Origin of the sequence: Cupriavidus sp. DB3 (genome assembly GCF_020418465.1) — a bacterium.
In the GTDB taxonomy this organism is placed as follows: Bacteria; Pseudomonadota; Gammaproteobacteria; order Burkholderiales; family Burkholderiaceae; genus Cupriavidus; species Cupriavidus cauae.
In genome coordinates this window covers 1,077,766-1,193,108 of the sequence record NZ_JAIZPL010000001.1, presented here as the reverse complement: position 1 = coordinate 1,193,108, position 115,343 = coordinate 1,077,766, and the positions used below count along the sequence as shown (strand labels likewise).

At 68.8% G+C, this 115,343-nt stretch carries 95 protein-coding genes and 1 pseudogene (2 of these 96 only partly in view); 46 read left to right on the top strand and 50 right to left on the bottom strand.

Annotated features, from left to right (window positions below):
* Both K7G19_RS05210 and K7G19_RS05205 read left to right on the top strand, forming a co-directional pair.
* Positions 1-608, top strand: partial view of a DUF4382 domain-containing protein gene (locus tag K7G19_RS05210; protein WP_149316273.1) — the 3' portion only. Its footprint begins 562 nt before the window's first position; the window shows 608 of its 1,170 coding nt (coding positions 563-1,170); its start codon lies off the left edge, out of view; its stop codon occupies positions 606-608.
* A 36-nt stretch (positions 609-644) separates the two neighbouring features.
* On the top strand, positions 645-818 hold the full coding sequence (locus tag K7G19_RS05205) for a hypothetical protein (protein ID WP_174105085.1): 174 nt from the start codon (positions 645-647) through the stop codon (positions 816-818).
* 127 nt (positions 819-945) lie between these two features.
* Here K7G19_RS05205 and fdxA read toward each other — a convergent pair whose 3' ends face one another.
* The 9 genes from fdxA to K7G19_RS05160 form a co-directional block, all read right to left on the bottom strand.
* Positions 946-1,278, bottom strand: coding sequence for a ferredoxin FdxA (fdxA, locus tag K7G19_RS05200; protein ID WP_226106345.1), 333 nt, complete (start codon positions 1,276-1,278; stop codon positions 946-948).
* Positions 1,279-1,591: 313 nt separating this feature from the next.
* A complete protein-coding gene (locus K7G19_RS05195) occupies positions 1,592-2,650 on the bottom strand; it encodes a porin (protein WP_150082486.1) in 1,059 nt (352 codons plus the stop codon).
* A gap of 322 nt (positions 2,651-2,972) precedes the next feature.
* Positions 2,973-3,725, bottom strand: a complete 753-nt coding sequence (locus tag K7G19_RS05190) for a M48 family metallopeptidase (RefSeq protein WP_226106139.1) — start codon at positions 3,723-3,725, stop codon at positions 2,973-2,975.
* Positions 3,726-3,907: 182 nt separating this feature from the next.
* Entirely contained in the window at positions 3,908-4,810 is a 903-nt protein-coding gene (locus tag K7G19_RS05185) for an enoyl-CoA hydratase (RefSeq protein WP_226106138.1), read from the bottom strand.
* 7 nt (positions 4,811-4,817) lie between these two features.
* Complete coding sequence (locus K7G19_RS05180; protein WP_226106344.1) at positions 4,818-5,789, bottom strand: tripartite tricarboxylate transporter substrate binding protein; 972 nt, start codon at positions 5,787-5,789, stop codon at positions 4,818-4,820.
* 175 nt (positions 5,790-5,964) lie between these two features.
* A complete protein-coding gene (locus K7G19_RS05175; RefSeq protein WP_226106137.1) occupies positions 5,965-7,116 on the bottom strand; it encodes a CaiB/BaiF CoA-transferase family protein in 1,152 nt (383 codons plus the stop codon).
* A gap of 114 nt (positions 7,117-7,230) precedes the next feature.
* Positions 7,231-8,163 carry a LysR family transcriptional regulator gene (locus tag K7G19_RS05170; RefSeq protein WP_150082542.1) on the bottom strand — a complete coding sequence of 311 codons (933 nt, stop codon included), beginning with the start codon at positions 8,161-8,163 and terminating at the stop codon, positions 7,231-7,233.
* A 121-nt stretch (positions 8,164-8,284) separates the two neighbouring features.
* A complete protein-coding gene (locus tag K7G19_RS05165) occupies positions 8,285-9,631 on the bottom strand; it encodes an erythromycin esterase family protein (RefSeq protein ID WP_226106135.1) in 1,347 nt (448 codons plus the stop codon).
* A gap of 120 nt (positions 9,632-9,751) precedes the next feature.
* Positions 9,752-10,450 (bottom strand): protein-L-isoaspartate(D-aspartate) O-methyltransferase, encoded by a 699-nt coding sequence (locus K7G19_RS05160; RefSeq protein WP_226106133.1) that lies wholly within the window; start codon positions 10,448-10,450, stop codon positions 9,752-9,754.
* Between the two features lie 329 nt (positions 10,451-10,779).
* Here K7G19_RS05160 and K7G19_RS05155 point away from each other — a divergent pair, with 329 nt between their 5' ends.
* A complete protein-coding gene (locus K7G19_RS05155) occupies positions 10,780-11,196 on the top strand; it encodes a hypothetical protein (RefSeq protein ID WP_226106131.1) in 417 nt (138 codons plus the stop codon).
* Positions 11,197-11,216: 20 nt separating this feature from the next.
* Here the strand turns inward: K7G19_RS05155 and K7G19_RS05150 are convergent, their stop codons facing one another.
* The 6 genes from K7G19_RS05150 to xsc form a co-directional block, all read right to left on the bottom strand.
* Complete coding sequence (locus K7G19_RS05150; RefSeq protein WP_226106129.1) at positions 11,217-12,785, bottom strand: tannase/feruloyl esterase family alpha/beta hydrolase; 1,569 nt, start codon at positions 12,783-12,785, stop codon at positions 11,217-11,219.
* A 290-nt stretch (positions 12,786-13,075) separates the two neighbouring features.
* Positions 13,076-14,599, bottom strand: coding sequence for a PLP-dependent aminotransferase family protein (locus K7G19_RS05145; protein WP_226106126.1), 1,524 nt, complete (start codon positions 14,597-14,599; stop codon positions 13,076-13,078).
* A 137-nt stretch (positions 14,600-14,736) separates the two neighbouring features.
* On the bottom strand, positions 14,737-16,221 hold the full coding sequence (locus tag K7G19_RS05140) for an FAD-binding oxidoreductase (protein WP_223819502.1): 1,485 nt from the start codon (positions 16,219-16,221) through the stop codon (positions 14,737-14,739).
* A 28-nt stretch (positions 16,222-16,249) separates the two neighbouring features.
* Entirely contained in the window at positions 16,250-16,672 is a 423-nt protein-coding gene (locus K7G19_RS05135; RefSeq protein WP_226106342.1) for a nuclear transport factor 2 family protein, read from the bottom strand.
* Between the two features lie 228 nt (positions 16,673-16,900).
* Positions 16,901-18,301, bottom strand: coding sequence for an amino acid permease (locus K7G19_RS05130; protein WP_226106340.1), 1,401 nt, complete (start codon positions 18,299-18,301; stop codon positions 16,901-16,903).
* A gap of 203 nt (positions 18,302-18,504) precedes the next feature.
* Positions 18,505-20,307 carry a sulfoacetaldehyde acetyltransferase gene (xsc, locus tag K7G19_RS05125; RefSeq protein ID WP_187829069.1) on the bottom strand — a complete coding sequence of 601 codons (1,803 nt, stop codon included), beginning with the start codon at positions 20,305-20,307 and terminating at the stop codon, positions 18,505-18,507.
* A gap of 291 nt (positions 20,308-20,598) precedes the next feature.
* Between xsc and K7G19_RS05120 the strand changes: the two genes are divergently transcribed.
* Positions 20,599-21,573 carry an AAA family ATPase gene (locus K7G19_RS05120; protein ID WP_370639485.1) on the top strand — a complete coding sequence of 325 codons (975 nt, stop codon included), beginning with the start codon at positions 20,599-20,601 and terminating at the stop codon, positions 21,571-21,573.
* 152 nt (positions 21,574-21,725) lie between these two features.
* Complete coding sequence (locus tag K7G19_RS05115) at positions 21,726-23,456, top strand: cobalt chelatase (RefSeq protein ID WP_226106124.1); 1,731 nt, start codon at positions 21,726-21,728, stop codon at positions 23,454-23,456.
* 108 nt (positions 23,457-23,564) lie between these two features.
* Here the strand turns inward: K7G19_RS05115 and K7G19_RS05110 are convergent, their stop codons facing one another.
* Positions 23,565-24,338, bottom strand: coding sequence for a sulfite exporter TauE/SafE family protein (locus K7G19_RS05110; protein WP_149316264.1), 774 nt, complete (start codon positions 24,336-24,338; stop codon positions 23,565-23,567).
* Complete coding sequence (pta, locus tag K7G19_RS05105) at positions 24,335-25,432, bottom strand: phosphate acetyltransferase (RefSeq protein WP_226106122.1); 1,098 nt, start codon at positions 25,430-25,432, stop codon at positions 24,335-24,337. Before pta ends, K7G19_RS05110 begins: the two co-directional genes overlap by 4 nt.
* Positions 25,433-25,924: 492 nt before the next feature.
* Between pta and tauA the strand changes: the two genes are divergently transcribed.
* Genes tauA through K7G19_RS05090 form a run of 3 tightly spaced genes read left to right on the top strand, consistent with a single transcriptional unit; the run spans position 25,925 to position 28,711 of the window.
* Positions 25,925-26,935 (top strand): taurine ABC transporter substrate-binding protein, encoded by a 1,011-nt coding sequence (tauA, locus tag K7G19_RS05100; protein ID WP_226106120.1) that lies wholly within the window; start codon positions 25,925-25,927, stop codon positions 26,933-26,935.
* Between the two features lie 56 nt (positions 26,936-26,991).
* Complete coding sequence (locus K7G19_RS05095; RefSeq protein ID WP_149316261.1) at positions 26,992-27,768, top strand: taurine ABC transporter ATP-binding protein; 777 nt, start codon at positions 26,992-26,994, stop codon at positions 27,766-27,768.
* A gap of 10 nt (positions 27,769-27,778) precedes the next feature.
* Entirely contained in the window at positions 27,779-28,711 is a 933-nt protein-coding gene (locus tag K7G19_RS05090; protein WP_370639484.1) for an ABC transporter permease, read from the top strand.
* A gap of 203 nt (positions 28,712-28,914) precedes the next feature.
* Here K7G19_RS05090 and K7G19_RS05085 read toward each other — a convergent pair whose 3' ends face one another.
* The 6 genes from K7G19_RS05085 to K7G19_RS05060 all read right to left on the bottom strand — a co-directional run bounded on the left by K7G19_RS05085 (position 28,915) and on the right by K7G19_RS05060 (position 36,275).
* The gene (locus K7G19_RS05085; protein ID WP_149316507.1) at positions 28,915-29,700 is read right to left on the bottom strand and encodes an IclR family transcriptional regulator; all 786 of its coding nucleotides are present in this window, start codon (positions 29,698-29,700) and stop codon (positions 28,915-28,917) included.
* A 306-nt stretch (positions 29,701-30,006) separates the two neighbouring features.
* Complete coding sequence (locus K7G19_RS05080) at positions 30,007-30,858, bottom strand: EamA family transporter (RefSeq protein WP_226106118.1); 852 nt, start codon at positions 30,856-30,858, stop codon at positions 30,007-30,009.
* Between the two features lie 154 nt (positions 30,859-31,012).
* On the bottom strand, positions 31,013-32,146 hold the full coding sequence (locus K7G19_RS05075) for a 2-aminoethylphosphonate--pyruvate transaminase (RefSeq protein ID WP_226106116.1): 1,134 nt from the start codon (positions 32,144-32,146) through the stop codon (positions 31,013-31,015).
* A 57-nt stretch (positions 32,147-32,203) separates the two neighbouring features.
* Positions 32,204-33,997: a putative 2-aminoethylphosphonate ABC transporter permease subunit gene (locus tag K7G19_RS05070; protein WP_226106114.1), complete on the bottom strand. Its 1,794-nt coding sequence runs from the start codon at positions 33,995-33,997 to the stop codon at positions 32,204-32,206.
* The gene (locus K7G19_RS05065; protein WP_226106112.1) at positions 33,994-35,103 is read right to left on the bottom strand and encodes a putative 2-aminoethylphosphonate ABC transporter ATP-binding protein; all 1,110 of its coding nucleotides are present in this window, start codon (positions 35,101-35,103) and stop codon (positions 33,994-33,996) included. The genes K7G19_RS05070 and K7G19_RS05065 overlap by 4 nt, the downstream gene beginning before the upstream one ends.
* A gap of 140 nt (positions 35,104-35,243) precedes the next feature.
* A complete protein-coding gene (locus K7G19_RS05060; RefSeq protein WP_370639483.1) occupies positions 35,244-36,275 on the bottom strand; it encodes a putative 2-aminoethylphosphonate ABC transporter substrate-binding protein in 1,032 nt (343 codons plus the stop codon).
* 310 nt (positions 36,276-36,585) lie between these two features.
* On the opposite strand from K7G19_RS05060, the gene K7G19_RS05055 reads away from it, so the two are divergent.
* The 5 genes from K7G19_RS05055 (at position 36,586) to gdhA (ending at position 42,682) form a co-directional block, all read left to right on the top strand.
* Positions 36,586-37,356 carry a phosphonate utilization associated transcriptional regulator gene (locus tag K7G19_RS05055; RefSeq protein ID WP_226106108.1) on the top strand — a complete coding sequence of 257 codons (771 nt, stop codon included), beginning with the start codon at positions 36,586-36,588 and terminating at the stop codon, positions 37,354-37,356.
* A 128-nt stretch (positions 37,357-37,484) separates the two neighbouring features.
* A complete protein-coding gene (gene phnA / locus K7G19_RS05050) occupies positions 37,485-38,774 on the top strand; it encodes a phosphonoacetate hydrolase (RefSeq protein ID WP_226106105.1) in 1,290 nt (429 codons plus the stop codon).
* Positions 38,775-38,860: 86 nt separating this feature from the next.
* Entirely contained in the window at positions 38,861-40,324 is a 1,464-nt protein-coding gene (gene phnY / locus K7G19_RS05045; RefSeq protein ID WP_226106103.1) for a phosphonoacetaldehyde dehydrogenase, read from the top strand.
* 134 nt (positions 40,325-40,458) lie between these two features.
* A complete protein-coding gene (locus K7G19_RS05040; protein ID WP_149316252.1) occupies positions 40,459-41,214 on the top strand; it encodes a DeoR/GlpR family DNA-binding transcription regulator in 756 nt (251 codons plus the stop codon).
* Positions 41,215-41,338: 124 nt separating this feature from the next.
* The gene (gdhA, locus tag K7G19_RS05035; RefSeq protein ID WP_149316251.1) at positions 41,339-42,682 is read left to right on the top strand and encodes an NADP-specific glutamate dehydrogenase; all 1,344 of its coding nucleotides are present in this window, start codon (positions 41,339-41,341) and stop codon (positions 42,680-42,682) included.
* A gap of 175 nt (positions 42,683-42,857) precedes the next feature.
* On the opposite strand, the gene K7G19_RS05030 is transcribed toward gdhA, so the two are convergent.
* Entirely contained in the window at positions 42,858-43,388 is a 531-nt protein-coding gene (locus tag K7G19_RS05030; RefSeq protein WP_226106101.1) for a hypothetical protein, read from the bottom strand.
* 51 nt (positions 43,389-43,439) lie between these two features.
* On the opposite strand from K7G19_RS05030, the gene K7G19_RS05025 reads away from it, so the two are divergent.
* The 3 genes from K7G19_RS05025 to K7G19_RS05015 are packed head-to-tail and all read left to right on the top strand — an operon-like array spanning position 43,440 to position 47,293.
* On the top strand, positions 43,440-44,990 hold the full coding sequence (locus tag K7G19_RS05025) for an SDR family oxidoreductase (protein ID WP_370639482.1): 1,551 nt from the start codon (positions 43,440-43,442) through the stop codon (positions 44,988-44,990).
* Positions 44,978-45,451: a DUF2269 domain-containing protein gene (locus K7G19_RS05020; RefSeq protein WP_149316250.1), complete on the top strand. Its 474-nt coding sequence runs from the start codon at positions 44,978-44,980 to the stop codon at positions 45,449-45,451. Before K7G19_RS05025 ends, K7G19_RS05020 begins: the two co-directional genes overlap by 13 nt.
* Positions 45,452-45,511: 60 nt before the next feature.
* Complete coding sequence (locus K7G19_RS05015) at positions 45,512-47,293, top strand: hypothetical protein (RefSeq protein WP_226106098.1); 1,782 nt, start codon at positions 45,512-45,514, stop codon at positions 47,291-47,293.
* Here K7G19_RS05015 and K7G19_RS05010 read toward each other — a convergent pair.
* A complete protein-coding gene (locus K7G19_RS05010; protein WP_149316246.1) occupies positions 47,269-48,888 on the bottom strand; it encodes a glucan biosynthesis protein in 1,620 nt (539 codons plus the stop codon). The two genes, K7G19_RS05015 and K7G19_RS05010, sit on opposite strands and share 25 nt — an antisense overlap.
* Positions 48,889-49,277: 389 nt before the next feature.
* Here K7G19_RS05010 and K7G19_RS05005 point away from each other — a divergent pair, with 389 nt between their 5' ends.
* From K7G19_RS05005 to K7G19_RS05000, 3 genes are all read left to right on the top strand, one after another.
* Positions 49,278-50,252, top strand: a complete 975-nt coding sequence (locus K7G19_RS05005) for a 2-dehydropantoate 2-reductase (RefSeq protein WP_149316245.1) — start codon at positions 49,278-49,280, stop codon at positions 50,250-50,252.
* 17 nt (positions 50,253-50,269) lie between these two features.
* Positions 50,270-50,404 carry a hypothetical protein gene (locus K7G19_RS24885; protein ID WP_255650636.1) on the top strand — a complete coding sequence of 45 codons (135 nt, stop codon included), beginning with the start codon at positions 50,270-50,272 and terminating at the stop codon, positions 50,402-50,404.
* Positions 50,405-50,470: 66 nt separating this feature from the next.
* Positions 50,471-51,190, top strand: a complete 720-nt coding sequence (locus tag K7G19_RS05000; protein WP_226106096.1) for a GntR family transcriptional regulator — start codon at positions 50,471-50,473, stop codon at positions 51,188-51,190.
* Between the two features lie 121 nt (positions 51,191-51,311).
* Here the strand turns inward: K7G19_RS05000 and K7G19_RS04995 are convergent, their stop codons facing one another.
* The gene (locus tag K7G19_RS04995; protein ID WP_150082509.1) at positions 51,312-52,226 is read right to left on the bottom strand and encodes a LysR substrate-binding domain-containing protein; all 915 of its coding nucleotides are present in this window, start codon (positions 52,224-52,226) and stop codon (positions 51,312-51,314) included.
* Between the two features lie 217 nt (positions 52,227-52,443).
* Between K7G19_RS04995 and K7G19_RS04990 the strand changes: the two genes are divergently transcribed.
* The 5 genes from K7G19_RS04990 to K7G19_RS04970 all read left to right on the top strand — a co-directional run bounded on the left by K7G19_RS04990 (position 52,444) and on the right by K7G19_RS04970 (position 58,155).
* A complete protein-coding gene (locus K7G19_RS04990; RefSeq protein WP_226106094.1) occupies positions 52,444-53,457 on the top strand; it encodes a tripartite tricarboxylate transporter substrate binding protein in 1,014 nt (337 codons plus the stop codon).
* A gap of 112 nt (positions 53,458-53,569) precedes the next feature.
* On the top strand, positions 53,570-54,589 hold the full coding sequence (locus tag K7G19_RS04985; protein WP_226106092.1) for a DUF1338 domain-containing protein: 1,020 nt from the start codon (positions 53,570-53,572) through the stop codon (positions 54,587-54,589).
* A gap of 10 nt (positions 54,590-54,599) precedes the next feature.
* A complete protein-coding gene (locus tag K7G19_RS04980; protein WP_226106090.1) occupies positions 54,600-56,027 on the top strand; it encodes an FAD-binding oxidoreductase in 1,428 nt (475 codons plus the stop codon).
* 30 nt (positions 56,028-56,057) lie between these two features.
* Positions 56,058-57,281 carry a PLP-dependent aminotransferase family protein gene (locus K7G19_RS04975; protein WP_226106089.1) on the top strand — a complete coding sequence of 408 codons (1,224 nt, stop codon included), beginning with the start codon at positions 56,058-56,060 and terminating at the stop codon, positions 57,279-57,281.
* Positions 57,282-57,405: 124 nt separating this feature from the next.
* Positions 57,406-58,155 (top strand): sulfite exporter TauE/SafE family protein, encoded by a 750-nt coding sequence (locus K7G19_RS04970; protein ID WP_150082514.1) that lies wholly within the window; start codon positions 57,406-57,408, stop codon positions 58,153-58,155.
* 87 nt (positions 58,156-58,242) lie between these two features.
* On the opposite strand, the gene sucD is transcribed toward K7G19_RS04970, so the two are convergent.
* On the bottom strand, positions 58,243-59,118 hold the full coding sequence (gene sucD / locus K7G19_RS04965; RefSeq protein WP_149316238.1) for a succinate--CoA ligase subunit alpha: 876 nt from the start codon (positions 59,116-59,118) through the stop codon (positions 58,243-58,245).
* 1 nt (position 59,119) lies between these two features.
* A complete protein-coding gene (gene sucC, locus K7G19_RS04960) occupies positions 59,120-60,328 on the bottom strand; it encodes an ADP-forming succinate--CoA ligase subunit beta (RefSeq protein WP_226106088.1) in 1,209 nt (402 codons plus the stop codon).
* A gap of 429 nt (positions 60,329-60,757) precedes the next feature.
* Between sucC and K7G19_RS04955 the strand changes: the two genes are divergently transcribed.
* From K7G19_RS04955 to K7G19_RS04935, 5 genes are all read left to right on the top strand, one after another.
* On the top strand, positions 60,758-62,512 hold the full coding sequence (locus K7G19_RS04955) for a thiamine pyrophosphate-binding protein (protein WP_226106087.1): 1,755 nt from the start codon (positions 60,758-60,760) through the stop codon (positions 62,510-62,512).
* A 217-nt stretch (positions 62,513-62,729) separates the two neighbouring features.
* The gene (frc, locus tag K7G19_RS04950; protein ID WP_149316235.1) at positions 62,730-63,959 is read left to right on the top strand and encodes a formyl-CoA transferase; all 1,230 of its coding nucleotides are present in this window, start codon (positions 62,730-62,732) and stop codon (positions 63,957-63,959) included.
* 79 nt (positions 63,960-64,038) lie between these two features.
* Positions 64,039-66,168, top strand: a complete 2,130-nt coding sequence (locus K7G19_RS04945) for an acetate--CoA ligase family protein (protein ID WP_226106086.1) — start codon at positions 64,039-64,041, stop codon at positions 66,166-66,168.
* Positions 66,169-66,396: 228 nt separating this feature from the next.
* Positions 66,397-67,170: a fumarylacetoacetate hydrolase family protein gene (locus K7G19_RS04940; RefSeq protein ID WP_226106085.1), complete on the top strand. Its 774-nt coding sequence runs from the start codon at positions 66,397-66,399 to the stop codon at positions 67,168-67,170.
* A 47-nt stretch (positions 67,171-67,217) separates the two neighbouring features.
* Positions 67,218-67,484, top strand: a complete 267-nt coding sequence (locus K7G19_RS04935) for a hypothetical protein (RefSeq protein ID WP_149316232.1) — start codon at positions 67,218-67,220, stop codon at positions 67,482-67,484.
* A gap of 94 nt (positions 67,485-67,578) precedes the next feature.
* On the opposite strand, the gene K7G19_RS04930 is transcribed toward K7G19_RS04935, so the two are convergent.
* Entirely contained in the window at positions 67,579-67,902 is a 324-nt protein-coding gene (locus tag K7G19_RS04930) for a LysR family transcriptional regulator (protein WP_187829068.1), read from the bottom strand.
* Between the two features lie 168 nt (positions 67,903-68,070).
* Positions 68,071-69,024 carry a LysR family transcriptional regulator gene (locus K7G19_RS04925; RefSeq protein ID WP_149316231.1) on the bottom strand — a complete coding sequence of 318 codons (954 nt, stop codon included), beginning with the start codon at positions 69,022-69,024 and terminating at the stop codon, positions 68,071-68,073.
* A gap of 424 nt (positions 69,025-69,448) precedes the next feature.
* On the opposite strand from K7G19_RS04925, the gene K7G19_RS04920 reads away from it, so the two are divergent.
* Together K7G19_RS04920 and K7G19_RS04915 are read left to right on the top strand one after the other, a co-directional pair.
* A complete protein-coding gene (locus K7G19_RS04920; RefSeq protein ID WP_226106084.1) occupies positions 69,449-70,357 on the top strand; it encodes a LysR family transcriptional regulator in 909 nt (302 codons plus the stop codon).
* A gap of 129 nt (positions 70,358-70,486) precedes the next feature.
* Complete coding sequence (locus K7G19_RS04915) at positions 70,487-70,699, top strand: hypothetical protein (protein ID WP_149316229.1); 213 nt, start codon at positions 70,487-70,489, stop codon at positions 70,697-70,699.
* A 194-nt stretch (positions 70,700-70,893) separates the two neighbouring features.
* On the opposite strand, the gene K7G19_RS04910 is transcribed toward K7G19_RS04915, so the two are convergent.
* Positions 70,894-72,048 carry an acyl-CoA dehydrogenase family protein gene (locus tag K7G19_RS04910; protein ID WP_226106083.1) on the bottom strand — a complete coding sequence of 385 codons (1,155 nt, stop codon included), beginning with the start codon at positions 72,046-72,048 and terminating at the stop codon, positions 70,894-70,896.
* A gap of 166 nt (positions 72,049-72,214) precedes the next feature.
* Between K7G19_RS04910 and K7G19_RS04905 the strand changes: the two genes are divergently transcribed.
* A complete protein-coding gene (locus K7G19_RS04905) occupies positions 72,215-73,477 on the top strand; it encodes an MFS transporter (protein WP_226106081.1) in 1,263 nt (420 codons plus the stop codon).
* A gap of 75 nt (positions 73,478-73,552) precedes the next feature.
* Here the strand turns inward: K7G19_RS04905 and K7G19_RS04900 are convergent, their stop codons facing one another.
* Positions 73,553-74,302 (bottom strand): IclR family transcriptional regulator, encoded by a 750-nt coding sequence (locus K7G19_RS04900; RefSeq protein WP_226106080.1) that lies wholly within the window; start codon positions 74,300-74,302, stop codon positions 73,553-73,555.
* 69 nt (positions 74,303-74,371) lie between these two features.
* On the bottom strand, positions 74,372-75,889 hold the full coding sequence (locus K7G19_RS04895) for an AMP-binding protein (RefSeq protein WP_226106079.1): 1,518 nt from the start codon (positions 75,887-75,889) through the stop codon (positions 74,372-74,374).
* Positions 75,890-76,038: 149 nt separating this feature from the next.
* Between K7G19_RS04895 and K7G19_RS04890 the strand changes: the two genes are divergently transcribed.
* Together K7G19_RS04890 and K7G19_RS04885 are read left to right on the top strand one after the other, a co-directional pair.
* Complete coding sequence (locus tag K7G19_RS04890; protein ID WP_226106078.1) at positions 76,039-77,100, top strand: cyclase family protein; 1,062 nt, start codon at positions 76,039-76,041, stop codon at positions 77,098-77,100.
* 99 nt (positions 77,101-77,199) lie between these two features.
* Positions 77,200-78,207, top strand: a complete 1,008-nt coding sequence (locus K7G19_RS04885; protein ID WP_226106077.1) for a tripartite tricarboxylate transporter substrate binding protein — start codon at positions 77,200-77,202, stop codon at positions 78,205-78,207.
* 37 nt (positions 78,208-78,244) lie between these two features.
* On the opposite strand, the gene K7G19_RS04880 is transcribed toward K7G19_RS04885, so the two are convergent.
* From K7G19_RS04880 to K7G19_RS04870, 3 genes are read right to left on the bottom strand one after another with little or no spacing between them, the layout of a single operon-like run.
* A complete protein-coding gene (locus tag K7G19_RS04880; RefSeq protein WP_226106076.1) occupies positions 78,245-79,261 on the bottom strand; it encodes a tripartite tricarboxylate transporter substrate binding protein in 1,017 nt (338 codons plus the stop codon).
* 54 nt (positions 79,262-79,315) lie between these two features.
* Entirely contained in the window at positions 79,316-79,777 is a 462-nt protein-coding gene (locus K7G19_RS04875; protein WP_226106075.1) for a MaoC family dehydratase, read from the bottom strand.
* A complete protein-coding gene (locus K7G19_RS04870; protein ID WP_226106074.1) occupies positions 79,774-81,039 on the bottom strand; it encodes a CaiB/BaiF CoA-transferase family protein in 1,266 nt (421 codons plus the stop codon). Before K7G19_RS04870 ends, K7G19_RS04875 begins: the two co-directional genes overlap by 4 nt.
* A gap of 99 nt (positions 81,040-81,138) precedes the next feature.
* Between K7G19_RS04870 and K7G19_RS04865 the strand changes: the two genes are divergently transcribed.
* From K7G19_RS04865 to fdhF, 4 genes are all read left to right on the top strand, one after another.
* The gene (locus K7G19_RS04865) at positions 81,139-82,029 is read left to right on the top strand and encodes a LysR family transcriptional regulator (RefSeq protein ID WP_226106073.1); all 891 of its coding nucleotides are present in this window, start codon (positions 81,139-81,141) and stop codon (positions 82,027-82,029) included.
* A 408-nt stretch (positions 82,030-82,437) separates the two neighbouring features.
* Complete coding sequence (gene oxlT, locus K7G19_RS04860; protein ID WP_226106070.1) at positions 82,438-83,757, top strand: oxalate/formate MFS antiporter; 1,320 nt, start codon at positions 82,438-82,440, stop codon at positions 83,755-83,757.
* 159 nt (positions 83,758-83,916) lie between these two features.
* Positions 83,917-85,626 carry an NADH-ubiquinone oxidoreductase-F iron-sulfur binding region domain-containing protein gene (locus tag K7G19_RS04855; protein WP_150082545.1) on the top strand — a complete coding sequence of 570 codons (1,710 nt, stop codon included), beginning with the start codon at positions 83,917-83,919 and terminating at the stop codon, positions 85,624-85,626.
* Positions 85,627-85,704: 78 nt separating this feature from the next.
* Positions 85,705-88,527 carry a formate dehydrogenase subunit alpha gene (gene fdhF, locus K7G19_RS04850; protein ID WP_226106068.1) on the top strand — a complete coding sequence of 941 codons (2,823 nt, stop codon included), beginning with the start codon at positions 85,705-85,707 and terminating at the stop codon, positions 88,525-88,527.
* Between the two features lie 125 nt (positions 88,528-88,652).
* Here fdhF and K7G19_RS04845 read toward each other — a convergent pair whose 3' ends face one another.
* Positions 88,653-89,678: an alpha/beta fold hydrolase gene (locus tag K7G19_RS04845; RefSeq protein ID WP_226106066.1), complete on the bottom strand. Its 1,026-nt coding sequence runs from the start codon at positions 89,676-89,678 to the stop codon at positions 88,653-88,655.
* A 222-nt stretch (positions 89,679-89,900) separates the two neighbouring features.
* Positions 89,901-90,500, bottom strand: a complete 600-nt coding sequence (locus K7G19_RS04840; protein WP_149316225.1) for a TetR/AcrR family transcriptional regulator — start codon at positions 90,498-90,500, stop codon at positions 89,901-89,903.
* Between the two features lie 248 nt (positions 90,501-90,748).
* Between K7G19_RS04840 and K7G19_RS04835 the strand changes: the two genes are divergently transcribed.
* From K7G19_RS04835 to fahA, 5 genes are all read left to right on the top strand, one after another.
* Entirely contained in the window at positions 90,749-91,150 is a 402-nt protein-coding gene (locus K7G19_RS04835; RefSeq protein WP_226106064.1) for a helix-turn-helix domain-containing protein, read from the top strand.
* Between the two features lie 467 nt (positions 91,151-91,617).
* Complete coding sequence (locus K7G19_RS04830; RefSeq protein ID WP_149316223.1) at positions 91,618-92,577, top strand: MBL fold metallo-hydrolase; 960 nt, start codon at positions 91,618-91,620, stop codon at positions 92,575-92,577.
* Positions 92,578-92,832: 255 nt separating this feature from the next.
* Positions 92,833-94,893, top strand: coding sequence for an FAD-dependent monooxygenase (locus K7G19_RS04825; protein ID WP_370639481.1), 2,061 nt, complete (start codon positions 92,833-92,835; stop codon positions 94,891-94,893).
* Positions 94,894-94,965: 72 nt separating this feature from the next.
* On the top strand, positions 94,966-96,294 hold the full coding sequence (gene hmgA / locus K7G19_RS04820) for a homogentisate 1,2-dioxygenase (protein ID WP_226106062.1): 1,329 nt from the start codon (positions 94,966-94,968) through the stop codon (positions 96,292-96,294).
* Between the two features lie 151 nt (positions 96,295-96,445).
* Complete coding sequence (gene fahA / locus K7G19_RS04815) at positions 96,446-97,726, top strand: fumarylacetoacetase (protein ID WP_226106061.1); 1,281 nt, start codon at positions 96,446-96,448, stop codon at positions 97,724-97,726.
* A gap of 249 nt (positions 97,727-97,975) precedes the next feature.
* Here the strand turns inward: fahA and K7G19_RS04810 are convergent, their stop codons facing one another.
* From K7G19_RS04810 to K7G19_RS04770, 9 genes and pseudogenes are all read right to left on the bottom strand, one after another.
* Positions 97,976-98,431, bottom strand: a complete 456-nt coding sequence (locus K7G19_RS04810; RefSeq protein ID WP_226106334.1) for a hotdog family protein — start codon at positions 98,429-98,431, stop codon at positions 97,976-97,978.
* Positions 98,432-98,493: 62 nt separating this feature from the next.
* Positions 98,494-99,303: a beta-ketoacyl synthase chain length factor gene (locus tag K7G19_RS04805; RefSeq protein WP_226106060.1), complete on the bottom strand. Its 810-nt coding sequence runs from the start codon at positions 99,301-99,303 to the stop codon at positions 98,494-98,496.
* On the bottom strand, positions 99,300-100,598 hold the full coding sequence (locus tag K7G19_RS04800) for a beta-ketoacyl-[acyl-carrier-protein] synthase family protein (RefSeq protein WP_226106332.1): 1,299 nt from the start codon (positions 100,596-100,598) through the stop codon (positions 99,300-99,302). The genes K7G19_RS04805 and K7G19_RS04800 overlap by 4 nt, the downstream gene beginning before the upstream one ends.
* 125 nt (positions 100,599-100,723) lie before the next feature.
* Positions 100,724-101,695, bottom strand: coding sequence for a class I SAM-dependent methyltransferase (locus tag K7G19_RS04795; protein WP_226106059.1), 972 nt, complete (start codon positions 101,693-101,695; stop codon positions 100,724-100,726).
* Positions 101,692-102,546 (bottom strand): polysaccharide deacetylase family protein, encoded by an 855-nt coding sequence (locus K7G19_RS04790; protein ID WP_226106058.1) that lies wholly within the window; start codon positions 102,544-102,546, stop codon positions 101,692-101,694. Before K7G19_RS04790 ends, K7G19_RS04795 begins: the two co-directional genes overlap by 4 nt.
* Entirely contained in the window at positions 102,543-105,578 is a 3,036-nt protein-coding gene (locus K7G19_RS04785; protein WP_226106057.1) for an MMPL family transporter, read from the bottom strand. The genes K7G19_RS04790 and K7G19_RS04785 overlap by 4 nt, the downstream gene beginning before the upstream one ends.
* Positions 105,575-106,243 (bottom strand): LolA-related protein, encoded by a 669-nt coding sequence (locus K7G19_RS04780; RefSeq protein WP_370639480.1) that lies wholly within the window; start codon positions 106,241-106,243, stop codon positions 105,575-105,577. The genes K7G19_RS04785 and K7G19_RS04780 overlap by 4 nt, the downstream gene beginning before the upstream one ends.
* Positions 106,244-106,362: 119 nt before the next feature.
* Entirely contained in the window at positions 106,363-107,316 is a 954-nt protein-coding gene (locus K7G19_RS04775) for an acyl-CoA synthetase (RefSeq protein WP_226106055.1), read from the bottom strand.
* Positions 107,313-109,351 (bottom strand): annotated as a pseudogene (locus tag K7G19_RS04770) (AMP-binding protein). The gene K7G19_RS04775 and the pseudogene K7G19_RS04770 overlap by 4 nt, the downstream one beginning before the upstream one ends.
* Positions 109,352-109,653: 302 nt before the next feature.
* Here K7G19_RS04770 and K7G19_RS04765 point away from each other — a divergent pair.
* From K7G19_RS04765 to K7G19_RS04755, 3 genes are all read left to right on the top strand, one after another.
* Positions 109,654-109,914, top strand: a complete 261-nt coding sequence (locus tag K7G19_RS04765) for a phosphopantetheine-binding protein (protein WP_006577304.1) — start codon at positions 109,654-109,656, stop codon at positions 109,912-109,914.
* On the top strand, positions 109,914-110,684 hold the full coding sequence (fabG, locus tag K7G19_RS04760; protein ID WP_226106053.1) for a 3-oxoacyl-ACP reductase FabG: 771 nt from the start codon (positions 109,914-109,916) through the stop codon (positions 110,682-110,684). The genes K7G19_RS04765 and fabG overlap by 1 nt, the downstream gene beginning before the upstream one ends.
* Positions 110,685-110,868: 184 nt before the next feature.
* Positions 110,869-111,657, top strand: a complete 789-nt coding sequence (locus tag K7G19_RS04755; RefSeq protein WP_149316214.1) for a glycosyltransferase family 2 protein — start codon at positions 110,869-110,871, stop codon at positions 111,655-111,657.
* 261 nt (positions 111,658-111,918) lie between these two features.
* Here the strand turns inward: K7G19_RS04755 and K7G19_RS04750 are convergent, their stop codons facing one another.
* The 3 genes from K7G19_RS04750 to K7G19_RS04740 all read right to left on the bottom strand — a co-directional run.
* Positions 111,919-112,077 carry a DUF3309 domain-containing protein gene (locus K7G19_RS04750; protein ID WP_006577307.1) on the bottom strand — a complete coding sequence of 53 codons (159 nt, stop codon included), beginning with the start codon at positions 112,075-112,077 and terminating at the stop codon, positions 111,919-111,921.
* A 229-nt stretch (positions 112,078-112,306) separates the two neighbouring features.
* Positions 112,307-113,170: an NAD(P)-dependent oxidoreductase gene (locus K7G19_RS04745; protein WP_226106051.1), complete on the bottom strand. Its 864-nt coding sequence runs from the start codon at positions 113,168-113,170 to the stop codon at positions 112,307-112,309.
* Between the two features lie 150 nt (positions 113,171-113,320).
* On the bottom strand, positions 113,321-115,343 hold the 3' portion of the coding sequence (locus K7G19_RS04740) for a sodium:proton antiporter (protein WP_226106049.1). Its footprint extends 188 nt past the window's final position; only the last 2,023 of its 2,211 coding nucleotides appear in the window; its start codon lies off the right edge, out of view; the stop codon is at positions 113,321-113,323.

Genomic DNA, 115,343 nt, shown 5'->3' with positions numbered 1-115,343 from the left:
TGACCGCGGTGCCGCTGGTGGTCAGCGGCGCGATCCAGGGCTATGTCTCGCCGGCACAGGCAGGCGCGACCGTCTACGCGCAGCAGAATGGCGTGACCATCAAGGGCACGCTGGCAGACAGCAATGGCGCCTTCACGCTGTCGCCGCTATTGCGCAGCAGCGATGCCGGCAACTACAGCGTGGTGGTCGTGCAGAACGATCGTGCCACCGGCGTGATCCAGAACGTGCCGGTCACCGCGCAGACCACCACCACGGTCTCGACCTCGGCGGCGCCGATCACGCTGCCGGCCTCGCCGATGCGCCGGATCACCGGCTCGGTGCTGCCCGCATCCGCGCAGGCCTTCGTGCAGGCGAAGCAGACCGTCGCCGGCTCGCCGATCGAAGTGGCCGTCGCCAATGCGAACTTCGATACCGGCGCCTATCAGCTGAACGTGCCGGCCGCCGCGCCGCTGGTGGGAACGTATCAGCCGACGCTGCCGATCGCCCTCGCTGCCGACACGGCGGCCGCGGGCAAGTACACTGTCACGGCGACATCGATTACTGGCGCCACGCTGAGCACCGACCGCGACGTGTCGGCGACCGATGCGACGGCAAACTTCCAGTTCTGATGCAATGAACCCCCAACGAAAAACCAGGAAAACGCAATGAAGGCAATGAAGGGAATTTGCGCGCTGCTGATCGGCGCCGGCACGCTGCTCGGCGGCTGCGCTGTCTATACCCCGCACGGTGCGGTGGTGACGCCCGGCGCGGTCGTGGTGGACCCGGGCCCCGGCCCGTACCACTGCCCGCCGGGACAGGCGAAGAAGGGCCGCTGCTGATTAGGCGTCCCGGTTGGCGAACCGGTCAGCGGTCCGGTTTGCGATCCGCCAACCGCCACGGTAAAGATGGGCCTGCGGGCCCATCTTTTTTTTGCCGTGATTTCCCGTTACGGCCGAGCGCGATGCTTCAATCGCGGATCAGCTTGTCGAGCTTGCCCTGGACCCGGGCCCAGGCCTCATGCTCCGGCAACGGCCCCTTGGCATGCGTCAGCCGTTTCCATTCGGTCTTGCGGGCCAATTCGGCATTGATCCCAACGAAATGCCGCTGGTCTTCGGGAAGATTCTCTTCGGAATAAATGGCGCCGACCGGGCATTCGGGCACGCACATCGAGCAATCGATGCATTCGTCGGGATCGATCACGAGGAAATTCGGCCCTTCGTGGAAACACGACATCGGGCAGACCTCGACGCAATCGGTATAGCGGCACTGGATGCAGGCATCAGTTACGACAAACGTCATGGGGCAATGCGCGGGGACACGGAACAACGAAAGCCCCGATGCTAGCGCGCGATCGGGTCGCCGTGCCGGCGCCGGTTTGTGCGACACCATCAAAAATCTTCAAGCCATGCCGCGGTACGGCATTCGATGGGGCCAAGGAGGGCGCCAATGAGGGCCGCCAATGAGGGGCGAAATAAAAAGGGGCCGGTAGTCCTACCGGCCCAACGTCCTTGCACCCATGAAGAAGACAAGGTCGATATGATCGTTCGCGCGGCGGCGCGCGAGTGCCCTGGCGCCGCCGCGTGCCCGCGTGGCGGGCCTTCGGAGGCTTCGCTTAGAAGCGGTGACGCATGCCGATGGTCACGCCGGTCTGGTTCTCGCCGGCCTGGGCGGTACCCGCGCCGTTCAGGCCCAGGTCCGAACCGTCCTTGTTGCGCACGTAGCCAACGTTCATATAGACGTCGGTGCGCTTGGACAGCGAGTAGTCGGCGGACAGCACGAACATCCACGGATCGGCACCGGTGTTCTTGGTGTCTTCGTAGTAGGCCGCGCCGGTCAGGCTGAAGGCCGGGGTGAACTTGTAGCGAGCGCCGGCCCAGTACAGGTTGCTGCGGACGCTGGTGGCGGTGGCGCTGCCCACGCCCTCGTCGCGCATCCAGCGATAGCCGGCGAACACCTTGGCGGCGCCGAACTCGTAGGCGGTACCGACCGCCAGGCGCTTTGCCGCGCGGTCCTGCAGCGCGACGGTGGCGCCCTGGTACTGGTCATAGGCCGTGCCGACCGAGAAGCCGCCCGCCGCGTACGACAGGCCACCACCGAACTGGCGCGCCACCTTGGTTTCGCCCGGGACTTCGCCGTTGTTGTCGCGGCCGAAGCTGTAGAAGCCGGTCGCGGTCAGGCCGCCGAACTTGCCGGTGTACTTGATGTTGTTGTCGGCGCGGCCGTTGAAGGCCGAGTCGACGCTGTTCAGCGAGTAGCGCGGACCGACGCCCATCGGGTCGAAGGCGCCGAACAGGTCGTACAGCGCGTTCTGCTGGCGACCCAGCGAGATGGTGCCGAAGTTGCCTTGCAGGCCGACGTAGGCGGCGCGGCCGAACAGGCGGCCACCCTGGGCCGACCGGCCGGTGTCGATATCGAAGCCGCTTTCCAGCACGAACAGGCCCTTCAGGCCGCCGCCCAGGTCCTCGGTGCCGCGCAGACCCCAGCGCGAGCCCGACAGGTTGCCCGAGTTCATGCGCACGGCGGTGTCGCCGCCGCCGTCGCTCGGGGCATTGCTGATGACTTCGATGCCGGCATCGACGATACCGTACAGTGTGACGTTGGTTTGGGCGAACGCTGCGCCTGAGGCGGCGGTGGCAGCGGTCGCGGCCAGCGCGAGGAGGGCTTTCTTCACGGTGTGTTCTCTTTTGACTGGTGATGGAAGACAGAGTCTGTCGCCGGCAGCGTGGCGCGGGTTCGACCCGTGAACCCCTGCCGGCGCAAACGGGGGCGATCTTCGCTTGCTTTTATGACACCTATAAGTACGGTGAAAATCACGTTGCAAAAAAGCCGCATTGAAAGCCCCTGCGCTGTGAAAGCCCCTACGCCATAAAAAGTCCTTATTACCGGCCGGCCCGTGTCCATGAAGACATTGAATCGCGCAGATATGACAAGGGCGAAGCGCCAAAGCGCTTCGCCCCAACGGCCCTTCAGGTCAAACGAGGACCCGCGGCGCCTCAGCTGCCCTTGGCCAGACGGCTCTGCAAGCGTTTGGCGCGATCGGCCGAACCCGGGTGCGAATCGAACATGCCCGACTTGCCGCCATCGAGCTTGGCGAGCTTCTCGAAGGCCGTCACCAGCCCCTGGCGGTTGGCCTTGTTCTTCGTCAGCAGATCGAACGAGTAATCGTCGGCGGCCGTTTCCTGCGCCTGCGAGAACTGCGCGTTGATCAGCTTCTCCGACAGGTCGCCCAGCTGCGACTGCGACAGCGCGGCCACGGTGCCGTTGGCGCTGGCGGCGAGCGCGCCGCGCGCGGCGACGGCGGTATAGGCCACCTGCATCTGGCTCTTGCTGTGGCCCAGCGCCACGTGGCCGATCTCATGGCCCAGCACGCCGCGCACCTCGTCGTTGTTCATCATGTCCATCAGGCCGCTGTAGACGCGCACGCAGCCGTTGGCCATCGCCCAGGCGTTGACGTCCTTGGTCAGGTAGACCTTGGCCTGGACCGGCACGCCGCTGTCCTTCAGGCCGGCCATGATCGCGGTCAGGCGCTTGGTGTACGGGCTGTTGGCCGGCGCGATCTTGTTTTCCTTGTCCGATTCGGCGCAGGCCTGTTCCGACAGCGTCTTGACGTCCGCGTCCGACAGCGTGGCCGCCTTGAACAGCGAGCCGCCGGCATCGACGAGGCCGTTGACGTTGCTGCCGGCGCAGCCGGCGATCAGCGCCGCGGCGCAGGTGGAAAGCAGAGTGAGCGAGAGAACCTTGGTCATCAGTGGAATTGCCCCTGGATTTTTATTGATTCGTTTCAAGCATGCCCGACGAATAAAAGGCGCCGCATTGTACGATTTTTTGGAATCCCGGATTGCAAACAACGGTAATAAAAAAACGCCGGACAGGCCGGCGTTTCAAGGCAATTCGAGGTAATTCGAGGCAATTCAAGCGGATGGCAGTATCAGGATCGCTTGCGATTGACGAATTCCGCCATATAGCGCTGCGGCTCGCCGGTATCGAAGGCGCTGCCGAATTCGGCGACGCTGTTGGCGATCGCCGTATCGACCGGTTGCTCTTCCCATTCGCGCAGCAGCCGCTTCTGCTGGCGTACCACCGTCGGGCCGAAGCCGGCCAGCAGTTGCGCGACCCGCTCGACTTCGGCGTCGAGCTCGGCCAGCGGCACCACGCGATGGACCAGGCCCCACGACAGCGCCTGCGCGGCGTCGCACAGCTCGCCGGTCAGCAGCATCCATGCCGTGCGGGCATTGCCGATCAGGCGCGGCATCAGCGCGGCGTGGATCACCGACGGAATGCCGACCTTGACTTCGGGCATGCCGAGGTTGGCGTTGTCGGCGGCGATCCGCAGATCGCACGCCAGCGCCAGCTCCAGTCCGCCGCCCAGGCACCAGCCCGGCATGCGCGCGATCACCGGCACCGGGCAGTGGCGCACGGCATCGCACAGTTCGCGCAGGCCGCCGATGAAGCGTTCGGCGGAGTCCCGCGTCAGCGCGACCATCTCCTTGATGTCCGCGCCGCCGATGAAGCCCTTGTCGCCGGTGCCGCGCAGGATCAGCACGCGCACCTGCGGATCGGCGGCGAGCCCGCGTACCGCGTCGGTCAGCGCGGCGATCACCGGCGTGCCGAGGATGTTGAGCGAGCCGGCGTTGCTGATGGTCAGGGTGGCAATGCCGCGCTCGTCGATGGCGACGGCGGCGTGGCGGCCCGGATGGGCGTTCGTATCGCCGGAGGGATTGGCCGGCGGATTGGTGGGCCCATCGGTCGGCGTATTTGTCGGCGTATTTGTCGGCGTATTGGTCGGCGTATAGGCGGGCGTAGTCGTCGGCGGATTGGCGGGAGCGCTCATGAAGTCCTCACTGCAGTTTGGCGAACTGGATCTTGTCGACGACGCGCTTCCAGTGCTGGTTTTGGTTGCGGATCAGGTCGGCGAAGGCCTTGCGCGAGGTCCACGCCGGAATCGCACCCTGCTTCTCGATCGCGGCGATGACCTCGGGATCGGCCAGCGCCTGGCGCACCGCGTCGTTGAGCTTGTCCAGGATCGCGTCGGGCGTGCCGGCGGGCGCGCCGAGGCCGAACCACGACGGATTGTTCATCGCCGGCAGGCCCGCTTCCGCGTAGGTCGGCACATCGGGCAGCAGCTTCAGGCGCTGCCTGGCGGCCACCGCCAGCGGCTTCAGGCGCTTGCCCTGGATCAGGCCCGACGAAGACGGGATATTGTCGAACACCACCTGGATCTGCCCCGCCACCGCATCGTTCAGCGCCGGCCCCAGGCCCTTGTACGGAACATGCAGCATGCGCGTGCCGGTCTCGCTCATGAACAGCTCGCCGTTCATATGGCTCAGGCCGCCATTGCCCGAAGAGCCGAACGAGTACTTGCCGGGATTCGCCTTCAGCAGCTTGATGAAGGATGCGAGGTCGGTGGCCGGGAACGACGGATTGACCACCAGCACATTGGGCACGTCGGCGAGGTTGCTGATCGGCGCGAAGTCCTTGACCGGGTCGTACGGCGTCTTCACGTAGACGTTGGGATTGACGGCGTGCGAGCTCTCGACCTCCATCACCAGCGTGTAGCCGTCGGCCGGCTGCTTGGCCGCATAGGCGCTGCCGACCGCGCCGCCGGCGCCCGGGCGGTTTTCGACGACCACCGGTTGCGCCAGGATGGCGCCCATTTTGGTGCCGATGATGCGGGCCAGGATGTCGGTGGTCCCGCCGGCCGCGTAAGGGACGATCAGCTTGATCGGCTTGCTCGGATAGCTGTCGGCATGCGCGGGATTTGCGATGGTGGCGATGGCGGCCGTGGCGGCGGTGGCGGCGGTGGCGGCCACCGCGGCGATCAGCTGGCGGGACTTGCGCACGGCGGCGCGATGCGGATGTTTCAAGGGTGTCTCCTCGTGGTCTTCGTGGTCTTCGTGGTCTGCGTGGTCTTGGTGGTTGTTCGTGGTTCTTCGTCGGTGTCCGCAGGTGTTCGTGGCCGGTCGTGGGCGCTCGTATGGCAAAGCATCAGGCGCCGTGCTCGCCCAACAGCGGCGGGGGAGCGAGCGCGGCGGCGGGCGAGTCGGGCAGCATCGGATTGCGCACCATCGGAATGCGGCCGAGCGTCGGATGCTCGGCGTGTTGCAGCAGGCCGCGATGCCGGACCTGCGGATGCGCGAACACCTCCTCGATCGAGTGGATCGGCCCCCATGGCACGCCGGCCGCATCGAAGGCATCGGTCCACTGCTGGCGCGAGCGGGTCGCGAATACCTGCGCCAGCAATGCCCGCAACGCCGGCAGATTGGCGATGCGCGCGCTGTTGGTGCGATACCGAGCATCGGCCGGCAGGTCGGAGAGGCCGGCCACCTCGCAGAAGCGCGCGAACTGCGCATCGTTGCCGATTGCCAGGATCAGATGTCCGTCGGCGCAGCGGAACACCTCGTAGGGCGCGCAGTTCGGATGCGCGTTGCCGCTGCGCGGCGGATTGCGCCCGGAGAACAGATAGTTGGCGCCCTGATTCGCATTGAGCGCGACCGCGACATCGAGCAGCGCGATGTCCAGATGCTGGCCCACGCCGCTGGCCTGGCGCTGGAACAGCGCGGCCAGCACCGCCGAGGTCGCATACATGCCGGTGCTCAGGTCCACCACCGCGACGCCGGTGCGCAGCGGTCCCTCGCCGGGCTCGCCGTCCGGCTGGCCGGTATAGCTCATCAGGCCGCCCATGCCCTGGAACACGTAGTCGTAGCCTGGCTTGTCGGCCATCGGGCCGCTCTGGCCGAAGCCGGTGATCGACAGGTAGACCAGCCGCGGATTGCGCGCCTGCAGGCTCGCATAGTCAAGCCCGTAACGCCGCAGCGTGCCGGCCTTGAAGTTCTCGACCAGCACGTCGGCCTCGTCGGCCAGCGCCAGGGTGGCGGCCTTGCCTTCCGGGGTGGTGAAGTCGATCGCCAGCGAGCGCTTGCCGCGGTTGCAGCAGGCGAAGTAGGCGGACATCCGCTCGCCGCCGTCGGCCGATTGCAGGTAGGGCGGGCCCCAGCCGCGCGTATCGTCGCCGCGCTCGGGATGCTCGATCTTGGTGACCTCGGCACCGAGGTCGGCCAGATTCTGGGTACACCAGGGCCCGGCCAGGATTCGGGACAGGTCCAGCACCTTGATGCCGGACAGGGCCTTGTGCAGCATGGGGTCTCCGCGTCGATTCGATCGCGGAGCAGTATATTTTTGCGCCCCTCGGCCAACCAGTCGAATGTCTTCAAGCCACCGTTCGCGGCAATTCAACGGTACGGCCGGGCCCGGTCACGGCAGCGCGTCGCGCGTCGCGGCGACGTGCGGATCGCCCAGCAGGAACTCGGCAAAGGCCTCGGCGAAGGCGGGCAGCTTGCCCGCTGCCGGCAGCACCAGATTCAGCTGGCGGCGCGCCCACTCTTCGGCGAGACGTACCCCGACCACGCGGCCGTCGCGCAGCGAGGCCGCGGCGACGCTGCGCGGCACCAGCGCCAGCCCCACGCCCGCCTCGACCAGCGCCAGCACCGCGTCGAAGGTCGGCGCATGCAGGCGGACATTGGGCGAGCGCCCCAGCCGGTGCGCGGTATCGCGCAGGAACACGACATTGCTGGTATCGCGGCCCGGGCAGACGAAGTCGTGCTCCAGCGCCGCGCCGAAGCGCACGCCGCCGGGTTGCGCCTGCGCCTCGCGCGTCAGCGGATGGTCGGCCGGCACGGCCAGGATCAGCTCGTCGACCGCGTACGGCATCCAGCGCACGCCCTGCGTCTCGACCTCGCCGGCGAGCACGCCAACGTCGGCCTCGCCCGCGGCGATGGCGGCCGCGATCTCGCGGCTGGCCCGTTCCTCCAGGTCGATATTGACCTCGGGATGGGCATTCAGGAAGCGGCCGACGCTCGGCAGAATGAAGCCGTTCAGCGAACTGCTGTTGGCGATCAGGCGGATATTGCCCTTCAACCCCGCGGAAAACCGCCCCAGCTCGCCGTGCATCCGCTCCAGGCCGCGCAGCAGTTCGCGCACGTGGCCGAGCAGCGCGGTGCCGGCTGCGGTCAGCTCCATGCCGCGTGCCGCGCGCACGAACAACGGCGTGCCCAGCGCCAGCTCGAGGTTCTTGAGCCGATAGCTGGCCGCCGATGCGGTGATATGGATGGCGGCGGCGCCGCCGGACAGGCTTTGCGATTCGGCGATGGCCTGGAACAGCCGTAGGTCCGTCAATTCGTAGCGCACCGGGGTCTCTCTGGCGGGTCGGTCGGTTCGGGCCATGCGAGGCAATGTATTGCATTGCAAGCCCGGTGCCGCATTCTAAGCCGCGCCCCCGCACCGGGCGCCGACGTCGCTCCGAGCCGGACTACAGGCCGAATGGGTAGGTGTCCGGCATGCCGGTACGCGCCGCGGTGCGCAAGGCCTTGACGGCGTCGCTGCGGTCGAACCATGCCAGCGCATCGAACTGCTGCGGCAGGCAGGCGAACGCATAGTGGCTGGCGAACTCGGTGTCGGGCCGGTAGACCACGCCGATGAAGCGTTCCTGGCGCGGCACCGTCAGCAGCGCGCGCGCCTGCTCGTGGACGCCTTCGCGCAGGTCGATGAAGCAGCGGTCAATGCCGGTGCGCTGGAACAGCGCCTCGTAGCTGTCGGCGCGCGCGGGCACGACGTCCATCACCTGCATCGGCCCGTCCCAGTCGGACGCCGCCGCCACGGTGCCGCGCGACGTCGAAAAGCCGATCAGCGCCGCCTCCTCGCCGAAGCGCGCGCGGCACAGCCGGCCGATATTGATCTCGCCATGGTCGCGGCCCATCGCCGTCGCATCCGCATCGCCGATATGCGAGTTGTGCGCCCATACCACCGCCTTCGCGCCCGGCGCATAGGTGTCCAGCAGCCGCGTCAGCGTGTCGAACATATGGGTGTCGCGCAGGTTCCAGCTTTCAGGCCCGCCGTAGTACATCAGCCGGTAGTACTGCTCGGCAGAGGCCACCAGATGCGCGTTCTGCGCGGCGTCGAAGAAGGGCTCGCGCCCGCGCATCGCGTAGTCGAGCTGCCGCTCGAGCAGCGCCTGCAGCTGGGCGATGACTTCGTCCTCGCAATCGCGCGCCCGGCCGCTCAGCACCGCGCCGCCGTAGCGCGACGGGTCCTCGCGCCACGGCAGCAGGCAGCCGTAGCGTTCGCGCGCCTCGCGCGCGCCGTCGGGATCGACGCGGTTCAGATAGCCCAGCACAGTCGAGATCGAGCTGCCCAGGCTGTAGATGTCGAGGCCGAAAAAGCCTGCGCGCTGGTCCGGCGCGCGATCGGCGTTGTAGCCGCGCATCCATTCGACCAGCGCCTCCACCGAGGTATTGCGCCACATCCAGGTCGGGAAGCGCCGGAACGGCGGTTCCTGATGTTCGGCCGCGGGCAGCTGGCGGACATAGCGGTCGATCGCGGCAGCATCCGGCCAGTCTGCCTCGACCGCCACGATGCGAAAGCCGTGCCGCTCGATCAGCCGTCGCGTGAAGGCCGCGCGCGCATCGTAGAACTGCGCGGTGCCGTGCGTCGATTCGCCGAGCAATACCACGCGGCAGTCGGCAAACCGGTCCACCACCGCGGCGAATCCTGGATCGTCGATGGCGGGAAGACGCTCGGCCGCCTCGGCGATGCATTCGACGATATCGGTATCGGCGAGCACCTGGCCGGTGATGGGATCGTGCAGTGCGCTGGTCATGTCGGTCCTCCGGGACTTCGTCGATGGTTTTCCGTCGATGGTCCCCGATCGATGGTCGTAGATCGATGGTCGTAGATCGATGCGGGGTTCTCGATTCGATGATGCTGGAGTCGATGGTCCTCAATCGCCGGCATTCTCGTTGCCCGCTTCCTCGGCCGTGCGCGCGACCAGCGGCACGAAGGCCACGCCGGCGAGGTCCTCGCGCTCCAACGTGCCGTCCGCACGCTTGCCGATGCGCAGCAGCCGCTGCGCGTGGCCGGGATGGCCATGCGGCATCACGAGCGTGCCGCCCGGCGCAAGCTGCGCCAGCCACGCGGCGGGGATGTCGGGGCTGGCCGCGGCGGAAACGATGGCGTCGTAAGGCGCGCCCGCTTCCCAGCCGGCGGTGCCGTCGGCCAGGTGGATCTCGACGTTATCGAAGCCGAGCGCGCGCAGCACGTCGCTGGCACGTTCGGCCAGCCGCCGCCAGCGTTCCAGCGTGATGACGTGGGCCGCGATGCGCGCCATCACCGCGGCCGCATAGCCCGAGCCGGTGCCGATCTCCAGCACGCGCGAGGCGGGATGCAACCGCGCGGCCTCGACCATGCGGGCGACGATATAGGGCTGGGAGATGGTCTGGCCGGAGCCGATCGACAGCGGCGCATCGTCGTAGGCCGATTGCCGCAGCGCGTCGGGCACGAAGCGCTCGCGCGGCACCGCGCGCATGGCCGCCAGTACCGCGGGGTCGCGGATGCCGCGTGCGGCGATCTGCAGCTCGACCATGCGCTGCCGGTAGCGTTCGGGCTGGTGTTCGGGGCCGTTGAAGAGAGGGGGATGCATGGCGGGATCGGGGCGCGGCGCGTGTGGCGCATGTCGTGTTTCGTGTTTCGCTTGTGTCACGCATCGACCGTGCCACCGATGGCGGCCGCGATTCCCGCGTGCTGTCGATCACGTCGTTTTGCCTGCCTTTGCACCGCTGGAAGATCGTGCATGGGCCCGCGTACACGCCGTGTAAATGCTCCATGCCCGTGCTCGACGCCGCCGCACGACGCTAACGGCACGCCGCCGCTGGCAACGATCTTGCGTAACGCTCGGCTTCTTTTTCCCCCGCCGTCCGGCGACTTCCAGGGGGCATGACGATGAAGAGCAAAGCACCACGCGCGAATCCGATGACCGATGTCACGGATGTGACCGATGTGACCGATGTGACCAGCGAGTCGTTGGCCTCGCAGCGGCCGATTCCCGCGGTCACCGAAGTGCCCGATGCTTCCACCATGCTGGCGCGCGACTACCTGAAGCTGGCCGCGCTCGGCTGGAGCTTCTATGGGGCGCTGATGGAGGAGGCCGGCTTCCAGTGGACCTCGTGGATCTGGAAGTGGGACCCCGACGAGCGCCTTGCGCAGCAGATCACCGCGCCCGCGCCGGCGCTGGCAATGGCGAGCAGATACGGGCAGACCGCCTGGGAGATCGGCGCCGACATGCAGGGGCGCTGGCTCGATGCATGGATGCGGTTCTTTACCTGGAATCCCGCGGCAGCGTTGGGCGGGATGACGGGCGGGACCCAGGCGGGCGCTACGGTGCAGTAGCGCCCGCGTTGCCTCGGAACTTACGGCGCGGTGCAGGTGTAGTTCGACGCCTGCGCCGCGGCCGCCGCGTCGTTTGCCGGTCCCGTATAGCGCGGATATTGCGGATAGCGGCACAGCGGACGCGAGAACGCGGTGGCGCCGTTGGTCTCCTTCGTGGCCGTCAGCGTGCCCGGCGCGGTGCCCCTGGTGACCCAGGTATCGAGCGCCGCCAACAGGTCGGTCTGATCCGCGCCCGGTCCGCCGGCGCAATGATTGACGCCAGGCGCCAGGTAGTAGCGCACGAACTCGTCGGCCGATGCCTGACCGCCGACCGCGCCGACCATCCCCTGGTAATAGGCGTTGGTGGCCTTGAAGCTGAGCGCCGAGTCGTTGGTGCCGTGCCAGAGGATCAGCTTGGCGTCGCTGTTCTTCAATGGCCGCAGGTCGATGTTGGTCGCGTCGTTCAGATTCGCCAGGTTGGCCAGCGCGGCGACATTGCTGTCCCAGGTATAGGTCAGCGAGTTCTGCGAGCGGTCGCGTGCCAGATAGTTCTTGACCGTCGTGTCCTGGAACAGGAACTGCAGCGCCATGTTCAGGTTGCCGTTGCCCGTCAGCCATAGGCCCCAGGCGCCCGGATCGTCCTCGTTGCCGGTCAGTGCCCAGCCCGCATTGGAATAGGCGCCGTTGGCCCACACCGCCGGCGTGGTCCACGACTGCACCACCGCCAGCTGCGCGTCCGACAGGCAGGCGTCACCCGCCTCCGTGCCGCCGGAGCAGCGAAGTACCGCCGGATCGAAGCTGCACGACAGCGGATTCGATACCACGCCGTCGGTGATGCCATCCTGCGCATCGCAGGCATCGCGCACCGCCTTCGCCAGCAGATTGGTCTTTGCGGTGGTGAACATGCCGCCCGGGGCGGCCAGTGCCTTGGCATTGCGATTGAATGCGCCCATGAAGCCGACCCAGTTGTAGGCCGGCGCGCGGGCGATGATGCCGTCGAACAGGTCCGGATTGCGCTGCGCCGCCATCAGTGCCTCGCGGCCGCCATTGGAGCAGCCCTCGAAGTAGGAGCGTTCCGGTGCCTTGCCATAGGCGGTCCGAAGCATCTCGCGCGCGGAGGACATCACCGTCGGCACCGACTGATGGCCGAAGAGCGCGGCGGCGTGCGGATCGTCGAGGGCAAAGTCGGCCGACAGCCCGTTGCCGGTATGGCCGGAGTCGCTGTTGACGGTGGCGTAGCCCTGTTTCAGCGCGGTCAGGTTGGTCGGCACGTCGATGCCCGGGATCGATCCGTTGTAACCGCCGCCGCCACCGTAATACAGCTTGCCGTTCCACCGATCCGGAAGCCGCAGCTCCAGGTTCAGTTGCGGCGCGATGGTCGCGTTGACCTTGCAGAAGAGCGGTTGCGGCCCGCTTGCCGCGACGGTCGCCGCCGCCGTGACGGTCGCGCCGGCGACGGTCTTGCCGGCCAGCTCCGCGCACGCCTGCGCGGCGTTGGCCGAAGGCCGGGGTTTGTGATCGTCGTCGCTGTCCCCGCACGCGGCCAGCACGGCCACAGTCACCGCAGTCAGGGCAATACGGTGCCAATGAAATGCCAAAGTCGGTGCCATGTCGTCTCCTTCGATGTCGTGGAGTCCGGCCAGGACGGGCGCGACCTGCCCCTCGACACCGGTCTGGCGCAAACTCGAGCGGTTGCTGCGGTTGCTGCGGTTGCTGCGGTTGCTGCTGCTTGGGGGCGGTCCGAAGAAAGCATAGACGCCGGTGACGACGCAGATTGTCCCCGCGAGGACAATCCGGGAGCCGTGGCATCGGGACTTGCCCTAGGTACGGGTCGGGAAGTGATGGGCGCGGAGCCCGCCGCAGAGGCAAGGCGAGGGGAAACGCAGGAACCCCCCGCGCCTCAGCGCCGCCGCTCGTGCTCGATCAGCTGGGCCAGCAGCCGCACGCCTTCCTCGATCCGTTCCTCGGCAATCCCCGTGTAGCCCAGGCGGAAGTGCGGAGATGGCCCGTCGGCCGCAAAGAACACATCGCCCGGCTCGATGATCACGCCATGCCGCAGCGCGACATCGCCGAGCTTGCGTGCGTCGAGTCCCGGCGGCCCTTCGACCCACAAGGACGACGCCCCCGGCGAATTCTGTACGCGGCATTGCGGCAGATGCCGCGCCAGCATGTCGCGCAGCACGGCCGCGCGGCGCTGGAAGATCGGCGCCACGCGCCGCAGCAGCGCGTCGTGGTGGCCCAGCGAGATGAACAGGGCGGTGGCACGCTGGTTGTTGGCCGGCGGGTGCCGCAGCATGTAGCGCCGCAGCGCCCGCGCCTGGCGGATCACCGTGCTGGGCGCGACGATATAGCCGAGCCGGATGCCGGGCACGAAGGACTTCGACAGGCTGCCCACATAGATCACGCGGCCCTCGCGGTCCAGGCTTTTCAGCGCGGGGATCGGCTGCGTCAGCGCGGGATTCTCGGTGTCGTAGTCGTCCTCGATCAGCACCACGTCGTGCCGGTGCGCCTCGGCCAGCAGCGCCTCGCGCCGGTCCAGCGGCATCGTCACCGTGGTCGGGCACTGGTAGCTCGGCGTAACGAAGGCATAGTCGCAGCGCGCCAGCTCGCCCTCGGGACGCAGGCCGTAGTCATCGACCGGCAGCGGCACGACCTCGCGTGCCCGCATGCCGAAGATCGCGCGCGCATCGCTGTAGCCCGGCTCCTCCAGCCCGACCACCGCGTCGCGCATCAGCAGATCGGCCAGCAGATAGAGCGCATGCTGGGCGCCCAGCGTGACCATGATCTCGTCGGGATTGGCCCAGACCCCGCGGCGCGGCAGCACGTGCCGCTGCAACTGCTCGATCAGCAGCGGATCGTCCCGGTCGATCAGGTCCGAGGCCCAGCCGCGGATCTCCAGCACGGCCAGCGCCATGCGCGAGCATTCGCGCCAGTCCGCGGTCGGAAACAGCGCCGGATCGAACTGGCCATAGATGAAGGGGTAGGGGTAGTTCTGCCAGTCGTTGGGCTTGACGATCGCGCGTAGCCCGCTGATGTCGGGCAGCCGTTCGCTCCAGTCGGGGCCGGGGGATTCGCTACCGCCGTCCGTGCTGGCCGGCGTGCCCGCGGTGCCGGCGTTGCCCACGGACGGCGGCCGCGCCACGCTCGGCAGTTGTTCGACGACGAAGTAGCCGCGCCGCGGCCGTGTCTCGAGGAAGTGCTCGTCGACCAGCTGCTGGAAGGCCAGGATCACGGTATTGCGCGCGATGCCCAGCGTCGCGGCGAGTTCGCGGCTCGAAGGCAGCGCGCTGCCTTCGGGCAATTGCCGCGACAGGATCGCGGAAACGATCTGCTGGCGCAGCTGGGCCTGCAGGCTCAGGCCCGAATCGGCGGGCAATTGCAGCAGCCGATTCCAGAACGTGTTTCCCTTGCCCGCCGTGGCCATGCCGTTCGCGCTCCATCTTGTGTTGGGGTCGGGGAGCATTATCGGGCAAGGGGCGGGGAGGGGATATGAGGGAAAGCCGGTGCTTCGACGCCCTCTCCCGCACGCGGCATGTACGGCGGGAGAGAGCGCAAGCCGCGCTACAGCACGTCGTCCTTCAGGTGATACCAGTGGTACAGGAACCGCTGCCCCAGCCGCCGGAACGGTGCGAACGCCGGCGACTCGACCCACTCCCGCACATTGGGGAAGGGCAGCGCCGAACGGAAGATCGGCAGCTCCGGACCCGGGTTCTTGCCCGCGATCATCGCCGCCATGCGGCGGCCCGCCTGGGCCGAGTACATGACGCCGTTGCCGCCGTAGCCCATTGCGTAATAGAGGGTCTGCGCGGGATCGGGCTGGAAGATGCGCGGCATCATGTCGTGGCTGACGTCGACCCAGCCCCACCACGAGTAGTCGATCGGAATGCCCTTGAGCGCCGGGAACTTGCGCACCATGTCGTCGACCAGCTTCTGCTCGTATTGGGGCCGCGGCGCGTCGGTGCCGGTGATCGCGCTGCGGCTGCCGATCTGCAGGCGGCCGTCCGGCATCAGCCGGTAGTAGTGGCGCAGGATGCGGGTGTCGGTGATCACCTGCGTCGTGCGGAAATTGCAGGCCGCGATTTCGTCGGGCGTCAGCGGCCGCGTCACGATCGAGTTCGACAGGATCGGGAACAGCCGGTTCTTCAGATGCGGATGCAGGCTCTGCGAGGTGTAGCCGCCGGTGGCGACGCCGACCGCGCGCGCCCGCACGATGCCGCCCGGCGTACGCAGGTAGTGCACGCCGTCGCGCGTGGTCCAGTCGAGCACCGGGCTCGACGGATGCACGGTGGCGCCCAGCGCGCGGGCGCGGCGCAGATAGCCGAAGGCCAGCTTGCCGGCATGGATGCCGATGCCTTCAGGCTCGTGCATCGCGCCGGCCGCCTCCTTGTCGTCGACGTATTCGCGCTTGACGGTATCGGCATCGAGAATGCGGGCGTCGTAGTGGAACACCTCGCGCAGCAGCCTGGCTTCCTTCTCCAGCGCCGGCATCGCCTCCGGACGATGCGCGATGTACAGATGGCCGCCCGGCTGCGGATCGCAGTCGATATCGCGGATCAGCGTCTTGAAGGTCTCCATGCCGGCGCACACTTCCTCGTGCAGCCGCAGCGCGGCGTCCAGGCCGTAGCGCTGGATCCATTGCGAGCGCTTGAGCCGGCCCGAGGCGCATTGCGCCTGCCCGCCGTTGCGCGTGCTGCAGCCCCAGCTGACGCGGTTGGCCTCGAGCACGGTCGCCTTGATGCCGTGTTCCTGCGCCAGGAAGATCGCGCAGGTCAGCCCGGTGAAGCCCGAGCCGATGATCGCGACATCGACGTCGACGTCGTGCGTGATCGGACCGTCGTCGGGCGGGGGCTCGCCGGCGGTGCCGATCCAGTAGGTCGGGGCGTAGTCGCGGCCCTGGCCGGGCGTCGGCGCGACCAGCGGGTCGTAGGCGGGATCGTAGGGCCGGGAAGGGCCCGTGGACCCGGTGTGTCCACCAGACTGCCCGCCCGACTGGCCGGGCGTCCCGTTCTCCCGCCCGATGGCGGTGATATCGGCAATGGCTTCCATCGCTGCGCTCCTGTTGCGACGCGTTCGATCAGCCGCGCGAACCGGCCGCCCGCGCGGGACGGTCCTTGCGATAGGCGTTCTTGACCGCGATCTTGCCGTCGCGGAAGGTGAACACGTCGACCATGCGCGCCTCGATGCGCGAGCCGTCGGCCTTGGTGCCGCGGAAGGTCGATTCGCTGACGCCGCGGTCGCCGCAGACGAAATGCTCGCCGTCGAGCCAGGCCGCGTCCGGGAAGGTCTGCCAGGCCAGCTGGAAGCCCTCGCGCACCGCCTCGCGGCCGCTGAAGGTGCGGCCGAACAGTTCGCCGCCCGCCACCGCGTGGAACACGCAGTCGTCGGTCATGAAGGACATCAGCGCGTCGATGTCGTGGCGGTTCCAGGCATCGCTGAAGGCCTGCAGCGTGGCGGCGGTGACGCCGCCGCTGGCGCCACCGGCCTGCTGTCCGGACAGGTTGCTGTCGGCCGCGGTCGCTTCGGTGCCGGCCTGCTTGCTTGCGTACTCCACTTGAATCTCCTCGATGTTGTTGCGGTCCGCGCGGCAGCGGACCCGGTCCTTTGCACGTTCCCAGCATAGGGAAGCGCCGGGACGCGCTGTAGGGCCAGTTGGATGGAATCGATTGGGCCAGCGGCTGCCGGCCCGGTGGGCTTGTCGTCCCCGGCGGACGCGGGGACGACGGGATCAGCGCCGTACCGCGTGGGCGCGGGGCATGTCGCCCAGATGCTGCTGGTGCGGGTCGATCTCGCTCTCGCGCCGCTCCGCGCCGCGGCGGTACTGCCGACGGACCAGATAGACCAGCAGCAGGATGCCGAGGCTGACCACGCCGAGCAGCAGCGGCTTGCGCTGGTCCGGAATGAAGGCCATCGCCACCACGATGCCCGTCATGCCCAGGATCGCCACATAGGTCAGATACGGATACATCCACATGCGCACGCGCAGCTTGTGCGGCGCCTCGCGTTCGAGCCGCGCGCGCAGCCGCAGCTGCGATACCGCGATCAGGATGTAGACGAAGATCGCCACCGTGCCGTACGAATTGACCAGAAAGGCGAACACCGTGTCGGGCGAGACGTAGGACATCACGACCGCGGCATAGCCGAACAGCGTCGAGAACAGGATCGCGCGGACCGGCACGCCGTTGCGGTTCAACTTGGCCAGTCCGGCCGGGGCATCGCCGCGGCGCGTCAGCGCGAAGATCATCCGCGACGAGGCGTACAGGCCCGAGTTCAGCGCCGACAGCACCGCGGTCAGCACCACCGCGTTCATCACCTGCGCCGCGCCGCGGATGCCCATGGCGTCGAGCGCGCTGACATACGGCGTGGCGATGCCGGGCGAGTTCCACGGCACCAGGCACACCACCAGCAGCACCGAGCCGACATAGAACACCAGCACGCGCGTGATCACCGAGTGGGTGGCCTTGGCGACCGCCTTCTGCGGCTCCGCGGTCTCGGCCGCGGCGATGGTCACGATTTCCGCGCCGAAGTAGAAGCCCGTCGCCGCGACGGCGCCGGTCAGTACCGGCATGATGCCGTTCGGCGCGAAGCCGCCGTGCGCGCTCAGGTTGGCGACGCTGGGCGCGGTATCGGGCCACATGCCGAGCACGAACAGGCCGGCCAGGAACAGGAACACGACGATCGCGGCCACCTTGATCGAGGCGAACCAGAACTCGAACTCGCCGAAGGACTTGACCGAGAACAGGTTGGTCAGCGTCAGCATCACCAGCAGCACCAGGCTGATGGCCCAGGAGGGCACGTCGGGCAGCCAGTAGCGGATCAGGTCGGCGCCGGCCACGGCCTCGAGCGCGACCACGATGACCCAGAAGTACCAGTACATCCAGCCGGTCAGGAAGCTGGCGAGCGCGCCGGCCTCGGGTTTGCCGTGCCACGCTTCGCGCGCGTAGTCGTAGAAGGAGCCGACGGTGGGCAGCGCGCAGGCCATCTCGCCGAGCATCCGCATCACCAGCACCACCAGCATGCCGGTCAGCAGGAAGGACAGGACGGCCGCCGGGCCGGCCGACTTGATGACGACGCCGCTGCCGACGAACAGTCCGGCACCGATCACGCCGCCGAGCGCGATCATCGTCATGTGGCGCTGTTTCAGGCTGTGCTTGAGGCCGCGCGAGCCCTCGGGGTTATCCAGCAATTTTTGTCTCCAGTGCTTCTCATGATGGTGTCGTCACGGCTTCGCTGTCTTTGTTTTGTCTGTCCGGGGCCGCATTGCTGCGGCGGCCCCGAAGGCCGTGATCGCGCGGCGCGGCAGGGCCGCACCGCGCGCCTCGTTTGCTTCCGTTATACGTAATCCTTGTACTTGTCGAGCAGGCGGACCGGCTTGGACAAGGCATCGCGGCGGAACGGATCGCCCAGTTCGCGGGTGCACATGATTTCCACGATGGTGGTCTTGCCGTGGTTCATCTGCAGGTCGATGGCCTTCTTCAGCGCGGGGCCGACGTCTTCCAGCCGGTCGACCACGATGCCTTCGGCGCCCATCGCGCGGGCGATCTCGGCGAAGCTCGGATTGTCCAGCTCGCCGGCGACGAAGCGGCGGTTGTAGAAGTCCACCTGGTTCTTCTTCTCCGCGCCCCACTGGCGGTTGTGGAAGACGACCGCGGTGACCGGAATGTTGTGGCGCACGCAGGTCATGGTTTCCATCAGGCTCATGCCCCAGGCGCCGTCACCCGCGTACGAGATCGCCGGACGGTGCGGTGCCGCGACCTTTGCGCCGATGATGGTGGGGAAGGCGTAGCCGCAGTTGCCCCAGCTCATTGCCGCGAAGAAGCTGCGCGGCTTTTCGAAGCGCAGATAGCTGTTGGCCACCGAGTTGATGTTGCCGATGTCGGTCGACACCATCACGTCGGCCGGCATGGCCTTCTCGAGTTCGCGCAGCACCTGGCGCGGATGCAGGTAGTAGCCGCCGTTCGGCGTGCGCTCGTTCTTCTGCTCCTCGATCATGTCCAGGCTGAACGGGTCGCGCTCGTGCGTCCACTCGTCCAGTTCCTTCTCCCAGGCCGCCTTTTCGGTGGCGATCTGGTCGGCGCGCGCGGCGCGGGTCGCGTCGCACGCCAGCGTGCGGTTGGCCAGGCGTTCGGTCAGCGCGACGGCGGCCGCCTTGGCGTCGCCGCAGATGCCGACCGAGATCTTCTTCACCAGGCCCAGCATCTTGTGGTCGGCGTCGATCTGGATGATCTTGGCCGTCTTCGGCCAGTAGTCCATGCCGTGCTGCGGCAGCGTGCCGAACGGTCCGAGGCGCGAACCGAGCGCCACCACCACGTCGGCACGCGAGATCAGCTTCATCGCCGCCTTCGAGCCCTGATAGCCCAGCGGGCCGCACCACAGCGGGTGGCTGGCGGGGAAGGAATCGTTGTGCAGATAGCTGTTGACCACCGGCGCGCCCAGCCGCTCGGCCAGCGCCTTGCATTCCTCGACGCCGTCGGCCATCACCACGCCGCCGCCGGAGATGATCACCGGGAACTTGGCCTGCGCCAGCAGCTCGGCCGCTTCGTTCAGGCTCTGCTCGCCGCCGGGGCCGCGGTCCAGCCGGCGCGGCTGCGGGATCTCGGCCTTGATCTGGCCGTAGAAGTAGTCGCGCGGGATGTTCAGCTGGGTCGGACCCATCTCGGCCATCGCGCGATCGAAGCAGCGGCCGGTGAATTCGGCCATGCGCGCCGGGTTGGTGACATGACCTTGGTACTTGGTGAACTCCTGGAACATCGGCAGCTGGTTGGCTTCCTGGAAGCCGCCCAGGCCGATGCCCATGGTGCCGGCCTCCGGCGTGACGATCACCACCGGGCTGTGCGCCCAGTAGGCCGCGGCAATCGCGGTCACGCAGTTGCTGATGCCCGGACCGTTCTGGCCGATCACGACGCCGTGGCGGCCCGACACGCGGGCATAGCCGTCGGCCATGTGGCCGGCGCCCTGCTCATGCACCACCGGGATCAGGCGGATGCCGGCCGGCGCGAAGATGTCCATCGCATCCATGAAGGCCGAGCCCATGATGCCGAACATGTCGGTGACGCCGTTGGCGGCGAGGGTTTCGACGAAGGCCTCGGAAGGCGTCATGGCCTGCGGGCCGGCGGTGGGGGTGTGGTCGGACATGCTTGCGGTCTCCGGTAGGTTGGGATCGTTGTTGATCGTAAAACGGTACGGTATGTACCGAAAACTGTTGTTTCGCTGAAATGTAGGACGGACGGCGGGCATCGTCAATAGGAAAATCCATTATTCGGAATGTGTTGTGTCTAAAAATGAGACTGAGCTATGATGGCTCCATGGAACCGCGAGGCCATGGCGTGCCTGCGCCGCCGCGGGACATCAGGGAAATCCCTCCAGCCTTGTCCGGCCTCATACAGCCTTATCCAGCCTCATAGAGCCTCATCCAGGAGAACCGAAGTGGCGATCGACCTTGCCAGCGTGGAACCGGACCGCATGGTGTCGGTGCGTGATGTGTTCGGCATCGACAGCGCGATGCGGGTGCCGGCCTTCGGCGTACGCGACGACCACGTGCCGGAAATCGATCCGGGCTACCGCTTCGAACCGGAGGTCACGCTGGCGATCCTGTCCGGCTTCGTGCGCAATCGCCGCGTGCTGGTGCAGGGGCTGCACGGCACCGGCAAGTCGACCCATATCGAACAGGTGGCGGCGCGGCTGAACTGGCCGTGCCTGCGCGTCAATCTGGATGGGCATATCGGCCGCATGGACCTGGTCGGGCGCGACACCGTGGTGCTGCGCGATGGCCAGCAGGTCACCGAATTCCAGGAGGGCATCGTGCCGTGGGCGCTGCAGCGGCCGATCGCGCTGGTGTTCGACGAATACGACGCGGGTCGTCCGGACGTGATGTTCGTGATCCAGCGCGTGCTCGAGCGCGATGGCCGCTTCACGCTGCTGGACCAGAACCGCGTGATCCAGCCGCATCCGTTCTTCCGGCTGTTCGCGACCGCCAATACGGTCGGGCTCGGCAACCTGACCGGCATGTATCACGGCACCCATCTGCTGAACCACGCGCAGATCGACCGCTGGAACGTAGTGGCGACGCTCGACTATCTGCCGCGCGAGGCGGAGATCGACATCGTGCTGGCGCGCGTGCCGGAGCTGGCCGACGCGGCGGGACGCGAGCTGGTCGGCGCGATGGTCGCCGTCGCCCAGCTGACGCGCGAGGGGTTTGCCGCGGGCGACGTGTCGACGCTGATGTCGCCGCGCACGGTGATCGCCTGGGCCGAGAACTGCCAGATCTTCCGCGATCCGGCGCTGGCGTTCCGGCTAAGCTTCCTGAACAAGTGCGAGCCGGGCGAGCGGCCGATCGTGGCCGAGTATTTCCAGCGGGGCTTCGGCACCGAGCTGGAGCCCTGCGGCGACGCGGCGGCCTGACGATGTTGGCACCAGCGATAACGGAGGCCGAGCACGCGGCGGCGTCGAAGGTTGCGGCCGCGGCGACGCGGGAGGTTGGGGCCGTGCTGACGCCGAAGGTTGGGGCCGCAACGCCGCCGGAGGCTGGGACCGCGGTGGGGCCGGAGCAACCGTTGCCTGCTTCGACCCAGCGCCGGCGCGAGGCCTTGTGCGCGGCGGCCCTGCGTGCGCTGGCGGGCGACGCCACGCTGCATTACCGCGCCGGCAGGCCCTGGCGCGGCCAACGGCCGCTGCCGCTGCACGCCCCGCACTTGCTGACCGATGCCGCGCGCGATACCTTCGCCGACCTGCGCGGCAGCGCGGACGCCGTCGCGCTGCGCCTGCGGCATGGCGATGCGGCCTTGCACCGCGCGCTGCGTCCCGCCGATCCCGTCGCGCGGCTGCTGTTCGAACTGTTCGAGCAGCTGCGCTGCGAAACCCATCTGCCCGCCGGCATGCCGGGCGTGGCCGCCAACCTGCACCGGCGCTTCGCGCAATGGTCGCTGGCCTTCCATCGCTCCGGGCTGACCGAAGGGCGTTTCGGCATCCTGATCTACACGGTCGCGCAGGTGGTCTGGTCGCGCCTGTCGGGCCGGCCGGTGATCGAGGAGACCGAGGACCTGATCGAGGCCACGCGCGCCGCCATCGTGCCGGCGCTGGGCACCGCGCTGGCCGGCATGCGCCGCACGCGCGCCGACCAGCGCGCCTTTGCCGAACACGCGCGTGCCGCGGCGGAGATGGTGGCGGGGATGCTGCGCGACGATGCGCGGCGGGCCGGCCTGGCCGACGACGAGGCGCGGGAATCGCCCGAGACCGTGCGCGACGGCTTCTCGCTGCTGCTCGATTTCGAGGACGAGGCGCCGTTTCAGGAGGCAGGCGGCGCCGGCCCGGGCGGCGCGCGTGTCGACGCCCACGGTGCACTCGCACCGGGCTACGCGGCCTTCACCACGCGCTATGATCGCGAGCTGCGCGCCGCCACGCTGGCGCGCCAGGCTTCGCTGCAGGCATGGCGCGAACGCCTGGACCGGCGCATCGTCGAGGGCGGCATCAATCCGGTCCGCATCGCGCGCACGCTGTCGTCCGCCTTCGCGATACCGGCCGCCGACGGCTGGTCGTCCGGCGAAGAGGAGGGCCGGCTCGATCGCAGCCGGCTCGCGCAACTGGCCTGCGCCGGCGGCCAGCCGCGCATTTTCCGCCAGCCGCGGCTGCAGCCGCGCACAGACGCGGTACTGAGTTTCCTGATCGATTGCTCGGGCTCGATGAAGGCCCATATCGACCAGATCGCCTTGCTGGTCGACGTGATGACCCGCGCGGCCGATGCCGCGGGCCTGGTCACCGAAGTGCTCGGCTTCACCACCGGCGCCTGGAACGGCGGCCGCGTGGCGCGCGACTGGCAGGCCGCGGGCCGCCCGCCATCGCCTGGCCGCCTGAACGAGGTCTGCCATCTGGTGTTCAAGGATGCCGACACCAGCTGGCGGCGCGCACGAACCGGCATCGCCGCGCTGTTCAAGGCCGACCTGTTCCGCGAAGGGATCGACGGCGAAGCGGTCGACTGGGCCTGCGCCCGCCTGCTGTCCCGCCCGCAGGCACGCCGCCTGCTGGTGGTGGTATCCGACGGCAGCCCGATGGACCGTGCCACCGCGCAGGCCAACGGCGAGCGGCTGCTGGACGACCATCTGAAGGACGTGGTGGCGCGCCACGAGGCGCAGGGGCGCATCGAAGTGATGGGGCTCGGCGTCGATCTGGACCTGAGCCCTTACTACCGGCGCCATTTCCCGCTGGATACTTCGCGGCCGCTCGACACGGCGGCGATCGACGCGATCGCGCGCTGGGTGGGGAGCGGGGGACGGGGAGGGCTGGGGTAGCCGGCGCGCGATGGCGTAACGCATAACGTAGCCGAGCGGCTACGTTGAGGGCATTTCGGCCGCGCAACGGCAATAAAGGATACGAGCGGCTACGTTATGCGGTGCGCCTTATGCCGAAGGCGCCGCGAACCACTGCCACAGGGGCCCGGCCATCAGATACGCGCCCAGCACCACCAGCACCCCGAACGCCACCCGCCGCGTCGCCTCGGCCGACAGCGGCGGCGGGAAGCGCCGTGCCGCGATCGTGCTCAGCGCGACCACCGGGAAGGCCAGCGCGGCCTGCAGCCAGACGTCGCTGGCCAGTTCGCCTTGCCAGGCGCTGTAGGCGGTGCGCACCGCCGAGGTGGTGGTGAAGACCAGGATCAGCGCGCAGCGGATCTGCACCATGTTCAGCGGCTGGCGATAGAACTGGAAGATCAGCGGCGGCCCGGAGACGCCGAACAGGCCGCTGAGCAGGCCGCCGCAGACGCCGCTGACGAAGAAGCTGCCGTCGCCGGAGCGGCTGGACAACGCGGCGGGACGCAGGGCCGCGCCGATGCCGCCGTACAGCACCACGGCGCCGAGCATCAGCTGCAGCACGCCGGCGGCGGTGCCGCTCAGGTAGTGCAGCAGCACGACGCCGGCCACCACCGACGGCAGGATGCCGAGCGTGGCCGCCCGCACCGCGCGCCAGTCGATATGGTGCAGCTTGCCGGGCAGCGCGAGCGCGCCGTTGGCGAGCGTCAGCAGGCTGACCAGCGCGGCCAGCGTGGCGACCGGCGCCAGATGCAGGCCGCTGGCCGCGCCCATCACGATCAGACCCATGCCGAACCCGGTCACGGTCTGGAAATAGCTGCCGAGGCCGAGCAGGGCCAGTACCGGCAGCAAGGTGTCGAGACTCATCGGGACTGCGTGGCTCCCGATGATGTGGTGTCGGTCGCCGGGCCTCCAGCCATGCCCGGCAGCGCCATCTGCGCGCTGGCATCGCCCGCTTCGAGGTCCGCGGCCTGCGCCTGCACCACGGTGACCGCGATCACGTGAAAGATGTCGTCCGCGCTGCAGCCGCGCGACAGATCGTTGGCCGGGCGCCGCAACCCTTGCAGCATCGGCCCGATCGCCACCGCCCCGCCCAGGCGCTCGGCGAGCTTGTAGCCGATATTGCCGGCCTCCAGGCTCGGGAATACCAGCACATTGGCATGCCCGTGGACCTGCGACGCGGGCAGCTTGCGCTCCGCGATCTCGGCAACGATGGCCGCGTCGAGCTGCACGTCGCCATCGATGGCCAGGTCCGGCCGCAGCGCGCGCACGCGTTGCGTCGCCGCGGCGACCTTGTCGACGGCGGCGTGGTGCGCGCTGCCATTGGTCGAGAACGACAGCATCGCCACGCGCGGGGTCTCCATCAGCAGGCTCTGCGCGCTGTCGGCGGCGGCCATCGCGATCTCGGACAGCGCCTCGGCGTCCGGGTCGATCACCAGGCCGCAGTCGGAGAAGATCAGTCCGCCCTTGAGCGAGTGAAAGGGCTCGCAGAACATCATCAGGAAGAAGCTCGATACCAGCCGGAAGGACGGCGCGATGCCGATGATCTGGATCGCGTGGCGCACCACGTCCGCGGTGGTATGGACCGCGCCCGCCACCGAGCCGTCGGCGTCGCCGGCGCGCACCATCAGATTGGCGAAGCACAGCGGCGCCAGCACGTCGCGCTGCGCCTGCTCGGGCGTCATGCCCCTGGGCTGGCGCAGCGCCAGCCATTGCTGCGCGTAGCGGTCCCGCTGCGCGGCGCTGGCGGGATCGACCAGCTCCATGCCGTCCAGCGCGACGCCGTGCCGCTGCGCCGCATCGGCGATGCGGGCGGCATCGCCGACCAGCACGATGCGGGCGATGCCCTCTTGCGTCGCGCGCCGCGCGCCTTGCAGCACGCGCGGGTCCTCCGCCTCGCACAGCACGATGCGCCGGGGGGACGAGCGCGCGCGCTCGATGATGCGGTGGATCGCTTTCATGGCGGGATTGAAAAATGGGATGAAATGTACCGAAAACGGTGATCTGAGGGAAGGATAGAGCGGCGAGCCATTCCGGTCAACAAAAATCTCGGAAAACGGTACGTGATATGCACTAAAACGGGACAAAACAGCCCGCCACGGTGCGCTGAGGGTGCGAAGAAAGCCCCGGAACCGGGCTCCCGGGTGAGGCGATTCGCGCGGTTCGGCGGCCGGCGGGCGCTTGGACCCACGATTGCCGCCCAGTGGCACTATGGCCCGCGCCCCCGGCTGCCTACGATAGCGCTACCCAACGTGCAAGGCGTTGGCCGCCGATTGCCACCACGACGTGGCGACGGCCGATACAAGGACGCGACAGCCGTCCACTGCAAGGAGACATTGGCATGCGACCTGCTTTCTGTCTTCCCCTCCTCGAGTAGGCACCTTGCCGGTGCCTGGATCTCCGTGCCGCTCCCTGCCGCGGCACGCAACCTGTTTTTCTTGAGGAATACGACGATGCGTTGGATCGAGCGTTGGATCAAGCAGTTGGCAACGGGCGCGGTGCTGGCCGCCGCCGTGCAGACGGGCGCGCTGGCACAGCCCAGGGAAGTGGTGATCGCCTACCAGGACATGGTGGTGCCATGGCGCCATGTGCAGGACGCCAAGGAGATCGAGAAGCAGACGGGCTACAAGGTGTCGTTCCGCCAGTTCTCCGGCGGCGGCGACGTGATCCGCGCGATGGCGTCGGGACAGATCGCGATCGCGGAGGCCGGCACCTCGCCGATTGCCTCGGCCCTGTCGCAGGGGCTGGACGTCGAGCTGTTCTGGATCCTCGACGACATCAACGCCGCCGAGGCGATGGTAGCGCGCAACGGCACGCGCATCGAGAGCGTCGCCGACCTGAAGGGGAAGCGCATCGGCGTGCCGTTCGTCTCGACCACGCACTATCACACGCTGGTCGCGCTGGAGCAGGCCAAGGTCGATCCGAAGCAGGTCCGCATCATGAACATGCGGCCGCCGGAAGTCGCCGCCGCCTGGCAGCGCGGCGACATCGACGCGACCTTCATCTGGGACCCGGTGCTCGCGCGCATCAAGCCGACCGGCAAGGTGCTGCTGACCTCGGGACAGATCGCCCAGTCCACCGGCAAGGCGACCTTCGACGGCATGATCGTCAGCAAGAAGTTCGCGCGCGAGAACCCGGACTTCATGGTCAAGTTCGTCAGGATGCTGGCGGCCGCGGACGACAACTACCGCAAGAACAAGGCGGCGTGGACCGCGGATTCGCCGATGGTCAAGACGGTGGCCAGGATCTCGGGCGCCAAGCCCGAGGACGTGCCGGGCAGCATGTCGCTGTACGCCTTCCCGACGCTGGAGGAACAGGCCTCGGCGCGCTGGCTCGGCGGCGGCGCGGCCAAGGCCCTGCAGTCGGCGGCGCAGTTCCTGAAGGAGCAGGGCACGATCCAGACCGTGCTGCCCGACTACTCCGCCGGCGTCAACGCCGAGTGGGTCAAGCGGGCAATGCGTTGAGCCGCTGTCCGTCCCTATCCGCCAGTCATTTGCCAACGACCCAACAGGGAACCGAGATGGCCAAACTCGAAATCGACAACCTCAGCGTCAACTATGGGGGCGCGGGCGGTACGCAGACGCTCGCGCTGTCGCAGGTCAACCTGACCATGGAGCGCGGCGACTTCGTCGTCGCGCTGGGCGCCTCCGGCTGCGGCAAGACCACGCTGCTGTCCTGCATCGCCGGCTTCATGCAGCCGTCCGAAGGGGAGATTCGCCTCGACGGCCACGCCGTCAACGGTCCAGGCGCGGAGCGCGGCGTGGTGTTCCAGAAGCATGCCCTGATGCCGTGGCTCAATGTCGCCGACAACGTCGCGCTGGGTTTGCGCATGCGTGGCGTCGGCCGCGCGGAGCGGCTGCGCATCGCGCGCGACAAGCTGGCGCTGGTCGGGCTGGAGCACGTCGCCGACAAGCCGGTCTATCAGCTGTCGGGCGGCATGCAGCAGCGCGTCGGCATTGCGCGTGCGCTGGCCAACGATCCGGCGGTGATGCTGATGGACGAACCGCTGGGCGCGCTCGATGCGCTGACGCGCGAGTCGATCCAGGCGCTGATCCTGAAGCTGTGGGCGCGCGAGCAGAAGATCGTTTTCTTCATCACGCACAGCGTCGAGGAGGCGCTGTTTCTGGCCACGCGGCTGATCGTGATGACGCCGTCGCCGGGCCGCATCGCCCACACCTACGAACTGCCGTACGCGCGCCGCTATATCGAATGTGGCGATGCGCGCGCCGTCAAATCCGATCCGGATTTCATTCGCCATCGCGAGGAAATCGTCGACCTGATCCATGCCACGCCATAAGGATAAGCCGATGCCTGCCACCGTTCAGAGCCTGTCGGGCGCGCCGCGCGCGCCGGGCGCCATCGTTGCCGACGAGATGTCTTCCACCACGAACGCGGCGGCTGCCGCTGCCGCCGCTGGGCCGGCCGCGCCAGCACGCAAGGTCCGCACGGTCTCCGGTTACCGGATGCCGGGCGAGGGCTCCAGCTCGCGGATTTCCGCGGTCACCGTGGTGTCGCTGCTGGTACTGTGGTGGGTCGCCAGCCATTTCGGCTGGGTGCCGCCGCTGTTCCTGCCGACGCCGGAGTCGATCGGCAAGGCCTTTGTCGATGCGTGGAACGGCAATGTGCAGGGCGGCCTGCCGCTGCTCGACCATTTCTGGGCCAGCATGGTGCGCGTGTTCGGCGCCTTTGCGCTGGCGGCCATCACCGCGGTGCCGGTCGGCGTGCTGATGGGCGTGTCGCGCATCGCGCGCGGCGTCTTCGATCCGCCGATCGAGTTCTACCGGCCGCTGCCGCCGCTGGCCTATCTGCCGCTGATCGTGATCTGGTTCGGCATCGACGAGACCTCGAAGGTGCTGCTGATCTTCCTGGCCTGCTTCGCGCCGATGGCGATGTCGGCGCGCGCCGGCGTGCGTTCGGTGACGATCGAGCAGATCAACGCGGCCTATTCGATGGGCGCCACGCCGTGGCAGGTGATTCGCCATGTGGTGTTGCCGGCCGCGCTGCCCGACATCCTGACCGGCATGCGCATCGCGATCGGCTTCGGCTGGACCACGCTGGTCGCCGCCGAGATGGTGGCCGCCACCGCGGGCCTGGGCCAGATGGTGCTCAACGCCTCGAACTTCCTGCGTACCGACGTGGTGGTGATGGGCATCGTGCTGATCGGCCTGATCGCCTATGGCTTCGATCTGCTGATGCGCGGCGTGGAGAAGTGGCTGGTGCCGTGGAAGGGAAGGGCTTGATGCCTCATGCTCTCGCGCGGGTTGCTCCCCTCTCCCGCAAGCGGGAGAGGGGCTGGGGGAGAGGGAAAACGCCGCTCGATGCAGCGCCATCGTTCGACGCCGCGTGGTTGCCCTCTCCCTGCCCTGTCTCGCAAGCGGGCGAGGGAATGCAAAACGGATGTCGAGACGTCGCGCGAGATGGCAGCCCCGCGCGCTCGCCTTCCTCAGAACGTCGATGCCAGGTCCCGTGCCGCCTGCTGCAGCCGCGGCACGAATTCCAGCGAACGCGACAGCGGCGAGCGCACCGTCGGCGCGTGGACCGCGAGGGCGGCCACCACCTGGCCACGCTCGTCGCGCACCGGCACCGCGACGCAGCTGATGCCGGCGACGAACTCCTCGTTGTCGACGCCGATCTGCTTGTGGGCGCAGCGGTCCAGCTCCGCCTCGAGCAGTTCGACATCGGTGATGGTGTTCTGCGTGAAGCGTTCCAGCGGCAGTTGCTTCACCAGCGCGCGGCGCTGCTCGCGCGGCAGCAATCCGAGCAGCAGCTTGCCGCTGGCCGAGCAGTGCAGCGGCACGTGGGAGCCCGGCTTCAGGTCCAGCCGCAGCGGCCAGGGCGCCTCCATGCGGTCCAGATACAGCACGGCGCTCTCGTGCAGCATGGTCAGGTTGACGGTCTCGCCGATGTCCTCGACCAGCCGCGACAGGATCGCGTGGCGCAGTTGGCGGGTGCCGGAGTGCGTGACGATGGCCACGCCGAGGCGGGCCAGCCGCGGCCCGACCGCATAGGCGTTGCGCGCGCCGGGTTCGCGGATCACCAGTCCGCCCGCTTCGAGCGCGCCCAGCATCCGGTGCAGCGAGGCCTTGGGCGCCTCGAAGCCCTGCATGATCTCCGCCAGCGTCAGCGGCCGGTCGGCCGCGACCAGGAATTCGAGCAGCGCGAAGGCGCGCAGCGTGGGCGTGTCGCCACGGTCGTTGGCGGCTTCGCTGGGCGAGGGCGGGGGCGGCACCGGGGCGGGCCGCGCGGCGGCCTTGGCCGCGGCGGCCGAGTTGGCCTTGGCGGCCCCGCGCGCGCGTGGAGCGGACGCCGCGGCGGTGGTGGCGGTTTTCAAAGCGATTCCTCCGTTCCGGAAAACGAGACAAAGCGATTGTACTTCCGGATGGGGTGAGCCGCCATGAGACGGCGGTATGGCGCGGCAGGACGCCGCTCCTCGGACCCTCTCCTCGGACCCTACCTCTCCCCGGACCCTACCTCTCCCCGGACCCTACCTCTCCTCGGACCCTACCTTTCCTCGGACCCTGCCTCTGCCGGGACCTTACCGCGCCAGCTGCAACGTCACGATCCCCGCCAGCACCAGCGCCGTCGCCATCAGCCGCCGCCGGTCGAACGGCTCGCGCAGCAGGAAGTAGCCCAGCAGCGCGGCGAAGATCACGCTCGATTCGCGCAGCGCGGCGAGCTTGGCCACCGGCGCCAGCGTCATCGCCCACAGCATCAGCGCATACGACCCGACCCGGTTGATGCCGCCGATCCACGCGCGCTTCCACTCCGTGCGCAGCAGCGTCAGCAGCGTGCGGCCGCGCCGGACCGCCGCATAGCTCGGCATGAACAGGTGCGACAGCGTCTGCAGCCAGACGATGTACGAGAACACTTCGCCGTGGCGCTTGACCGCGGTGCCGTCGATCACCGTGCCGCCCGCCAGGCACGCGCCGGCCAGCAGCGCGAAGCCCATCAGCTGCGGCGACTGCGTGCGCCAGCGCACCAGGCTGACCAGCCCGCAGCAGATCAGCGCGATGCCGGCATAGCCGCCGGGGCCCAGCCGCTCGCTGCCCATCGCCAGCAGCAGCAACGCGACCATCATCGGCGCGCAGCCGCGCATCAGCGGATAGGCCTGGCTGAAGTCGCCGCGGTTGTAGGCCGCGACGAGCGACAGCTTGTAGACGACCTCCAGGCAGACCGTCGCCAGCAGGAAGGGCCAGACCGCCGGCGCGGGCAGCGGCACCACCAGCAGGAAGGGCAGCGCCGCCAGCAGGCAGAAGGTGTCGATCAGCGCCATCGACGACAGGCGGTCGCCGCCGATCTTGACGATCGCATTCCATGAGGCGTGCATCACGGCGGACAGCATCACGGCGACGAACGCCATCCAGTGGAAGTCGGCGGGAAGGGTCATGCTGGCCCTGTTGGGGAAGTGGCACGGCCGGCCCGGCAGCTCGCATCGTGCGCGCGGGCTGCCGGGGCCGGCCGGAAAGTCGATCGGTGCAATGCGTGGCGAGCGGAGCGGCGGGATCGGTGGGTTCGGTGGGATCCGTGGCGAGCGCCGCGGCTCAGGCCGCCTTGGCCAGCTGCGCCGCCATGTCGATCCCCATCTCCCGCAGCGTCAGCCCGATCGCGGACACCACGTTGCGCATTTCGTTGTCGTCGATCGCGCCGATGCAGCCGACGCGAAAGGTCTCGACCTGCGTCAGCTTGCCGGGATAGAGGATATAGCCGCGCTCGCGCACCTTCGCATAGAAGGTCTTGAAGTCATAGCGCGGATCGTCCGGCGCGTGGAAGGTGACGATGATCGGCGCCTGCACCTCCGGACGCAGGAAGGGACGAAAGCCCAGCTCGCGCATGCCGTCGATCAGCGCGGCGCAGTTGCGGCGATAGCGCTCGCCGCGCACCGCTTGCCCTCCCTCGGCCAGATACTGGTCCAGCGCCGCGCGGAAGGCCGCGACCACGTGCGTGGGCGGCGTGAAGCGCCACTGGGTGGTCTTCCGCATATAGACGTACTGGTCGTACAAATCCAGCGCCAGCGAATGGCTGTTGCCCTGGCTGGCCTCCAGCACGTCCTTCCTGACCAGCACGAACCCCATGCCCGGCACGCCCTCGATGCATTTGCCGGTGGCCGCCACCAGCGCGTCGAACGGCATCGTGCGCGCGTCGATCTCGATCGCGCCGAACGAGCTCATCGCATCGACGATCAGGCCCTTGCCGAGCCGCGCGCACAGCTGCGCGATCTCCGGCAGGGGATTGAGCACGCCGGCGCCGGTCTCGCAATGGACCTGCGCCACATGGGTGATCGACGGGTCCGCGGACAGCGCGGCCTCGATCGCCGCGGCGCTGGCGGGCTGGTCCTCCGGAATCGGCAGTTCGACCGAGGCGCGGCCGATCGCCTTGCAGATCTTCAGGATGCGCTGGCAATAGGCGCCGTTCTGCGGCACCAGCACCTTGCCGTCGCGCGGGACGACATTGGCGATCGCCGCCTCGACCGAGAACGTGCCGCTGCCCTGCATCGGCACGCAGACGTGGGTGCCTTCGCCGCGCACGACGCGGACCAGGTCCTCGCACAGGCTGCCGGTGATGGCGTTGAAGGCGGCGTCCCACGAACCCCAGTCGCGCAGCATGGCTTGCTTGGTCGCGAGCGAGGTGGTCAGGGGGCCGGGCGTCAGCAGAATGGGGTCGTTGCCGCGAATCATGGTCGAATCTCCTGGCAGGGGGGTGGCGGAGCGGGAATCGTGTGGTTGTGGTTGGGGTCAGTCGCGTTCGTCGGCGCCGCGCCAGGCCTGGGTGCGGCGCTCGAGCCAGCGCTGCAGGCCGTGGTAGGCGAGGCAGGCGCTGGCGCAGGTCAGCACGACCAGCGTCGCCATCGCGGCGGCCGGGCCGATATCGCCGGACTCGTCCAGATTGACGATCTCGACCGAGGCGAGCTTGGTATCGGTGCCGTACAGGAACACCACCGCGGACACGGTGGTCATCGCATTGATGAACAGGTAGCGCGAGATCTCGACGATCGCTGGCAGGCAGGCCGGCACGGTCACGCGCAGGAAGGTGGTGTAGAACGGCACCTTCAGCGAGGCCGAGACCGCCTCGAACTCGCCGTCGAGCTGCTTGAGCGCGGTCACCGCCGTCAAATGGCAGGACGCGTAGTAGTGGACGATGGTCACCAGCACCAGGATGCCCAGCGTCTGGTACAGGACGTTGAGCGGATTGGCCGCCGGCACGAAGAAGAAGATGTAGCCCAGGCCCAGCACCAGCCCCGGCACGCCCATCGGCAGCACCGCCATCAGCCGCACGAAGCCGCGCAGCCACGGGAGGCCTCGCGTCTTCTCCAGCAGATAGGCCGTGGTGAAGATGAAGACCGGACCGATCAGCGCGCAGGCCAGCGCCAGCTTCAGGCTGTTGAACCAGGAAGCAACGACGCCGCCTTCCACCAGGCCGACCCGGTAGTGGTTCAGCGACAGCGAGAAGTTGTAGGGCCACAGCTTGACGAAGGACGCGTAGATCGCCATGCCCATCACGGCCACCATCAGCGCCGCGACCAGCCAGCAGAATGCCGCCATGGCGAGGTCGAAGCGGCGGCTGCGGCGGGGCACGTAGGGCACCGAGCGGGCCGACATCTGCGCCATCTGCCGGCGCTGCACGCGCGCGTCGATGCAGTAGGTCACCAGCACCGGCACCAGCAGCATCAGCGCGACCACCGCGCCCTGCGAGAAGTCCTGCATGCCGATCACCAGCTTGTAGATGTCGGTGGCCAGCATGTGGAAGTTGCCGCCGATCACCTTCGGAATGCCGAAGTCCGAGATCGCGTAGGTGAACACCACCATCGCGGCGCTGACCAGGCCATAGCGCGCGGCGGGCACGGTAATCGTGAAGAACTTGCGCACGGTGGACGTGCCCAGCGCATCGGCCGCCTCGTACAGCCGCGCATCGGTCAGCGACAGCGCCGTGATCAGGATCATCAGCGCGTGCGGGAAGGTCGCGAACACCAGCGCGCCGACCACGCCGAGCGGCCCGTAGATCTGCAGTTCGCCCATATAGGGCTTCAGCAGCCCCTGGTTGCCAAACCAGAAGATGAAGGAGATCGCGGCCAGCAGCGACGGCGCCAGCAGCGGAATCAGCGCGAGATTGCGCAGCAGGCCCTTGGCGCCGATGCGGCTGCGCGTCAGCGCGTAGGCGAAGGTGAACGCGAGCGGCACCGTGATGGCGGTGGCCAGCGTCGATACCCAGACGCTGTTCCAGACCGAGTGCCACAGCGCGGGCGTGGCCAGGTACGTGCGGAAATGCGCAATGCCGGCCAGCGTGCCGTCGCGGTTCTGCACGCTCTTGGCCAGGATCATCACGATCGGCGCCAGCACGAAGCACAGCAGCGCCAGCGCGGCGGCCCACAGCAGCGCGTGGGCAATGCGGTCGGTCCAGTGGGTACGGACCGCACCGAAGGGGATGCCGGGCGCGGCGGAAGGGGATAGCGGCGCCACGGGCGGGGCCGACGGAACGGGCGGAAGGGGCGGAACGGGCGGCACGGTCGCCTTGGACAGGAGCAGGCTCATGGCTGACGGAACACTCGCAGGCGGTCGGCGGGAATGGCCAGGCGCAGCGGATCGCCCGCGCTGGGACGCAGTTCGTGCATGTCGTTGAGCGACAGGTCGGCATAGAGCGGCACCGACGCGCCGGCACCGTCCGCCAGCTTCAGGGTCAGCCGCGAAAAGGCGCCGAGGAACTCGATCTTGTCGACGGTGGCATCGAGCACGTTTTCGCCCTGCTGGTCGCAGCCGCGCACGCAGACGTCCTCGGGCCGGAAGAAGACCTGCACGGTGTCGTCGGTGCAGCAGCCCGGCGGCGCGGTGCATTGCAGGCGCCGTTCGCCCAGCCTCAGGTGGCCGTCGCTGTCCACGGTCGCCGGCAGCATATTGGTCTTGCCGACGAAATCGGCGGCGAAGGGCGTGGCGGGGCGCTGGTAGATCTGCGCCGGCGTGCCGATCTGCTCGATCGCGCCCTGGTTCATCACGACGATGCGGTCCGCCATCGACAGCGCTTCCTCCTGGTCGTGCGTGACCAGGATGGTGGTGATGTTCAGCCGCTGCTGCAGCGCGCGGATCTCGCTGCGCAGTCGCACCCGCACGCGGGCATCCAGCGCGGACAGCGGCTCGTCGAGCAGCAGCAGGCCCGGCGAAGTGGCCAGCGCCCGCGCGATCGCCACGCGCTGCTGCTGCCCGCCCGACAACTGGCTCGGGTATTGCGCGCCGCGCTCGGGCAGGCCGACCAGCGTCAGCAGTTCGGCCACGCGCGCACGCCGCTGCTCGCGCGGCATGCGGCGATTGACGAGCCCGTAGGCAACGTTGTCCGCCACGGTCAGGTTGGGGAACAGCGCATACGACTGGAACACGATGCCGTAGTCGCGTTCCATCGGCGGCAGCGTCGAGATATCGCGGCCCGCCTGCAGGATGGTGCCGGCGGTCTGCGATTCGAGGCCGGCGATGATCCGCAGCAGCGTGGTCTTGCCGCAGCCGGACGGGCCGAGGAAGCACAGCAGCTCGCCCTCGCGCACGTCGAGGTCGATATGGCGCAGCGCGGTGAAGCCGTCGGCGCCGCCGAACCGCTTCTGGATGCCTTTCAGGCTCAGATAACTGTCGTGCCGGGTGGGGGACGTGGTCATGGATGTGGGCTCCATCGAGTCGGACGGGGGCGCGCGTCTGGTGAATGCGTCTGGTGAATGCGTCTGGTGAATGCGTCTTGTGGTTGCGGCGGGCGGCGGCGAGTGGCCGGCCAGCGCGATGCCCTGCTGCCTGCCGCTGCTTACTGCTTCTCCGCCTTGGCGCTGTAGCGCTTTTGCCATTCGGCCAGCACGCGCTCGCGGTTCTTCGCGATATGGCTGAAGTCGTTCTTGACCAGCATCTTTTCGTAGTCGGCCGGAATCGTCTCGATCTTGCGGGCCACGCCGGGGTAGGCCACGATGGCCCAGTCGCGCGCGAACAGCTCGTTGGCTTCCTTGCTGGCGAGCCAGTCCAGATAGCGCTGCGCGGCCTCCTGCTTTTTGGTGCCCTTGACGATGGCGGCGGCCTCGATGTCGTAGCCCAGTCCTTCGCGCGGGAAGATGATGTCGATCGGTGCGCCCGCTGCCTTGGTCTTGTGCGCGCGCAGCTCGAACGAGATGCCGATCGGGAATTCGCCGGCGCCGGCCTGCTTGCACGGCTTCGAGCCGGAATGCGTGTACTGGGCGATGTTCTCGTGCAGCGCGTCCATGTACTTCCAGCCTTCCTGCTCGCCGAACAGCTGCAGCCACGCGGTCACGTCGAGAAAGCCGGTGCCCGACGAGGCCGGGTTGGGCATCACGATCATGCCCTTGTAGATCGGCTTGGCCAGGTCGCGCCACGTTTCCGGCTTCGGCAGGTTGCGCTTTTTTGCTTCGATGGTGTTGAAGCACACCGTCGCGCCCCAGACGTCCAGGCCGAGCCACGAGGGCGGCGTCGCCTTGTCGCTGTAGTCGCGCGTCAGGCGTTCGAAGCCCTTGGGCGCATAGGGCTGCAGCATGCCTTCCTGCTTCAGCAGCTCCAGGCTCGAGGCGGCCAGGCCGGCGATCACGTCGGCCTGCGGGTTGGCCTTCTCGGCCAGCGCCTTGGCGGTGATCACGCCGGTCGAGTCGCGGACGTACTTCAGCTCGATATCGGGCGCGACCTTGGCGAACCCCTCGGCGTAGGGCTTCAGCGTCTCGGTTTCCCAGGCGGTGTAGACGCTCAGCGTGGTCTTCTGCGCGAATGCGGCGCCGGCCAGAAGAAGGGCGGCGCTGGCGGCGAGGGCTTGCTTGGCGAGTGTCATGGCGGTTCTCATTGTGGGGCTCCTTGCGGCATTGTATGTGCTGAGTTGTGTCAATTTGGTGAATTAGTTGCAGTGCGTGGCCAGACCCGTGCGCCACCGTGAATCACCTGAAACCCTTGTGCAGCAACGCTTGCAAGACATATGCCCAAACGAATCCGCGCAGTCTCCCCGATTTCGCGCTCGTCGGCGTCTTGGTTTGTTGACAATATACAAACCGCTTGCTTTAATCGCAACCAGGAAATGCACGCACGCCAGCCGGGCCCAAAAGACGGTGGAAATGAATGCGCGGCGCGTGCACCGCCATCCCGTGCCAGGAGTCTTCATGTCCCGCCAAGCGCCGCTGTCGAGCGAAATCGAAATCCTGCAGAGCCAGTCGCTGACGTCGCTGGTGCAGCGTGAGCTGGAGCGGCGCATCACCGCGGGAGAGCTCGCGCCGGGAGACAAGCTCAACGAGATCGAGCTGGCCGGCGAGCTGAACGTGTCGCGCGGTCCGGTGCGCGAGGCCTTTCGCGCGCTGGAACAGACCGGGCTGCTGCGTACCGAAAAGAACCGCGGCGTCTTTGTCCGCTCGGTCTCCCTGCACGAGGCGGACGAAATCTATGCGCTGCGCGCCGTGCTGGACGAATACGTCGGCCGGCAGCTGGCCCAGCGCATCACGCCCGAGGCGCTGCGCGAACTGCGCGCGATGATCGAGGCGCTGGGCGCCGCCAGCGCGGCGCGCGACCTCGACGAATATGCGCGGCTGAACTTCGCCTTCCACGATCGCATGGTCGAGCTGGCCGGCAACGGCAAGCTGCTCGAGACCTATCGCCGCCTGGTCAAGGAATTGACGCTGTACCGGAGGGAAGCACTGTCCGCCGCGCCGACCGCGATGCCGACCTCGACGCGCGAGCATCGCGACATCGTCTCGGCGATCGCCTCGCGCGATCCGGAGCTTGCCGGCCGGCTGATGCGCGAGCACGTCGAGCGCGGCCGTGCGCGGCTGCATGCGGCGGTGCAGGGCCACGCCGGGGCCGGCACCGGCACTGACGCCGGCACCGGCACTGGCTCCGACGCGACATCGGGGGCCGCTGCGCCGCCGGGCGCCGCCTGATCCAATCCATCTGCAGGCGCGGGCCCCCGGCCGCGCGCCTGCCGGCCCTTACGCTCCTTACACCCCTTACAGCCCTTACGCGCCTGTCCCTTACGACTCTCACGACTTTTTCCGCACAGGACCCCGACATGCCCGCCCCTCGCTCCGACTCCTCGCCCGGCAAGCCCGCCGTGACCGTCAACCAGCGCACCTACCGATGGATGCAGCAGCCCGTGGTGGTGGTCTGCGTCGACGGCTGCGAGTTCGACTACCTGGAAGCCGCCGCCGCCTGCGGTAGCGCGCCGTATCTGCAGCGGTTGCTGGCCGAGGGCGCGGCGTTCCGTGGTGCCTGCGTGGTGCCGACCTTCACCAACCCGAACAACCTGTCGATCGTCTGCGGCGCGCCGCCGTCGGTGCACGGCATCTGCGGCAACTACTTCTTCGATCGCACGGCCAACGGCGGCCGCGGCGAGGAAGTGATGATGAACGACCCGAAGTACCTGCGCGCCGGCACCATCCTCGCGGCGTTCGCAGAAGCGGGCGCCAGCGTCGCCGTGGTCACGGCCAAGGACAAGCTGCGCCGGCTGCTTGGCCATGGGCTGCGCGGCATCTGCTTCTCGTCGGAGAAGGCAGACCAGGCCAGCGTGGAAGAGAACGGCATCGACAACGTGCTGGAACTGGTCGGCATGCCGGTGCCCAGCGTCTACAGCGCGGAGCTGTCCGAATTCGTGTTCGCCGCCGGCGTGCGGCTGATGGAGACGCGGCGTCCCGATCTGATGTATCTGTCGACGACCGACTATATCCAGCACAAGTTCGCCCCGGGCTCGGACGGCGCCAACGCCTTCTACGCGATGATGGACCGCTATCTGGCGCGGCTCGACGCGCTGGGCTGCGTGGTGGCGCTGACCGCCGACCACGGCATGAACGCCAAGCATGACGCGCACACCAAGGCGCCGAACGTGGTCTTCCTGCAGGACCGGCTCGATGCCTGGCTCGGCCGCGGCGTGGAGCAGGGCGGGGCGCGCGTGATCCTGCCGATCACCGATCCCTATGTCGTCCACCACGGCGCGCTCGGTTCGTACGCGACCGTCTATCTGCCCGACGATGCCACCGCCGGCGACGCCGCCGCGTTGAAGGCGAAGCTCGGCGATATCGAGGGCGTCGAAGCGGTGCTCGACAATGCCGAGGCCTGCGCGCGCTTCGAGCTGCCGCCCGATCGCGTCGGCGATCTGGTGGTGATCAGCGGCAAGCATGTGGTGCTGGGCACCAGCCGCAGCCGTCATGACCTGAGCGGACTGGACGCGCCGCTGCGCTCGCACGGCGGCGTGTCGGAGCAGACCGTGCCGCTGCTGTTCAACCGTCCCACCGCCGGCATTCCGGGCAAGGCGGTGCTGCGCAACTTCGACATCTTCGACGTCGCGCTGAATCATCTGCATTGATCCGGCCCGGCCCGGCCGGCCTCGGCCTCGGCTAGGCCTGGCCTGGACCGCATCGCCCCTTGCCTGCACCTCACGGAGCCCCGAACATGAACGCCCCCCAGTTTCCCGCCGCCTCTGTCAGCCCGCATTTCCGCGCCGAAGCGCTGCGCATCGACGGCGAGAAGGTCGTGCGCGACCGCGTCATCGACGTGCGCAATCCCTACGACGGCACGCTGGTCGGCACGGTGCCGAAGGCGACCGTCGAGGACGTGCGGCGCGCTTATACGGTGGCGCGCGCCTATCGCTCGACGCTGACGCGCTACGAGCGCGCCGCGATCCTCAATTGCGCCGCGGCGCTGCTGCGCGAGCGCACCGAGCCGGCCTCGGACCTGATCACGCTCGAATCGGGACTGTCGAAGAAGGATTCGCTGTACGAGATCGGCCGCGTCGCCGACGTGCTGAACTTCGCCGCCAACGAGGCCCTGCGCGACGACGGCCAGATGTTCTCGTGCGACCTGACGCCGCACGGCAAGAAGCGCCGCGTGATGACGCAGCGCGAGCCGCTGCTGGGCGTGATCACCGCGATCACGCCCTTCAACCACCCGATGAACCAGGTCGCGCACAAGGTCGCGCCGTCGATCGCCACCAACAACCGGATGGTGCTCAAGCCCTCGGAGAAGGTGCCGCTGTCCGCGTGCTACCTGGCCGATCTGTTGTACGAAGCGGGGCTGCCGCCGCAGATGCTGCAGGTGCTGACCGGCGATCCGGCCGAAATCGCGGACGAGCTGATCACGCATCCGGCGGTGGACCTGATCACCTTCACCGGCGGCGTGGCGATCGGCAAGTACATCGCGGCCAAGGCGGGCTACAAGCGCGTGGTGCTGGAGCTGGGCGGCAACGATCCGCTGATCGTGATGGACGACGCCGACCTCGAGCGCGCCTCGGACCTCGCGGTGCAGGGCTCGTACAAGAATTCCGGCCAGCGCTGTACCGCGGTCAAGCGCATGCTGGTGCATCAGGCCGTCGCCGCGCGCTTCACCGAGCTGGTGGTCGAGAAGACGCGGGCGTGGAAGTACGGCGACCCGATGGACCGCGGCGTCGACATGGGCACGGTGATCGATGCGCAGGCCGCGGCGCTGTTCGAGGCCCGCGTCAACGAGGCGGTGGCGCAGGGCGCGCGGCTGCTGATCGGCAACCAGCGCGACGGCGCGCGCTATGCGCCCACCGTGGTCGATCGCGTCGATCCGGCAATGACGCTGGTGAGGGAGGAAACCTTCGGCCCGGTCTCGCCGATCATCACGTTCCGCGATATCGACGAGGCCATCCGCATCTCCAACGGCACGGCCTTCGGCCTGTCGTCCGGCATCTGCACCAACCGCATGGACGACTTCACGCGCTTTGCCAACGAACTGCAGGTCGGCACCGTCAACCTGTGGGAGGTGCCCGGCTACCGCATCGAGCTGACGCCGTTCGGCGGCATCAAGGATTCGGGGCTGGGCTACAAGGAAGGGGTGCAGGAGGCGATCAAGAGCTTCACCAACCTGAAGTCGATCACGATGCCGTGGGGGTGAGAGCGGTGAGAGGGGCCGGGTGAGAGGGGGCGGGATCAGAGGTGCGGGCGCAAGCGGCGTGCGCGGTCGCCGCTGCCGTCCTGTCACAACGCTCCGCTAAAATCCCCGCACCTTCCACAAGCCTCGGAGCTCCCGTGCTGGCCGAACAACGGCAGAAATACATCCTCGACCAGCTGGCCGCCAGCGGCGCGCTGCAGATCAGCCAGTTGGTCAGCGAGCTCGACGTCTCGCGCGAGACCATTCGCCGCGACCTCAATGCGCTGGCCGCGCGCGGCCTGCTGACGCTGACCCATGGCGGTGCGCTGGCGTCGAACCGGGCCGAGGCCGATACCCAGACGCGGGCGGCCGTCAATGCCGAGGGCAAGCGCGCGATCGGCGTGCGCGCCGCCGAGCTGGTGCCCGACGGGGCCTCGGTGATCATCGACTACGGCACCACCACGCATGCGGTCGCGCAGGCACTGCTGGGCCACCACAACCTGCTGGTCTATACCAACGACCTGTCGATCGCGCTGCTGCTCGGCCGCCGCAACGGCAACCGTGTGGTCGTGCTCGGCGGCGAGCTGCAGGACAACGAGGACGCCACCAACGGCTGGGACACGGTCGAGCAGCTGTCGCGCTATCACGCTGATTTCGCCTTCATCGGCATCGGCGGCATCAGCAACGATGGCGAGGTCAGCGAGTATTCGCGCCCGGCCGCCGAACTGCGCGGCCGGATGCTGCTGTCGGCCAGCGTGCCCTGCGTGGTGGCGGACCATACCAAGTACGGCCGCCACACCGGCGTGCAGGTCCGGCACTTCGACAAGGCGGCCTATCTGATCAGCGACATGGCCCCCGAGGCCCCGCTGGCCGAGGCGCTGAAGCGCCGCGGACCGGCGCTGCTGATCGCCTGAATTGGCGGCCGGAACGGGGAGTTCCGCATTTTTGCGCTGCGGGTCACAACACTTTTGACTGTCGAATTTCACCATTTCGGTGCTAAAGTCGCGCTCCGACTCAAGAAAATCGACAGAGACAGCTGTGAGCCTTCCGACCCTCGATGCCTTCCTTGCCGGCGTGGCCCGGCGCGATCCTGACCAGCCCGAGTTCCAGCAGGCGGTCAAGGAAGTGATGATGACCCTGTGGCCGTTCGTCGAGCGCAACCCGCGCTACGCGGACCAGGCCCTGCTGGAACGGCTGGTCGAGCCCGAGCGTGTGATCCAGTTCCGCGTGGCATGGACCGACGACCAGGGCAAGGTGCAGGTCAATCGCGCCTTCCGCGTGCAGCACAGCTCGGCGATCGGCCCCTACAAGGGCGGCATGCGCTTCCATCCGACCGTCAACCTGTCGGTGCTCAAGTTCCTCGGCTTCGAGCAGACCTTCAAGAACGCACTGACGACGCTGCCGATGGGCGGTGGCAAGGGCGGTTCGGATTTCGATCCCAAGGGCAAGTCGGACGGCGAGGTGATGCGCTTCTGCCAGGCGCTGATGACCGAGCTCTATCGCCATCTCGGCGCGGACACCGATGTGCCGGCCGGCGATATCGGCGTGGGCGGCCGCGAGGTCGGCTTCATGGCGGGCATGATGAAGAAGCTGTCGAACCAGTCGGCCTGCGTCTTCACCGGCAAGGGCCTGGCCTTCGGCGGCAGCCTGATGCGTCCCGAGGCGACCGGCTACGGCACCGTCTATTTCGCGCAGGAGATGCTGCACCGTACCGGCCGCGACTTCGACGGCCAGCGCGTGCTGATCTCGGGCTCGGGCAACGTCGCGCAGTACGCCGCGCAGAAGGCGATCGAACTGGGCGCCAAGGTGCTGACCGTGTCCGACTCGGGCGGCGTGCTGCACTATCCGGAAGGCATGAACGACGAGCAGCTCGCCGCGCTGATGGCGTTCAAGAACGAGGAGCGCGGCCGCCTGTCGGACTTCGCCGAGCGCCAGGGCCTGCGTTTCGAGGCCGGCCGCACGCCGTGGCATGTGCCGGCCGATATCGCGCTGCCGTGCGCGACGCAGAACGAGCTCGATGGCGAGGATGCCAAGCGGCTGCTGGCCAATGGCGTGTTCTGCGTGGCCGAGGGCGCCAACATGCCGTCGACGCTGGAGGCGGTGGACCATTTCCTTGCCGCGCGCATCCTGTACGCGCCGGGCAAGGCCAGCAATGCCGGCGGCGTCGCGACCTCGGGCCTGGAGATGTCGCAGAACGCGATGCGGCTGTCGTGGCATCACGCCGAGGTCGACTCCAAGCTGCACTTCATCATGAAGGACATCCACCAGAACTGTATCCATCACGGACGCAAGGACGACGGCTACATCAACTATGTCGAAGGCGCCAATATCGCCGGCTTCGTCAAGGTGGCCGACGCCATGCTGGCGCAGGGCGTGATCTGACGCTCTTGACGCTCAGGCCGGGCGCGCCGGCGATGTAGCTTCTTACTCGCGTCTTGCCCGTGTCGCCGCGGCGGCGCTTGCGGCGTGGCAATTCTGCAAGCCCGTGTAAGAACGCGCCGCCGGCGCCCGGCGATACCGCACCCCACAGCGGGCCTTCGGGCCCGCTTTCTTTTTGTCAGTCGGTGCCGGCCGACGGTGTCGCCGCCGGAATGGCTCTTGCATCTTGGCCCTGGCGCGGCCGGCATAGCGTGACCAGCGGCAGCGCGAGTCCGAAGGCGACGTAGACCAGCGCCAGCGACCACGGCGACAGGCGCCGCTCGAAGCCCGGCGTCAGCCGTTTCGGCGTCAGGCGCAGGTCGACCACGCAGGCCGCCGCCGCGACCGCGAGGCCGGCCAGGATCGCCGCCGCGGGCCTCTGCCGCTGCGGTGAGCGGCCCACCCAGGCTTCGTAGAACGCGGCCCAGAATACCGACATCGCATGATGGATCACGTATCCCACCGCGGTATAGCGCCACGCCGGACCATTGGCATGGATCGCGCGATCGCCCCAGACCCAGTGGCTGACGGCATTGACCGGCGCCAGCGTGTCGCGGCAATCGAAATGGCCGGCGCAGGCCAGGGCGATGGTGGACAGTGCGCTGGCGCTGGTGCCGGAGACCAGGCTGCGGCCAACGAAATCCTTGATGGGGCTCATGTTGGCGCTCATGTCGGTTCCTCGGAACGGGATGCGGCGACCGGCGGCACCGCGCGTCCCACGGTGCTGCTGACCGGCGCCAGCGGTTTCATCGGCGCCGCGATTGCCGCGGCGCTGGCACGGGCCGGCTGCCGGGTCCTCTGCGGCGTGCGCGATCCGGCGAAGGCCGCGCGCGACCTGGGCGCATGCGAATTCCGTGCCGTCGATTTCGGCGCGCTGACCGACGCGCAGGCATGGCTGCCGCTGCTCGACAGCGTGGACGTGGTCGTCAATGCGGTCGGCATCTTTGCCGAGCGCGGCACGCAGACCTTCGAACTGCTGCATCGGCGCGCGCCGATCGCGCTGTTCGCCGCCTGCGCGCAGGCCAACGTGCGCGCGGTGATCCAGATCTCGGCGCTGGGCGCGGACGAGCAGGCCACCACGCCGTACCACCTGAGCAAGAAGGGCGCCGACGATTTCCTCGCCGGCCTGGGCCTGCCGGCCGCGATCCTGCAGCCCTCGCTGGTCTACGGGCCGGGCGGGACCAGCGCGCGGATGTTCGGCACGCTGGCGACGATGCCGCTGCTGCTGTTGCCCGAGGGCGGCAGGCAGCGCGTGCAGCCGGTCCATCTGGACGATGTCGTGGCCGCGATCGTGCGGCTGGTAATGATGGCCGGAGACAGCGACGGCGGGGGTCCCGGCGGTGGTCCTGGCGGTGGTCCTGGCGGTGGCCCTGGCGGTGGCCCTGGCGGTGGTTCTGGCGGTGGTCTCGGTGGTGGTCTCGGTGGTGGTCGCGGTGTTGGTCCCGGCGGTGGTCTCGGTGGTGGTCGCGGCGGTGGTCCCGGTTGTGATTCCGGTGGTGATTACAGCGGCGGTCGCGGAGTCGGTCGTGGAGGCGATCCCGGGAGCGATCCGGCAATGCGGCCGGATTGGCCGCAGGGACGCATCCCCGTGGTCGGACCGACGGCCCTGAGCCTGCGCGACTACCTTGCCGAACTGCGTCATGCGCTGGGGCAACCGGGCGCGCTGCGCGTGCTGCCGGTGCCCGACGCGCTGGTCCGCGCCGGCCTGCCGCTGATGACGCGCCTTGCGCCGGGGCTGCCGTTGAACGAGGACGCATTGGCGATGCTCGCGCGCGGCAATACCGGCGACCCCGCGCCGATGCATCGGCTGCTGGGAAGGCCGCCGCGCGCCGTCGACGAATTCGTACCGGCGCGCTGGCGCGAGGCCGCGCGCACGCAGGCCGTGCTCGGCTGGCAGCTGCCGATATTGCGCACCGCCGTCGCGCTGGTCTGGATCATCACCGGCATCGTCTCGCTGGGGCTCTATCCGGTCGAGGACAGCTATGCCTTGCTGGCACGCGCCGGCGTACCGCAGGCGCTGCGGCCGCTGGCGCTGTACGGCGCGGCCGGGCTCGACCTGTTGTTCGGGTTGATGTGCTTCGCGCCCGCGCGCTGGCGCTTTCCATGGATCTGGGCCGCGCAGGCCGCGCTGATCCTCGGCTACACGGCGATCATCAGCGTGCGGCTGCCAGAGTTCTGGCTGCATCCCTATGGTCCGCTCACCAAGAACCTGCCCATGTTGGCCGTGTTGTGGCTGCTGGGTACGCTGGAGCGCAAGCGATGGACTACATGATCGTCAAATGGATCCACGTGGTCGGCAGCACGCTGCTGTTCGGCACCGGCGTGGGCAGCGCCTTCTATCTGCTGGCCGCCACGCTGACGCGCGACAGCCGCGCGGTCGCGGTGACCTCGCGCCATGTGGTGATCGCCGACTGGCTGTTCACCGCCAGCACGGCGATCCTGCAGCCGGTGACCGGCTACATGCTGATGCGCATTGCCAATTTTTCGTGGGAGCTGGCGTGGCTGCGCGTGTCGATCCTGCTCTATGTAGTCGCCATCGCGTGCTGGCTGCCGGTGGTCTGGCTGCAGATGCGGATGCGCACCGTGTCCGCCGCCGCGGCAGGCGCGCAGGCACCGCTGCCGCCGGCCTACTGGCGGTACTTCCGCTGGTGGTTCGCGCTCGGTGTGCCGGCGCTGTTCAGCTTCCTGGCGATCTTCTATCTGATGATCGCCAAGCCGGCCACGCTGTTCTGAGGGCGTGCCGACGGGGTGACCGGCTTCAGCGTGTGCCAGTGACCGACGTCCGCGCGCGGGGTGCTGCATCTGACATGGAAAGCGGGCAGAAAGAAGGTGGAGCTGGACGAATGCAAACGGCAAAACGCGCAGGGTCATGCCCACTTCGTCCAGCGCCATGCCGAGCGCCAGCGCCGGATAGGATGGCTGCTCGCCCGGCAACGGGCACTGGAAGGGACGTTGCCGGGTTTGCCGGCGTCCGAGTCCAGCGATCAGCGACCGCATGCCGGGCTTGTGGCCGATGACAAGGCTTCGGCAGCGATGCTGGCCGATGTCGCGCTCGAACTGCGGGACGTGAGGATTGGGCTCGAGAAGCAGGCGCTGGATCTCGTCGAGGACCTCGAACACTACATCCTGTACGAACAGGCGGCGAACGAACTGGGGCAGGCGAATGACAATATTCGTGCACTGGGCGTGGCCACCGCGCGGGACGTCGTCATTCAGCTGGGCGGCAGCGCCTGCACCGTTGCATCTGCGGTCGGAAAGGCCGGCGTTCCGGGTGTGGAGCTCGCGCCGGTCGGTGTCGCCGGTGGCGCGTTCAGCGTGGCGATGGGTGCCCTGCATATGGCCGCCGGTTTTCTGAGCTGGTATCAGTCCGCGCGCCGGCTCGACGATATCCGTGCGGCTCGTGGTCGCGGCTCGAACTGGTTGACATCGGACTACCGACGGCAGCGTGCGGCCGCCATCGCCGATGCGTTCCACGAGACGCGCAGCGAGATGGCCTTCGGTACCCCGAATTCACAGGCCGACGGGGCGGCACTGCAATCGGCGGAGCAGACGCAACGAATGCAACAAGCGCTTCAGCCGGATCCGTCCAGACGGGCGGACATCGAACGTGCCAACGAGCTGGTCGACATCCTGATGCATCACCGCGAGCAGGCGTTTCAGACCATCGAATCGGCGGAGCGGCGCAAGATCTGGTGGTCGAGGTTGCGCACGATATACGGTGCGGTTTCCGTTGGCATCGGTGTGGGCGCAATACTGGCCACGACGGCATTCGGCCTGATTCCACCGGTCGGCATCATCGTGGGCGCCGTCGCGCTGCTGGCCGGTACGGTGTGGCTGCTGATCGCCTGTGTACGCCTTTATCAGGACCGGCGCGCTGGCCGTGCGGAATCGGCGCGAGACGAACAGGCTCGCGCGCAAGTCGGACACTTCGTCGAGGCAAAACGAGATGCCACCGTGGACGACATGCGGAACAACCGCTTCCTGGCCATCGACGTGTTGCTGCGAGCCTTGTTCGATCACGAGCAGCCCGTCGCCAGAGGCGTACTGTGGGAGGTCCTGGCCGCGCTCGAAATGGATCGCGCCCTGATTCACGCACTGGAGCTGCGATCGTCGGTGCGGCTCGACAGCGTCTACGCCGATGACCGCCGTACCATGATCGAAAGGGCGCGGTGCTGCGCCTCTGCCATCGACGAGGCGGCACTGAAGAAGGTGATCGAAGGCATGAGCCTGCGTAGCGACGACGCGATGCTTGCGCTGTTGCGGCAGCTGTTTCAGGACTTCATCGAAGGCAAGACGCCGATGCGGCTGGAGTACCAGCGCCGCACCGGGTTTTTCGCGTATCTGGCCGGGAAACTCCCTGCAGGTGTCCGCAGCAGGTTGGGGCTGGGCAGTCGCCCCGCGGCACGGCCCGCGCCAGCGCCCACGGTGACGGTGCAGGCAAGCGAAGCGACGGGGCGGACCGCCCTGATCGCGGAGCCGGACATGCCGATGCTGGTCGAGCCTTCGCCGGTCGCCTTCACTGACGCGGTGAGGGCGGCCGGCCCGTCCGCTCAGACGTTCGTCCGGAACGGATGATACTGATACAGCCACGTCTCCGACAGCGGCTTGCCGTTCAGACGCAGGAACAGCCGCATGTCGACCGGCTCGTCGCCGTCGACGGTCAGGTCGAACTGCGCGCGCCAGTGGCCCGGCACGCCGTTGGGCACGGCCTCGGTGAAGATGTACGAGAACTTGCCGCGCGAGGCCCACAGCACGGCCTCGGGCTTGGTGCCGAAGGGCAGGCCTTCGAGCGGTGCGCCCTTGAACTCGACCATGAACTTGCGCACGCCCGGCGGGCGCGGCTGGCCGGGCTGGCCGCCGTTGCCCATGCGCGTGGCCACGCAGCGGGCCAGCGGCGTGGGATAGGGTTCGTCCGCCAGCCAGTGCAGGCGGTAGCGCAGGCGATAGGCGTTGCCGGCCTTGGCCGGCGCCTTCGGCACCCACATCGCGACGATGTTGTCGTGAATCTCGTCGTCGGTCGGGATCTCGATCAGCTGCACGCTTCCCGCGCCCCAGCCCTCGCGCGGCTCGACCCACAGGCTCGGCCGGCGCTCGTAGAAGACGCCGTCCTGGTAGTGGTCGAAATTGCGGTCGCGCTGCAGCAGGCCGAAGCCGCGCGGGTTGTCGTCGCCGAAGGCGGACGCGATGGTGCGCGGCGGATTGTTCAGCGGACGCCAGATGCGCTCGCCCGCGCCGGTCCACATCGCCAGCCCGTCGGAGTCGTGCACCTCGGGGCGCCAGTCGACGCCGGTGCGCTTGACCGACTCGGAATACCAGAACATCGAGGTCAGCGGTGCCAGGCCCAGGCGCCCGACGTCCTTGCGCAGGAACAGCGCGCAGTCGACGTCCATCACCACGCCCTTGGCGCGCTGCATCGTGAAGCGGTAGGCGCCGGTGACGCTGGGCCCGTCGAGCAGCGCGTGCACGGTGACGGTATCGCTGCCGTCGCGCGGCGCCTCGAAATAGAAATGAGTGAAGGAGGGGAATTCCTCGGGCTTGTCCGGCTGCGCGACATCGACCGCGATGCCGCGCGCCGACAGGCCGTACTGATAGAGCTCGCCGATCGCGCGGAAGTACGAGGCGCCAAGAAAGGCGACCCAGTCGTTCTTGCGCCAGTCGAGCTTCTTCTGGTCGCCGAGCCGGCTCTCCTGGAAGCGAAAGCCGGCGAAACCGCTGCCGCGCGGCAGCTTGCGCGCCGGGCTGTTGGCCGGCATGTCGAAATACGACTCGTCGTAGACGATCTCGCGGGCAGTGCCTCCCGAACTTGCACCGCCGGTCTCGACCAGATGCATCCGGACCGGCACGCGGAAGAAGGTGCCCAGGTGGAAGAAGGTCACCGGAAACTGGCCGGGACCGTCGGCAAAGAGCGCATCGTCGGTGCGATAGCGGATCTTGCCGTGTTCCTCGTAGTCGATGCGGGCCAGGATGTCGGCCGGCGGGGAGGGGGGCGCGACATACGGCCGGCCTGCCATGGTGCGGGCCAGTTCGACCAGGCCCTCGTGGGTGAAGGGTTGGCCCTTGGCCAGTTTGATGCGGCCGGCGGCCAGAGCGGAAGCGGGAATGCCCAGTGCGGCGAGCGCAGCAGTGGCGGCGGCGGAGACCAGCACGGTCCGTCGGTTCATTTTCGGCATGCGGTGAATCGGCGTCTGGCGCCTTCAATGAAGTTGCAGAAAAGACGCCCGCTGGCGCAAAAAGTTCGACGGCTCCGTGGGGAGCCGGACGCCGCGGGCACGACAGAACGCAGCATGGTACCGCATGGCCCCGGCGCACTCGGCACTTGAAGACATGCGCAACGGACGCGGTCGAGACGTGACAAGGAGCAGACGAGACGCCGCTGAGACCGGGGTGAGATCGGAATGAGACCTTGCCGGACGCTGGTTGGGGGCTGCCTGAACCCAGCCGGCACCTTCTGCGACTCTGCGCGGACTTGGCCCGCACGCAAATAGAGGTTGTGATTCCGTACTTGTGAAATATAGTATGTGATATATCAATTCACCAAAAAGCACGGGAGACAGCCATCATGAAAGTATGTATCTACGGCGCCGGCGCCATCGGCGGCTATATCGGCGCGCAATTGGCCGGGGCGGGCGTCGACGTCAGCTTCGTCGCACGCGGGCCGCATTTGGCGGCGATGCAGGCGAACGGCGTCAAGCTGCTGATCGACGGCGAAGAGCGGGTGCAAAAGGTCCGCTGCACGTCCGACCCGCGCGAACTGGGCGAGCAGGACTATGTGTTCATCACGCTCAAGGCGCATTCGGTGCCCGGCGTGGTCGATCTGATGCAGCCGCTGCTGGGGCCGAATACCGCGATCGTCACCGGCGTCAACGGCATCCCCTACTGGTATTTCTATCGGCACGGCGGCGAGCTGGCCGGCACCACGCTGCAGAGCGTCGATCCGGGCGGCCGGCAATGGAGCGGCTTCGGTCCCGAGCGCGCGATCGGCTGCGTGCTCTATCCCGCGGCGGAAATCGCCGCGCCGGGCGTCATCCGGCACGTCTACGGCAAGAAATTTCCGCTCGGCGAACCTGACGGCACGCGCTCGGAACGGGTGCTGCGCCTCAGCGAGGCGATGATCGCCGCCGACCTGGAGGCGCCGGTGCGCGAGGACATCCGCAACGAGATCTGGCTCAAGCTGTGGGGCAATCTGTGCTTCAACCCGATCAGCGCGCTGACCCACGCCACGCTGGACGTCATCACGTCCGACCCGGGCACGCGCGCGCTGTCGAGGCAGATGATGCTCGAGGCCAAGTCGATCGCCGAACGCTTCGGCGTGCATTTCCGCGTCGATGTCGAGCGGCGGATCGACGGCGCGGGGGCCGTGGGGGCGCACAAGACCTCGATGCTGCAGGATCTGGAGGCGGGCAGGGCGATGGAAATCGACCCGCTGCTGACGGTGGTGCAGGAGATGGGCCGGCTGGTCGGCCAGCCGACGCCGATGATCGACGCGGTGCTGTCGCTGATCAAGCAGCGCGAGCGGATGGCGCAGGCGGCGTGAGCGCGGCCGGGCCCGCCATGGCGGCCACCATGGCGCTGGCCGTGGTGACCGCCATGACGGTGACCATGGCCGGGGCGGCGCAGCGGGTCGGTTGCGCCGCCGCCACGCCTGGACGATGCCGCCAGATCGAAGTGGCGGTGCACGCGTTCTGATATACCATATACAAAAATCGAAAGAGCGATCCCATGTCCGTGCAACCCGCGCAACGTCAAGCCGAGATGTCTTCCGCCACTGCCTCAGATGCGCCTCCCCCGGGCCTGGCGCTGTCCCTGCAGCCGATCAACGCCGGCGCCAGCCTGCGCGACCAGGCCTACGCGATGCTGCGGCAGGCGATCGCCGATGCCGACATCTACCAGTCGCGCGAGGAGATCCGGCTCGACGAGCGCGTCCTGAGCGAAGCGCTCGGCGTCAGCCGCACGCCGATCCGCGAGGCGATGACGCTGCTGGAGCAGGAAGGCTTCCTGCGCACGGTGCCGCGCCGCGGCATCTACATCATGCGCAAGACCAAGCGCGAGATCGTCGAGATGATCCAGATGTGGGCCGCGCTGGAGAGCATGGCCGCGCGCCTGGCGACGCTGCATGCGACCGACGAGGAAATCTCCCGGCTGCGGCATATGTTCGACAACTTCCGCGATACCACGCCGGCCGAGCATATCCAGGAATACTCGGACGCCAATATCGCGTTCCATCAGGCGATCGTGCAGCTGTCGAAGTCGCAGATCATCATGGACACGATCAAGAACATCTTCATCCACGTCCGTGCGATCCGGAAGATGACGATCTCGCAGAGCGACCGCGCCGCGCGCTCGATCGTCGACCATCTGCGCATCATCGAGGCGCTGGAAAAACGCGATACCGAACTGGCCGAACGGCTGGTGCGCCAGCACTCGCTGGACCTGGCCGACTACGTCGAGAAGAACTGCGATTTTCTCGACTGACGACAGTCCCGCGGCACGCGCCGCAAGCATCGAAGGCCGGTTCGCCGGCCTTTTTTCATGTCGCCGCCCGAATCATGTCTCCGCGGCATGCTGGCCCCGCCGCATCATGGCCGCACCAGCATCACGCCCGCGCCTGCGTCTCCCGCACGAATTCCGAGGCCGACTCCAGCAGCCATTCCCGCAACCGCGACATCGCGTCGCTGACCGGCTGCATTTCGGGATAGACGAGGTAGTACCCGCCCGATGACGGCATCGCCAGCGGCACCGGCATCACCAGCTCGCCTTCCTCCAGATAGCGCTCGACCAGGAAGCGCGGCACCAGCCCGATGCCCAGCTTCGCGCGCGCGGCGGCGATCACCATGCTGTGGTGGTCGTAGCGCGTGCCGCGCATCGCATTGACGTCCTCGACGCCTGCGAGGCGCATCCATTGTTCCCACTCGAACTGGCGCGTCGACAGATGCAAAAGCTCCGCCCCGGCGATATCGGCCGGGCGGATGCGCTTGCGGCCGCCGAAGTAGTCGGGATGGCAGACCGGCACCGACTCCTCGGGAAACAGCGGGTCGGCGCGCGCTCCCGGATAGTGCGGCTCGCCGAAGTGGATGGCGGCGTCGAAATCCGTTCCGTCGAACAGGAACACGTCCGAGCGCGCGGTCAGGTTCAGCACCACCTGCGGATGGCGCGCGTAGAAGTCGGGCAGCCGCGGAATCAGCCATTCGACCGCCAGCGTCGGCAGGCAGGCGAGCTCGACGATGCCGCCGCTGCCCTCGTGCGCCATGATGTCCAGCGTATCGCGCTGCAGCTTGCGCAGCGTTTCGCGGACCTGCCGGCTGTACAGCGTGCCGGCCGGCGTCAGCGTCAGCCGCTGGTTGACGCGATGGAACAGCTGCACGCCGAGCTGGCTTTCCAGCGTGGCGATCTGCCGCGACACCGCGCTCTCGGTGACGTAGAGATCGGCCGCCGCGCGGCGCAGGTTCAGATGCGAGGCGGCGGCCTCGAAGGCGCGAAGACTGGACAGGCTGGGGACGCGAAAAGCCATTGGCGCGATGGGGTGGAACGTGGTTGCGAAGTGGGCAGGACGTGGGCGGGGCGTAGGTGCGACGTGGCCCGCAAAGTTGATGCGTTTTTCTCATCAACCCCGGCAAATTTCTCGCTTGAGCACCGTTCGGGGATGAGAAAGAATCGGCGCCGTAGCAAATACCAAAGCCAATACCAACACCAATACCAACACAGCAAGAGCCCCCGGAGGAGACCGCATGACAAAGATGAACCCGTCCCGCATTCCTGCTGCCATCGCTGCCGCCATCGCGGCCGTCGCGCTGGCCGTGCCGATGACCTCAGCCGTAGCGCAGACGCAGGATTTTCCGAACAAGGCGGTCCGCATCGTCGTGCCGTACCCGCCGGGCGGGACGACCGATATGGTAACCCGGCTGATCGGCGATCAATTGTCGAAGGTCTGGGGCCAGCCGGTCATCGTCGACAACCGTCCCGGTGCCGGCGGCATCGTCGGCACCAGCCTGGCGGCGAAGGCGCCGTCCGACGGCTATACGCTGCTGATGGGCTCGGTCGGCGAGTTCGCCATCAATCCGACGCTGTACCGCAAGCTGGCCTACGACGTCGCCGATTTCGCGCCGGTGTCGCTGGTCGCCCGCGTGCCGAACGTGCTGGTGATGTCGCCCGCGTTCGCCGAGCGCTCCAGGGTGATGTCGCTGCCCGATTTCGTCGCCTATGTGAAGGCCAATCCGAAGAAGGTCAACATGGCCTCGGCCGGCAACGGTACCTCGACCCATCTGGCCGGCGAGCTGTTCCAGCGCATGACCCACACCGAGATGAGCCACGTGCCCTACAAGGGCAGCAGCCCGGCGATCTCGGACATGATGGCCGGCAATGTCGACGTGATGTTCGACAACCTGCCCGCCTCGCTCGAATTCATTCGCGCCGGCAAGCTCAAGCCGCTGGCGGTGACCTCGGCGCAGCGCTCGCCGGCGCTGCAGGATGTGCCGACGGTGGCCGCAGCCGGTCCGGTGCCGGGCTTCGACGCGACGCCGTGGTTCGGCCTGTTCGCGCCGAAGGGGGTGCCGCCGGCGGTGGCCGAGAAGATCAGCAAGGACCTGGCGGTCGCGCTGAATGACGCGAAGATCCTCGGCCGCATGCGCAATATCGGCGCCGAACCGGCCTTCAACACGCCCACCCAGTTCGCCGAGCTGGTCAAGCGCGACCGCGAGAAGTGGGGCGAGGTCGTCAGGCAGTCCGGCGCGACCATCGATTGATTTCCGTCGGCGGCGGCCTGCATGGCGGGCCGCCGTTCTTTTCGCAGGCCGGTGCCGCCGCGCCCGCGATCCGTTTTCCCAAGCCATCGTCTTCATTGTCTTCAGAGTCTCCATGTCCAACCACATCCTCTCTCTGGTGTCCGCCTGCGTGGGCGCGACCAAGGCCGCCAAGCTGCTGTCGCTGATCGAAACGCCCGCGGGCCTGCCCGCCGGTGCCGCCGGCCAGCCCAGCCGTGCCGAAATCGCGCACGCGCTGAACGTGGTGCTGTTCGACGGCATCCTGACGCGCGTGCCGACCGGCCGCGAGTACACCGAGGATGTCGCCGCCGCCGGCGGCAAGGTCAACTTCGACCATGGCGCGCTGCGCACGGTGGCGTGGCAGGCCAATGGCCAGCTGCCTCCTGGGGAGGCGGCCTTCACGCGCTTCCTGCGGCCGCTGGGCTATCGCCTGAATGGCACCTATCCGCTCGACCGCATCGGCATGACCGGCCGCTCCTATGCGCATGAAGACGCGCCGGACGGCATCGCGCAGTTCTTCGTCAGCGAATTCCACCCCGAGCGCTTCAGCGCCGAGCTGCAGGCCGCGGTGACCCGCGTGGTGTCGACCTCGGTCGATCCGCTGCGTCCGGACACGGTGGCGCTGCTGTGGAAGCTCGACCGCGACCGCACGCTGCCGCAGGACGAGGCCATCCACGTGATCTGCAACCTCACCGCCTGCTTCGAGCGCCATCACGACACGCCGCGGCTGGAGGACTACCAGCGCATCCTGCAGGAATCGGCCGAGATGGCGTGGATCGCCACCGAGGGCAATGCCTTCAACCACGCGACCGACCGCGTCGAGGACGTGTTCGCGCTGAGCGACCAGCAGCGCGCGCTCGGCCGGCCGATCAAGGAAAAGGTCGAGGTGTCGGGCAGCGGCCGCGTCAAGCAGACCGCGTTCCGCGCCGATCCGGTGATGCGCGAGTTCGTCGGCGCCGCCGGCGAGATCGTGATGCGCGAGGTGCCGGGTTCGTTCTACGAGTTCATCACGCGCGACCGCTATGCCGATGGCGGCAGCCAGAACAAGCTGGACCTGGGCTTCGACGCCTCCAACGCGCAGGGCATCTTCAAGATGACCGCGGCCACGGTCTGAGGCCGCGCAGATGTCGTCCAGCAAGGAGCTGATCGGGTTTCTGTCGCAGGCCCATCCGGACCTCGACGTGCTGACCGATGCGACCGACCGCGCCGGCTACGAGACCGGCGCGCGCTACGGCGCCGGCACCGCCGCGGCGGTGGTGCGGCCGGCCACGCGCGAGCAGGTGCAGGCCGTGGTGGCCGCCGCGCAGCGCTTCGGCGTGCGGCTGGTCGTGCAGGGCGCGAACACCGGCCTGGTCGGTGCGTCGACGCCCGATGCGGGCGGCGAGCAGATCGTGCTGAGCACCGCGCGCCTGAAGGGCGCCATCGCGGTCGACCCGCTGAACCAGTCGGTGACCGTCGGTGCCGGCGTGCTGCTCAGCGAGCTCAATACCCGGCTCGCGCAGGACGGCCTGTTCTTCCCGGTGGACCTGGGCGCCGACCCGACCATCGGCGGCATGATCGCCGCCAATACCGGCGGCGCGCGGCTGCTCAAGTACGGCGACGTCCGGCAGAACCTGCTGGGGGTCGAGGCGGTGCTGGCCGAGCCGGCCGGCGAACTGCTGGACCTGAACCGGGCGCTGCGCAAGAACAATGTCGGCTTTGATTTCAAGCAGCTGTTCGTCGGCACCGGCGGTGCCTTCGGCGTGGTCACCGCGGCGACGCTGCGGGTCTATCCGCTGCCGGCGCAGACCGCCACCGCGCTGCTGGTGCCCACCGGCGTGGCCGAGCTCGAGGCGCTGCTGCTGGCGCTGAACGCGGAGCTGGGCGATTTCCTGTCGTCGTGCGAGGGCATCTCGCGCGAAGCGGCGCAGGCCGTGGTGCGCCACCTGGACGATGTCGAGGACCCCTTCGCCGAGATGGAAGGGGCCGACTACGCGATGCTGGTCGAGCTGTCGTCGACGATGCCGAGCCGCGCCGGCGGGCTCGATCTCGAGGCGCTGCTGATGGACTTCCTGGAGCGCCACTACGGCACGCTGATCGGCAACGCGGTGGTCGGCAAGCCCGAGGCGCTCTGGCGCCTGCGCCATTCGATCACCGAGTCGATCCGCAACGAAGGCAAGATCATCGCGCTGGACCTGTCGGTGCCGCGCTCGCGCTTCCCGGCGTTCCGCGCAGAGGCGCGCGCGCTGATCGCCGCGCGCTATCCGTGGCTGCGCATCTACGACTTCGGCCATCTCGGCGACGGCGGCGTTCACCTGAACATGGTCTGGCCGCTGCAGGACGCGCCGGCCTACGACGAGGCGGTGGCGAGCGAGGTCCGTGCCGAGCTGTACCGGCTGACGGTCGAGCGTTTCGACGGCAGCTTCAGCGCGGAACACGGCATCGGCCCGTACAACGAACGCTTCTATCGCGATTTCACCGCGGACGCCGTGCTCGGCCATGTCGGCGCGATGCAGTCGCGGCTCGATCCGCGCCGCACGCTGAGCCGCCTGTGGCTCGGCAAGGGCGAATGACGGGCCCGGACGAATGACCAGACCGGACCAATGACAAGCACGGACGCCACCATGTTCCCCTTTGCCTCGGCCTTCCAGCAGCCGGTCGGCTCGCCGATCCGCGAGCTGTTCCCCTACCTGTCCCGCCCGGGCATGATCTCGTTCGCCGGCGGCTACCCGGCCGCCTCGACCTTCGATACCGCGGCGATCGGCCAGTGCATGGCCGAGGCGCTGGCCAGCCATCCGGCCGAATGCCTGCAATACGGCGCCACCGAAGGCGTGCCGGCGCTGCGCGAGGCGCTGAGCCGGCAGATGGGGCAGGCCGGCGCGCCGACGCCCGCCGAACGGATCCTGGTGACCTCGGGCTCGCAACAGGGCTTCGACTTCCTGGTGCGCGCCTTCGTCGAGCCCGGCGTGCCGGTGATCGTCGAGGCGCCGACCTATCCGGCCGCGATCCAGGCGCTGCGCCTGGCCGGTGCCCGGCTGGTGCCGGTGCGGGCCGATGCCGAAGGGATCGATACCGTCGCGCTGGACCAATGCCTGCGCGACTGCGCGCCGGCCGAGCGCCCGCGCCTGATCTATCTGGTGCCGACCTTCGCCAATCCGACCGGCGCGACGTTGTCGCTTCGGCGGCGTCAGGAGGTGCTGCGGCTCGCCGCGCAATACGAGCTGCTGGTGATCGAGGACGATCCGTACGGCTGCCTCGCCTTCGACGGCGCGCCGCCCGCGACGCTGCTGTCGATGGCAAACGGCGAGCCCGCACTGCGCGACCGCATCATCTACCTGGGCAGCCTGTCGAAGACCGTGGCCCCCGGCCTGCGGATCGGCTGGATGGCCGCGCATCCCGACGTGGTGCGGCGCGCGGTGCTGGCCAAGCAGGCCTCGGACCTGTGCACGCCGCCGTGGATCCAGCGCGCGATGGCCGCCTATCTGGACGCCGGCCATCTGCGCGGACAGATCGCGCGCATCGTCGCGGTCTACCGCGACAAGCGCGACGCCATGGTGTCGGCGCTCGATCGCGAGCTCGGCGGCCGCGTCGACTATGCGCGGCCTGGCGGTGGCATGTTCGTCTGGGCCTCGCTGCCCGAGGGCGTCGATTCCGCCGCACTGCTGCGCGAGGCGATCGAGGAAAACGTGCTGTTCGTCCCCGGCAAGGCCTTCCACGTGGCAACCGGGCAGCCATCACCGGCGCTGCGGCTGTCGTTCGCGACGCCGTCGGTGGCCGAAATCGAAGAGGGCGTACGGCGCCTCGCGCGCGCGTTGGCGAGGGTCTGACGGGCCCGGGCGGCGGCATTCCCCGGTAATATCGCGGGGCTTCGGGCTTGCCCGTCATCCTGTCCTTGATCGCCTTGCCCGCCGCCTTGCCCGCCGCCCTCCCGACAGCCTTCCCGACCGCCCGATGGAATATCTGATCATCGCCCTTGGCGCCGCCCTGGCGGGATTCGTGCAGGGGCTGTCGGGCTTTGCCTTCGGCATGGTGGCGATGTCGCTGTGGGCATGGACGCTGGAACCGCGCATGGCCGCGGTGCTGACGGTGTTCGGCTCGCTGACCGGGCAATTGATCGCCGCGGTGCGCGTGCGGCGCGGCTTCGATGTCGCGGCGCTGGCGCCTTTCATTGCCGGCGGGCTGGCCGGCATTCCGCTCGGCATGCTGCTGCTGCCGTATCTCGACATGGCCTCGTTCAAGACCGCGATCGGCGCCTTCCTGGTGCTATGGTGCCCGGCCATGCTGATGGCGCGGCGGCTGCCGCCGCTGCGCTGGGGCGGCCGCAGCGGCGATGCCGGCGCCGGCCTGATCGGCGGCGTGATGAGCGCGATCGGCGGGTTCAGCGGCACCGTGCCGACGCTGTGGTGCACCTTGCGCGGCTATCAGAAGGACCGGCAGCGCGCCATCATCCAGAACTTCAACCTGACCATCCTGGCCGTGACGATGGCGGTCTACCTGATCGCGGGCAACGTCACCGTCGAGATGCTGCCCCGGTTCGCGGTGGTCGCGCCCGCGATGCTGATTCCCACGCTGATCGGCGCAAAGGTCTATCACCGCATCGACGAGGCGCGTTTCCGCGCGATCGTGCTGACGCTGCTGACGGTGTCGGGCGTGATGATGCTGGCATCGGGTTTGCCGACGGTGCTCGGCCGCATCGGCTGACGACGGCGATCCTGCGAGTGTGGTGGGCCTGTAGCACGGCCGCCGCCGCGGCATCGCGCAACGGCGGCGGCGCGACACGCTACGGTGCTACACCCCCAGCGCTTTCGCCATCGTCTGCCCCAGTTCGGCCGGCGAGCGCGACACGTGGATGCCGGCCGCGCGCATCGCCTCGATCTTGGCATCGGCGGTACCGCTGCCGCCCGAGATGATGGCGCCGGCATGGCCCATGCGCCGGCCCGGCGGCGCGGTGGTGCCGGCGATAAAGCCGACCACCGGCTTGTCGCTGCCGCTGTCGCGCAGGAACTGCGCGGCTTCCTCCTCCGCCGAACCGCCGATCTCGCCGATCATGATGATGCCCTCGGTGTCGTCGTCCTCGAGGAACAGCCGCAGGCAATCGATGAAGTTGGTGCCGTTGACGGGATCGCCGCCGATGCCGATGCAGGTCGACTGCCCCAGGCCGGCCGCGCTGGTCTGCGCCACCGCTTCATAGGTCAGCGTGCCGGAGCGCGACACCACGCCGATCCTGCCGGGCCGATGGATATGGCCGGGCATGATGCCGATCTTGCATTGCCCCGGCGTGATCACGCCCGGACAGTTCGGACCGACCAGGCGCGTGCGCGAGCCAGCCAGCGCGCGCTTGACGCGCACCATGTCCAGCACCGGGATGCCCTCGGTGATGCAGACCACCAGCTCGAGGCCGGCGTCGACCGCTTCGAGGATCGCGTCGGCCGCGAAGGGCGGCGGCACGTAGATCACGGAGGCCTGCGCGCCGGTGCGCTCGGCCGCCTCGGCGACGGTGTCGAACACTGGCAGGCCGAGGTGGGTCTCGCCGCCTTTGCCGGGCGTCACGCCGCCGACCATCCTGGTGCCGTAGGCCAGCGCCTGTTCGGTATGGAAGCTGCCCTGCGCGCCGGTCAGGCCCTGGCACAGCACCCTGGTGTTGTTGTCGATCAGCACGGCCATCTCAATGTCCTCCCCGCTTGGTGTTCCTCGTGGCCGCGACGACCTTGGTCGCGGCGTCGGCGAGGTCGTCCGCCGAGACGATCGGCAATCCCGAATCCCGCAGGATGGCCTTGCCCAGTTCGACGTTGGTGCCTTCGAGCCGCACCACCAGCGGCACGGTCAGGTCGACCTCGCGCGCGGCCGCGACCACGCCCTCGGCGATCACGTCGCAGCGCATGATGCCGCCGAAGATATTGACGAGAATCCCTTCGACATTGCGGTCGGCCAGGATCAGACGGAACGCCGTCGCCACGCGCTCGCGCGTCGCGCCGCCGCCGACGTCGAGGAAGTTGGCCGGCTTGCCGCCATGCAGCTGGATGATGTCCATCGTCGCCATCGCCAGGCCGGCGCCATTGACCATGCAGCCGATATTGCCGTCGAGCTTGACGTAGTTCAGCGCATGGCGCGCGGCCTCGGTCTCGGCCGGGTCTTCCTCGGCCTCGTCGCGCATCGCCTCGATATCGGGATGGCGGAACAGCGCGTTGTCGTCGAAGTTGAACTTGGCGTCCAGCGCCATCACGTGGCCGCTGTGCGTGACCACCAGCGGATTGATCTCGACGATCGAGGCGTCCAGCTCGGTGAAGGCGCGATAGGCCGCCAGGAACAGCCGCGTGGCCTCGCCGATCTGCTTGCCGCGCAGGCCGAGCCCGAAGGCCAGGCGCCGCGCGTGGAAGGGCTGGATGCCGGTGGCCGGATCGATCGCCAGCTTCAGGATCTTCTCCGGCGTGTGCGCGGCCACCTCCTCGATGTCCATGCCGCCTTCGGTCGATGCCATCAGCGTGATGCGCGAGGTTGCGCGGTCGATCAGCATGCCGAAATAGAGCTCGCGCGCGATGTCGCAGCCTTCCTCGACATAGAGGCGCCGCACCTCGCGGCCGGCCGCGCCGGTCTGCTTCGTGACCAGCACCGCGCCGAGTATCTTGCCGGCTTCCTCGCGCACCGCCTCGAGCGAACGCGCCACGCGCACGCCGCCCTTGCCGCCGGGATCGTTCTGGAAGCGTCCGGCGCCGCGGCCGCCGGCATGGATCTGCGATTTGACGACCCAGAGCGGGCCCCCGAGCGTGCGCGCCGCGTTGGCTGCCTCGTCCGGCGTGAACGCAACCGCGCCCCGCGGCACGGCGACGTCGTAGCGCCGCAGCAGCTCCTTGGCCTGATATTCGTGAATGTTCACTGTCTCCTCACTGGTTTGGATACGTCGTTGTGGTGGCTGACAGGAGGGGGCGGCATTGCGCCGGAAGCCTGCGTGGATATGGTATGTAATATATCAATGCGCAACAAGGCGAATTATTGGCCGGCAGCGGTACACGATCACGATCGCCTCGGAATTGATGCGCGCCGCCACTAAGCGCAAGCGTTTATAGGAGTTGGCCGAATTTATCGGCATGAAAACGACTGTTTTGCTGCGATGCGTCGTCGAAATTCAGCGCCTCTCCCACATTTTCTCCTTGCCGACCTTTGATATATCACATACGGTATGTCATCAAGATCGCCTGAAACGATCGATTCGCGTCGCAAGCCGGCAGCCCTGCCGAAAGAAGAAGGTGAAGCGGTGCGTGCCCATGCAAACGGCCCGCCCGGAGTCCAACGAGGAGACCAACACATGTCTGCAGTCGTATCGCTGCGGCCGGAATCGACGACGGCCGATGACACCCTGAAGCAGAAGAGCCGGGATGCCGGCATCGTGTCGGGCGGCCATCTGGTCGCGCGGGCGCTGAAGAACGAAGGGGTCGATACCATCTTCACGCTCTGCGGCGGCCATATCATCGACATCTACGATGGCTGCGTCGACGAGGGGATCCGCATTATCGACGTGCGTCACGAACAGGTCGCCGCGCATGCGGCCGACGGCTATGCGCGCCAGACCGGCAAGCTCGGCTGCGTGGTGACCACCGCCGGTCCGGGCTGCACCAATGCCGTCACCGGCATCGCCACCGCCTTCCGCTCCGAAAGCCCGGTGCTGCATATCGGCGGGCAGGGCGCGCTGACCCAGCACAAGATGGGCTCGCTGCAGGATCTGCCGCACGTCGACATGATGGCGCCGATCACCAAGTTCGCCGCCACCGTGCCGAGCACCGAGCGCGTCGCCGACATGATCTCGATGGCCGCGCGCGAATGCTTCAACGGCGCGCCCGGGCCCGCCTATCTGGAGATTCCGCGCGACGTGCTGGACCGCGAGGTCGACGTCGCCCGCGCGGTGGTGCCGCGCCCCGGCCACTATCGCGCCTCGACGAAGTCGATCGGCGATCCGCGCGACATCGAGAAGCTCGCCGACATCCTGGTCAATGCCGAGCGTCCGGCCATCCTGTTCGGCCAGCAGGTGTGGACCGCGCGCGGTCATGAGGAAGCGATCGCGCTGCTGCGCGGGCTCGATATCCCGGGCTATTTCAATGGCGCGAGCCGCGGGCTGCTGCCGCCGGGCGATCCGCATCACTTCGACCGTACCCGCTCGCAGGCCTTCGCCAATGCAGACGTGCTGGTGATCGTCGGCACGCCGTTCGACTTCCGCATGGGCTACGGCAAGCGCATCAGCAAGGAGCTGACGCTGGTGCAGATCGACATGGACTACCGCACCGTCGGCAAGAATCGCGAGATCGACCTGGGGCTGGTCGGCGATCCCGGCGCGATCCTCGGCGCGGTGCTGCAGGCCGCCAGCGGCCGCATCAAGCAGGACAAGCGCCAGGCGCGCCGCAAGTGGATGGCGGACCTGACCGAGGCCGAAGGCGTGGCCACGCAGAAGCTGATGCCGCTGTTCCTGTCCGACAGCACGCCGATCCATCCGTATCGCGTCGCCCATGAGCTGAACGCCTTCCTCGGCGAGGACACCATCTATATCGGCGACGGCGGCGACGTGGTCACGATCTCCGCGCAGGCGGTGCGGCCGCGCAATCCGGGCCAGTGGATGGACCCGGGCGCGCTCGGCTCGCTCGGCGTCGGCACCGGCTTTGCCATCGCGGCGGGCCTGGCCAATCCGGGCAAGGAGGTGCTGTGCTACTACGGCGACGGCTCCTTCGGCATGACGGCCTTCGACATGGAGAGCGCCAACCGCTTCGGCGTGCCGTATCTGGCCGTGATCGGCAACAACTCGGCGATGAACCAGATCCGCTACGGGCAGCTGGCCAAGTACGGCGAGTCGCGCGGCAACGTCGGCAACCTGCTGTCCGACGTGCCGTTCAGCCAGTTCGCGCAGATGCTGGGCGGCTACGGCGAGGAGGTGCGCGATCCCGCGCAGATCGCCGGCGCGCTGCAGCGCGGGCGGGAATCGATCGCGCGCACCGGCAAGTCCGCGGTGATCAATATCTGGGTCGATCCGCGCGAATACGCCCCGGGCACCAAGAACCAGACCATGTACAAGTAGCCGGCTGCCGGCTGCCGGCTGCCGGCTGCCGGCGGACCGGCGGCGCGCTCGCGGCGCGCGGCACCGGATGCGCAGGCCCCTGCAAGGCCCGCGCATCCGGCGGGCGGCGCACGCCCTCGCGCGCGCCAGCACGCCGTGGCACGCCCCCGTGCACCGACCGCGCCGGCCGGCTCCCGTGCAACCCACGATCACACCATAGAGGCGAGGAGACGACGCCATGAGCAAGGCATTGGAAGGAGTACGCATCCTGGACATGACGCACGTGCAGGCGGGGCCGTCGGCCACGCAGCTGATGGCGTGGCTGGGAGCGGACGTGATCAAGGTCGAACTGCCCGGCCGGGGCGACATTACGCGCAGCCAGCTGCGCGATGTGCCCAACGCGGACAGCCTCTATTTCACGATGCTGAACTCCAACAAGCGCAGCCTGACGCTGAACATGAAGACGCCGGAAGGCAAGGCGTTGCTGGAGGACCTGGTCGAGCGCTGCGACGTGCTGGTCGAGAACTTCGGCCCGGGCGTGCTCGATCGCGCGGGCTTCGACTGGGACCGGCTGCGCGCGCTCAATCCGCGCCTGATCTACGCCTCGATCAAGGGCTTCGGCCCCGGCCCGTACGCCGACTGCAAGGCCTACGAGAACGTGGCGCAGTGCATGGGCGGCTCCGCCTCGACCACCGGCTTCGAGGAAGGGCCGCCGACCGTGACCGGGGCGCAGATCGGCGATTCGGGCACCGGCGTGCATTGCGTGATCGGCATCTTGGCCGCGCTGCTGCAGCGCGAGCACACCGGCAAGGGCCAGCGCGTCGAGGTGGCGATGCAGGACGCCGTGCTGAACCTGTGCCGCGTCAAGCTGCGCGACCAGCAGCGCCTGGCGGCCGGCGCGCTGCGCGAATACCCGAACAAGGAATTCGGCGACTACGTGCCGCGCGCGGGCAACGCCTCGGGCGGCGGGCAGCCGGGCGCGGCGCTGCGCTGCGCGCCGGGCGGGGCCAACGACTACGTCTACGTGATCGTGCAACCGCAGGGCTGGGAACCGCTGATGCGGCTGTGCGGGCGCGAGGACCTGATCTCGCATCCGCAATTCGCCACGCCCGAGGCGCGCCTCAAATGCCTGCCCGAATGCTTCTCGATCATCGAGAAATGGACGCGCACGCGCACCAAGTTCGAGGTCATGGAAGCGCTCAACGAGGTCGATGTGCCGTGCGGCCCGATCCTGTCGATGAAGGACCTGATCGAGGACCGCTCGCTGTACGAGCGCGGCTATCTGGTCGAGGTCGATCATCCGCAGCGCGGCCGCTACGTGCAGCTCGGCTGCCCGATCAACCTGTCGGAATCGCCGGTCCAGGTCGATCGCTCGCCGCTGCTGGGCGAGCACACCACCGAGATCCTCGAATGGCTGGGCCGCACGCCCGCGCAGATCGAGGCGCTGCGCGCGGCCGGCGCGGTCTGACGCCGCCTTGCCCCGGGCGGCCCGGCGCCGCCCTTCGTTCGCAAACTCCGCTGCAACCATGACCCGATGGAGGTCTGACATGGCGTATGACAAGGACGCGGTGCGCAATATTCTCGCCACCGCCAAGGAACAGGGACGCACCGCGCTGACCGCGCCCGAAGGCAAGCTGGTCTGCGATGCCTATGGCATTGCCGTGCCGGGCGAAGGGCTGGCGAAGTCCGCGGCCGAGGCGGTCGAGCTGGCCGGCCGCATCGGCTTTCCGGTGGTGATGAAGATCGTCTCCCCCGACATCCTGCACAAGACCGAGGCCGGCGGCGTGCTGGTCGGCCTGGACGACGCGCGCAAGGTCGAGCAGGGCTACCAGACCATCCTGGACAACGCGAAGCGCTACAACGCCAAGGCGGACATCGTCGGCGTGCAGGTGCAGAAGATGATCGGCGGCGGCCAGGAGGTCATCATCGGCGCGGTCACCGATCCGTCGTTCGGCAAGCTGGTGGCCTTCGGCCTCGGCGGCGTGCTGGTCGAGGTGCTCAAGGACATCACCTTCCGCATGGCGCCGGCGAGCGAGCAGGATGCGCTCGGCATGCTCGACGGCATTGCCGCCGCGCAGGTGCTCAAGGGCGTGCGCGGCGCCGAGCCGGTCGATCGCGCGGCGCTGGCCAGCATGATCCAGCGCGTGTCGCAGCTGGTGACCGACTTCCCCGAAATCGCCGAGCTGGACCTGAACCCGGTGTTCGCGAGCCCCAACGGCGCGATCGCGGCCGACGTGCGCATCGTGCTGGACCATGCGCCGCAGCCGCAGCGCTATCGCCCGACGCAGGAGCAGATCGTCGCGCAGATGAACCGCATCATGCGGCCCGACACGGTTGCGGTGATCGGCGCCTCGTCCGAGGACGGCAAGATCGGCAACTCGGTGATGAAGAACCTGATCAATGGCGGCTACCAGGGCAAGATCTATCCGATCCACCCGAAGGCCGAAGAGATCATGGGCATGACCGCGTACAAGAGCGTGCTCGACGTGCCCGGCGAGATCGACGTGGCGGTGTTCGCGATCCCCGCCAAGCTGGTGGCGCAGGCGCTGGAGGAGGTCGGCAGGAAGGGCATTCCCGGCGCCGTGCTGATTCCGTCGGGGTTTGCCGAGACCGGCAACGTCGAAGGGCAGGAGGAGATCGTCGCGATCGCGCGCAAGCACAACATCCGGCTGATGGGGCCGAACATCTACGGCTTCTACTACACGCCGAAGAATCTGTGCGCGACGTTTTGCACGCCTTATGACGTCAAGGGCAAGGCCGCGCTGTCCTCGCAGTCGGGCGGCATCGGCATGGCCATCATCGGCTTCTCGCGCTCGGCCAAGATGGGCGTATCGGCCATCGTTGGCCTGGGCAACAAGTCCGACATCGACGAAGACGATCTGCTGACCTTCTTCGAGCAGGACGACGAGACCGAGATCATCGCGCAGCATTGCGAGGACCTGAAGGACGGGCGCGCGTTCGCCGAGGCGGCGCGGCGCGTGTCGAAGGTCAAGCCGGTGGTGGTGCTCAAGGCCGGCCGCACCAGCCTGGGCGCGCGTGCCGCCAGCTCGCATACCGGTGCGCTGGCCGGCGACGACCGCATCTACGAGGACGTCTTCAAGCAATGCGGCGTGATTCGCGCCCGCTCGCTGCGCGACCTGCTCGAGTTCGCGCGCGGCATTCCGAAGCTGCCGACGCCGAAGGGCGAGAACGTGGTGATCATCACCGGCGCGGGCGGCTCGGGCGTGCTGCTGTCCGATGCCTGCGTCGACAACGGGCTGTCGCTGATGACGATGCCGGAGGATCTGGACGCGGCCTTCCGCAAGTTCATCCCGCCGTTCGGCGCGGCCGGCAATCCGGTCGACATCACCGGCGGCGAGCCGCCGACCACCTATCGGAACACGATCAAGCTGGGCCTGGAGGATCCGCGCATCCACGCGATCATCCTCGGCTACTGGCACACGATCATCACGCCGCCGATGGTGTTCGCCAAGCTGGTGGTCGAGGTCAAGGAGGAGATGGCGGCAAAGGGCATCGAGAAGCCGATCGTGGCGTCTCTGGCCGGCGACGTGCAGGTCGAGGAAGCGGCCGAGTACCTGTACCAGCATGGGGTGCCGGCCTACGCGTACTCGACCGAGATTCCGGTCGCGGTGCTCGGCGCGAAGTACAAGTGGGCGCGCGGCGCGGGCAAGATCTGAGCGCGTAGAAGGGAGAGGGCGGCGGCGTTGGGAGGCGCCGCTGGCCCTCTCCCTCGACCCCTCTGCCGCACGCGAGAGAGAGGGGCGCTCGGTACGCGGGCGACGACAGCGTTGCCGAGGCCCGCGGTTTTCTCCCCTCTCCCGCCTTGCGGGAGAGGGGCCGGCGGAGAGGGCACGTCCCCCCGACACTGCCCGCACTGAACATTTACCCGCGCCACGGGAGACCCCATGCAAACCTGGATTCGCTTCGACGCCGGCGATGGCCGGCCACGGATGGGCCGGCTCGACGGCGAGCGGGTATTCGAATACGACGGCCCGGGCTACGCCTCGCCGAACCCGACCGGCGTTTCGTTCCCGCGCAACGAGGTGCGGCTGCTTGCGCCCTGCGAGCCGTCCAAGATCGTCGCGCTGTGGAACAACTTCCGCGCGCTGGCCCAGAAGCTGGGCAAGCCCGAGCCCGCGCATCCGCTGTTCCTGATCAAGCCCGGCACCTCGCTGGCGGGCCCCGGCGACACCATCGCGCGGCCGGCCGGCTACGGCGGCAAGATCGTGTTCGAGGGCGAGCTCGGCATCGTGATCGGGCGTGTCTGCCGCGATGTGCCGGTGGCCGACGCGGCCGCGCATATCTTCGGCTATACGGTCGTCAACGACGTCACCGCGGCCGACCTGATCGCCGAGGACCCGAATTTCCCGCAGTGGTGCCGTGCCAAGGGCTTCGACACCTTCGGCTGCCTGGGCCCGGCCATCGTCACGGGCTTCGACTGGCGCGATGCCAGCGTGGTCACGCGGCTCGATGGGGCCGAGCGCCAGCGCTATCCGCTCGATGACATGATCTTCACGCCCGAGCAGGTGGTCAGCCGGCTGTCGCGCGACATGACGCTGATGCCGGGCGACGTGATCGCCTGCGGCACCTCGGTCGGCGTGGGCTCGATGAAGGCTGGCGCGGTCGTCGAAGTGCGCATCGAAGGCATCGGTGCGCTGATCAATCCGGTCGGCGGCTAGCCCGCGCGGCAACGCGCCGCCGGCCTCGCTCGCGATGGAGGCCTGCCATGACGGACCCGGAAGAACTGGCTTATCTGCTCGCCGGTGCGTCGATGCTGGCCGGCCTGATCGGCTACCGCCACGCCGGCGTGTTCGCGCTGCACGCCGGCTGTCTCGGCGGCCTGGGCGTGGCCATGTCGGCCGCCTGGCTGTCCGGCGGCCATGGTCCGTGGGTGGTGCTGGCGGGATTGGCGCTGGCCGCGGCGGCGGCAGCGGGGATCGCAATCGGCGCGCGGGCAGGTGTGCGCGGCGCGCGCTCGTCGGGGGCGAAGTAGGGGAGAAGCAAGCATGTCGTCCCCGTTCAGGCGGGGACCCAGTGGCTTTCGAAGACGCTGGGTTCCCGCCTGCGCTGGGACGACGTGACGGCGCTCAGCTCGCGCGCCGGCTCATCGCTTCCAGATACGCGTTCTTCTTTTCCAGGATCAGCTGGCTCAGGAACGGCGCGTCGTACGCCGTCAGCAGATGCGCGTGGTAGGTCTCGATGTAGTGCGCGATGCGGGTGCGCTCGCACTCGACCACGCCGCACAGCCAGCCATACATCGCCTCATCCCAGCGGAAGCGCAGCCCCAGCTCGACGAAGGCCGAGTTGTAGGCGGCTAGCTGCTGCTGCACCGACGGCTGCTGCTGGTGCTGCTGTTGTACCGGGGCCGCGGCGGGAATCTCGTTCTGCCGTTCGATCTGCGCTTGTTCCATGGTCGCTCTCCTTTGCCGGTGCGGTGGGACATGCAGGCAGCATAGGGGCCGCGAACGATTAACAACAATTGAAGTTGATCGGCAAAACCATAAGCCATCGTTTATGGGTCGGACGATGCAAGCGCAAGGGCAGGGCCGGACCGGGCCTGGCGGGAGCCCGGGGCAGGATCAGGAGCGGACGGCGCCCTTGCCCCGAATCAGGCCGTCGACGGCGGTGATGCGATCGATCTGCGCCGCGCCTTCGCTCAGCAGGAAATGCTTGAACGCGAGCGCGACCGGCGGCAGCCGCTTGTTCTTGCGATGGACCACGTACCAGTTCAGCATCACCGGAAAGCCTTCCACGTCGAGTACCGCGAGATGGCCGGTGCGCAGTTCCAGCGCGACCGTGTGGGCGGACAGGAAGGCGATGCCCATATTGGCGATCACGGCCTGCTTGATGGTCTCGGTACTCTTGATCTCCATCGTGATGCGCAGGTTCTGCAGCCGCGCCGCGAAGCCTTCCTGCATCGAGTTCCAGGTGTCCGAGCCCTTCTCGCGGCAGATGAAGGCCTCGTCCGCCAGCGCGGACAGCGGCACGTTGCGCTTGCCGACCAGCGGATGATCCGGCGCGGCGACGATGACATAGGGGTGGGGCGCGAACGAATCGTTGACGGTGTCCATGCCCGCCGGCGGCCGCACCATCACCGCCAGGTCGGTCAGGTTGCCGGCGAGCTGGTGCAGCAGCTCCTCGCGGTTGTGCACCGCGAGGTTCAGCGTCACGCCGGGATGGCGCCGCATGAATTCGGCGATCACGCGGGGGAAGAAGTAATCGCCCGCGCTGATTACCGCGATATTGAGCCGGCCGCCCGCGATGCCGCTCAGTTGCGCCATCGCGTCCTCGGCCTCGCGGAACTGCTGGATGATGCTGCGGCTGTAGTGCAGCATCTCGGTGCCCGCGGGGGTCAGGTAGATCTTCTTGCCGAGCTGCTCGAACAGCGGCAGGCCCACGTGGTTCTCGAGCTGGCGGACCTGCGTGGAGACGGCGGGCTGGGTCAGGTGCAATTCCTCGGCCGCGCGCGAAAAGCTCAGGTGGCGTGCCACCGTTTCGAAGACCTTGAGCTGGCGCAGCGTGGCGTTTTTCATGGCGGCCTCGTTCGGTCGGCGTTGCGCGCGCTGCGGCGCTTGCTGCGGCGCGTGATCGGGATCGTTTTCGCTGCAGTGCATCGCGGCATCGCGGCATCGCGGCACCGCTGCACCGGTGCACGCGGTGGGCGTGGCGTGCGCCCGCCGCGGGATGGGCGTGTGTCTGTGGCGCGCGGTATGGTGCCGGCAGCGCCGTCCATCCATAGATGGTCGTCAATGATCTTAATAAAAAAGTTAAGGCGTCGTGGATAGTCGTTTGCACTAGCATCGAAGGACCCATCGGCGCTCGCGCAGCCTGCGTACCGCAGTCCCGCCGAACGACCGTGGCACATAAAAAAGCACAGCGCTGCCCCGCCGGCCCCACGCCGGCGGCACCGGCAGCGGCCGCAAGCCCACGAGGCATGCGGTGCACGAGGAGACCACGATGAATGTCTCGCTTCCGCAGTTGAAGGCCTTCGCCGCCGTCGCGCGGCATCGCAGTTTCACCCGTGCCGCCGCCGAGCTCGGACTGACGCAATCCGCCGTCAGCCGCAGCGTGCGCGAACTGGAAGAGGAAATCGACCTGCGCCTGTTCGACCGCACCACGCGCCAGGTCGAACTGACCGAGGCCGGCACGCTGCTGTCCGAACGCATCTGCCATCTGATCGACGAGGTCGAACAGACCTTGCACGAAACGCACTCCAGCGCGCGGCCGGCGCATGGGCGCGTGCAGCTGGCGGTAGGGCCGATGCTGTCATCCATGCTGGCGCCGGCGTGGCTGCAGGCCTGCCAGAGCGCGTGGCCCGACATCGATATCGTGCTGCGCGATGTCGCCCCCGAGGCGGCGCTGCATGCGGTGCGCGGCGGCGAGGTCGATTTCGCGGTGGTCAGCGACCCGGAGCCTTGCGCCGAACTGCAGTTCGAGCCGCTGTACGAGGAGACCTTCCATGCGGTGCTGCCGATCGGCCATCCGCTGGCCTCGCGCGAGGCGCTGGGCTGGGGCGACCTGAACGATGCGCAGCTGTTCGGGCTCGACCGCCAGTCCGGCATGCTGGCCGCCATCGAACGCGCCATGGCCGCCTATCACGTGCGGCCGCGGGTCTATCGGCCCCTGGGCCATTTCTGCGCGGTGCTGGGCATGGTGGCGCGGCGGCAAGGGCTTGGCGTCGTCCCATCGCGCGCCCGCGCCGCCGGCGTCCCGCCCGGCGTGGTGCTGCTGCCGCTGCGGCCGCATGCCGCCATGCAGGTTGTGCTGGTGCGCCGCAAGGGGCGGTCGCTGAAGCCGAACGCCGCCGCCATCTGGCGCGTCATCACCGAGCAGGAGGGCCCCGATGTGGCGCTGAAGACCGGCTGACCGCGGCCTGTGGCACAGGAGCGACAGAATAGGGGCGCTGTTTGATATATCACATACAGAATATTTACTTCTGGTGCGTTGCACCATATACTGGACATTCCTTGATTGATGTCTTATCGGAGTGTCCTGATGCAAACCACCCTGTTGACCCTGCTGTCGCTTGGCCTGTTCTCCCTCGGCGTGTCCGCCACCGTGCTGCTCGCCACCTGCCTGCCCGCGCCGACGCTGCTGCGCGCCCAGGCGCACGGCCGCTTCGCCGGCCTCGGTAGCGCCCCGCGCGATGATGGCGCCAGCGAGGACTCGCACAAGGCCGCCGGCCAATTCGTGCTGACCCATGCCTGAGGCGGTTCGCTGGCCGCGCGGGCCGCTCCGATCGCGGAGCGGGCGGCGTGGCCAGTGAATTCATTGTTCTTCTCCGTTACCCTTCCGCGCCTCCTTCCTCCCCCGGCACCCCGGCATCGCGGCGTGTTCGCGCCGTGTTCGCGCCGTACTCCCCGGAGTCAGCCGCCGCAGTCAGCCGCCGCAGTCAGACGCCGCTAATACTCGAGCAGCGCCTTGCCGATCGTGTTGCGCAGGATTTCCGATGCGCCGCCCGCGATCTCGTAGGCCTTGGCATCGCGCAGATAGCGGCCGTACGGCGAGTTCTCCATGACGCCATAGGCGCCGCAGATCTGGATCGACGTGCTCGCCACCTCGGTCGCCAGCGCGCTCGCCACCAGCTTGGCCTCGCTGGAGAGACGTGGCACGTCGCCGCCCGTGTCGAGTGCCTGCGCCGCGCGATAGGTCAGCAGCCGCGCCGCATCGATGCGCGCGACCATGTCCGCGAAGTACCACTGGATGCCTTGCTTGTCGAACACCGTGCTGTCGAACACCTTGCGCTGGCGGGCGTGCGCCAGCGACCGGTCGAAGGCCGCGCGCGCGATGCCCAGGCTGATGCCAGCCGCCATCGTCCGGGAGTAGTTCAGCGTGGTCACCGCCGCGCGCACGCCCTTGCCTTCGATGCCGATCAGGTGGTCCAGCGGCAGGCGGCAGCCGTCCAGCACCAGATTGACGTGCGGCCCGTTGCGCAGGCCGAAGGTCGCGGAATTCTCGCCGACGTAGGTCGACAGCCCCCTGGTATCGCCGGGCAAGGCAAACGCCGAGACGCCCTGTTCGGTCTCGGCCAGGATGATGAAGAACTCCGCGGCGGAACCGGAGGTGATGAACGACTTCTCGCCGTCGAGCACCCATTCGTCGCCGACCCGCTTCGCCTTGGTGTCCAGCGAGCGGATATCGCTGCCGTGGTTGGCCTCGGTCAGTGCGTAGGCGGAAATCAATCCCTGGGCAAAGCGGGGCAGGTAGCGCTGCTGCAGCGACGCATTGCCGAACAGGTGGAGGATCGTCTGCGCCTGCAGGATCGTGATCAGGCTGATCCCGACCGCCGCGCTGGCATACGAGGCTTCCTCGAACACGGCCAGCGCATGCAGATAACTGCCGCGTCCGCCGTACGCCGGCGGCAGGAAGATGCTGTTGTAGCCAGCGCGTGCCAGCGCGCGGATCTCCTCCACCGGATAGACATCGCGCGCGTCGATCGACGCCGCGTTCGGCTCGATGTGCTGCGCCACCAGCGCGCGCAGGTCGTCGAGAAAGTCCGGTTCGACCATGTCCTGCCACAGCGTCTTCCTGTTGTCGTTGCCGCCCGTCTGCTGCATCTGTGTCTCCTTTCGCGTCGTCGATGAGGGTGTCGATGTGTTTCAGTATGCTGAAACATGATTCTCTATATTGACATTATAGAAGCCCGCCCTAGAATCCGTGCAAGCGTGGCGGCCGGCACGGCCGGTCGGCGCGCGCACAAGAAGATCGACAGCGGAGACAACGATGAAGTGGTATCGCGAGTTGAGGAAGGACGAGCGCCGCACCTTCGTGGCGGCATTCGGCGGCTGGGCGCTGGACGGCGTGGACTTCATGATGTTCACCTTCGTGCTGGGCACGTTGATGTCGATCTGGCAGATCGACCGCACGCAGGCCGGCATGCTCGGCACGGTGACGTTGCTGGTGTCCGCCGTCGGCGGATGGCTGGCCGGCATCCTCGCGGACCGCTATGGCCGTGTGCGCGTGATGCAGTGGACCATCCTGTGGTTCTCGGTCTGCACGCTGCTGCTCGGCTTCGCCCAGAACTTCGAGCAGGCCTTCGTGCTGCGCGCGCTGCAGGGGCTCGGCTTCGGCGGCGAGTGGGCTGTCGGCTCGGTGCTGATGGGGGAGATCGTGCGCGGCAAGCATCGCGGCAAGGCGGTCGGCACGGTGCAAAGCGCATGGGCGGTCGGATGGGGCATTGCCGCGATCGCCTACACGCTCGTCTATTCCTTCGTGCCGGAGGAAATGGCGTGGCGCATCCTGTTCTGGATCGGCATCCTGCCGGCGTTGCTGGTGTTCTACATCCGCAAGCATGTGCCCGAGCCCGAGGTTTCGGCCAACGCGCGCGCCGCCGCGGCCGCGCGCGGCGAGACCGTGCCGTTCCATCGGATCTTCTCGCGCGGGCTGCTGCGCACGACGCTGCTGACCTCGCTGCTGTGCACCGGCGTGCAGGGCGGCTACTACGCGATCACGATCTGGCTGCCGACGCTGCTGCGGACCAAGTACCAGCTATCGGTACTCGATACCGGCGGCTATCTGATGGTGGTGATCGTCGGCTCGTTCTGCGGCTACCTGGCCGGCGCCTATCTGACCGACTGGTGGGGACGGCGCGCCAATCTCTATGTCTTCACCGTGCTGTCCGGGCTGTCGATCTGGTTCTACAGCCAGTACGACATCAGCAACAGCCTGATGCTGTGGCTGGGCTTCCCGCTCGGCTTCGCCGCCTCGGGCATCTATAGCGGATTGGGTGCGTTCCTGACGGAGTTGTTCCCGGCGTCGGTGCGCGCCAGCGGGCAGGGGTTCGCCTACAGCTTCGGGCGCGCGGTGGGCGCGCTGTTCCCGACGCTGGTCGGCCACCTGAGCCAGAAGATCGGGCTCGCGGCCGCCATCGGCGCCTTTGCCGCGGGCGCCTATGTGCTGGTGCTGATCGCGGCGCTGATGCTGCCGGAAACGCGGGGCAGGGATCTGGAGGGCAATCCGGAGGCGGTACCGGCTTCGGCGGAATAGGCGAGGCGCGGAGGGTGGCGCGAGGGCTGCGCGGAGGGCGGCGCGGGCCGGAAAGACGCCCGCGGCCCCCGCGCCTCAGGCGGCACGCGTTTCGAACGACGCGCGCCAGTTGCGCGCGAACGCGGTGATCAGCTTCACGTGCCGGTCCAGCGCCGGCTCGATCCGTGTCGACGGGCCGGCAATCGCCACGGCGTAGTACTCCTTGCCGATGCGCATGGCGTCGGCCACCGCGCTGACATCGTCGAAATACTCGCCGCTCGACATATACCAGCCGCGCGCGCGGCTCGCCTCCAGGTCCTTGAGCAGCGCGGCGCGCGAGGAGATCGATTTCCTGCTGCGCCGGGCGAACTGCATGCCGGCGATCATCGCGTCGCGCTCGTCGTCGGGCATCGTGCCGAGCAGCGCCTTGCCGACCGCGCTGGCGTAGAGGGGGCGCGTATCGCCGACACGGACGATGAAGCGGATGCTCTGCTCGCTCTCGAGGACCTCGACATACTGCGCGGTGGCGCCGACCAGCTTGGCCAGCACCACCGTTTCCTCGCACTTGTCGCGCATCTCGGCGAGCGCCGGCACGATCCAGTCGGGCAGCGGATCGAATTCCTCGATCGAGCGCGCCAGATGGCCGAGCAGCCGGGTCATGTAATAGCCGCCCTGGGTCTTGCTTTCCATCAGGTAGCCGCGCGCTTCCAGCGTCTTGACCAGGCCGTGGCAGCTGGACAGCGGCATGCCGGTGGCCTTGGCGAGCATCGACACGGACATCGGCCGGCGCTCGCGCGCGAAGGTCTCGATGATGTCCAGGGTTCGGCCGGCGGCGGGTACGGTCATGGGCTTCGGAATAGGCGAGGAGGATGGGGAGCCGAGTCGGCTGAACGGAATGATAGCGGATCGTTCCGCTCAGCCAGGCGATCCGCGGCCCTGTGATGCGGTCTTCAGGTCGATCGTCGCGGCGGAGTTCCTGGCCAGGCGGAAGCGCTGGATCTTCTGTGTCGGCGTCTTGGGGATTTCGCTCGCCAATTCGAGATAGCGCGGCACCATATGGCGGGGCAGCGCGGCGCGCAGGTGCGCGAGCAGCGCGTCGGCATCGAAGGCGGCGCGCGGCACCACGACCAGCTTGATCTCTTCCTCCAGTATCTCGTCGGCGACGCCCACCGCCGCGCAATCGGCAATCTGCGCGAACTTGAGCGCGGTCAGCTCGATCTCCACGGGCGAGATCATCTCGCCGCCACGGCGGATCAGTTCCTTCTTGCGGCCCTCGAAGTAGAGAAAGCCATCGGCGTCGAAGCGGCCGAGGTCGCCGGTATGGAACCAGAGATTCTCCATTGCGGCGAGCGTCTCCGCCGGCTTGCGGAAATAGCCGCTCATCATCACGTGCGGCTCGCGCGGCCGCACCGCGATCTCGCCGATCTGGCCCGGTGCCAGCGTGCGGCCATCGTTGCCGAGCACCACCACGTCGAAATCGTCGCGCGCCGCGCCAACCGAGCCAAAGCGATAGCGCGAGCGCGCATTGATCGTGACGAGGCCGCCCGTTTCCGTCATGCCATAGAGCTCATGGACCTGTACCGGCAGCAGGCCGTTCAGGCGCTCCCATACCGCGCGCGGCGCCCCGCCGCCGACGCACCAGCGCAGGCTGGTCTGCACCCGTGCGGTCCATTCCCGAGCCAGGATGCTGAGCACCGTGCCGACATAGGTGAAGCCGGTGGCGCGGTAATGCGCGGCCTGTTCCAGGAATCTCGACGCGGAGAAGCGCGCGACGATCGCCACGCTGCAGCCGGTGGTCAACGCCGACATCACCGAATACATCTGCGGATTGGCGTGATGCAGCGGCAGGAACGTCATGATGCGGTCGTCCTGCGTGATGCCGATCGCCTCCGCCACCTTCTCGCCCGCGGCCAGGTACGAGCGATTGGGAATCACCACGCCCTTGGGCTGGCCCGTCGTGCCGGAGGTGTACAGGATGGCGGCGGGCGCGTCGTCGTTCGCTGCGGCCGGCGCCGCGGGCGCATGCGAACCCACTGCGGCGAGATACGCGTCTTCGCCGGCAAGGCCGTGGACCGCGATGCCGCAGGAGGCGGTTTCGGTGGCGAAGCGCGCCTGGTCGCTTGTCTCGCACAGCAGCAGGCGGGATTCGCTCTGGCCGACGATATAGCGCAGCGGCTCGCCGAACATCTCGTGGCTGACCGGTACCGCCACCGCTCCGCGCGCCAGCAGCGAGAACCATGCGAACAGGAACAGCGGCCGGTTGCCGATCGCCACCACGACGCGGTCGCCCGGCTGGACCGCCAGTGTCTCGAGCCAGGCGGCGCCGCGCAGCGCCGCTTGCGCGACGGCGCCGAACGTCCAGCGCTGGTCTTCGAACAACAGGAACGGGGCGTCGGGGCGTTCGCTCGCCATGCGCAGCAGACGTGAAATCACGGTGGTCTCCAATCTTTCAGTATATTGAATAGTGAATCAGCCGGTTGACATTGTAAGGTCGGCGGCTAGAATTCGGAAGCGGTTTCGCTTTGCGCCGGCCTGATCGATGCGGCGAGCCGCGCGACGACAACGACATGGGGGACAAGCAGATGGCATCGCGATGGAAACGCCGGCCCGAGGGCTCGACATGGGGAGACTTCGGCGAGGACGATCAACTGGGCCGGCTGAACCTGCTGACGCCGGACAAGGTCAGGCAGGGCATAGCGGAGGTGCGCGAGGGCCTGTCGTTCTGCCTGAGCATGCCGCTGGATTTTCCGGGCGGCGCCGTGCTCAATCCGCGCCGCCATCCGCCGCGGCTGTCGCCGACGCTGCAGGACGGTTGCCCGTGCCTGAACTTTCCGCTTGCGCGCCTGGACGCGCGCAATACCGACGTGCTCAGCGATGACCAGGTCACGCTGGCGCTGCAGTACTCGACGCAGTGGGACTCGTTTGCCCATGTGGGCGCGTATTTCGACGTGATGGGCAACGGCGTCAGGGAGAAGGTCTACTACAACGGCTATCGCGCCAACGAACACGTGGTCGGCCCGCGCGACTACGGGCCCGATGGCGATGGCGATGGCGAGGGCGATGTCGATGTCCCCGGTCCGCACGGCGCGCATGCGCTGAGCGTCGCCAATATGGCGCGCAAGGCGATCCAGGGCCGCGCGGTGCTGGTCGACCTGAAGAAGCATTTCGGGCTCGAGCGGCACCATGTCGGCTACGACGACCTGATGCGCGTGCTCGATGCCGACGGCATCGCGATCGCGCCGGGCGACATGCTGGTGCTGCGCACCGGCTTCACCGAGGTGCTGGTCGGCATGAATCGCCAGCCCGATATCGACGTGCTGAACCGCACCGCCAGCGTGCTGGATGGCCGCGACGACGCGCTGCTGCAATGGATCACGGACAGCGGCGTGGCGGCGATCTGCGCGGACAACTATGCGGTCGAAGGGCTGCCCGCGCTGGAAACCACGCTGGGCCAGCGTCCGGCGCTGCCGCTGCACCAGCACTGCCTGTTCAAGCTCGGCGTGCCGCTGGCGGAGCTATGGTGGCTCGCGGAGCTGGCCGACTGGCTGCAGGCGCGCGGACGCTCCGCCTTCCTGCTGACGGCGCCGCCGCTCTACCTGCCCGGTGCGGTCGGTTCGCCGGTCACGCCGGTGGCGACGGTGTAGGCGGTGACGGTGTAGCGGGCGCGCAAGACGCAATAACCGCCAAACAAGCAAGAACCGCGGAAACCGCGGCGACTTCCAACAACGACACGGAGACAAACGATGAACCAGCATGCCTTGCGCGCTGGCGTGGCGGCGCTCGCCCTGGCGGCGACGCTGCTGCCCGGCGTCTGCACCGCCGCGCCCGCCGCGGCGTCCACCACGCAGGCGGACGGCTATCCCAACCGGCCGATCCGCATGATCATCGGCTTTCCGCCCGGCGGCCCGACCGATATCGTCGCGCGCGTCATCGGCCAGGCGCTGGGCGACAGGCTGGGCCAGCCGATCGTCGTCGAAAACCGGCCCGGTGCCGGCGGAAACATTGCCGCCGAGGCCGTGGCCAAGGCGCAGCCCGATGGCTACACCTTGCTCTACAACACCTCGTCGATCGCGATCGCGCCATGGGTCTATGCGCACGTGAACTACGACCCTGTCAAGGACTTCGCCCCGGTGGCGCTGACTGCCGAGATGCCGCTGGTGCTGATGGTCAATCCGTCGGTCCCGGCCAGGACGCCGAAGGATCTGGTGCAGCTGATCCGCAGCCGGCCGGGGCAATTGAACTACGGCTCGTCAGGGACCGGCGCGATCGAGCATCTGTCGTCGGCACAGTTCAACACGATGTTCCACCTCAAGGCGACCCATGTCCCGTACAAGGGCACCGCGCCGGCACTGGTGGACTTCCTGGCCGGCGAGACGCAATTCATGATGACCACGCTCAATACCGCGCTGCCGTATATCCGCGACGGCCGGCTCAAGGCGCTGGCCGTGACCTCGCGCCAGCGCACGGCCACGCTGCCGGACGTGCCGACCGTGGCCGAGGCGATGTCGGCGGACTACGCTTCCACCGCGTGGCAGGGCCTGGTCGCGCCGGCGAGGACGCCGGCCGCGGTGATCGGCAAGCTGAACCAGGCGGTCAACGCGGTGCTGGCCAACCCGGCGGTGCGCAAGGTGCTGGCCGAGCAGGGCGTGGATGCGCTCGGCGGCTCGCCGGAACGCTATGGCGCCTTCATCCAGTCGGAATATGCGCGCTGGCAGAGCGTGGTGAAGGCGTCGGGGGCGAAGATCGAGTAGGCGGGCCGCAGGCGTGGCGCCGGATCGCCGGATCCCTTCAATCCAGCGTCACGCCGGAATCGTCGATCACCTTGCGCCAGCGCTCGACCTCGGCGGCCAGATAGCTGCCATAGGCTTCCGGCGTGGAGCCGCGCGCTTCGGCGCCCTGGGCCGCCAGGCTCGCGCGGACTTCGGGCGCGGCCAGCGCCTTCACGGTGGCGGCGTTGAGCTTGCGCACGATCTCGGACGGGGTCTTCGCCGGGACCATCATGCCCTGCCAGGCGGCCACCTCGAAGCCCGGCATCACGGTCTCGGCCACCGTTGGCACATCGGGCAGCTGGGCATTGCGCTTCAGGCTCGTGACCGCCAGCGCGCGCAGTTTCCTGTCGCGGATAAAGGGCAGCGACGAGTTGATGGTGTCGGCCATGAACTGCACCTGCCCGCCCGCCAGATCGGTCAGCGCGGGCGCGCTGCCCTTGTAGGGCGCGTGTACCGCGCGGATGCCGTTGGCCTGCAGGAACAGGAAGGCGGCCAGATGCGTGACATTGCCATTGCCGGCCGAGCCGTAGGTCAGCTTGTCGGGCTGGGCCTTCGCATACTGGATGAATTCCTGCAGGTTTCCGACCGGCACCTGCGCGTTGACCTCGATCACCAGCGGCACCGCGGCCGTCAGCGCCACCGGCGCGAAATCGCGGCGGCCGTCGTAGCTCAGCTTGCGGTAGAGCGTTGCGCTGAGGGCGATCGACGAGGTGTTGTAGAGCACCGTATAGCCATCGGCCGGCGCCTTGGCGACCAGCTCGGCGCCGATATTGCCGTTCGCGCCGGGGCGGTTGTCGACCAGTACCTGCTGGCCGAGCTCGTCGGACATCTGTTTGGCGATCACGCGCGCCACCAGGTCGGTCGGGCCGCCCGGCGGGAACGGCACCACCAGCTTGATCGGCCGCGAGGGAAAGCCGGCCGCGTGGTTGGCCGCATTGTCCGCCGCGTGTGCAGCGGCGGGGATGACGCTGAACGTGATGGCCGCGATCGTCGTCGCCATGGCGGCGAGCGCGCCGGCGATGGGCTTGGCATGCATGGTGGTCTCCTCCGCGCGGCGTCCGGCCGCGTCGATTTTGTTCGTGGGGGTAGATCAGCGTCCGGCCAGCAGGCGCCGGGCGGTATAGGTCATCACGTTCTCGTTGCGCTGGTTGTAGACCTCGATCAGCGAATCGACAACGGCGCGCCCGCTCTTCGAGGTCGGCCGGATGCCTGTGACCTTGACCGTCGCCCAGATCGTGTCGCCGACCACCACCGGACCGTGGATCTTCTGCGTCAGCTCCAGCATCGCCAGGCCAGTGCCCTGGATCATCGTCTGCAGGATGAAGCCTTCGATCAGCGCATAGGTCAGCGCGCCGGGCACCGGCCGCCCGCGAATCGCGCCGGCGTCGTAGCCATCCTCGATGAAGATCGCTTCCAGCATGCCGGTGACGCCGATGAAATTGACGAGGTCGGTTTCGGTGACCGTGCGGCGGAAGGTGCGGAAGGTCTGTCCTTCCTCGAGGTCTTGCCAATGGAAGCCCTGGCCGAGGCGGGGCAGGTTGTCGTGGTTCATCGCGTCTCCTGATGGGGGATCTCGTTACCTGGATTGGCCGCGGCATCGCCGGCGGGCTGGATTGCCATGCAGCGGGTCGCGCCGCTTGTCAACATCGCATCGAGTTCGGCGGCCGTGACACCGGCGCTGGTCAGTACCGCGGCCGTGTGCTCGCCCAACCGCGGCGGCATGCCGATCGGCGTGCGCGCTCCGTCGAAGCGCACCGGCGCGCCGGGAAAGCGCAGCGTGCCCATCGCGGGATCGTGCAGCGAGGCGAAAAACCCGGTGGCCCGCAGATGCGGATCGTCGGGCAGCTCGGACAAGGTATTGACCTTCGCCACCGGAATCTGCAGCGCTTCGCAGACGCCGAGCCAGTGCGCGGTGGTTTGCTGCAGCACGATCTCGCCGGTGATGTCGTACAGCGCCTCGATATGCGTCGTGCGCGCGGCGATGCCGGCAAAGCGAGGATCGGCGGCCAGGTCCGGCCTTTGCGCTGCCGTGAAGAAGTCGCGCCAGTGCCCGTCGGTGTACGGCATCATGCAGACGTGGCCGTCGGCGGTGCGATAGGGCCGGCGCAGCGGCGCGAGCACGCGCGGATAGCCGGCCGGGCCGCGCGGCGGATCGAAATGCAGGCCGTACAGATGCTCGACCAGGTTGAAGGCGGCCATCGATTCGAACATCGGCACCTCGACGAGCGTGCCGCGCTGCTCGCGCTGCCGGCGTTGCCCGCGTCCCGCCAGCGCGGCGCAGATGGACAACGCCGCGATCAGGCCGCAGGTCTTGTCCGCGGCGATGGTCGGGAAATAACGCGCGTCGCCGGTCTGCTCCGCCATCAGGGCCGCATTGCCGGCCAGGCCCTGGATGATGTCGTCGTAGGCCGGCTTGCCGCCGTAGGGGCCGTCCTCGCCAAAACCGAGCAGGCTGGTATAGACCAGGGCCGGATGGCGCGCCATCACGTCCGCCGGCGCCAGGCCCAGCGCCGCCAGCTTCTGCGGCCGCATGCTGTGCATCAGCACGTCCGCGGTGGCGAGCAGCCTTTCCATCGCGGCCTGCGCCGCCGGCTGCTTCAGGTCCAGCACGACGCTGCGCTTGCCGCGATTGACCCCGAGAAAGATCGCGGCCATGCCGTCCTCGGCGGCCGGTCCGGTGTGCCGGGTGGAATCGCCGTCGGGCGTCTCGATCTTGATCACTTCCGCGCCCAGGTCCGCCAGCCACTGGCTGGCGTATGGGCCCATCACCACGGTGGAAAGGTCCACCACGCGGATGCCTGCGAGAGGCAGCATGCCCTGTCTCCGTCTCGTTGTTTTGCCCGCAGGGTAGGGCAGGCCGCACGGCGGGTCTAATATTAGTTTTTTGAGAAGCGATATCGAGGAGATATCACGATGGATCTGCGTCAACTGCAGCAGTTCGTGGTGCTGGCCGAGACCGGCAACTTCCATCGCGCCGCCGAGCAGCTGCATATGGCGCAGCCGCCCTTGTCGATATCGATCCGCAAGCTCGAGGCGGACATGGGCACGGCGCTGTTCGAGCGCACCTCCCGCGGCGTGCGGCTGACTCAGGCCGGCGAGGCCGCGCTGCACGATGCGCGCCGCTCGCTGTTCCATGCCGCGCAGGCGCGCGCGGCCGCCGCGGCGGCGGCCAATGGCGAACGCGGCGCGCTGCGCATGGGCTTCATCGGCTCGGCCACCTATGCGTTGCTGCCGAAGCTGATCCCGGCGTTTCGCGCCGCGCATCCCGGCATCGAGCTGGTGCTGCACGAATCGACGACGGCCGCGATCCTGCAGCGGCTGGAGAACCGCCAGCTCGACGCGGGTCTGGTGCGCTTCCCCGTGCTGAGCACCGGCGACTTCGTGCTGACGCCGCTGGAGAACGATGGCTTCGTGGCCGCGGTGTCGGCCGACAGCCCGCATGCGCGCGGCCGTTCCATTGCCTTGCAGGCCCTCGCCGGCGAGGACTTCATCATGTTTTCCGGCGCCGAGGTGCCGAGCCTGCGCGCCGTCGCGATGCTGCTGTGCCAGGAGGCCGGCTTCGTGCCGCGCGTCGCGCAGGAGGCGGTGCAGGTGCAGACCATCGTCAGCCTGGTCGAAAGCGGGCTGGGCGTGGCACTGGTGCCCGGCGTGACCGCACGCCATACCAATCGGCGCGTGCGCTTTCTCAATCTGTCGAGCCCGAAGCCGGCCGCGCGTATCGGCATCGCGCTGGCGACGCGTGCGGATGCGCAGGACCGCCAGGTACAGCGGTTGCTGCGTGTGGCGCGGGCCGCGGTGCGCTAGGGGTTTTCCCGTGCCGTCTGCGGGGGCCGGACCGATGCCGCCCGGCAGCGGCCACCACGCGCCGCTCGCCGTGCCGGCACGCCATTGATGCCGGGGCCTTGGCTAACTCCCTGATGTCCAGACGCTGTTCAGTCGGACCGCGGCGCGCTTGATGCGCGTCTCGCATCAATCGGCACGTGTGTGTCGAGCGGCGTTCCCGCGTCGCCTCGCGGCCCGCCGCGCACCGGCAGCACGCAAGGTCGCCAGGCCCGGTAAGCCACGGCAAAAACCCCTTGACTCGACTGATATACCACATACTGTATAGCACTAGACGGCAGCAGCGGACGTCCTTGCCGCCGCCGCATGAGAGGCGCCATCAGGCTCCCATTCCCAATCGACGCGGTTCCCCACCGCCGAAAAGGAGACACCATGGAACAACCGCAAGACGCGCAGCGCTCGCCCTTTGCCTCGCCGTGGGTCCAATTGGCCTTCGGCGTCATCTGCATGGCGATGATCGCCAACATGCAGTACGGATGGACGCTGTTCGTCAATCCGATCGACGAGAAGCACCAATGGGGACGCACCGCGATCCAGGTTGCGTTCACGATCTTCGTGGTCACCGAGACCTGGCTGGTGCCGATCGAGGGCTATCTGGTCGACAAGTACGGGCCGCGGCCGGTGGTGGTCGGCGGCGGGCTGTTGTGCGGCGTGGCCTGGGTGCTGAACTCGATGGCCGAGTCGCTGCCGATGCTGTATTTCGCCGCGGCGGTCGGCGGCGTCGGCGCCGGCGCGGTCTACGGCACTTGTGTGGGCAACGCGCTGAAGTGGTTCCCGAACCGGCGCGGGCTGGCGGCGGGCATTACCGCGGCGGGGTTTGGCGCCGGCTCTGCGCTGACCGTGGTGCCGATCGCCTACGTGATCAAGAACAGCGGCTACGAGGCGGCGTTCCTGTGGTTCGGCCTGGGGCAGGGCCTGGTGGTGTTCTTCCTCGGCATGGCGCTGTATCCGCCGTCGGCGAAGATCCTCGACGAGGTCAAGAGCACGCTGAAGGCGGCGGCCACCTACAACGCCTCGCCGCGCCAGGTGCTGGCCTCGCCGATCTTCTGGATCATGTACGCGATGTTCGTGATGATGGCCGCAGGCGGGCTGATGGCCACCGCGCAGCTCGGCCCGATCGCCAAGGACTTTGGTCTCGACAACACGCCGGTGTCGATCCTCGGGCTGACGCTGCCGGCGCTGACCTTCGCGCTGACGATCGACCGCGTGCTGAACGGCCTCACGCGTCCGTTCTTCGGCTGGGTCTCCGACAATATCGGCCGCGAGAACACCATGTTCATCGCCTTCGCGGTCGAAGCCGTCGGCATCCTGCTGCTGTCGAAGTATGGCCATCATCCGGTCGCCTTCGTGGTGCTGACCGGCGTCGTGTTCTTCGCCTGGGGCGAGATCTACAGCCTGTTCCCGGCCACCTGCGGCGACACCTTCGGGCCGAAGTTCGCCGCCACCAATGCCGGCCTGCTGTACACGGCCAAGGGCACGGCCGCCTTGCTGGTGCCGTTCAGCAGCGTGATCACGGCGGCCACCGGCGACTGGCATGCGGTCTTCATGCTGGCCTCCGGCATGGCGGCGTTCTCGGCCTTGCTGGCGGTGTTCGTGCTCAAGCCGATGCGCGAGGCCCATATCCGCAAGCATGTGCATGCCAGCGCCGTTCACCCGATGGGCTTGCAGCCGGTGCCGGACGATCTGACGTAGCGGCGTCTGCAGCAAGGGCGGGCGCGCCCACCGTGATGCCGGTGGGCGCGGGAATCAGCAGCGGCGGCAGGGCCCGCGGCCGATGGCGCTATCATCGACCCGGCGGCGCCCCCCAACGCCGCTTCCCACAGGCATCCAGGACAACGAACAGAGATGACCATGAATCAGGTCGTGATCCCCATTCCGGTCGACAGCATCGGCCGGCAGCGCAAGCGCCGCCAGCCCAAGGGGCGGCAAGTCGACCCCGCCGCGCTCGCCGAGGTGCGCGCGCTGCTCGGCGAGGCGCCGCGCCGGCGCGATCTGCTGATCGAACACCTGCACGCGATCAACGATCGCTATGGGCAGCTCGCCGCGCCGCATCTGGCGGCATTGGCCGCCGAGATGAAGATGGCGCAGGCGGAGGTCTACGAGGTCGCGACCTTCTATCACCACTTCGACGTCGTGCGCGAGGATGCCGATGGCGCGATCGCGCCGCCGCCTGCGCTGACCGTGCGCGTTTGCGAGGGCATCGCCTGCGAGATGGCCGGCGCGCAATCGCTGCTCGACAAACTGCCTGCGCTGCTCGGCACCGACGTGCGCGTGGTCGCCGCGCCCTGCATCGGCCGCTGCGAGCGCGCGCCGGCGGCGCTGGTCGGACAGAATCCGGTCGACGTGGCCAGCGCGGAGGCGATCGTCGAACGCGTGGCCGCGGGCGCGGTGCGCCACGAGCCCGAGCCGTACGTCGACTACCAGGCGTATCGCGAGCAGGGCGGCTACCGCACCCTGCGCGCGGTGGCCGACGGCGCGCTGTCCGCCGACGACGCCATCGCCACGATGGAGCATGCGGGACTGCGCGGCCTCGGTGGTGCCGGTTTCCCGGCGGGACGCAAATGGCGCATCGTGCGGGCCGAGGACGGCCCGCGCCTGATGGCCGTCAATATCGACGAAGGCGAGCCCGGCACCTTCAAGGACCGCTTCTATCTGGAGCGCGATCCGCATCGCTTCCTCGAAGGCATGCTGATCGCCGCCCGGGTCGTGCAGGTCGATGCGATCTATATCTACCTGCGCGACGAGTACGCCGGCTGCCGCGCGCTGCTGACCGAGGAACTGCGGCGGCTGCGCGAGGACCCGCCATGCGCGGACCTGCCGCCGATCGAGTTGCGGCGGGGCGCCGGCGCCTATATCTGCGGCGAAGAGTCCGCGATGATCGAATCGATCGAAGGCAAGCGCGGCTGGCCGCGGCTGCGCCCGCCCTATGTGGCGCAGGTCGGCCTGTTCGGCCGGCCGACGCTGGAGCACAACTTCGAGACGCTGTACTGGGTGCGCGACATCCTGGAACGAGGACCTGAGTGGTTCGCCGGGCAGGGCCGGCATGGACGCAAGGGACTGCGCTCGTTCTCGGTGTCGGGCCGCGTCAACAAGCCGGGCGTGCATCTGGCACCGGCCGGCATCACCATCACGGAGCTGATCGACGAGTATTGCGGCGGCATGCTCGATGGCCATCGTTTCTACGGCTACCTGCCGGGCGGCGCGTCGGGCGGCATCCTGCCCGCCTCGATGGGCGATATCCCGCTGGACTTCGACACGCTGCAGCCGCATGGCTGCTTCATCGGCTCGGCGGCAGTGGTGGTGCTGTCGGACCACGATCGCGCGGTCGACGTGGCGCGCAACCTGATGCATTTCTTCGCGCACGAGTCCTGCGGCCAATGCACGCCCTGCCGCGTCGGCACGGCCAAGGCCGTGCAGCTGATCGCGCAGCCGCAGTGGGACCGGGAGGCGCTGGCCGACCTGTCCGCGGTGATGCGCGATGCGTCGATCTGCGGGCTGGGGCAGGCCGCGCCCAATCCGATCGACTGCGTGATCCGCTATTTCCCGCACGAGCTGGCCTGAGCGCGAGCAGCCGCAACAAGCCGCAAGCAGCCCGAAGAAGCCGCCGTACGACAGATCCGACAGATCCAAGAGACCGCCATGAATGCATTGACCCGCGCCGAACGCGCCCTCGTCCAAGCCTCCGATCCCGCTTCGGTCGCCTTCCAGCTGAACGGCCGCGAGGTGGTGGCCGCGCCCGGCGAAACGCTGCTGCAGGTGGCCAGGCGCGAGGGCGTCGAGATTCCGCACCTGTGCTACAAGGACGGCCTGGAGCCGGCCGGCAACTGCCGCGCCTGCATGGTGGAGATCGATGGCGAGCGCGTGCTGGCGCCGTCGTGCTGCCGCCAGCCGGCGAACGGCATGAAGGTGCAGACCGATTCGCCGCGCGCGCGCAAGGCGCAGAGCATGGTGCTCGAGCTGCTGCAGTCCGACATGCCCGAGACCGCGTACACGCGCGACAGCGAACTGGACCAGTGGTCCGCGCGCCTCGAGATCGGCAAGCCGCGCTTTGCGCCGCGCGCACCCGTGGCGCCCGATCTGTCGCATCCGGCCATCGCGGTCAATCTCGATGCCTGCATCCAGTGCACGCGCTGCCTGCGCGCCTGCCGCGACGAGCAGGCCAACGACGTGATCGGCATCGCGCTGCGCGGCGCCGACGCTAAGATCGTGTTCGACATGGACGATCCGATGGGCATGTCGACCTGCGTCGCCTGCGGCGAATGCGTGCAGGCCTGCCCGACCGGCGCGCTGATGCCGGCGCGCGCCGCCGCGCTGGCGGTGCCTGACAAGCAGGTGCAATCGGTCTGCCCATATTGCGGTGTCGGCTGCCAGCTGACCTATCACGTCAAGGACAACCGCATCCAGTACGTGGAAGGGCGCGACGGCCCGGCCAATCACGCGCGGCTCTGCGTCAAGGGCCGCTACGGCTTCGACTACGCCGCGCACCCGCACCGGCTGACGGTGCCGCTGGTGCGCCGAGAGGGCGTGCCCAAGCGCGGCGATGCGGTGATGGACCCCGAGCGCGTGATGGAGGTGTTCCGCGAGGCGACGTGGGAGGAAGCGCTGGCGCTTGCCGGCGGCGGCCTCGCGCGCATTCGCGATACCCACGGCAAGCGCGCGCTGGCCGGTTTCGGCTCGGCCAAGGGCAGCAACGAGGAGGCCTATCTGTTCCAGAAGCTGGTGCGGACCGGCTTCGGCAGCAACAACGTCGACCATTGCACGCGGCTGTGCCACGCCTCGTCGGTGGCGGCATTGCTCGAGGGGATCGGCTCGGGCGCGGTGTCCAACCCGGTGATCGATGTCGGCAAGGCCGAGGTCGTGATCCTGATCGGCGCCAATCCGACCGTCAATCATCCGGTCGCGGCCACCTGGATCAAGAACGCGGTGCGCAACGGCACCAAGCTGATCGTCGCCGATCCGCGGCGCTCGGACCTGGCGCGCTTCGCCTATCGCTTCCTGCAATTCCAGCCGGATACCGACGTCGCGCTGCTCAACGCGATGATGCATGTGATCGTCACCGAAGGGCTGGTCGATCGCGACTTCATCGAGAGCCGCACGATCGGCTACGAGGAACTCGAGCGCAATGTGGCCGCCTACAGCCCCGAGGCGATGGCGCCGATCTGCGGCATCGACGCCGAGACGATCCGCCATGTCGCGCGGCTCTACGCGACAGCGGGCAGCGCGATGATCCTGTGGGGCATGGGCGTGTCGCAGCACGTGCATGGCACCGACAATGCGCGCTGCCTGATCGCGCTGGCGCTGATGACCGGCCAGATCGGCCGGCCCGGCACCGGCCTGCATCCGCTGCGCGGCCAGAACAATGTGCAGGGCGCCTCGGACGCCGGGCTGATCCCGATGATGTATCCGGACTACCGGCGCGTCGACGATGCCGACGCCGCGTCGCGATTCGAGGCGCTATGGGGCACGCCGCTCGATCGCCAGCCGGGTTTGACGGTGGTCGAGGTGATGCAGGCCATCGAACGCGGCGAGGTGCGCGGCATGTACATCATGGGCGAGAACCCGGCGATGTCGGACCCCGACGCGCAGCATGCGCGCGAGGCGCTGGCCGCGCTCGATCATCTGGTGGTGCAGGACATCTTCCTGACCGAGACCGCCTATCTCGCCGACGTGGTGCTGCCGGCCTCGGCCTTCCCCGAGAAGACCGGCACCTTCACCAATACCGACCGCATCGTGCAGCTCGGCCGGCAGGCCATCGACCCGCCGGGACAGGCGCGCCAGGACCTGTGGATCATCCAGCAGATGGCCGCGCAGTTGGGCCTGGACTGGCGCTACGGCGACGTGGCCGAGGTGTTCGACGAAATGCGGCTGGCGATGCCGAGCATCGCAGGCATCACCTGGGAGCGGCTGCAACGCGAACACGCGGTCACCTACCCGTGCCGCGCCGAAGGCGATGCCGGCGAGCCGGTGATCTTCACCGACGACTTCCCCACGCCGACGGGCCGCGCGCGCTTCGTGCCGGCCGATATCGTGCCCGCGGCCGAACGGCCGGACCAGGACTATCCCTTCGTGCTGATCACCGGGCGCCAGCTCGAACACTGGCACACCGGCAGCATGACGCGCAGGGCGGGGGTGCTCGATGCGCTCGAGCCCGACCCGACCGCGCTGGTCCATCCGCTCGATCTGGCGCAGTGGGGCGGCAAGCCCGGCGACGTCATCACGCTGGCGTCGCGCCGCGGCGAGGTTGCGCTGTATGCGCGCGCCGACGAGGGCACGCCGCGCGGCGCGGTGTTCGTGCCGTTCTGCTATTACGAGGCGGCGATCAACAAGCTGACCAATTCGGCGCTCGATCCGTTCGGCAAGATCCCGGAGTTCAAGTACTGCGCGATCCGGGTGACGCTGGGTGGCACACCGCCGGAGCAGTCGAGCTATGGGGGCGGGCAGATCCTGGCGCGGGCCGGCTGAGGGATCGACACGACGGACTTCATCGACCCCAGGTTCGAGTTCGAGTTCGAGTTCGAGGCTGGCGCGGCGCGGGTCCTGCGACGCACGCGCAACGGCATGGCGCAGAGGCGGCCGTAAGGTCGGAATCAGCGGGCCACGCCAAGGTCTTCGGTTCGCACCGCCGAGCGTACCGTCCGCTCGGCATGCTGCGGCGGTATCGCGGCAGCGGGCGCGCCGCGGGACAACAGGCGCTGCGCGAGGAAGGCGACGACCTGATCGATCACGCCCGCATCGCGCAGGATGCGCCGATGGCCCAGGCCCTCGGTGGTCAGCAGCGTGGCGCCGGGCCACGAACCGGCGATCGCGGCGCCGTCTTCCCAGCGCACCTCCTTGTCGTGGCGATCGTGGACGACCAGCGTCGGCGGCACCGGGCGGCAGCGGCCGATATCGGGCACGTTGAACGCACCCCATGGCATGCCGAGCCACTGTTCGCTGTTGCGCTGCACGCGCGCCAGTACCGCGGGCGCGACGCCGAGCTGCCAGGCCAGCGTGGCCGAGGCGTGGCGCATGTCGGCGGGCGCGCCGATCAGCACCGCGGCAGCGGCGGGCAGCCCTTCGCGCAGTGCCAGCGCCGCCGCGGCCGAGCCCAGCGAGTGCGCGACCACCGCATGGATCGGCCCGGCGTGCCAGGCGGCCGCCAGCAGCGCGCGCGACATCTCGATCAGCGAGCTTTGACCGGGGCCCAGCGCACCCGCATCGGAGGCGCCGTGCGACAGCGCGTCGAAGGCGACCACGCGATGGCCGGCGGCGAGCAGCGCGGGCACCAGCGCCTGCCAGTGCGCGGCATTGCCGCCCCAGCCGTGCGCCAGCAGCACCGCCGGGCCTTCGCCGTGCCAGCGGTAGACGCGCACGCGGCGCGTCGCGCCGCCGCCAGTGACCAGCGCCCAATCGGCGCGCGCCCCGGCGAGGAAGGCCTGCCCGGCGGCATCGACGTTCGCGTCCGGCACGCCGAACCAGGCCCGTTCGAAGGCGCGCGCGGTCTGCTCGGGAAACAGCGCCGACGCGGTCTGCCAGCGCAGGCGCCGCCATGCCAGGCCGGCCTGCGCCAGCCGCGCGGCGATCTGGCCCGGTGCGGCCTGGCCGGGGCGAAGGGGAGACAGGGCCTGTGTCACGATATTCACTCCGTTTGCGGTTCCATCCCCAACCCGTCGACCTCGCTGCGCGGCCCCCTCGTGCTTCTCTCGGGCCTCGATAAGACCGACCGGTCGTGCTATTTATCGGCGAAAACATTGCCGAGGAAAAACGTTGCCTCGGGGGACCAGCGCAAACGTTCGGCGCGTGCGGCCTATCCGGCTTGCGGGCGTCCTGTGCGGCCCTGTGCAGTCCTATGCGGCCTATGCCGCCGCGCGTTTGCCTCTCGTGACCAGCGAATGGAAGGCGCGGCGCGCCATCGCCTGCGCATCCGCGCGTCCGAGCATCTTCAGCGATTGCTGGAAGGCCATCACGATGCCGGCCATCTCGAAGGCAATCTGGCGCGGTTCCTCGTCCGCGCCCAGGCTGCCGTCCTGGATGGCGTCCGACGCGACGCGGACCACAATGCCGTTCCAGTCCTTCAGCGCGCGGACCAGCATGTCGCGGATCACGCCCGGCCGGTCGCGATACTCCTGGCCCAGCGCCATGAACAGGCAGCGGCCGCCGGAGTCGGTGCTGCCGATCCATTCGAGCTGCCCTTCGAACAGCGCGCGCAGGCGCGGTATGCCGCGCGGCTGGCGCAGCGCGGGCTGCACCACCCTCGCCGTGAAGCGCTCGATCGCCAGTTCCAGCACTGCCTGCTGCAAGGCCTCCTTCGACTTGAAGTGCGCGTACAGGCCGCTCTTGGACATGTCCGTGCTGGCGGCCAGTTCCGCGAGCGACAGCTGCTCGAATCCGATCCGGGTCGCGGTATCGAATGCCTGAGCGATGATCGCGCTGCGCGTCAGATGGCCTTTTTGCATGCTCGGAAGAATAGCACGACCGGTCGGTCTGTCAAACCGAACTTGGCGCTAACGAGCCCTATTCGCTATTGTGGAAGCACGGGCACTTCAAAGGGCCCGATATCGCGACGGCAGGGCTGGAGGAAAGCCAACCGGCACAAACCGTGAATTCTGTAAAAGTGTTTCCCTGATTACATACGGAACGCGACGTGTGCTCTATACTCGAATGCACGTCCGCGCACTTTCTTTTTTGGTGACTGGAGACCGATATGAACAGTACAGCCGTGCCACGAGGCGCTAGCGAACCGTTCCGGCAACTGCGGGCATTGCGCCGAGCGCGCAAGCTCAAGCAGGAGGACGTCGCCCGCAAGGCCGGGATCTCCCGGGAGGCGTATCTGCGCGCGGAGTCGGGCCAGGCCGATCCGCGTATGTCTACCTTCCTGGCCGCCTGCGAGGCGCTCGGTCTGGAGGTGGTGCTTGCCCCCCAGCATCTGGCGCAGGACGTCAACGCCTTCATCGCCAGCCGCAACGGCGGCGTGACCGCGGCCTCGATGGCCGGTCCGGCGGGCGGCGCATCGGCGTCCTCGGCTTCGTCCGCCTCCCCGGGCGGCGGCACGTCCGGCGCGGGTGGCATGGGCACCCCGCAGGGCGAAGGCCACAAGCCGGTCTGATCCTGTCATCTTCCCCTTGCGGCCGGCGTTCGTCCGGCCGCTGGTTTTAGCGCCGCGCGGCCTCCCACCGCATCCGGCGTGACCGGGCGCGTTCGTCCAGGTGCCTTCGTCCGGGGGCCTTCGTCCAGGCGCCTTCGTCCGGTAGCACTTCCGCGTTCCCCTTCTCCGCCGTTTCTCCCGCGCTTCCGGTTCTCCGGCAAAAGCCGCCGTGTGCACATCGCCGTGCCGCCGCGGGCCCTTCACGTCTGTTCCCGTCGCCTTCCTCTACACCGCTGCCGGCTTTTTGGCCGAATCCGGATTGACACCTTTCGTATCGCTGATTACGATTCGGTAAATTCGTTTCACAATACGTAATTCATCGGCTGGCCGCGCGTGATGCCGCGCCATGCGGCCTATGCTGGGAAATGCGCGCCGGCAGGCGCCGAACCACAGCCCAGACAGCACCAAGCAGAACGGAGACAAGGCCCATGTCCAAAGCCTTTGCGTCGCAAGCCGACCTCGAAGCGAAGCAGGTCACCTTCACCAGGCTGTCCGACAACGCCTACGCCTATACCGCCGAGGGCGATCCGAATTCGGGCGTGGTGATCGGCGACGACAGCGTGCTGATCGTGGACACCACCGCCACGCCCGCGATGGCGCAGGACCTGATCGCGCGCATCCGGACCGTGACCGACAAGCCGATCAAGCACGTGGTGCTGTCGCACTACCACGCGGTGCGCGTGCTGGGCGCGTCGGCCTATTTCAGCGAAGGCGCGCAGAACGTGATCGCCAGCCGCGGCACCTACGAGATGATCGTCGAGCGCGGCGAGGCGGACATGAAGTCCGAGATCGAGCGGTTTCCGCGGCTGTTCGCCGGCGTCGAGACCGTGCCGGGCCTGACGTGGCCGAACCTGGTGTTCGAGCGCGAGCTGACGCTGTTCCTCGGCAATCTGGAGGTCAAGATCCTGCATCTCGGCCCCGGCCACACGAAGGGCGATACCGTGGTGTGGATTCCGTCGCAGAAGATCCTGTTCTCCGGCGACCTGGTCGAGTACGACGCGGCCTGCTATTGCGGCGACGCGCAGCTCGAGGAGTGGCCGGCCACGCTGGACGCGCTGCGCGCGCTGCAGCCGCAGGCGCTGGTGCCGGGACGCGGTCCCGCGCTGACCACGCCGGAGCAGGTCGACAAGGGCCTCGCCTACACGCGCGATTTCGTCAGCACGCTGCTGCAGCGCGGCCGCGAGGCGGTGGCGCAGAAGCTCGACCTGAAGGGCGCGATGGCGCATACGCGCGCGGCGATGGACCCGAAGTTCGGCCACGTCTTCATCTACGAGCACTGCCTGCCGTTCGACGTGGCGCGCGCCTATGACGAGGCCAGCGGCATCAAGCATCCGCGCATCTGGACCGCGGAGCGCGACAAGGAAATGTGGGCCGCGCTGCAGGACTGAACCCCGGCGGCATGCTGGCCGCCGCAGTTCGCGGGACAGCGGGCGCGGCGGCGGGATGGAGACGACATGGAAACCCCAGCTCAGGCAAGCGAGAACGATCCGGCAAAGGACCGAGGCACGGATCCGGCCCACCACGCGGCCCGCACCTTTGCTTACCGTCGCTGCGCGGAACAGCAGGCGGGCGTGCAGGCTGGCGTGCAAGGGGGCTTGCAAGGGGATATGCAACCCGGCGTGCAACCCGGGGTGCAAGCGGATGTGCAAGCGCCGCTGCGGCCCGTGGTCGTGATCGGCGCCGGTCCCGTCGGCCTCGCCACCGCCATCGACCTGGCCCAGCAGCAGGTGCCGGTAGTGCTGCTCGATGACGATTGCACGCTGGCCAGCGGTTCGCGCGCGATCTGCTTCGCCAAGCGCACGCTGGAGATTTTCGATCGCCTCGGCTGCGGCGAGCGGCTGGTCGACAAGGGCGTGCGCTGGCACGTCGGCCGCGTGTTCTTCGACCAGGAGCAGGTCTACAGCTTCGATCTGCTGCCCGAGAGCGGCCACCATCGTCCCGCCTTCATCAATCTTCAGCAGTACTACGTCGAGGGCTACCTCGTCGATCGCGCGAGCGAACTGCCCGGTCTCGAACTGCGCTGGCGCCATCGCGTCAGCGGCCTGCGGCAGGAGGCCGATCGGGTCGTGCTGACGGTATCGACGCCCGAGGGCGACTACACGATGGCGGCGCGCTACGTGGTGGTGGCCGACGGCGCGCGCAGTCCCGTGCGCCAGCTGATGGGGCTGCAAAGCCAGGGCCGGACCTTCCGCGACCGTTTCCTGATCGCCGACGTGCGCATGGCCGCCGGCTTCCCGGCCGAACGCTGGTTCTGGTTCGATCCGCCGTTCAACCGCAATCAGTCGGTGCTGCTGCACCGGCAGCCCGACAATATCTGGCGCATCGATTTCCAGCTGGGCTGGGATGCCGATCCCGAACAGGAACGCCAGCCCGAACGCGTGCTGCCGCGCCTGCGCGCGCTGCTCGGGCCGGACGCGCAGTTCGAGCTCGAATGGGTCAGCGTCTACACCTTCTCGTGCCAGCGCATGGAGCGCTTCCGCCACGGCCGCGTGCTGTTCGCCGGCGACGCGGCGCATCGCGTCTCGCCATTCGGCGCGCGTGGCGCCAACAGCGGCGTGCAGGACGCGGAAAACCTGGCGTGGAAGCTGCGGCTGGTGCTGGCCGGGCTGGCGCCGGACGCGCTGCTCGACACCTATGCCAGCGAGCGCGAATACGCTGCCGACGAGAACATCCTGCATTCGACGCGCTCGACCGATTTCATCACGCCCAAGAGCGCCACCAGCCGCGTGTTTCGCGATGCGGTGCTGCGGCTCGCTCGCCAGCATCCGTTCGCGCGCCAGCTGGTCAACAGCGGCCGGCTGTCGACGCCGACCGTGCTGACGCCGTCGCCGCTGAACACGCCCGATACGGCGGCGTTCGGCGGCGCGATGGTGCCCGGTGCGGTCTGCGCCGATGCGCCGGTGCGCGTCATGGGCGAGGAAGGGCAGGGCACGGCAAGGCAGGGAAACGAGGCGCGGGGCGAGGGCTGGCTGCTGCCGCATCTCGGCAGCGACTTCACCGCGCTGGTGTTCGCCGACGCTCGGGGCCTGTCGCCGGCGGCGTGCGCGGCGCTGGAACAACTGAGCGCCGCGCCGGTGCCGGTCAAGGTGGTCTGCGTGATGCCGCCGACGCCATCGACGCAGCCCACGCCAACGTGCTCTCCAACGTCCTCGCCAACGCTCATGGCCACGCCGACGTCAACGCCGACGCCAACGTCAACGCCGATGCCAACGCCGATGCCAACGCCGACGCCAACTCTGCCGCGCGGCGCGGTAATCCTCGAAGACATCGACGGACTGGTCGCGCGCCGTTACGACGGCCAGCCCGGCACCTGCTATCTGCTGCGCCCCGACCAGCACGTCTGCGCACGCTGGCGCCAGGCCGAGCACGACGCGCTGCTGACCGCGCTGCGCCGCGCGCTCGGCATGCTCGACGTGCAATGGCATGCGGCGCCGGCCGAGCCCGAGCCGCCGGCCGCGCAACTCGTCACCGAACCCAATCTCGCGCGGCCGGACGACGTCTACGAGTCGCTGCTGGAGATGCATCGCGATCTGAGCGATGCGCAAAGCCAGGCCGCCAACGCGCAGCTGATCCTGCTGCTGGCCAACCATATCGGCGACACCGCGGTGCTGCGCCAGGCGATGGCGCTCGCGCGCGCCGCCGTGCCGCCCGCGGTCCCCGACCCGCAAGGGGATGCCGCCGTGCCGATTCCGGTGCCGGCGTAAGCCGATCACCCAAGCCCATCCTTCTCCGAGAACCTTTCCGAGAACTTTTTCAGAACCTCTGTCAGGACCACCATGACCCAAGCACTACGCCAAGACACCGACGCCGGCGCGCTGCGCTACCAATCCGGCTTCGCCAACGAGTTCGCCACCGAGGCCCTGCCGGGCGCGCTGCCGGTCGGACAGAATTCGCCGCAGCGCGCGCCGTACGGCCTGTACGCCGAGCAGCTGTCGGGCACCGCCTTCACCGCGCCGCGCGCGCACAACCGCCGCTCGTGGCTGTACCGCATCCGCCCGGCGGCGATGCACGAGTCCTTCGTCAGGATCGAGCAATCGCGCATCGTCAGCCGCTTCGACGACGTCGCGCCGTCGCCGAACCAGATGCGCTGGAGCCCGCTGCCGATGCCCGATGCGCCCACTGACTTCATCGACGGCATCGTCACGATGGGCGGCAACGGCGGTCCGGAGGCGATGGTCGGCTGCGGCATCCACCTGTACCTGGCCAACCGCTCGATGCAGGGCCGCTTCTTCTACAACGCCGACGGCGAGATGCTGATCGTGCCGCAGCAGGGTCGGCTGCGCCTGGCCACCGAACTGGGCGTGCTCGAGGTCGAGCCGCAGGAGATCGTGGTGGTACCGCGCGGCGTGCGCTTCCGCGTCGATCTGCTCGACGGCGAGGCGCGCGGCTATATCTGCGAAAACTACGGCGCGCTGCTGAAGCTGCCCGACCTTGGCGTGATCGGCTCGAACGGCCTGGCCAATCCGCGCGACTTCCAGACCCCGGTGGCCTGGTACGAGGACGTCGAGGGCGATTTCGAGCTGGTGGCCAAGTTCCAGGGCAATCTGTGGCGCGCGAAGATCGATCATTCGCCGCTGGACGTGGTGGCCTGGCATGGCAACTACGCACCGTACAAATACGATCTGCGCCGCTTCAACACGATCGGCTCGATCAGCTTCGACCATCCGGACCCTTCGATCTTCCTGGTGCTGCACAGCCCGTCCGATACCGAGGGCGTCGACAACATCGACTTCGTGATCTTCGGCCCGCGTTGGCTGGCGATGGAGCACTCGTTCCGCCCGCCCTGGTTCCACCGCAATATCGCCAGCGAGTTCATGGGCCTGATCGAAGGCGTCTACGACGCCAAGGCCGAAGGGTTTGCCCCGGGCGGCGCGAGCCTGCACAACTGCATGAGCGGCCACGGCCCCGATGCGGAGACCTTCGCGCGCGCCACCGAGGCCGACACCACCAGGCCGCACCGCATCTCCGACACGATGGCCTTCATGTTCGAGACGCCGACGGTGATCCGGCCCACGCGCTACGCCGCCGAATCGGCCGCGCTGCAATCCGACTACCAGCACTGCTGGCAAGGGCTGAAAAAGCATTTCAACCCGAATCAGCGCTGACGATCGCGCGGCCCGGCATCGCACCACCTATCGCACGTATCGCACGTATCGCACGTATCGCACGTATCGCACGTATCGCAGGTATTGCACGTATCGCACGCAGCGAACGCAGCGACCTCCGAACACAGAACCCGTCCAACGCATTGCATCCATGACCCAAGCCCAATCCTCCCGCAGCTGGATCGAATCGGCCAACGACGCCGCCACCCATTTCCCGCTGCAGAACCTGCCCTACGGCGTGTTCTCGCACGGCTCGCAGGCCCCGCGCGTCGGCGTCGCCATCGGCGACCGCATCGTCGACCTGTCGGTGCTGGACGAAGCCGGCCTGCTGCCGGCCGCGACCCGCGGCACCTTCGCCGCGCCGGTGCTGAACCGCTTCATCGCGCTGGGCCGCCCTGTCTGGCGCGAGACGCGCCAGCGCCTCGCCGAGCTGCTGGCGGCCGACACGCCGACGCTGCGCGACGCCGCCGCGCTGCGCGAGCGCGCGCTGGTGCCGATGGCCGGCGCCCGCCTGTATCTGCCGGTCGAGATCCCCGGCTATACCGATTTCTATTCGTCGAAGGAGCACGCGACCAACGTCGGCCGCATGTTCCGCGACCCGGACAACGCGCTGCTGCCGAACTGGCTGGAAATCCCGATCGGCTACAACGGCCGCGCCAGCTCGGTGGTGGTGAGCGGCACGCCGATCCGCCGCCCGAACGGCCAGATCAAGCTGCCGAACGAGGCGCGGCCGATCTTCGGCGCCTGCCGCAAGCTCGACTACGAACTGGAGATGGGCTTCATCGTCGGCAAGGACTCGGCCCTGGGCGTGCCGGTGCGCGTCGACCAGGCCGACGATTATCTGTTCGGCATGGTGCTGCTCAACGACTGGAGCGCGCGCGACATCCAGCAGTGGGAATACGTGCCGCTGGGGCCGTTCAATGCCAAGACCTTCGGCACCTCGATCTCGCCGTGGGTCGTCACGATGGAAGCGCTGGAGCCGTTCCGCCGCGACAACCCCGAGCAATCGCCCGAGCCGCTGCCGTATCTGCGCCAGTCGGCGCGCAACGCCTACGACATCGAACTCGAGGTCGCGCTGCGGCCGCAGGGCGCCGAGCGCGCCGAGCCGATCAGCCGCACCAACTTCCGTGCGATGTACTGGACGATGGCGCAGCAGCTGGCCCACCACACGGTGTCGGGCTGCAATGTGCGTGTCGGCGATCTGATGGGTTCGGGCACGATCAGCGGCACCACGCCGGATTCGTACGGCAGCCTGCTGGAACTGACCCGCAACGGCAACGAGCCGCTGAAGCTCGCCGGCGGCGTGGAGCGCGGCTTCCTGCAGGACGGCGATGAAGTGGTGATGCGCGGCTGGTGCCAGGGCGATGGCTATCGCATCGGCTTCGGCGAGGTCAGCGGCGAGGTGCTGCCGGCACCGAAGATCGAGGGCTGATCGCCCGCGCGCAGCAACGCCACGCGAGCCGGGCCCGGACTGCCGCGCAGCAACGCCACGCGAGCCGGGCCCGGACCGCCGCGCAGCAACGCCGCGCAAGCCGGCCCGGACCGCCGAAGCAAGGCCACCCAAGCCGGGGCCGGACCGCCGCGCGGGGGACTGGGCCGGCGCGGGCCGCACCGTACCCCTGCTCAATCGGCCGTACCGTACCGCGCCGGACCCAGGCGGACGTACCGTGCCGTGCCGGACCTAAGCGGCCGGCGTGGCGTCCAGCACCACCGCCGCGCGGCCCGTCAGCAGTACGGCGCCGCCGCCACGCAGCGAGAATTCGTAGAGCACCTGTCGATCGTCGCCGCCGATGCGTTCTGCCTCGATCGTCAGCGCCCCCGCTACGGTATCGAGCCGCTCGACGAGGATCTCGACCTTGCGCACGCTGGCCAGATAGCCAAGGCTCGGCGCGGCCGCGGCGCCGGTGCGCAGCAGCGCGCCATGCACGGCCATCGCCTGCGCCGCATATTCGATGCCGCACAGCGCGGCCAGCCTTCCTTCGGCACGCAACGGATGCTCGGGCGACGTGTGGTTGCGTGCCTCGCAGCGGATGCGCTGCGCATTCCAGTCGACCACCTCGTCGAGCAGGCACATCGCGCCGCGATGGGGGATATGCGCGGCGATCCAGTCGCGCCGGACCGGCGTGCCGGGCGGCATGGCGGCCGACGACGCGCCGACGTCGCGGGCGTCGTTGGCGTCGTTCGGGTCGTGGGCGTCGTTCACCGCCATGGCGCGACCTCGACGCGCAGCCGCAGCGGGTCCAGATAATCGAGCACCGCCGTGGTGTCGTCGCCGCGTGCCAGCGCCTGCAGCAAGGGCAGGGCGCGCGCGGCCGGGATGGCGGCGCGCAGCGCTTCCAGCGCGGCATCGGCCATCGGCGTCGGTGTCGGCGCGTCGCCTTCGAGGACCAGCGATGGCCGCAGGCTCGCCAGCGTCACCGCACCCGGCTCGGCCGTCAGCACCAGCGCGAGGCCGAACGCATCGGGAATCGGCCGCGCACTGCGCAGCGGCTCGGGATAGTCGGTGTCGTAGGCGATCAGCACGCAGGGCGAGCCGGTCGCCAGCACCTGGCTGTAGGCATCGAGCAGGCCCGCGGCAAAGCTGCCGTCGTGCGCGCACATCGCGTTGGACGGCGCCATCGCGCCGGTCGCGATGCTCCAGTAGCCGGCCGGTGCGTTGTGCACCGAGTTGTGGAAGCGGGTCGGCGAGATCATGGGATCGTCGCCGGCCAGCGATTCGCAGATCGCGTGATAGTTGTGGCCGTCCGCGCCCGAGGCGCTGAACACGGTTGCCAGCGTGGCGGCATTGCGTCCGCTGGCGGCGATCGCCTGCCGGCCCACTGCGAGCGCGAGCTTGACCGCGGGGCCGGTGCGCCGGCGCTCGGCCGACGGCAGCCCTTCCGGCGCGGGCAACGCGGTGGCGGCGTGCAAATAGGGAGTCTCCGCGCGCAGCACTGCCGCCCCTTGCTGCCAGTCCGTGAGTCCCGGACCGAGCAGGCCGATCCCTTCGACGAACACCGGCGCCGTCATGACCGTGCGCCTTGCAAATGCGCGTCGGCGCGGCCAAACAGCAGGCTGCAATTGGAGCCGCCGAAGCCGAAGGCATTGCTCAGCGCGTAGCGGGGGCGATGGCCGGCATCGACCGTCCCGGTGCGCAGCAGATAGCCCACCGGCAGCGCGGGATCGAGCTCGGTATCGGCATTCCCGCCCGGCAGCCAGCCCTCGCGCAGCGCCAGCGCGCTTATCACCGCCTCGATCGCGCCGGCCGCGCCCAGCGTATGGCCGGTCGCGCCCTTGGTCGAGCTGCAGGGCGTCTTGCCGAACAGCGCGAGCACGGCCTTGCCCTCAGCGGCGTCGTTGCTCGGCGTCGCGGTGCCATGCAGATTGATGTAGTCGATGTCGGCCGGCGTCAGTCCGGCGTCGGCCAGCGCCTGCTCCATCGCCAGCCGTGCGCCCAGTCCGTCCGGATGCGGGCTCGACATGTGATGCGCATCGCTGGATTCGCCGACGCCGCACAGCAGCACCGCGTCGTCGGGCAGCGCCGCCGCGCCGGAGCCTGGCAGTGATTCGGGCAGGGATTCGGCCAAAGATTCGGGCAAAGATTCGGCCAAAGATTCGGGCAACCGTTCCAGCAGCCCGAACGCGCCGCCTTCGCCGATCGAGATGCCGTTGCGCCGCGCATCGTAGGGCCGGCAGGGCTCGGCCGACACCAGCTCCAGCGAGTGAAAGCCGTACAGCGTGGTGTGGCACAGCGAATCGACGCCGCCCACCAGCGCCGCGTCGATCAGCCCGGCCTCGATCATCCGGCGCGCCGAGGCGAACACCTTGGCGCCCGACGAGCAGGCCGACGAGATCGCCGCAGCCGGACCGGTCAGGCCCAGGTACGCGCGCACGAAGGCCGGCAGCGAGAACGGGCTGTGCCGGTGCGCGTAGTCGAAGTCGGGCGGCAGCGCGCCGGTCGCGGGATCGCGACGCCGGTAGGCCTGCTCGGTCTCGAGGATGCCGCCGGTGCTGGTGCCGAGAAACACGCCGATACGGTGGGCGCCATATCGCGCGATGGCCTCGCGCACGCGCTCGGCGAAGCCGTCCTGTTCGAGCGCCAGCCGCGCCAGCCGGTTGTTGCGGCAGTCGAAGCTGGCGAATTCAGCCGGCAGCGGGGCGTCGTCGACGCCGGCGACCTCGCCGACATGGGTGCGCAGCCGCACGTCGCCGAAGCGGCAGGGCGCGAGTCCGCTGCGCTGGGCGCGCAAGGCCGCGGAGGTCGCGGCCAGGCCATGACCCAGGCAACTGGTGACGGTGAAATGGGAGAACTGCAGGGCGGACACGGACGGGGACAGCGGACGATCGGGATGCGTTGCGGCGCGTTGCGGCGCGTCGCCGATATTGCGGGGGCGGCCGGGGCTGCCGGCGTTGCGGTCGGTGGCGGGCACCGATGGGCGGCGCGATTGTATCAAAGCGGCTCCAGCTCGCCGGTGGAGGCCGTGGTGGAGGCCGCGGCGGAGGTCGTGGCCGAGGAGCGTGCCGCCTCCTCTCGGGACGCGGCGCCGGGCTCGGCCTGCATGGCCCGCACGGCCTGCCCCTTGGGCGCGCCCGAAGCATCGAGCGCATCGGCCGCACCGACGGCACCGACCGCCTCGACTGCATCCACCGCATCCACCGCATCCACCGCATCCACCGAATCGAGCGTGCCGACCATCAGCACATTGGCGCCATGCGCATCGCGCGGCAGTGGCACCTCGCGCAGCGTCATGCCCATGCCGCGCAGCAGCGCGCGCCATTCGTCGGCGGGCCGGCAGGTCAGCGGGCTGGTGCGGCCGGCGCGCAGCCACTGCACCACGCGATCGACCGCGCGGCTGTAGCGGGCCCGCCAGCCCGCGCTGGCGTCGCCGACGCGCATCAGCAACCGGCCCCCGGGCGCCAGGCAGCGCAGCGCGTCGCGCAGCAGCGCCTCCTGCGCGGGGCGGTCGATGTAATGCAGCACGTCGAGCAGCACCACCAGATCGCAGGCCGCGGCGACCTCGGCCACGGCGGCGCGGGCATCGGCCTGGCGGATTTCCGCCGGCCACGGGCCCGGCTCGGCCAGCGCGGCGCGGGCGCGCTCGGCGTCGGCCGGCGTCAGCTCGATGCCGAGATAGGAGCGCGGGACCGGCGGCGCCGGCCAGCCCCGCGGCCAGCTGTCGGCATGGCATTGCTGCGCCGCCAGCAGCCAGCTGGCCAGCAGGCCCTGGCCGCAGCCGATATCGAGAATGCGTGCGCGGTCGGGGATCAGGCCCTGTGCCAGCGCGATCGCGAAGACCGGATCGTTGCGCAGCTTGAAGCGGGCGAAATGCACGGCGAACGGGTCGGCCGCGCGGTAGCGGGCGCTGGCCCGCGCGATCAGCGCCTCGCCGGCCGGGCCTGCGGCATCGGTCCACCGTGTCATGCCGGCACCGCCTCGCGCAGCGTCACGTAGCGCAGCCCCGCCTCGTCGATGGCGCGCAGCACACGCGGCAGCACCACCAGGATCATCGGCGTGCCGGCGCGGTCGGTGCCCGGGTTGCCGTCATGCATCAGCAGGATGTCGCGCGCGGCCAGGTCCTTCAGCAGCCGTGCCTCCACCTTGTCGGGGTTGCCGCCGCGGAAGGTATCGAAGCCGCGCCGCGTCCAACTGGCGAGCCGCAGCCCATGCCGGCACAGCGCCGGCTCCAGCAGCGGATTGCGCAGGCCGGCGGGCGCGCGGAAGAAGCGCGGCACCTGCCCGGTCAGTTCGGTCAGCAAACGCTGCGCTTCGCCGACCTCGCGCGTGATGCGGCCCGGGCCGAACGTGGAGAAGTGCAGCCAGTGGTGCTGGGTATGGTTCTCGATCGCGTGCCCGCGGCGCACGATGTCGGCCACCAGGTCGGGATGGCGCAGCGCGCGCTCGCCGATGCAGAAGAAGGTGGCGCGGGCGCCGTGCGCATCGAGCAGGTCCAGCACGGCCGGCGTGACCTCGGGATTGGGGCCGTCGTCGAAGGTCAGCGCGATGCTGTGGCCGGCGCTCGGCGGCAGCCGCAGCAGGTTCGGTCCCAGCAGCGTGCTGCGCGGCCACAGCCCGGCGCCGGCCAGCAGCAGATTGGCCGCGACCACCGAGCCGGCCGCCCAGGGCAGCGTCGCCGGCTGGGCCAGCACCGCGGCCACCGCGCCCAGATGGACGGCGGCCGCGCCGCCGATCAGCGCCGACGGCCGCCAGCTGCGGACCGTGCCCGGCGCGGCGCTCGATTGCGGCCCGGGATAGGAATTGCGCATGCGCGTCATGGTCTTGCCTCCTGATCGTGACCGGCCGCGGTCGGACGGGGCGAGGCACCCAGCATGGCCGCCGGCGCGAACACCGCAGAGAACAGCAGCGCCAGCACCGCGCCCGGACCGACCGTCTGGCCGAAGGCCTGCAACAGCGGCAGATGTGATAAGCCTAGCAGACCGAAGGCCGCCACCGTGGTCAGGTTGGCCAGCAGCAGCGAGACCAGGGTGCGCGGCGCGATCGCAGCGGGTTCGCTCGCTCCGGGCTGGTTCGTCCCTGCCTCGTTCCCTCCAGCTTCGTTCGCCAGGGTCTCGCTCGTTGGGGTCTGGTTCCCTCGGGTCTCGTTCGTTCGGACCTCATTCGCTTTGGGCCGGCTCGCGCCGAGCATGTTACCTGCGGGTTCGTCCGCCCCTGCCGTCCCGGCCGCGCCGTTGAAGAAGAGCGCGTAGTTCGAGCCCACCGCGACCAGCAGCAGCATGCCGACCAGATGCAGCAGCGACAGCGTCTTGCCGGCCAGCGCCAGCGCGGCGATCACGACCAGCGCGGCGGCGGCCAGCGGCAGCAGCGTGGCCAGCACGCGGCGCGGCGAACGCAGCGCCACCAGCAGCAGGATCGCGATGGCGGCGGCCCCGCCCAGCGACAGCCGCAGCGCCTCGCGCAGATAGCCCGCGTAGAGCCGGTCCGATTCGCCCTTCAGGTCGACGAACAGCGCATCGGCAACGCCCGCCCGGGCGATCGCGGCGCGGATCGCCGTGGGTACCGGCAGCGCGGCCGGGCTCTGGCTTGCCGCTGACGATGCGCCGGCCTTGGCATCGGCATGAGCCCCGGCACCAGCACCGGCACCAGCACCAGCACCAGCACCAGCACCAGCACCAGCACCAGCACCAGCGTCGGCTTTGGTGTCGGCACGTGCGTCGGCATTCGGGACGGCATTGGGGCCGGCATTGGGGCCGGCACTGGCGGGGGCATTGGCCTGAGCCGCGGCGCGCAGCGGCAGCGTCGCGGTCCAGCGGCCGCCGTGCTCGGTCAGCAGCGCATCGACCGCCAGCGCCATCGACGTGCCGCGCAGATCGGCCCGCGTCAGCGGTGGCATCTCGCGTACGCGCGCGACCTCGTCGAGGAAGGGCGCGAACAGCGCCGGCTTGACCGGCAGCTCGGCCACCGCGGCCTGCAGCCGTCCGGCCAGTTCGTCCCGGGGCGGCAGCGCGGCTTGCCGCGCGCGCTGCGTGGCCTCGCTCGGCAGGAAGCGCGCCGGGCTGTCGAAGCCGCCGATCACGCCCTGGGCGACCAGCGGCGCCAATTGCGCGCCGACCCGCTCGGCGCCCTGCAGCGCCGCCTGTTCGCTGGCCGCGGACACGGTGACCAGGTAGCGCACGTCCGGGGCGCCGAGGTCGGCGCGCAATTGGGTATCGAGGGCCTGCGCGTCGGCCGGCACCGGGCTCAGCGAGGTCAGTTCCTGGCTCCACAACGGCGTGCGCTGTACGGCAATGAGCCAGACCAGCACGAGCACCGCGCCGAGCACCACGGCGAGCGCCGGCCAGCGCAGCCGCGGCGCATGCGCCGCGATGCGGGCCAGCCGGTTGCCGAGCGGGCGCAGGTCGCGCATGCGCCAGCGCGCCGGAATCAGCTGCGGCAGCACGAAGCGCGTGACCAGGGCGGCGGTGGCCAGGCCCGCGATCGAGAACAGGCCGAGCTGCGCCAGCCCCGGAAAGCCCGACAGCAGCAGCGAGGCGAAGCCGCAGATCGAGGTCAGCACACCCAGGCGCACCGTGGGCCAGAAGGCGCGCGTCCAGCGTTCGCGCGCGGCCGCGGCGGTGGCGCAAGCGCTGGCGGCGGTAGTCGTAGCACTGGCGCCAGCTGCAGCGGTAGCGAGAGCGGCAGCGGTAGTGATAGCGGTAGTGGTAGCACCGGCACCCGCACCCACAGCCGCGCCAGCGGCAGCAGTGCCGGCTTCAGCCGGCGCATCGTCATCCCGGTCCTGCGCGGTCTGCGCGAACAGATAGATCGCATAGTCGACCGACTCGCCGATCAGCGTGGTGCCGAACCCGAGCGTCAGTCCGTGGACCATGCCGAAGCCCAGGCTGACCGCGGCGATGCCCGCCAGCACGCCGGACAGCACCGGCACCAGCCCGAGCGCCAGCGCGGTCGGCGAGCGGTAGACGAACCACAGCAGCGCGACGATCACCGCCACGCCGATGGTCGACAGCCGCTCGACCTCGGCGCGGATGGTGTCGCGCGTCTGCACGCCGATCGCGCCCGGGCCGGACATCACCAGACGGAATTCGCCTTCCTTGGCGCCGGCCTCGGACACCGCCGCGGCAAAGGCCGAGCGGATCGCCGCCATCGCCTGCTCCTGCGCGTCCAGGTCCGAGCCGGGCGCGGCGGTCTGCGCCAGCAGCACCGCGCGGCGGCCGTCGCGCGAGGCCCAGGCGCCGTCGCGCATCGCCGCGCCGTGGCTCGGATCGAGATCGGCCAGCAGCGTCGCCACCTCGCCGGTCGGATCGCGCGGCAGCAGCGGCTTGATCATCAGCCCGGCCGACGAGCCGAGCAGGTCGATGGTGTCGCCGATGGCGGCGCGCAGGCCCGCCTCGGTGAAGCGCTCGGGCGTGACGGCGGGGCTCAGCAGATAGCGGTGCGCGTACAGATAGCGCTGGTCGCGCTCGCGGTTGACCGGCTCGCCGTTGTCGATCGCGGCAAAGCGCGGATCGCCGCGCAGCTTGCCGGCCAATGCCTTGGACAGCGCCGCGCGCCGGGCGCTGTCCTGCGCGGCGTCCTGGGTATTGTCATGCGTGCCGTCCGGTGTCCGGTCATGCCTGCCGCCGCCTTCGATGCCGATCAGCAGCAGCCGCGACACCAGCCCATCGCGCAGCTGATCGACCAGCAGCTGCTGTTCGGCGCTGGGCGCGCGCGGCAGGAAGGCCGACAGGTCGGCGGTGAAGGTGGTGCGCGCCGCGATGGCCGCGCAGGCCAGCACGAAGGCCAGCCAGATCGCGACCGCCAGCCGTGCCGGCAGCGTCCTTCGGTGCAGGCGTTGGCCGGCCGCGCTCATTGGCCGCCGGTCGGCACGATGGTCATCACCGAGCGATCGCCGTCGGCCTGGCGGATCTCGACGCGCTCGAGCCGCTCGCCGGCGCCGTCGATGCGGATGGCGGCAATCGCCGCGGCCATGCGGCTGTCGGACGGCGTCAGCGTCAGCGTCCAACGCTTGGCGGTGCCTTCCAGCGCGAGCCGGTAGTACTGCTCCAGCGCCTGCCGGTTGCCGGCCAGCGTGCCGCGCAGGCTCTCGATAAAGCCCGCGAGTTCGGGATGGTTGCCGAGCGGAATGGTGGTCCTGCGGCCCGCCCGCTCGACCGTCAGCATGTCGCCCTGCACCAGCAGCGTCTCGGGCTTGGGCGCCAGCGTGCGCTTCTCGAGGCGGTCCGGCGCGACGAAGCGCAGCTCGCCGCTCGATTCCAGCGGCCGTTCCAGCATCGCCATGTACTTCTTCTCGACGAAGCGCGCGCTGCCGGCCGGCTGCCGCGCCAGCGTCGCCATCAGCCGGTCCACGCTCCAGGCCGCGTCGGCCCGGGCCGGAGGCGACTTCGTGGAAACCGCGCTGGATGCCGCCGTAGTTGCCGTTGTAGGAGCCGTTGTAGGAGCCGTTGTAGGAGCCGTTGTAGGAGCCGTTGTAGGAGCCGTCGTAGGAGCCGCCGCCGCGGCGCGGGCGAGCGGCAACTGGCAGGCCAGCGCCAGGCAGCACGCCGCGCCGAAACGAAGGCCAAGAGCGGGGGCAAAAGCGAGGGAAGGAGCGTGGGCAGGCAAGCGAAGGCTTTCGAAGATCCAGGTCATCGACATCATGCGTCCGCAGGCGCCCGCGTGGGCGCCTGCCAGAAATCGTAGAAGTTGAACCAGTTGTACGGCGCCGCGCGGCAATGCCGCTCGAGCAGCGCGACGTAGCGGCGCAGCGCGGCGTCGATGGCGGCCTCGCGCTCGGCGGCCGGCGTCGCCGAGAAGTCGGCGATCGTGTCGAAGTGGATGTCGTAGCGGTTGCCGCCGCGATACAGGCCCGTCATGAACAGCACCGGCCGGCGCAGCATCGCCGCCATCCGCAGCGGCCCGGTGGCGAAGGGCGCCGGCGCGCCGAGGAATTCGCACTGCCGCGGCGGATCGGTGGCGAGCCGGGCGAGCGTGCGGTCGGCCAGCAGGCCGAGCAGGTAGCCTCGCTCCAGGTAGTCGCGCGCCTGCAGCATCGCGTCGAGCCGGCCCAGCGGGATCACGTCCTGCCGCACCGCGGGATTGATCGCCGCCAGCACGTCGTTGAGGCGGCTGGCATTGTCCTGGTACATCATTACCGCCAGCCGCAGCGCCGGATAGCGCAGGCCGACCGCGCGCACCGCCTCGAAGCTGCCCAGATGGGCGCCGAACAGGAAGGCACCGTCGCCGCGCGCGATCGCCTGCTGGATGGCCGGCTCGCCATGGACGCGGATATCGAACAGGTCCAGCCGGCCGTTCAGCAGATAGACGCGGTCATGGATCGTCGACGCGAAGGCGAAGCCCTGCCGCATCACGTCGGCAAGACCCGCCGGACGACCGAGCGCGCGCGACAGGAACTGGCGCGAGGTGCGGCGCGCGCCCGGCGAGATCAGCAGATAGATCGCCACCACCGGCCACAGCAGCGGGCGGCTCGCGCGCCGGCCCAGGCGCAGCGACAGCCAGCGCATCACGCGCAGCAGCCGCAGATGGCTGCGCTCGGGCTGGCTGCTCCAGTCGTCGGCCGGCGCCGCGTGGCTCTTGTCCGGTGCCGTCATACCGCCGCGTCGGTCGGGCCGGCGTGGCCCGGCAGCGTCAGCACGCCGCTGGCGACGGTGCGGCCGGGGCCTTCGAGCTCGAAGCGGACCGTGTGGTCGGCACTGTGGTCGGCGCTGTCGTTCGCTTTGTCGTCGGCTTGGTTGCCGGCTTGATGGTCGGCCCGGTCCTGACCCGGGTCCTGGCTCACGCTGGCATAGCGCACCGTGACCGGCTCGTTCGGCACCACCGTCGCCAGGAATTTGACCGAGGCGAGGCGTGCAGGGTGTGGCGGGCGGCCGAGCGCCGCGGCGATGCGCAGCACCGCATGGTCGAGCAACACGACGCCTGGCACGATCGGGCGGCCGGGAAAGTGTCCCGGCAGCGCCGGATGGCCGGCCTCGATGGTGAAGACCCCCGCGCTGTTCATGCCGGTCCCAGCACGGTGGTGGGCGCACGATCGTCGTGGCGAGCGGCCTGGCCGCTCTGCAGCCGCGCCACCAGCGGCTCGAGCAGGTCGCGCGGCAGCTTGCCGGTGGCGTTGCGCGGCAGGCTGTCGACGAAGAACACGCGCCGCGGCAGGAACACCGGATCGATGCGCGCGCGCAGCGCATGCACGATGTCGGCGGCGCTCACGCCCGGCGCGACCACCAGCGCGGTCAGGCGCGCCTCCTTGCCCAGCCCGCCCGCGGGCTCGCCGCGCGGCATGTGGAAGACGCCGTCGATCACGCCCGGGATCGCGTTCAGATGATGGTTCAGATAGGCCAGCGAGGTGCGCTTGCCGGCGATCTTGATCAGGTCCGCCTTGCGGCCATGCAGCAGGAAGCGATGGGCGTCGAGCAATTCGATCGCGTCGTTCAGCGCCACCGGCTGGGGCAGATGGGCGCCGCTGGCGAGCCAGACGGGGCCGTCGTCGCTGTCTTGGCCCTCGTTGCCTTCGTCGCCCGTCGGAACGGTCGCGGTTTCGGCATCGTGCGTCCGCTTGAGCCGCAGCGCCACGCCGGGCAGCAGTTGCCAGGCGGCATCGTGCGCGGTGCGGCGCGTGGCGATGTGGCCGGTCTCGGTGCTGCCGTAGATCTCCAGCAGCGGCGCACCGGTCCGCGCCTCGATGTCGCGCGCCAGCCGCGGCGCCAGCGGCGCGGTCGCGGACAGCAGCCGCGCCAGCGCCGGCAGTTCGACCGGCGACAGCTGCAGCGTGCGCAGATGCACCGGCGAGGCCACCAGCACGCGCGGCGCCGGCACCGCGGCCAGCGCGGCGGCGACGTCGTAGGGGTAGAAGGGATGGGCCGCGCTGAGCGCCACGCCGCCGTGCAGGGCCAGCATCACGGTGCATTCCAGCCCGTACATATGCTGCGCCGGCACGGTGCCGACCAGCGTCGCGCCGGCCAGCGCATCGATGCCCAGCCGGGCCGCGGCGGCACGCGCATTGCGCACCATCGCGCCCCAGCTCTTGCGATGCGGCATCGGCAGGCCGGTCGAGCCGGAGGTGAACAGGTAGGCGAGCGTCCGGTCCGCCGGGATCCGGGGGATCGTGATCGGCAAATCGGCCGCGTCGCCGGCCCGATCCGCGTGTGCGTCGTCGCGCGTGCCTTCGTGCGTGTCTTCGTGCGTGCCCCGCAGCGTCACCCGCATGCCGGGCAGCCCGGCGCCGCTGGCGTCGCCCGCGCTGCAATGGCAGCCGGCGCCGTCGTGCAGGCAGAAGGTATCCGGGGCGAAGGTCGCCAGCTCCCGGACCATTTCCGGGGTGTGCGCCGGCGGCAGCAGGCTGATCTTGTCGGCCAGCAGGCTGGCGCACAGGCCGACGGTGAAGAGGTAGCGATCCGCGCACATATTGAAGACGTGGCGGCCGGCCGGCAGCCGGGAGGCCAGGTCGCGGACGTCGGCGAGGAAGCGCGCCACGGTGACCGGGGCGCCATCCCGGTAGGCGACGATCTGGTCGCTGCGGGTATGCGCGATCAGCGGCAGAGTCCCGGCGGACGGGTTCGCCTCGGCGCCGCCGGCAGGGCGGGCGCTGGAATTCTGTGGGCGCGATCGGCGCGGAATGCGGGACACTGGCATGGCGGCGCGGTCGGGACTTCGGCCTGGCTTCCGGGGAGGGCGGAGACTGCACTCCCGGGCCGGCGGCGAAGCGGTCCGGTCATCGATCTTTGGGGACTATGGCTGGAAGACCCGAAGTGTGGGGGTTCCGTTTCTCGCCGTGGCGGCGAGGTTGTTACCAAATTTCACCCGTATGGAGCGAACCCGATGGGCTTGGTAGCATTGCGCCCGAAGGCGGTGCCGCAGTATACCCCACGGCTTTGCGCACCCCCGGGGCGCCGCCCGGCGGGCCGCCGCGACGATATAACTTACATTTAGCGACAATGACCGATCTCGAAATCGAACTGGCCCGGATGATTCTCGGCGAACTGGACATTACCGAGCTGACGCTGGACCAGGTCACGGCCGATACGCCGCTGTACGGCGAAGGCTTCGGCCTCGATTCGATCGACGTGCTCGAAATTGCACTCCTGATCTCCAAGAAGTACGGATTCGAGCTGCGCTCGGACAATCCGGACAACAAGACCATCTTTGCCACGCTGGGCAGCCTGGCGGCCTACACCGCCGCCAACCGTACCCGCTGATGCCCTCCACGCACCGGACGCCCCGGGCGGCGCCCGCACCCGCCCACAAGCTGGCTCTGGTCACCGGCGGCAGCGGCGCGCTCGGACAGGCCATCTGCCAGACCCTTGCCGCGGGCGGCTGCCGTGTCTGGGTCCATGCCAACCGGCGCCTGGACGAGGCGCAACAGGTGGCCGAGCGCATCCGCGCCGCCGGCGGCGACGCCGAGGCGATCGCCTTCGACGTGACCGATGCCGATGCCACCGAGCAGGCCTTGCAACGCATCCTCACCGAGGGCCCCGTGCAGGTGCTGGTCAACAACGCCGGCATCCACGACGACGCGCCGATGGTGGGCATGACGCGCGAGCAATGGCGCCGTGTCATCGACGTCTCGCTGCACGGCTTCTTCAACGTGACCCAGCCCCTGCTGATGCCGATGATGCGGACCCGCTGGGGGCGCATCGTCAATATCGCATCGGTGGCAGGCCTGATCGGCAATCGCGGTCAGGTGAACTATGCTGCAGCCAAGGCGGGCGTGATTGCGGCCACGCGCTCGCTGGCGATCGAGATGGCTTCGCGCGGCGTCACGGTCAATGCGGTGGCGCCGGGCATCGTCGATTCGCCGATGGCGCAGCCGGCCTTCCCGCCCGAGCGGATCCGCGAGCTGGTGCCGATGGGCCGGGCCGGCCAGCCGGACGAGGTGGCGGCGATGGTGGCCTATCTGGTCTCCGAGGCCGCCGGCTATGTCACCGGGCAGGTGCTGTCGATCAACGGCGGCATGGCGACCGGCTAGGCGAAAGGGACGCGGAGGGACGCGCAGGGACGCTGAGGACGAAAAGCGACGAAGCGGAACGAAGCAAAGGAACCAACCGTACGGCACAAACGTCGAGGAGAAGGGAGCAGTGCGCAGGCAAGGGCCGGCGGACGCAAAGCGCGCCGCGCCGGCCAGGGACAACACATTGATGGAGCACGGCCGCATGACCGAACGTTCGACCACGCATCTGGTGATCATCCCGAGCTACAACCCCGGCCCCAAGGTGCGCGAGGTCGTGCGCGAGGCGCGAGCCCAATGGAACCCGGTCTGGGTCGTCGTCGACGGCAGTACCGACGGCAGCACCGAATGGCTGCAGCAGCAGGCCGAGGCCGATCCCGGCCTGCGCGTGCTGGTGTTGCCGAAGAACCGCGGCAAGGGCGCCGCCGTGCTGCACGGGCTGGAACAGGCCGCCGCCGAGGGCTACACGCACGCGCTGACTATGGATTCCGATGGCCAGCATCCCGCCGCGATGATCGGCAAGATGCTGGAGCTGTCGCGCCGCAACCCGGACGCGATGGTGCTGGGCAAGCCGGTGTTCGACGAGAGCGCCCCGCGCGCACGGGTCTATGGACGGCGCCTGAGCAATGTCTTCGCCGACCTCGAGACGCTGTGGGCCGGCATCGGCGATTCGCTGTATGGCTTCCGCGTCTATCCGATCGCGCCGCTGTGCGCGGTGATGCGGGGCAATCGCTGGATGCGGCGCATGGACTTCGATCCCGAGGTCGCGATCCGGCTGTGCTGGCGCGGCGTGCGGCCGATCAACATCGATACCCCCGTGCGTTACTTCCGCGAGGACGAGGGCGGCGTGTCGCACTTCCACTATGTGCGCGACAACATCCTGCTGACCTCGATGCATATCCGGCTGGTGGTCGGCTTCCTGCTGCGGCTGCCGATGCTGGCGCTGCGCCGCCTGGGCGAGCGCGGCAGCGCGGGGACGAAGCCCGCGGCCTGAGCGGGCCGATTCTCGCCGGGTGTTTCCTCTCCCGAGCGGGCGAGGGCATGGGCAGAGTAGAGGCAGCAACGGCGTCTCCCATGCCGACCCACGCCGACCGACCCACGCCGACCGACCCATGCCCCTCGATACGGCACATCGACGGCGCAAACAAAGAAAAGGCGGTCTCTCGACCGCCTTTTCACCTGCCCGTCGCCCCCTGTCCCCAAACAAGGCGGCGGGCAGGCCTACCGGTACCGCTGCAGCTTGTGCCGCAACGCGCTACAACCTGCCCATGACGACCAGCGCGATCACGATCAGCAGGATCAGGCCAAGCCCGCCGCTGGGCCAGTAGCCCCAGCCGCTGCTGTAGGGCCACGAAGGCAGCGCGCCAATCAGCAGGATGATCAGCACGATCAGGAGAATGGTGCCTAGAGTCATGGGAGGCTCCTTTGCCGAGGGCTAGCCTGGCGGGTTTGTTCGTTGGTCTTGAATACCGTGCCACCCCCTTGGCGCCGTTCGGCCGCCTTGGGGTCCGCTCCCGGTTGCTTCAACGATAGACCCGCGCCACCGGCCTCCCACCCGGTCCGGCGCTGAAAGCCATGTAGGAATCGGACGACGCGCGATGTTTTCGGAAACACGGTGGCGCGTGCCGATTCCGGGCCGATGGCTATCGGCGCAGGCGGCGGATCAGCGACGAGGTATCGTCGCGACCGCCTCCGTCGCGCTGCAGCTCGGCATAGAACTGGTCGACCAGCGCGGTGACCGGCAGCGTGGCGCCGTTGCGGCGGGCCTCGTCCAGGCACAGGCCGAGGTCCTTGCGCATCCAGTCGACCGCGAAACCGAAGTCGAACTTGCCTTCGACCATGGTCGGTCCGCGGTTCTCCAGCTGCCACGAGCCGGCGGCGCCCTTGCTGATCACCGACAGCACCAGCGGCATGTCGAGCCCCGCGCGCTGGCCGAAGGCGATCGCCTCGGACAGCCCTTCGAGCAGGCCGGCGATCGCGATCTGGTTGACCATCTTGGCAAGCTGCCCGGCGCCCGGGCCGCCGATGCGCGTGACCGCGCGGGCGAAGGCCGAGATCACCGGCTCGGCGCGCGCGAACACCGCCTCGTCGCCGCCGCACATCACCGTCAGCACGCCGTTCTGCGCGCCGGACTCGCCGCCGGACACCGGCGCATCGATGAAGTGCAGGCCGCGCGCGTTGGCCTGCTCGTACAGTTCCCGCGCGACGTTGGCGCTGGCGGTGGTGTGGTCGACGAAGATGCAGCCGGCCGGCGCGGCGTCGAAGGCGCCGTCGGCGCCGGTCAGCACCGCGCGCAGGTCGTCGTCGTTGCCGACGCAGCTGCAGACCAGCTCGGCATCGCGCGCGGCCAGCGCGGGCGTGGCCGCCGACTTGCCGCCGAAGCGCTCGACCCAGGCCTGGGCCTTGCTGGCGGTGCGGTTGTAGACCGTGACCTGATGCCCCTTGGCGGCCAGGTGGCCCGCCATATGGAAGCCCATGACGCCGAGGCCGAGGAATGCGACACGCATGACTGCTACTCCGTGTTGTTATCGAATGTGGAAGGGAAAGATCGGTGAGACGCGCTGTGCCGCGCGTTGGGGTGGAGCGCCGGATCCGGGGATGCGCGGCGCGCCAGGGTCATGAGTATACGGGGCGCGTTCGTCCGCCCCGGGGGGCACCTACCGGCCGTCCATGCTCGACGCCCCGGCATCGCCTCCATCGAAATCGGCCGGCGCGACCTCGCCCGGCGCGCGCGGCGCCGGCACCTTGGCGGGCGGCGGGCGCATGCGCGCGCCGTCGCCGAAGCTGCCGCGCAACGGCGGCCGCGCCAGGTTGGCCTCCCATGCCTGCCGGATCGCCCGCGCGATCTGGTTGTAGGCCTCGCGCGAGATCACGTTCTCCTCGCGCATCGCCTGCAGCTCGTGCTGGCCCTTGCGCAGCGCGAACAGCATCAGCATCCGTTTTTCCAGCGCGACGGTGTAGCTGCCGAATTCCTCTCGCATTTCCTGCAGCGCCTGCTCGGCGGCGTGGAAGCGGTCCTCGAGCACGCCGTCGAGCACGGTCGCCATGCGCGCGCCGAACACCGGCGACAGCATCGCGCGGTTGTATTGCCGCAGCCGCTGCAGCACGGTCTGGCGCACGATCATCAGCTCGAAGCGGTCGGCCAGCACGCGCGCCAGCGGCCGGTCGATCGACAGGCGCCGGTGCAGGAACAGCGCGATGCGAAAGCTCTTCTGGTAGTCGAGGATGTGGCGGGCGGCGCGGTTGTAGCCGATGCGGCCCTGTTCGCGCGCGGCGTCGATCATCTGCGCGGTGTTGCGCATCATCGCGTCGAGATTGGCCACCGACACCACGCCGTTGCCGTACTCGGGAATCAGCTCGCTCTCGCGCGTGGCGAGCGTGACCAGGCCGATCGACAGCCGCGCCCGCTCGGACAGCGCGCTGTCGAAGTCGAAATCGGCCGAGCCCAGTTCGATATCGCGCCGGTAATGCGCGGCGACCTCGCGCGCGGCCGACGGCGGCAGGCCGAAGCTGTCGGCCAGGCGATCCAGCGCGCTCTCGACCTCCTCGGTCGACAGCCGGATCGCCTGGCGCTGCAGCGCCAGCTCCTGCGGCGACAGCGCGTCCAGTTCGAGCCGGCGGATCAGCCAGCGCAGCGTGGTGCCGTTGACCAGCAGGCTGACCAGCACGAAGCCGGTCGCCAGGATCGCGACGAAATGGCGCGTCTCGAGCGGCAGCGCGCGGTTCTCGGCGATGCCCAGCGCCAGCACCAGCGTGACGGCGCCGCGCAGCCCGCCCCAGGCGATCGCCAGCTTGTACGCATTATCGATCGGCGCCGACAGGCGCAGCCAGGTCAGCACCGGCAGCAGGCCGAACAGCGTCGCCAGGCGCGCCAGCAGCGCGGCCGCGACCAGCGCCAGCAGCAGCCAGCCGTGATGCGGCGTGACGCCCTGCAGCAGCGCCGGCACCCGCACCGCGGCCAGCAGGAAGACCACCGCGCCCGCGATGCCGGCGAACTGCTCCCAGATCATGCGCAGGTGCCGCCAGTTGGGCGGGTTCAGCCGGGTCGGGCCGAGCGCGCCGAGGGTCAGCCCGGCGCAGACCACGGCGACCACGCCGGACACATGCAGCAGCTGTTCGGCCAGCAGATAGAGCGGGTAGGGCAGCGCCAGCGTCAGCGCGGCCTCGGCCACCGCGAGGCCGGCGAGGGCCGGCAGCAGTTCCGCGAGCAGGCGGCCGGCGATCAGCCCGCATACCATGCCGCCGCCGAAGGCCCAGGCCAGCTCGGTCAGGCCGGCAGCAAGCGTGGCCTCGGCACCGTGGCCGGTCAGCATCGCGATCAGCACGCCGACCAGCGCGATCGCGGCGGCGTCGTTCAGCAGGCTCTCGCCCTCGACCAGCCGGATCAGCCGGGCCGGCGCGCCGACATCGCGAAAGATCGCGATCACCGCGGCCGGGTCGGTGGTCGCGACCACCGCGCCGAGCAGCAGGCACACCACCAGGTTCATGCCGCTGGCCGCCGCGGTGACCACGCCGATCACGCCGGTGGCGACCACCACCGCCACCACCGCGAGCAGCAGGATCGGCGCCGCGTCCGGCAGCATGCTGCGTACGTCGGCGGTCAGCGCCGCATGGAACAGCAGCGGCGGCAGGAAGATCCACAGATAGGCTTCGGGCGGCAGCGAAGGATCGATCAGCGGA

Coding starts and splice junctions, on each gene's coding strand:
- K7G19_RS05205 (WP_174105085.1), top strand. CDS start 645: ATGAAGGCAATGAAGGGAATTTGCGCGCTGCTGATCGGCGCCGGCACG.
- fdxA (WP_226106345.1), bottom strand. CDS start 1,278: ATGACGTTTGTCGTAACTGATGCCTGCATCCAGTGCCGCTATACCGAT.
- K7G19_RS05190 (WP_226106139.1), bottom strand. CDS start 3,725: ATGACCAAGGTTCTCTCGCTCACTCTGCTTTCCACCTGCGCCGCGGCG.
- K7G19_RS05185 (WP_226106138.1), bottom strand. CDS start 4,810: ATGAGCGCTCCCGCCAATCCGCCGACGACTACGCCCGCCTATACGCCG.
- K7G19_RS05175 (WP_226106137.1), bottom strand. CDS start 7,116: ATGCTGCACAAGGCCCTGTCCGGCATCAAGGTGCTGGACCTGTCCCGA.
- K7G19_RS05165 (WP_226106135.1), bottom strand. CDS start 9,631: ATGACCAGCGCACTGCACGATCCCATCACCGGCCAGGTGCTCGCCGAT.
- K7G19_RS05160 (WP_226106133.1), bottom strand. CDS start 10,450: ATGCATCCCCCTCTCTTCAACGGCCCCGAACACCAGCCCGAACGCTAC.
- K7G19_RS05155 (WP_226106131.1), top strand. CDS start 10,780: ATGACCGATGTCACGGATGTGACCGATGTGACCGATGTGACCAGCGAG.
- K7G19_RS05150 (WP_226106129.1), bottom strand. CDS start 12,785: ATGGCACCGACTTTGGCATTTCATTGGCACCGTATTGCCCTGACTGCG.
- K7G19_RS05145 (WP_226106126.1), bottom strand. CDS start 14,599: ATGGCCACGGCGGGCAAGGGAAACACGTTCTGGAATCGGCTGCTGCAA.
- K7G19_RS05140 (WP_223819502.1), bottom strand. CDS start 16,221: ATGGAAGCCATTGCCGATATCACCGCCATCGGGCGGGAGAACGGGACG.
- K7G19_RS05130 (WP_226106340.1), bottom strand. CDS start 18,301: ATGACGATGATCGCGCTCGGCGGCGTGATCGGTGCCGGACTGTTCGTC.
- xsc (WP_187829069.1), bottom strand. CDS start 20,307: ATGTCCGACCACACCCCCACCGCCGGCCCGCAGGCCATGACGCCTTCC.
- K7G19_RS05110 (WP_149316264.1), bottom strand. CDS start 24,338: ATGAGTCTCGACACCTTGCTGCCGGTACTGGCCCTGCTCGGCCTCGGC.
- pta (WP_226106122.1), bottom strand. CDS start 25,432: ATGAAAGCGATCCACCGCATCATCGAGCGCGCGCGCTCGTCCCCCCGG.
- tauA (WP_226106120.1), top strand. CDS start 25,925: ATGCGTTGGATCGAGCGTTGGATCAAGCAGTTGGCAACGGGCGCGGTG.
- K7G19_RS05095 (WP_149316261.1), top strand. CDS start 26,992: ATGGCCAAACTCGAAATCGACAACCTCAGCGTCAACTATGGGGGCGCG.
- K7G19_RS05090 (WP_370639484.1), top strand. CDS start 27,779: ATGCCTGCCACCGTTCAGAGCCTGTCGGGCGCGCCGCGCGCGCCGGGC.
- K7G19_RS05080 (WP_226106118.1), bottom strand. CDS start 30,858: ATGACCCTTCCCGCCGACTTCCACTGGATGGCGTTCGTCGCCGTGATG.
- K7G19_RS05075 (WP_226106116.1), bottom strand. CDS start 32,146: ATGATTCGCGGCAACGACCCCATTCTGCTGACGCCCGGCCCCCTGACC.
- K7G19_RS05070 (WP_226106114.1), bottom strand. CDS start 33,997: ATGAGCCTGCTCCTGTCCAAGGCGACCGTGCCGCCCGTTCCGCCCCTT.
- K7G19_RS05065 (WP_226106112.1), bottom strand. CDS start 35,103: ATGACCACGTCCCCCACCCGGCACGACAGTTATCTGAGCCTGAAAGGC.
- K7G19_RS05060 (WP_370639483.1), bottom strand. CDS start 36,275: ATGAGAACCGCCATGACACTCGCCAAGCAAGCCCTCGCCGCCAGCGCC.
- K7G19_RS05055 (WP_226106108.1), top strand. CDS start 36,586: ATGTCCCGCCAAGCGCCGCTGTCGAGCGAAATCGAAATCCTGCAGAGC.
- phnA (WP_226106105.1), top strand. CDS start 37,485: ATGCCCGCCCCTCGCTCCGACTCCTCGCCCGGCAAGCCCGCCGTGACC.
- phnY (WP_226106103.1), top strand. CDS start 38,861: ATGAACGCCCCCCAGTTTCCCGCCGCCTCTGTCAGCCCGCATTTCCGC.
- K7G19_RS05030 (WP_226106101.1), bottom strand. CDS start 43,388: ATGAGCGCCAACATGAGCCCCATCAAGGATTTCGTTGGCCGCAGCCTG.
- K7G19_RS05020 (WP_149316250.1), top strand. CDS start 44,978: ATGGACTACATGATCGTCAAATGGATCCACGTGGTCGGCAGCACGCTG.
- K7G19_RS05010 (WP_149316246.1), bottom strand. CDS start 48,888: ATGCCGAAAATGAACCGACGGACCGTGCTGGTCTCCGCCGCCGCCACT.
- K7G19_RS05005 (WP_149316245.1), top strand. CDS start 49,278: ATGAAAGTATGTATCTACGGCGCCGGCGCCATCGGCGGCTATATCGGC.
- K7G19_RS24885 (WP_255650636.1), top strand. CDS start 50,270: ATGGCGGCCACCATGGCGCTGGCCGTGGTGACCGCCATGACGGTGACC.
- K7G19_RS05000 (WP_226106096.1), top strand. CDS start 50,471: ATGTCTTCCGCCACTGCCTCAGATGCGCCTCCCCCGGGCCTGGCGCTG.
- K7G19_RS04995 (WP_150082509.1), bottom strand. CDS start 52,226: ATGGCTTTTCGCGTCCCCAGCCTGTCCAGTCTTCGCGCCTTCGAGGCC.
- K7G19_RS04990 (WP_226106094.1), top strand. CDS start 52,444: ATGACAAAGATGAACCCGTCCCGCATTCCTGCTGCCATCGCTGCCGCC.
- K7G19_RS04985 (WP_226106092.1), top strand. CDS start 53,570: ATGTCCAACCACATCCTCTCTCTGGTGTCCGCCTGCGTGGGCGCGACC.
- K7G19_RS04980 (WP_226106090.1), top strand. CDS start 54,600: ATGTCGTCCAGCAAGGAGCTGATCGGGTTTCTGTCGCAGGCCCATCCG.
- K7G19_RS04975 (WP_226106089.1), top strand. CDS start 56,058: ATGACAAGCACGGACGCCACCATGTTCCCCTTTGCCTCGGCCTTCCAG.
- K7G19_RS04970 (WP_150082514.1), top strand. CDS start 57,406: ATGGAATATCTGATCATCGCCCTTGGCGCCGCCCTGGCGGGATTCGTG.
- sucD (WP_149316238.1), bottom strand. CDS start 59,118: ATGGCCGTGCTGATCGACAACAACACCAGGGTGCTGTGCCAGGGCCTG.
- K7G19_RS04955 (WP_226106087.1), top strand. CDS start 60,758: ATGTCTGCAGTCGTATCGCTGCGGCCGGAATCGACGACGGCCGATGAC.
- frc (WP_149316235.1), top strand. CDS start 62,730: ATGAGCAAGGCATTGGAAGGAGTACGCATCCTGGACATGACGCACGTG.
- K7G19_RS04945 (WP_226106086.1), top strand. CDS start 64,039: ATGGCGTATGACAAGGACGCGGTGCGCAATATTCTCGCCACCGCCAAG.
- K7G19_RS04940 (WP_226106085.1), top strand. CDS start 66,397: ATGCAAACCTGGATTCGCTTCGACGCCGGCGATGGCCGGCCACGGATG.
- K7G19_RS04935 (WP_149316232.1), top strand. CDS start 67,218: ATGACGGACCCGGAAGAACTGGCTTATCTGCTCGCCGGTGCGTCGATG.
- K7G19_RS04930 (WP_187829068.1), bottom strand. CDS start 67,902: ATGGAACAAGCGCAGATCGAACGGCAGAACGAGATTCCCGCCGCGGCC.
- K7G19_RS04925 (WP_149316231.1), bottom strand. CDS start 69,024: ATGAAAAACGCCACGCTGCGCCAGCTCAAGGTCTTCGAAACGGTGGCA.
- K7G19_RS04920 (WP_226106084.1), top strand. CDS start 69,449: ATGAATGTCTCGCTTCCGCAGTTGAAGGCCTTCGCCGCCGTCGCGCGG.
- K7G19_RS04915 (WP_149316229.1), top strand. CDS start 70,487: ATGCAAACCACCCTGTTGACCCTGCTGTCGCTTGGCCTGTTCTCCCTC.
- K7G19_RS04910 (WP_226106083.1), bottom strand. CDS start 72,048: ATGCAGCAGACGGGCGGCAACGACAACAGGAAGACGCTGTGGCAGGAC.
- K7G19_RS04905 (WP_226106081.1), top strand. CDS start 72,215: ATGAAGTGGTATCGCGAGTTGAGGAAGGACGAGCGCCGCACCTTCGTG.
- K7G19_RS04900 (WP_226106080.1), bottom strand. CDS start 74,302: ATGACCGTACCCGCCGCCGGCCGAACCCTGGACATCATCGAGACCTTC.
- K7G19_RS04890 (WP_226106078.1), top strand. CDS start 76,039: ATGGCATCGCGATGGAAACGCCGGCCCGAGGGCTCGACATGGGGAGAC.
- K7G19_RS04885 (WP_226106077.1), top strand. CDS start 77,200: ATGAACCAGCATGCCTTGCGCGCTGGCGTGGCGGCGCTCGCCCTGGCG.
- K7G19_RS04880 (WP_226106076.1), bottom strand. CDS start 79,261: ATGCATGCCAAGCCCATCGCCGGCGCGCTCGCCGCCATGGCGACGACG.
- K7G19_RS04875 (WP_226106075.1), bottom strand. CDS start 79,777: ATGAACCACGACAACCTGCCCCGCCTCGGCCAGGGCTTCCATTGGCAA.
- K7G19_RS04870 (WP_226106074.1), bottom strand. CDS start 81,039: ATGCTGCCTCTCGCAGGCATCCGCGTGGTGGACCTTTCCACCGTGGTG.
- K7G19_RS04865 (WP_226106073.1), top strand. CDS start 81,139: ATGGATCTGCGTCAACTGCAGCAGTTCGTGGTGCTGGCCGAGACCGGC.
- oxlT (WP_226106070.1), top strand. CDS start 82,438: ATGGAACAACCGCAAGACGCGCAGCGCTCGCCCTTTGCCTCGCCGTGG.
- K7G19_RS04855 (WP_150082545.1), top strand. CDS start 83,917: ATGAATCAGGTCGTGATCCCCATTCCGGTCGACAGCATCGGCCGGCAG.
- fdhF (WP_226106068.1), top strand. CDS start 85,705: ATGAATGCATTGACCCGCGCCGAACGCGCCCTCGTCCAAGCCTCCGAT.
- K7G19_RS04840 (WP_149316225.1), bottom strand. CDS start 90,500: ATGCAAAAAGGCCATCTGACGCGCAGCGCGATCATCGCTCAGGCATTC.
- K7G19_RS04835 (WP_226106064.1), top strand. CDS start 90,749: ATGAACAGTACAGCCGTGCCACGAGGCGCTAGCGAACCGTTCCGGCAA.
- K7G19_RS04830 (WP_149316223.1), top strand. CDS start 91,618: ATGTCCAAAGCCTTTGCGTCGCAAGCCGACCTCGAAGCGAAGCAGGTC.
- hmgA (WP_226106062.1), top strand. CDS start 94,966: ATGACCCAAGCACTACGCCAAGACACCGACGCCGGCGCGCTGCGCTAC.
- fahA (WP_226106061.1), top strand. CDS start 96,446: ATGACCCAAGCCCAATCCTCCCGCAGCTGGATCGAATCGGCCAACGAC.
- K7G19_RS04810 (WP_226106334.1), bottom strand. CDS start 98,431: ATGCCGCCCGGCACGCCGGTCCGGCGCGACTGGATCGCCGCGCATATC.
- K7G19_RS04805 (WP_226106060.1), bottom strand. CDS start 99,303: ATGACGGCGCCGGTGTTCGTCGAAGGGATCGGCCTGCTCGGTCCGGGA.
- K7G19_RS04795 (WP_226106059.1), bottom strand. CDS start 101,695: ATGACACGGTGGACCGATGCCGCAGGCCCGGCCGGCGAGGCGCTGATC.
- K7G19_RS04790 (WP_226106058.1), bottom strand. CDS start 102,546: ATGACGCGCATGCGCAATTCCTATCCCGGGCCGCAATCGAGCGCCGCG.
- K7G19_RS04785 (WP_226106057.1), bottom strand. CDS start 105,578: ATGAGCGCGGCCGGCCAACGCCTGCACCGAAGGACGCTGCCGGCACGG.
- K7G19_RS04775 (WP_226106055.1), bottom strand. CDS start 107,316: ATGACGGCACCGGACAAGAGCCACGCGGCGCCGGCCGACGACTGGAGC.
- K7G19_RS04765 (WP_006577304.1), top strand. CDS start 109,654: ATGACCGATCTCGAAATCGAACTGGCCCGGATGATTCTCGGCGAACTG.
- fabG (WP_226106053.1), top strand. CDS start 109,914: ATGCCCTCCACGCACCGGACGCCCCGGGCGGCGCCCGCACCCGCCCAC.
- K7G19_RS04755 (WP_149316214.1), top strand. CDS start 110,869: ATGACCGAACGTTCGACCACGCATCTGGTGATCATCCCGAGCTACAAC.
- K7G19_RS04750 (WP_006577307.1), bottom strand. CDS start 112,077: ATGACTCTAGGCACCATTCTCCTGATCGTGCTGATCATCCTGCTGATT.
- K7G19_RS04745 (WP_226106051.1), bottom strand. CDS start 113,170: ATGCGTGTCGCATTCCTCGGCCTCGGCGTCATGGGCTTCCATATGGCG.